Below are 84,075 nucleotides of genomic sequence, written 5' to 3'. Positions count from 1 at the left end.
CCAAACTTGTACCACTTCGAGTCATACCACAGCGACATGTCGTAGTCCCGGCCGCTCGTCTTGGCCTGGCTCGACGTTCCCATCGTTGTTGCCATTTTGCTTCCTCCTGCTATCGTGTTAATCAAGTACTGCCTTGCTTCCAGCAGCCGCTTCCTCCCTCATCAACTCCGGCAGAAGCGCTTGCCCTTCATGCTGCTTCATACTTCCAATATCCGCTTGCTGCCGCTTCTACTACCCAAAAACCTGGCGTGCAAGTACAAATTGTCGCTTACTTACTTCTCAATACCGGCAGCACTAACAGCAGCACCAGACCATACCCCAAATCCCTCCCTGGTACCACCTTTATTGCCTCTACCAGTACTTTACATACCCATAAGCCCGTAAAGACTACTCCCCGCCATACACTTAAGTCAAGCAGTTTGTCAGAGGCCAAATAGGGCAAACTTCATGCCAAGATTCACATCCTGCTCCCTGAAATCCGCAGCATGGTCAGATCGCATAAGCTAAAATCATTGCTTATCTATGAGTTGTCGAGAAGTTTCGGCAGTATAAACCCATCTTGCTAAAGAGGTTATAGTAATTTCGTTCTTTCCCATACTTATTTTCTCTGTCCATTGGCGAAGATCATGGTAACTCGTCCCATATGTTTCGTTATTTGAGTATACTCATCATGTTATCCCCCTGGATAGAGCGATTGGAGAATAAGAATCTGGGGGTTCAATGGATATTGTGAGACTCCATTAATCAAGATTAACGGGTGGAAAATGCCTTCCCTCTCACGCCGGTCTATCGCGGCCGGTTTGCCCCCTCTCCTACCGGACCGTTGCATTTTGGTTCTCTTGTCACTGCTGTAGGTAGTTATCTGGAGGCAAGATCACGGGGCGGAGAATGGCTGGTCAGAATCGAAAATCTCGATACGGCGCGTGAAATTCCAGGTGCTTCAGAAGAGATTTTGAATACTCTGCATCTCCTTGGAATGGAATGGGACGGCCCAGTGGTATATCAAGAGCAGCGCCAGGAGGTCTACCATGCGGCATTGTCGACACTTGAAAAGCAGGAGCTTATTTATCGCTGCAGTTGCAGTCGTAAGGAAATTGCCGATTCCTCAGTTCTTGGAATAGAAGGACCTGTCTACCCCGGAACTTGCCGCGACCGCAAACATGAACCCGAGTTTTCCGGTGCATGGCGACTATATACAAATAATGATCTGATTGAATTTGAGGACGGAGTACAAGGCATACGGCAACAACGGATTCAGCGAGACATAGGCGATTTCGTGATATGTCGCGCAGACGGGGTTTTTGCTTACCAGCTAGCGGTCGTGGTGGATGACGCCGAACAGGGTATTACTCACGTGGTGCGGGGAGGTGATTTACTGAACTCGACTCCACGTCAGATTCACCTGCAAAAACTGCTAGGCTACTCCATCCCCTCCTATATGCACCTCCCCATAGTAGTCAACGCACGAGGCGAAAAGCTCAGTAAACAGACACAGGCAGCGCCAGTGGATATTTCGCATCCCGTTTTGCAGCTCGTGAAGGCCATCCGGTTTCTCGGCCAGACACCGCCGCCGGAAGTAAGCGCGAGCAGCTTGAGGTCGTTCTGGATATGGGCAATCGAAAATTGGAATCGGGAGGCAATTCCAAAAAACAGGTCACTCATGTTTTAACTCGATCGAATCTGCCGGACTGATAATAGATGAAATGAAGACCGGGCTACTCGCTACTAAACTGCCAGCACTACCGGTTTAGAGACGAGTTTATACTAGGAAAATACAAGAAATATGAGATTTTATCGGCTTTTCAAGGAAGAACGTGCCTTTTCTGCCATTTTACATACCTAGATTGAAGCGACTCAAGATTGTCGTGGTCGGCGGAGGTTACGCCGGCATCGCGGCACTGGTTACCCTTTTGCGCCACATGCCGGAAGCTGATGTCGTCATCATTGATCCCAGGTTCGAACATCTCAAGATTACTCATCTCCACGAGACTTTCCGGTATCCACTGGACGATTTCCTGATTCCGTTTTCCACGCTGGAAAGTTGTTTTGGCTGCCGCCACGTTTGTGCAGAACTGAGTCCGAGTGAATCGGTTCTGCGGCAGTGGCAGAACGATAGATTCCTTGAAGTCAATAACGAAATACTGGAATTTGACTATCTGCTCCTCGCCTCAGGCTCTCCTGTAGTGCAGGTGAATAAACCGGAGAATGTCTTTGATCTGCTCGACTTCATGGCCATATCGGGCTCCGATTTGTTTCATGAGCGGTTAAGCCAAGCCAGTGCCATCGCGCGATCTATTTCAGTGATAGGTGGGGGAGCAACGGGAATTCAATTTCTTTTTGAAATTGCTCATTTCCTCAAGCGCTATCAGATCGGGTGCAATCTGCGTCTTGTCCATGGCGAGAACCGGGTACTCAACCAGTTCCCCATCGGCTTTTCCACCTATACCCAATCCAAAATGACCGAATTGGGGATCGAATTTTTTCCTGATACCCGTTATCTCGGACAGCAGGGGGAGCAGGTTCTATTGGGCGATAACCTGACGGGGCACGAGTTTACCCTGCCCTCTTCAATCTCCCTCCTGTTCATTGGTAAAAAACTGGAAACACCATTTTCTGCCAACTTCTTTGGACAGGTAGTAGTTGAAGGCACGACGTTGCCGAACATTTTTGCAGCGGGAGACTGCTGCGTTTACCATGCTCCAGGCTCCAACACTATGACCGCGCAATCTGCGGTAAGAAAAGGAATGCTTACTGCCCGGAATATCCTGCGTCACTCAGGCGCTTTGCGATTGCTTGAGCCTTACCTTCATCGGGATTTAGGTTATGTAGTGAGTCTGGGACCAACGGACGCAATAGGTTGGTTGGCCCTGGAAGGCAATGTAGTTGGAGGCATCCCGGCCATGGTGATCAAGGAGTTGGTCGAAGCGCAATATGATTTGCTGCTGACAGGACTTGACACCTACCTGGTTTGAAGAAAAAAGAAAGCCTGCGGATTACTCGAATGCGACAGATGAAAAAGGAAAAATAGCCAAATCACTGTTTTCGGAGAATGGAGGACACCACCAGTCCTTGTTGAAGCCACCTTTCGACTACATATTCATAAAACAGTTGATTACTCTGCACGTCGCAGTTTACTACCGCCTGCGCCCACGCTTTTCCCTTATCTGTCAGAAGCACATAGCCAAGATCAAGTTGATTGCCGGCTTCCTCGGGGAACCGTATTTTTGTCGGTCGTCCGAAATAAAACAACCGCGTGTGCTGACCAAACCCTTTCTTTACATATCCCGCCGGGCTCACAGATATCAAACCAATTGCTTCCAGCGCTTTCAACGCCGGCAATGTAATGCCCTGACCTGAATAAACCTCATGGTTGAGGTCATATATAAGAGGTATCAGGTGTCCTTGCATCCAGAGGAACTGGCAAAGAGATGCAAAAACTTTCCTGTTTTCACCCTGCTCCAAATCCGCCTCCCTGTGATCACCGGCGACTCGGAAAGGGAGATGCTGATTGCGAGGCTCCATCTAGGAGATATGTTCTTGGACGTCTCCTATGACAAGTGGATTCTTTTTGCTCTTATCACTTCGACGGGAAATTTCCTGGTCAAGTTTTTCGAGAAACTGGATATTCTTCTTTCGTTGTTTGTCACCCTTGTACCATGAAAAACATGCAAGACTCCCGAAAACAACCAGAAGTACATTTACTGGTGTCGGCCCACCAAAGAAAATATCCATAAGCCCGGTGAGAATAGAAAAAGCGCCCATGAATCCTGTCCAGTTCAGGAATTTGTTCGTCCACGTAGGCTCCTGCCGTTTAACACACCAGGTTTGTAGCTTCTCACGTACCGAATCAAGTTCCTCATCGGTCCATTCTGCAAGATCCATCAGGGCTGTCCTCTCTGTACAGGAAAAAAACCAATTGTGTCTTTATTGGGGTAAAACCGATGCGAATTCCGGGATAGACGCAGCTTCGGTATATATCAGAACAGCCTGATATATCGGAATCTGGATCGTATGTTCCCCGCTGGAAACTATAATAGGGTAATACAAAAAAGCCGGGATAACCCCGGCTTTTTTCTCTTCCAAAAACTCTCCCTAACCTGCCTTACTTTCCGTGTCTGTAGCTGGCTGTTCCGGGCGGTCCATCAATTCAACCAGCGCCATAGGCGCGTTATCGCCCTTGCGGAACCCAAACTTGAGAATACGCAAGTATCCGCCATTGCGGGTCTGGTAACGGGGGCCTAACTCGCTAAACAGCTTTCCAACCATGTCACGATCCCGCAACCGGTCAAACGCAAGTCGACGATTAGCCAGCGATGGCTTCTTCCCAAGCGTTATTATCGGCTCGATAACTCGACGCAGTTCTTTGGCCTTGGGCAAAGTCGTTTTTATAACCTCGTGCCGCAACAGTGAGTTGGTCATGTTCTGCAACATGGCCGAGCGGTGGCTGCTCGTGCGATTAAGCTTCCTTAGTCCATTATGGTGCCGCATGATTTGTATCCTTTTTACCCTTATCAAGATTGGAAGGCGGCCAACTTTCCAGCTTCATGCCCAGCGTCAACCCGCGAGAAGCAAGTACTTCCTTGATTTCATTCAAGGATTTCCGTCCCAGATTAGGGGTTTTCAATAGCTCGGTTTCCGTCCGCTGAATCAGGTCGCCAATATAATATATATTTTCCGCTTTGAGGCAATTTGCGGAACGTACGGTGAGCTCAAGATCATCCACCGGCCGAAGCAGCACCGGATCAATCTGAGGTAATTTCGGTTGTTCCACGGGCAGCGGTGTGCCTTTGAGGTCCGCAAATACGGAGAGTTGCTCGACCAGGACTTTTGCCGCATACCGGATTGCTTCCTCGGGATCAACGACACCGTTGGTCTCGATGTCCATGACCAGCTTGTCCAGATCGGTGCGTTGTTCAACCCGCGCGCTTTCCACCGCATAACTTACCCGTCGCACGGGACTGAAAGATGCATCCAGCAGAATGCTGCCGATAGCACGACTTTCGCGCGCCAGCTGGCGGACAGTTCCCGGTACATAGCCCCGTCCCATTTCCACCTTGATCTGCATATCCAGCTTGCCGCCGGACGTAAGGTGCGCAACAACATGATCGGGATTAATGATCTCGACATCATGTCCTCCCTCGATATCGCCTGCAGTAACCGTTCCTTCCCCCTTTTTACTCAGGGTCAGAAGTGCCTCTGTACGATTGTGCAATTTCAGGACAATACCTTTGAGATTGAGCAGGATATCAACCACGTCTTCCTGCACGCCGTCCAAGGCGGAGTATTCGTGAACAACACCACTGATCTGAACTTCCGTTGGCGCAAATCCCGGCATCGATGAAAGCAGAATACGTCGTAGCGCGTTGCCCAGCGTATGGCCATAGCCGCGCTCGAACGGCTCCATGGTAATTCTGGCATGGAGTGGCGATATATTCTGCACATCGATAATACGCGGCGTAAGAAAGGTGTTACTTTGCATAGCCTGATCCTTTTGCGGAAACGTGGCGACTCATTACTTGGAATACAATTCAATTACGAGAGATTCATTAATGCTTGACGGTAAATCGGATCTCTCGGGTTTATTCTTGAAAGTTCCCTTCATGGCTTTAGTGTCCACCTCCAGCCATTCCGGAAAGTGCCGCTGTTCGGCAGCTTCCACGGATGCCTTGATGCGCAAATGATTCTTTGCCTTTTCTGTAACCTCTATAACGTCTCCCGGTTTTACCTGATAGGAAGGAATATTGATTTTCCTGCCATTGACCAGAATCCCGTTATGACGGACAATCTGACGTGCCTCGGACCGCGATGCGCCAAACCCCATGCGATAGGAAACCGTGTCAAGCCGGCATTCCAGCAATTGCAGGAGATTTTCGCCTGTAACGCCGCGCTGCCTCTCCGCAAGCTCGTAACTATTACGGAACTGACGCTCCAGCACTCCATATATCCGGCGCAGCTTCTGCTTTTCGCGTAATTGCACTCCGTAGTCCGATAGACGACCGCTTTTCTGACCGTGCTGCCCAGGCGCGTAATTCCGGCGCTCGATGGCGCACTTATCGGTAAAACATTTCTCACCTTTAAGGAACAGCTTCTCACCCTCACGTCGGCATTGACGGCATTTGGGATCAAGATTTCTCGCCACAGTAACTCCTTAAATACGACGTTTCTTCGGCGGCCGACAACCGTTATGTGGAACGGGTGTCACATCCGAAATACTGGTAATTTTAAAACCGGCTGCATTCAGTGCACGCACTGCGGACTCCCGCCCTGGTCCCGGACCTTTTATACGCACTTCGAGGTTCTTTACCCCGTATTCCTGTGCAGCTCTGCCGGCTTGCTCGGCTGCAACCTGGGCGGCAAACGGTGTACTCTTGCGTGACCCCTTAAAACCTGCCCCTCCGGAAGTAGCCCACGATAGCGCGTTCCCCTGACGGTCCGTTATCGTCACAATAGTGTTATTAAACGAAGCATGTACATGCGCAATACCTTCCGCTACGTTCTTTTTGACTTTCTTGCGTACTCGCGTGGCTGCTTTTACCATATTGATCTATCCTTCTGCCCTGCCATTCGGTTGATTGGCTAAAATTTATCTTCCTGCCTTGGCGCTGGAAGCACGAACGGCCTTCCTGGGTCCTTTACGCGTCCTCGCATTCGTGCGGGTACGCTGACCCCGTACCGGGAGGCCACGACGATGACGCAATCCCCGGTAGCAGCCGAGGTCCATCAGGCGTTTGATATTCATTGAAACTTCCCGCCGGAGATCGCCTTCGACTACAAATTTCGCGACGTTATCCCGCAACTTGTCCATTTCCGCGTCGGTTACGTCTTTCATCTTGGTCGATACGCTGATTCCAGTCGCCTCACAAATCTCACGAGCTCTCGCACGACCGATGCCATAAATCGCTGTCAGCGCAATTTCAGCATGCTGATGGTTTGGGATGTTTACTCCAGCAATACGGGCCATACGTTTTCCTACAAAAATTTTAGATTATAACACCTTAGAATGCGTAGCCGAATCAACCCTGACGCTGTTTATGCCGCGGATCTGTACAAATCACGCGCACTATCCGGTTGCGTCTGATGATTTTGCAATTCCGGCAAATTTTTTTTACCGATGCCAGTACTTTCATTATTTACCCCTCTCCGGCTATTTGGCACGAAACGTAATACGCGCCCTGCTTAAATCGTATGGTGTCAGATCTACCGTTACCTTATCTCCCGGCAGAATCCGAATGTAATGCATTCGCATCTTGCCGGAAATATGTCCCAACACTATATGTCCGTTTTCCAGCTTGACCCGAAACGTCGCATTCGGCAACGTTTCCAGAATCTCGCCCTGCATTTGTATGGTTTCTTCCTTTGCCATCCTATCCTTGATGCACTTTATCTCGCCGGCAATCCGCCACCGCCCTTGAAGTTGGTTTTTTTCAACAGGCTCTCATATTGGTGAGACATGATGTAGGCTTGCACCTGCGCCATGAAATCCATCGTTACTACGACGATAATAAGCAGGGAAGTTCCACCGAAATAAAATGGAACATTCCACTTCAAAATCAAAAATTCCGGCAACAGACACACGAGCGTTACGTAGATCGCACCGGTGAGAGTAAGGCGCAACATGATGCGCTCAATATATCGTGCCGTTTGATCACCTGGCCGAATGCCGGGAATGAATGCTCCGCTCTTTTTCAGGTTCTCCGCAGTTTCTTTGGGGTTGAACACCAGCGCCGTATAAAAAAAGCAGAAGAATATGATCATTGCCGCGTACATGATCACGTAAACCGGCTGTCCGGGCGATAACGCCCCGCTTATATCCTTCAGCCAGTCCATTGATTCCCCCGTCGAAAACCAACCAGCTAGCGTGGCGGGAAACAATATGATGCTGGAAGCAAAGATCGGCGGAATCACGCCGGACATGTTCAGCTTAAGCGGCAAGTGAGAGCTTTGACCGCCATAAACCTTGCGTCCGACCTGACGCTTTGCATAATTCACCAGTATCTTGCGTTGCCCCCGCTCGACAAAAACAACGAATCCCGTAACAACCGTAGCTGCCACGAAAATTCCGAGCGCCACCAGGAAGTGCATGGCACCCGTTCGTACCAACTCCAGCGTGCCTCCAATTGCACTTGGAAGACCCGCAGCGATCCCGGCAAATATAATGAGCGAAATCCCGTTACCAATGCCGCGTTCGGTAATCTGTTCTCCCAGCCACATGAGAAATATGGTACCCGTCACCAATGTTATAACCGTGGTCAACAGGAACATCGGGCCGGGCTCGATCACCAGACCAGGCTGGGATTGTAGTGCGATCGAGATGCCATAACCCTGAACCAGGGCCAAACCTAGAGTACCATAACGGGTGTACTGGGTAATCTTTCTGCGCCCTGACTCACCCTCTTTCTTCAGTGCCTCGAGATAAGGGAATGCCACAGTGCCCAACTGCATGATAATCGATGCCGAAATGTACGGCATGATACCCAGGGCAAATATCGAAAAGCGGGAAAGGGCGCCACCGGAAAACATGTTGAACATGCCCAGGATACCGCCCTGCTGCGATTCGAACAGATCCTTCAGTACAACCGGATCGATACCGGGTACTGGCACATGCGCGCCGATACGGTAGACAACCAATGCGAGCAGCAAAAACCATAACCGGCGCTTCAAGTCGCCGAGTTTTCCGGAGAGTCCCCGCAGGGAGTCGCTAGCGGCCAATATATATCCTCTCGTACTTATTCGACACTACCACCAGCAGCTTCAATGGCTGCTTTGGCGCCCTTGGTTACCGGAATGCCCTGAAGCTTCACTGCGCGCTCGATCTTTCCCGAAAGTATTACCTTGACGTTCAAAGCGGAACTGGAGACGAGTCCTGCCTGCTTCAGGATCAGCATATCGATGGTATCGCTTGGTATTCTGCCAAGCGCAGACAGACGCACTTCCGCATCATTCTTTTTTGTGGGCGAAACAAAGCCGCGCTTGGGCAATCGCCGTTGCAAGGGCATTTGCCCCCCTTCAAAGCCGACTTTATGAAAACCGCCCGCACGGGATTTCTGCCCCTTATGTCCACGCCCGGCGGTCTTGCCAAGACCGGAGCCGATACCACGACCTACCCGGCGCTTTGGATGCTTGGCGCCAGGGGCTGGTTTAATGGAATTCAGTTGCATCTAAACCTCACTCTTTACGAGGTAATAAATGTTATTGATCATGCCTCGCACCGCCGGGGTATCTTCCACTTCCACGCTGCTGTTAACGTGACGTAGTCCCAACCCTCGGGCGGTTGCTCGATGTGCCTGTTTCGTTCCGATCAGGCTCTTGACCAGGGTTACTTTTATCTTCTTCGGATTTTGCGTCATTTTTCCAACCCCAAAATCTCTTCGACACTCTTGCCCCGCTTGGCGGCTATCTCGGCGGGGTTACTCATCGCCTGCAGGCCGTTGAGAGTTGCACGGACAACATTGTACGGATTGGTCGAGCCAATACATTTGGCAAGGATATTGTGTACACCCATTACTTCAAATATTGCACGCATTGGCCCGCCGGCAATGATGCCGGTCCCCTCCGATGCCGGTTGCATGTACACCTTGGCCGCACCATGCCGCCCGATTACCGGATGTTGGAGCGTTCCATTCTTGAGACTCACCTTGATCATCTTGCGGCGCGCCTCGTCCATCGCCTTTTGCACCGCTACGGGTACCTCGCGGGATTTACCCTTACCCATGCCCACACCGCCATCCCCATTCCCGACAACCGTCAGAGCAGCAAAGCCTAAAATACGTCCTCCTTTGACCACCTTGGTAACGCGATTGATGGCCACCATTTTTTCCTTGAGTCCATCTCCGCGGTCGTCGCCTGGAGCCACCTTACCTTGCATCCGCCCCTGCATTTTAGCCATTATCCTTCCTCACTCAGAATTTGAGGCCATTTTCACGGGCAGCGTCAGCCAATGCTTTCACACGCCCATGATATTTGAAGCCTGAACGGTCGAACGCAACCGTCTCAATGCCGAGACCCCGCGCCTTCTCTGCAACCCTTTTACCCACGACTGCCGCTGCGGTAACCGTTCCGCCATTGGGAAGCTCCTTGCGTAGTTCCGGCTCGAGGGTGGATGCGCTGGCGAGCACTTTGCTACCGGAGCCGTCTATCAATTGCGCATAAATATGAGAGTTACTACGATGAACTGCCAGTCGCACCACCTTCAATTCAGCAATTTTGGCACGCGTTTGGCGCGCGCGCCGTAAACGGGATTCTATGGAATTCGGCATATTTACCCTAACTATTTTTTCTTCGTTTCCTTCAGGACGATGACTTCGTCCGCATAACGCACGCCCTTGCCCTTGTATGGCTCCGGCTCCCTGTATGCACGTACGTCCGCAGCCACTTGCCCTACCTGCTGCTTGTCCATGCCCTTGATGACAACCTCGGTCTGAGTGGGAGTCTCAACCTTGATACCTTCGGGCATCTGGTGAGCAATTGGATGAGAAAATCCTAACGTCAGGTTAAGGACGTTATCTGCAGCCTGGGCGCGGTATCCTACGCCAACCAGAATCAGCCTTTTCTCAAAACCGGTGGTGACGCCCTTCACCATATTGGCGAGCAGCGCGCGGGTGGTCCCCCACATTGCGTTGGCATGCTTGGAATCATCTGCCGCTTTCACTAGCAGGCTTTCGCCCTTGCGCTCAATCGAAATATCCGAAACAAGCTCGCGACGCAGCATACCCAGCGGACCCTTTACCTCCACTTCTGACCCGGATAGCCTGACTTCGACATTTGCCGGAACTGAAACAGGATTTTTACCCACTCGAGACATTTTCTATACCCTTACGCCACAATGCATAACACTTCGCCGCCCACACCATTTGCGCGCGCTTTTCTTTCCGTCATTACGCCTTTTGATGTCGACACGATAGCCACTCCCAGGCCATTCATTACGCTGGGGAGTTTATTGCTGGCTTTATATATCCGCAAACCAGGACGACTGACACGCTCTATTTTTTCAATTACCGGACGTCCTGCGTAATACTTCAGACTGATATCCAGTATCGATTTTCCGCCGGCCTCATGAACTATAAAATCCTCGACGTACCCCTCATCCTTCAGCACTTGAGCAATAGCCGCTTTGAGCTTGGAGGCAGGCATTACGACAGATGTTTTTTCAGATAGCTGCGCGTTTCGAATCCGCGTCAACATGTCTGCAATGGGATCACTCATGCTCATCTAGAATACCTCTGGAAATCCGACTTTCGTTACCGGCGAATACGAAATCCTTGAAACCACATTGACCATACTGGATCTGATCCATAAATTTACGCGGTCTGTTCGATTCCTTGAATCAAACGCCATCAATTATTGCCCTCACTCCCCTACCAGCTCGCCTTGATCATGCCCGGAATCTCTCCGCTCATGGCGATATCACGAAGCTTGCCACGACCCAACCCAAATTTGCTGTATACCCCTCGAGGGCGGCCTGTGAGCGAGCAGCGATTGCGCAATCGCACTGGGCTGGCATTGCGCGGCAACATCTGCAACTTGATCCTGGCCGAATGACGATCCTCGTCACCTACGCTGGTATCATTGATGGTCGCCAATAGCTCAGCACGTCGCGCCTCGAATTTCTTGACGGTTTTCCGACGTTTCAGATCACGGTTAATAACAGCTACCTTAGCCATGCTCCCTCAGTTTTTAAATGGAAATTTGAATGCTGCCAGCAATGCCTTTGCTTCCGCATCTGTCTTTGCAGTCGTGGTAATCGTGATGTTCATCCCCCGCAAGGCATCGATTTTGTCATATTCGATCTCAGGGAAAATGATCTGCTCCTTTATACCCATATTATAATTGCCGCGTCCATCGAAGGATCTACCGGAAATACCGCGAAAGTCGCGAATACGCGGTATAGCGATATTCACCAGACGGTCGAGGAATTCGTACATGCGAACGCGGCGCAGCGTAACCATGCAACCTACCGGATAGCCATCACGAACCTTGAAAGTGGCAATGGATTTCCTCGCTTTCGTCACCACAGGCTTCTGGCCTGCAATCTTTTGCATGTCATCTACAGCGTTATCCATGATTTTTTTGTCTGCGACCGCCTCGCCCACACCCATATTGAGGGTGATCTTGCGAATGCGTGGCACCTCCATCACAGACTTATAGCCGAATTGCTCCATCAACTGCTGGACTACGGTGTTACGGTAATACTCTTGTAAACGCGCCATATGTTTTCCCCTAACCCTTAGGCCTCAACCCTTAGGCATCGATCAGTTCCTCATTTGACCTGAAGCAGCGGGCCTTGCCTTTTCCTTCTACGGTTTTGAAACCTATCCGATCTGCCTTGCGGGTTGCGGGATTGTAGATTGCGACATTTGAAACCTGGATAGGACTGTCCATTTCGACGATTCCACCCGTGTCGCCTTTATTCGGATTGGGTCTCTGATGCTTCTTGAGGCGATTGACACCTTCAACGACCACGAGATCCGGCTTCATGACGCGCAACACTGTGCCGCGTTTACCCTTGTCCTTGCCGGCGATGACAATTACGTCATCTCCCTTCTTTATTTTGCTCATGTTTGATTCCTTATCCCGCGCCCTACAGTACTTCAGGTGCGAGCGAAACAATTTTCATGAAACGTGCAGTACGCAACTCACGTGTGACAGGACCGAAAATACGCGTGCCGATTGGTTCCAGTTTGGCATTCAGCAGTACTGCGGCGTTGCCATCGAACTTGATTAATGATCCATCCGCGCGACGCACTCCTTTCGAAGTTCGTACTACGACTGCGTTGTACACTTCACCTTTTTTGACGCGACCGCGAGGCGCCACATCCTTTACGCTGACTTTTATAATATCGCCAATACCCGCGTACCGTCGCTTGGAACCGCCTAATACCTTTATGCACATGAGTGACCGTGCGCCAGTATTGTCGGCGACTTGCAGAATCGATTGCATTTGGATCATGATTTACTCACTCTCTCCAACTTTTCCAGCCGAATCAAGGCCTAGGATAGTATTGGAACCCGTCCGGGTTGTGATGCCGCCGAAATTTACCGGCTGCAAAAAAATTAAGATATCTGAAAAATGAAGAGGCAGAATTATAAGGCAACCGGATTACAAAAACAAGGAAGAAAACACTTCCAAAAGCCGGTTTTCCTCGTAATCAACTCACCTGCTCGGCTTTCTGCATCAACTTGACGACACGCCAGGCTTTTGTTTTGGATAATGGACGGCACTCTTCTATCACCACCACGTCCCCGGTGTGAAACTCATTGGCTTCGTCATGTACATGATATTTTTTGGAGCGAACCATAATCTTTCCGTAAAGCGGATGTCTGACCTTACGTTCAACCAGAACAGTAATAGTCTTATTCATTTTATCGCTTACCACTTTTCCGCTAAGAGTACGGTTTAAATTCGCTTCGCTCATGACTGCCTTGCCTTCTGGCTAAGAATGGTTCTGGTACGCGCTATGTCCCGCCGAATATTGCCTAGTTGGGAAGTATTGCTTAACTGCTGGGTTGCATGCTGCATCCGCAGACCAAACTGCGCCCTCAGCAGCTCCAGCAACTCCTGCTGCAATTCCACGGGATTCTTGTTTCTCAATTCCTTGGCTCTGGATTTCATGATTAACCGCCTACTTGTCGTACAACAAAGGTTGTCAGGATCGGAAGCTTGGCAGCTGCGAGGCGGAATGCCTGCCGGGCCAGCACCTCATCGACGCCATCCATTTCATATAACACTTTGCCTGGCTGAATTTCCGCCACAAAATACTCCGGGCTGCCTTTTCCGTTACCCATCCTGACTTCGGCGGGTTTATGCGAAATGGGCTTGTCCGGAAAAATACGAATCCATATACGGCCGCCCCGCTTTATATGGCGGGTCATCGCACGTCGCGCAGCTTCGATCTGCCGGGCTGTCAAACGTCCCCGTCCCACGGCCTTGAGGCCGTATTCGCCAAAACTGACCTTGGCACCCCGGGTTGCAATGCCCTTGTTCCGCCCTTTTTGCTGCTTGCGATATTTTGTTCTAGCTGGCTGCTGCATCGTTCACTCCTGGCTTTACTGGCTTCTTTGCCGGCTTTGTGGCGGATTCTTCAGAACTGCTGTCAGACTTTCTGGGACCTTTCTTTTCACCCGCTTTCCCGTCCGATCTGGCATCTGCCCTTCCCGCTGGCCTGCGCGGCGGACGCCTGGTTTCCGGTTCTCCCGCCGGGGGGAGCGCCTGCGTGGCGGCTGTACCCGCACCGGCCTGCTCACCTCGACCTATCACTTCACCCTTGAATACCCAGACCTTGATTCCGATCACGCCATAGGTTGTCTTGGCCTCCGAGACGCCGTAATCGAGATCGGCCCGCAGTGTATGAAGGGGCACACGTCCTTCCCGATACCATTCGGTACGGGCTATTTCAATGCCGTTCAATCGGCCTGAACTCATGATCTTGATACCTTGAGCACCCAGGCGCATCGCATTCTGCATGGCACGCTTCATTGCACGGCGGAACATAATGCGCTTTTCCAGTTGCTGCGCGATGTTGTCGGCTATCAGCTGTGCATCAATTTCCGGTTTGCGGATTTCTTCGATATTTACATGCACCGGGACACCCATGAGCTTTTGCAACGCTCCCCGCAAAACTTCGATATCCTCACCTTTCTTGCCTATCACTACCCCTGGGCGTGAACTGTAGATCGTGATACGCGCATTCTTCGATGGCCGTTCGATAACCACGCGACCGACAGACGCATGCGCCAGTTTCTTTTTCAAATATTCCCGAACCTTGATGTCTTCGTTCAGCATGCCGGGAAAATTTTTTCCGTTGGCATACCATTTGGATGACCAGTTCTTCAGGACGGAAAGCCGAAAACCTGTCGGATGTATTTTTTGTCCCATAATGCCTGTTCAGCCTTATTTTTTGTTGCTGGCTTTATCGCCAACAGTAAGAAGAATGTGACAAGTTGGCTTGACAATGCGATTGCCCCGCCCCTTGGCGCGCGCACTGGTACGCATGAGCGACGGTCCCCTGTCGACATATATCCTGGACACCTTCAACTCGTCTATGTCAGCCCCTTCATTATGCTCGGCATTTGCGATGGCTGATTCGAGAAGCTTACGAATGATGACTGCAGCCTTTTTCGGACTGAATGCGAGCAGGTTGAGTGCGCGCTCCACCGGCAATCCACGGATCTGATCCGCAACGAGCCGGCCTTTCTGCTCGGACAACCTGACTCCGCGCAATACAGCAGTTGTTTCCATGGTGATTATTCCTATTTCCTTCCAGCCGCTTTTCTATCGCCGGAATGCCCCTTGAAAGTACGTGTATGAGAAAACTCGCCGAGCTTGTGCCCAACCATGTTCTCAGTAACATATACTGGAACGTGCTGCTTTCCGTTATGCACGGCGATTGTCAAGCCGATGAAATCCGGCAATACCGTTGAGCGGCGCGACCAGGTCTTGATAGGTCGCTTATCATTGGTTTCACGCGCGGCCTCCACTTTGGACAGGAGGTGCAAATCAACAAATGGGCCTTTCTTTATAGAACGAGCCATGATTCATTATCCCTTGTTTGAATAACGACGTCGCACGATCATGCCGTCGGTACGCTTGTTTACCCGCGTGCGGAAACCCTTGGAAGGCGTTCCCCATGGACTGACAGGATGACGTCCCGCCGCTGTTTTACCTTCACCCCCGCCATGGGGATGGTCTATCGGATTCATCGCCACCCCACGCACCGTTGGCCTGATGCCGCGCCATCGTTGCGCTCCTGCCTTGCCGATAGCCCGCAGGTTATGTTCCTCGTTTCCTACTTCCCCGATCGTTGCACGGCAGTTCACGTGCACCCTGCGGATTTCCCCCGAGCGCAGACGTAATTGGGCATAATCTCCCTCGCGCGCGAGAAGTTGAACCGAAGCTCCGGCTGAACGAGCAAGTTGCGCACCTTTACCCGGCATCATTTCCACGCAGTGAATGATGCTGCCAACCGGGATATTGCGCAGTGGCAACGCATTGCCGTTTTTTATAGGCGCATCTGCGCCACTCATCAGTTGCATGCCTGCAGCGATACCTTTTGGCGCAATAATATAGCGGCGTTCGCCATCGGAATAGCAGAGAAGTGCAAGATTCGCGCTGCGATTCGGATCATATTCCAGCCGTTCCACTTTGGCCGCGATTCCATCCTTGTTACGGCGGAAATCCACGATGCGATAATGCTGCTTGTGACCACCGCCTATGTGGCGGGTAGTGATTTGCCCCTTATTGTTACGTCCGGCAGTACGATTCTGCTTCTCCACGAGGTGCGGGTAAGGTGCACCCTTGTGCAGGCCAGCATTGACGACTTTGACTACCGCCCGACGACCTGGAGAGGTCGGTTTGACTTTAACCAGCGCCATTACTTGACCTCTCCTTGAGCAAATTCAGAAAAATTGATTTCCTGGCCGGCCTTGATGCTGATGTAAGCTTTCTTCCAGCCACCGCGCCGCCCCATGAAGCGGCCAAAACGCTTTTCCTTGCCTTTGACATTGGATATGCGTACGCTTTCCACTTCAACCTTTTGATTCTTCCATATCAATTCCACTGCGGCCTTGACTTCAGGCTTGGTTGCATCTGGAGCCACGCGAAAGATAATCTGGTTGTGTTTTTCGCCTATAAACGTCGCTTTTTCCGATATCTGAGGCGACAATATCACCTGCATCAGGCGCTCAGGATTGAATGTTTGGCCGCTCATGCAAGCATCTCCTCCATTTTTACCAGCGCATTACGCGTAATCAGTACATTTGCAAAGCGCATGAGACTGACTGGATCAGCATAGCCCGCTTCAACAACCTTGACGAGCGGAAGATTTCTTGACGAGAGATAAAGATTCTCATCAATGTTATCTGTAATGATCATGACTTGATCCAGCCCCATATCTTTCAACTTCTGTGCCAATATTTTCGTCTTAGGTGCATCAACAATAAAATTGTCCACTACCGACAATCGGTTTTCACGAACGAGTTGCGAGAGAATCGCGCCGATACCCGCGCGATACATCTTGCGATTGACTTTATGACTGAAATTCTCCTCCGGGCTGTTGGGAAATATTTTCCCTCCACCCCGCCATAAAGGGCTCGACGCCATACCGGCGCGAGCGCGTCCCGTACCCTTCTGCCGCCAGGGCTTGCGAGTCGATTTGGCGACATCCGATCGAGCCTTTTGCGCCCTGTTGGCACTGCGTGCATTGGCAAGATAGGCAGTTACGACCTGATGCACGAGGGCTTCATTATACTCCCGGCCAAACAGGGTTTCGGAAGCTGAAACGCTTGCAGACGACTGTCCATTATCGTCGATCAGTTTAAGTTCCATCATCCACCCTTCTTGCCAGATTTCGCGCCGCCTTTTGCGGCGGCATTGACATTGTCGTTATTGGTCGGCCTTGCAGATCTAATGCTTGGCGAAACTGTCACATCTCCCCCCTTCGATCCGGGAATGGCACCTTTGATGATCAACAGTCCGCGCTCAGCATCAATTCGCAGTATTTCCAGATTTTGAATGGTGCGCCTCACATTTCCCAGATGACCGGACATACGCTTTCCGGGGAAGACGCGTCCGGGATCCTGAGCCATGCCGATGGAACCGGGAACATTATGAGACCGTGAGTTACCGTGACTCGCCCGGTTAGAAGCGAAGCCGTGACGCTTGATGGCGCCAGAATAGCCCTTTCCGATCGAGATACCGGTTACATCCACTCTCTGCCCCGGCTGAAAAATATCCAATCCGATAACTGTGCCGGGGCTGAGGGTTCCAAGGATTTCTTCTGCGACGCGGAATTCTCTCAGGATCTCTCCCGCCTCTACAGCTGCCTTGGCAAAATGCCCGGCCGAAGGTTTGTTTACACGAATGGCTCGACGCTTGCCGAACGTAACTTGCACGGCAGAATACCCATCAGTGGCTGGCGTCTTGATCTGCGTGACACGATTATTAGACACGTCCAGCACTGTAACGGGCTGGCTATCACCTTCTTCGGTGAAAATACGAGTCATGCCGACCTTGCGGCCGACGAGCCCTAAACTCATTCTAATTACCCTTCTAAAAGGTGCCGATTACAATTGACCGGCAATTTATGTTGATTGAACAGCAATCCGAGTTATTCGTTGCGAACATACTCAGAGTTGCGTTGGAAAACTACAACTTTATCTCGACATCCACTCCGGCAGGCAAATCCAGCTTCATTAGTGCATCCACCGTTTTATCGGTTGGATCCATGATATCCATCAGCCGCAAATGAGTACGGATTTCGAATTGATCACGTGAAGTCTTGTTGACATGAGGCGAACGAAGCACATCAAAACGCTCGATGCGCGTTGGCAGAGGCACCGGACCCTTGACGACGGCGCCGGTGCGTTTTGCGGTTTCCACGATCTCCAGCGCCGATTTGTCTATCAACCGGTAATCGAACGCTTTCAAACGAATACGTATTTTCTGACTTTGCATAATCCAACCTCAGGTGAGGACTCGGATTCCGAATTGCCGACCACGCACTGCGTAAATCTTAAATCCGATCCTTGATCCTGTTGCTATTCGATAATTTTTGCCACGACGCCTGCGCCAACGGTCCTGCCGCCTTCACGAATCGCAAAACGCAGGCCTTCTTCCATCGCAATCGGCGCAATCAGGTTTACCGTCACCGACACATTGTCCCCGGGCATCACCATCTCCGTGCCCGCAGGCAACTCGATTGCTCCCGTCACATCCGTCGTGCGGAAGTAAAACTGCGGCCGGTATCCCTGGAAAAAGGGGGTATGACGTCCACCCTCTTCCTTGCTCAGAACATAAATCTCGGCTGTGAACTTGGTATGCGGGGTGATGGTCCCAGGCTTGGACAGCACCTGGCCACGCTCCACTTCCTCGCGCTTGGTGCCCCGCAGCAATACGCCTACGTTGTCTCCTGCCTGCCCCTGGTCCAGAAGCTTGCGAAACATCTCAACGCCCGTGCACACAGTCTTGGTGGTGGGCTTCAATCCCACGATCTCGATGTCTTCCCCTACCTTGATAACGCCACGCTCAACGCGACCTGTCACCACCGTGCCACGACCCGATATGGAAAAAACATCTTCAACCGGCATCAGAAAAGTCCCGTCCACCGCCCGCTGAGGCTCCGGAATGTAGCTGTCCAGCGCTGCCGCAAGCTTGTAGATGGAGGGCTCGCCTATGTCGCTCTGGTCGCCTTCCAGCGCCTTCAATGCAGAACCGATCACTATCGGGGTGTCATCTCCCGGAAAGTTATATTTGGATAGCAGTTCGCGCACTTCCATTTCCACCAGCTCCAGAAGCTCCGCATCGTCCACCATGTCCGCCTTGTTCATGTAGACGATAATGTAGGGAACCCCCACCTGCCGCGCCAGAAGAATGTGCTCCCGCGTCTGCGGCATCGGTCCATCCGCCGCCGATACCACCAGAATCGCACCATCCATCTGCGCCGCACCCGTGATCATGTTCTTCACATAGTCCGCGTGACCAGGACAGTCAACGTGCGCGTAATGCCGCTTCTCCGTCTCATACTCCACATGCGAGGTGTTGATCGTGATGCCCCGCGCCTTCTCTTCAGGCGCCGAGTCTATCTGCGCGTAACTCTTCGCTTCCCCACCAAACTTCTTCGCCAATACCATCGTGATCGCCGCCGTCAACGTGGTCTTGCCGTGGTCCACGTGCCCTATCGTCCCTACGTTGATGTGCGGCTTCGTCCGCTCAAATTTGCTCTTTGCCATGATGTCCCTTTATTTGATGACGATTATTTCTTGCTTATGATCGCTTCGGCCACGTTCTTCGGCGCTTCGGCGTAATGCTTGAATTCCATCGTATATGTAGCCCGGCCCTGCGTTGCGGACCGTAACGAAGTTGCATAGCCAAACATTTCCGCCAGCGGCACTTCTGCGCGTACAACCTTGAGGCCGGGCAGATCGTCCATGCCCTGAATCATGCCACGCCGGGAGGACAAATCCCCTACGACATTCCCCATGAAGTCCGCCGGCGTTTCCACCTCTACGGACATCATCGGTTCCAGCAGTACAGGATTGGCTTTGCGCATACCATCCTTGAATGCAATCGAGGCAGCCATCTTGAACGCATTTTCATTCGAATCGACATCATGGTAAGAGCCGTCAAACAATGTGACTTTGACATCCACCACCGGGAAACCTGCCAGCACGCCATTCGGAAGCGTTTCTTCAAGGCCTTTCTGCACCGCAGGAATATATTCCCTGGGCACGGTTCCACCCTTGATTGCATCAACAAACTCGAAGCCCTTGCCGGCCTCGTTCTGCTCCATCTTGATCCAGACATGGCCATACTGACCCCGGCCGCCGGACTGCTTGATGAATTTGCCTTCGACATCCACCGATTTCCGGATTGCTTCACGATAGGCCACCTGGGGAGCACCCACATTGGCTTCGACGCCAAATTCGCGTTTCATCCGATCCACAATGATTTCCAGATGCAGTTCACCCATTCCGGAAATGATGGTTTGACCGGATTCCTCATCGGTGCGCACACGGAAGGAAGGATCCTCCTGGGCGAGACGATTCAATGCGATGCCCATTTTTTCCTGATCCAGCTTGGTTTTCGGTTCCACCGCGACGTGAATCACGGGCTCCGGAAATACCATGCGCTCCAGTGTGATAACATCGCCAGGATCGCATAGCGTGTCACCGGTAACCGCCTCCTTCAAGCCCACTGCCGCGGCTATATCTCCCGCCCGGACTTCCTTGATTTCTTCACGCTGATTGGCGTGCATCTGCAGCAGTCTTCCAATCCGCTCCTTGCGCCCCTTGATCGGGTTATAAACGGTATCACCGGAGGTTACGACTCCCGAATAAACGCGAAAAAAGATCAATTGACCCACGTAGGGATCAGTGGCAATCTTGAAGGCAAGACCGGCAAACGGTTCATCGTCATTGGCATGGCGCTCAGCGTGCTCACCGCTCTCTTTCTCGCCGTCAATTGCCTCTATGTCGGCCGGGGACGGCAAATAATCCAGCACGGCATCAAGCATTGCCTGCACACCTTTATTCTTGAAAGCAGATCCGCAGAGCATGGGCACGATTTCATTGGCAAGAGTGCGAATGCGAAGACCCTGCTTAATATCCGCAGACGACAAATCGCCTTCTTCCAGATATTTGTTCATCAGTTCTTCATTCGCCTCGGCGGCCGACTCCACCATCTTCTCGCGCCAGGATTTGGCATCTTCAACCATATTCGGGGGAATATCGCGCTCCTCGAATCTCATCCCTTGGCTGGCATCGTCCCAGTGAATAGCCTTCATCTTGATCAGGTCGACAACGCCCTCGAATTTGTCCTCCGCGCCTATGGGTAATTGAATAGGCACGGGATGCGCCTTGAGCCGGCTTTGTATCTGCTCATAAACACGCATGAAATTGGCGCCGGCACGATCCATCTTGTTGACAAAAGCAAGACGGGGAACCTTATATTTGTTGGCTTGGCGCCATACCGTCTCGGTCTGGGGCTGCACGCCGCCCACTGCACAAAATACAGTGCAGGCCCCATCGAGAACACGCAACGATCTCTCCACTTCGATGGTGAAATCAACGTGGCCCGGTGTATCGATGATATTGATGCGATGGTCCGGGTAATTATGATCCATCCCTTTCCAGAAGCATGTGGTGGCAGCGGAGGTAATTGTAATGCCGCGCTCCTGCTCCTGCTCCATCCAGTCCATGGTAGCCGCACCGTCATGCACTTCACCAAGCTTATGCGATACGCCTGTATAGAACAGGATGCGTTCAGTGGTCGTAGTTTTTCCGGCATCTATATGCGCCATGACGCCGATATTTCGGTAACGTTCGATAGGTGTCTTTCTTGCCACAGTTTTCTAGCCTTAAAATTGGAAAACTGCCGGTGGCACAATGCTCCCGGCAGCTAAAAATCAGCGACTTTTCAATCCGAATCAGGCAAACCAGGTCACGACGGCAGGTCTCCCTGCCCCATTATTGCCGTCAGAATCGATAATGCGCAAATGCCTTGTTCGCCTCGGCCATACGATGAACTTCCTCGCGTTTCTTGACCGCCCCACCCCTGCCTTCGGCAGCTTCTGCCAATTCACCCGCCAACCGGGCGCCCATGGATTTTTCAGCCCTTTTACGCGCGGCATCACGTAACCACCGCATAGCGAGGGCATTACGCCGAATCGACCGGACTTCCACCGGAACCTGGTAGTTGGCCCCGCCAACGCGGCGGCTTTTTACTTCCACCATTGGACGGACATTGGATAATGCCTGCGTAAACACTTCCACCGGATCCTTGCCCGTCTTCTTGTGAATCTGATCCATCGCTCCGTAAATAATCCGCTCCGCCACGGATTTCTTGCCTCGCGTCATCAATACATTGACAAATTTCGCCACTTCGGCATTATGGTACTTTGGGTCCGGCAAAATTTCGCGTTTTGGAACTTCTCTCCGTCTTGGCATTTTCTAACCTTGGCGTAATTATTCAGCTTACGTTATAGGGGCAATCTCGATCAATCGTCTGGTTGTGCCAGGGATTCAAACTGTTTTTAAGCCGACTTCGGCTTCTTGGCGCCGTATTTCGATCGCCCCTGCTTGCGATCCTTGACTCCGGCAGTATCCAGACTACCCCGGACAGTATGGTAGCGCACGCCGGGCAGATCCTTGACACGACCACCCCGAATCAAAACTACCGAGTGTTCCTGAAGATTGTGACCTTCTCCACCGATATAACTGGATACCTCGAAACCGTTAGTCAAGCGGACACGCGCCACCTTGCGCAAAGCCGAATTAGGTTTTTTGGGCGTGGTGGTATAAACCCGTGTGCAAACTCCCCGCTTTTGAGGACTGTTTCCCAATGCGGGAACTTTGCTTTTCAGAGGTTTTGCCGCGCGCGGCTTACGTACTAACTGACTGATTGTCGGCATTTTATTTTCCAGAAAAACGGGAGGGCAACTCACCTGCCCCGCTGCCAATATAAATTTACTTCCCTATCCGGCCACTCACGCTGTCGATCCGCCGGCGGCTAAAAAACTGCGAATTCTATGGACTTTATCTTGCCCTGTCAAGCTAAAGCCTTTTTGTTTTCAATAAGCAATGAGAGTTCCTCACAGGAACCTGCCGTGATGAACATCTCATTGCCCGCGTGAGTTTTACGAGGGGCGAAATGGTGCAAAGCGGAAAAATCCTGCTCGATAACCACCAAAGACTTTGAAACAAAAACAGATTACAAACAGGGCCGCGATTCGAAATCAATCGGTGCGGTAGCTGTGGATTGCGCTGCGGTGAAACTCCTGAACAACCTCAATCAAATGCGGGAATACAGCAAACCTGTTCAGGAATTCAACACAAGGAAATCCGATAAAGAACAATCCAATTCGTGTCCCTGCCATACCATCTCATGCAGTTACCCGCGCCTCGCGCTTTTTGGCAGTCAGCGCATGGTTGCCGAGCTTCTTCAAAACCTCCCAGGCGGGGCCCGGGAACTTGTGCAATTTTATCATGACATCCTCGAGCGCTGCGAGGAACCAGTCGACATCGCTCTCGTCGATATTCAGCGGCGGCAGGATTTTGACAATGGGCATGGCATGGCCTGCTACCTGGGTAAGAATATGATGATCGTCAAGAAGCGGAAGAACGATTGCCTGAGCAAAAAGGTTTTCATCCATCTTGTTGACCATTGCCCATGCAGCTCGCAGCGACATTGATTCCGGCTGGCCAAACTCGATTGCAATCATGAGCCCGCGCTGCCGCACCCCCTTGAGAAACTCGAAGCGTGGCACCATCGCCTCGATTCCTTTCCTGAAACGCTCCCCGAGTACAATGGCCCGATCCATGAGCTTCTCATCGTCCAGAACGCTAAGCGAGGCCAAAGCTGCGGTCATCGCCATATTGCCCATCCCGAAAGTGGACGCATGAACGATCGCACGATGCAAGCTGTCGTAAACGCTGTCGTAGACGGCACGTCGGGTAATCGTCGCGCCGACTGGAACATAGCCTCCGGAAAGTGCCTTGGAAAGACAGACGATGTCTGGCCGGAAATCGGGAACCCATTGACTGGCCAGAAAACGCCCGGTACGGCCCATACCACATTGAATTTCATCGCAAACCATCAAGGTACCGTATTTTCGGCATAATTCCTGCGCACCCAGCAGGTACTCCTCGCTGGCGATATTGACACCCTTACCCTGTATCGGCTCAAAGACGAAGGCCGCGACATCGCCCTTTGCCAGACGCGCTTCCAGTCCGGCTAGGTCACCCATTTTCACTTCTGAACTGCCGGGAAGCATTGGCTCAAAACCCCTGCGAAAACTTGCTTCCCCATTCAGTGACAAGGACCCCATGGTCAGGCCGTGAAATGCCTTGGCAAGATGCGCAGTAGAGGGCCGACCTGTATACCCACGTGCAAATTTGATCGCTGCTTCGATTGCTTCCGTACCGGAGTTACTGAAGTAAACGGTATCCAGCCCCGGCGGCATTCGTTTTACCAGTTCCCGCGCCAGTACAGCGGCAAGCGACGGAGCATCAAAACCGACCCACCCGGGAAACTCGGAATCCATTACCTGTTGCAGTGCATTACGGATAGCAGGATGCCGCCGCCCGAAATTGAAAACACCCCAGTTGGTCAGAAAATCGAGATAGCGCGTGCCTGTCTCATCCCAGAGATAAGCACCCTCCCCTCTCACCCAGGTTCGATTGAATCCAAGTGTACGCAGTACCTTGACGAAGACCGGATTTATATGGCCTTCGTAAAGCTCGAAGTTTTTGCCGCGAGTTTCGGCAATGATGGCATTAATATCGATAGGCATGATTCGATTCCGTCAGACACCGAGGTTAAATGCCAACATTGCCAGTAAGCAGGATGAGGCTCGCAAGCTTCCCTTTCTCCGGCTGTTTTCAGACAGCGTATCCACTGTTTCTAATTTCTCCTGTCTCTTCCTCACTCAAAGGAGGCGCTTCCCCGGTATCCAGCATGAGGCGCTGCCTCTTGCGGGTATTGTGAAAGGTCAAACCCGTACCTGCGGGAATAAGGCGTCCTACAATCACGTTTTCTTTCAGCCCCCGCAGATCATCCTTCTTGCCCATGATAGCCGCTTCGGTCAGTACCCGTGTAGTCTCCTGGAACGAGGCTGCCGAAATGAACGAGTCGGTGGACAGCGAAGCCTTGGTGATGCCCAGCAGCATATATTCATAAGTTGCCGGCCTCTTGTCCTCCAATTCAACCTGTTCGTTTTCTGCGAGCATTTCGGCGCGTTCAACCTGCTCACCCGGGATGAAGCGCGTATCGCCGGAATCCACGATCTGCACACGGCGCAGCATCTGGCGCACTATCACCTCGATGTGCTTGTCGTTGATCTTCACGCCCTGCAGGCGGTACACATCCTGCACCTCGTCGGTGATATAGCGCGCCAGCGCTTCCACCCCCAGCAGACGGAGAATATCGTGTGGATCGGCAGGACCGTCGACGATACTTTCTCCCTTGTTCACCACCTGTCCATCATGGGCAGTCACGTGCTTGTCCTTGGGAATGAGATATTCGTGCGATACCCCATCCAGGTCAGTGATGACCAACCGTTGCTTGCCCTTGGTGTCCTTGCCGAAGGATACGATTCCGGTGACTTCTGCCAGTACGCCCGCATCCTTAGGGGAACGCGCTTCAAACAATTCCGCAACACGAGGCAAGCCCCCCGTAATGTCCCGCGTTTTCGAGCTTTCCTGTGGAATACGCGCGAGAACCTCACCTACGCTAACCTGCTGCCCGTCCCGAACAGTGATGATGGAACCCACCTGGAAGGTAATGTGAACCGACAAATTGCTGCCCGCTAGCCGCACTTCCTTGCCCTCGTCATCCAGAAGTTTCACCACCGGACGCAATCCCTTCGTTTGCACCACGCCGCGGCGCTTCGGATCGATCACCACCAGCGTAGACAAACCGGTAACCTCATCTATCTGCTTGGCCACCGTCACGCCTTCTTCCACGTTCTCGAAGCGGACCTTGCCAGAGTATTCAGTAATGATTGGGCGCGTATGCGGATCCCATGCCGCCAGTACCTGGCCCGCTTTCACGACTTCTCCGTCACGAATCAGCAAGGTCGCGCCGTACGGCGCCTTGTGCCGTTCCCGCTCACGCCCGTTGTCATCCTGAATCACGACTTCGCCGCTGCGGGAAATCGCGATCAGTTCGTTACGTGCATTGGTCACATAGCGCATGCTTGGTGAATACCGCACAATACCGTTGGATTTGCTCTCGACCTGACTTGCGACTGCGGTTCGGGAAGCCGCCCCACCGATATGGAAAGTGCGCATGGTCAGCTGAGTGCCAGGCTCACCGATCGACTGAGCGGCGATCACGCCTACCGCTTCGCCAACATTGACCGGGGTACCGCGCCCCAGATCGCGTCCATAACATTTAGCACACAGACCATAGCGGGTTTCACAGGTAAGGGGAGTGCGAACCTTCACTTCATCTATACCCAGCATCTCGATGGCATCCACTGCATTTTCATCCAGCAGCATGCCTGCCGGGTAAATCACGGCCTGATGCTCAGGATTGATAATATCATTGGCTACCACACGGCCGAGAATACGCTCGCGCAACGCTTCGATGACCTCACCACCTTCAACCAATGCCTTCATCACCACACCGTTGCTGGTGCCACAGTCCTCCTGGGTTACGACCAGATCCTGTGTCACATCGACAAGCCGGCGGGTAAGATAGCCAGAGTTGGCCGTCTTCAGCGCCGTATCGGCCAGACCCTTGCGCGCACCGTGAGTGGAAATAAAGTACTGCAGAACGTTCAATCCTTCGCGGAAATTAGCAGTGATAGGCGTTTCGATGATTGAACCATCCGGCTTGGCCATCAGTCCGCGCATTCCTGCCAACTGACGGATCTGAGCAGCAGAACCGCGAGCGCCCGAATCCGCCATCATATAGATGGAATTGAACGATTCCTGAATCAGAGGTTTTCCTGACTCACTCGTTTTAGCGCCTCCAGTTTCCGGATCGATGATCGGCTCGACCCCGAGCTGATCCATCATCGCCTTGGCAACCTGGTCGCCTGCGCGGCCCCATATGTCCACAACCTTGTTGTAACGTTCACCTTGGGTGACAAGACCGGACGTATACTGGAGTTCGATCTCCTGTACTTCCTTCTCGGAGGCACTGATGATCGCATCCTTCTGCGCGGGGGTAAGCATATCGTCCAGGCAGATCGAAATCCCAGCCCGAGTCGCATAGCTGAAACCGGCATACATCAGCTTATCGGCAAAAATAACGGTTTCGCGCAGGCCGCAGCGGCGGAAGCTTGCATTGATGAGCTTGGAGATTTCTTTTTTCTTGAGTACTTTGTTGATCAGCGGGAAAGGCAGTCCGGCAGGGAGAATCTCCGACAATAATGCGCGTCCTACCGTGGTTTCATAACGCGTGATCTTCTCGCGCCGCTCTCCGTCCGCACCCAGCTCGTATTCGCGGATCCTCACGGAAATCCGGGCATTCAGCTCGATAACGCGATTCTCGTAGGCACGTGAAACTTCGCTGATATTGGCGAAATACATGCCCTCGCCCCGCGCATTAACCCTCTCGCGCGTGGTGTAGTACAGCCCCAGCACGATGTCCTGCGACGGCACGATGATGGGTTCGCCGTTAGCTGGCGACAAGACGTTGTTGGTCGACATCATCAGCGTGCGGCACTCCATTTGCGCTTCCAGGGAAAGCGGCACGTGGACCGCCATCTGATCGCCGTCAAAGTCGGCGTTGAAAGCGGCACATACCAATGGATGCAGTTGGATGGCCTTGCCTTCTATCAGGACCGGCTCAAACGCTTGAATACCCAGCCGATGCAGGGTCGGCGCCCGGTTCAGCATTACAGGATGCTCGCGAATGACATCTTCCAGAATGTCCCACACGATCGGGCTTTCGTTTTCGACCTCGCGTTTCGCGGCCTTTATCGTGCTGGCGATACCCATTATCTCCAGCTTATTGAAGATAAAGGGTTTGAATAATTCCAGCGCCATTTTCTTGGGTAAACCGCACTGGTGCAGCTTGAGCTGCGGCCCCACCACGATGACCGACCGTCCGGAATAATCCACGCGTTTTCCAAGCAGGTTCTGGCGGAAGCGCCCACCCTTGCCCTTGATCATATCCGCAAGCGATTTCAGCGGGCGTTTATTGGCGCCCGTCATGGCTTTGCCGCGACGGCCGTTATCCAGCAGTGAATCCACCGCTTCCTGCAGCATGCGCTTCTCGTTGCGCACGATAATTTCCGGTGCTTTCAGTTCGAGCAAACGTTTCAACCGGTTATTGCGGTTAATGACGCGACGATACAAATCGTTGAGATCGGAAGTTGCAAAACGTCCTCCATCCAGCGGCACCAGTGGTCGCAATTCGGGGGGCAGTACGGGCAGTACGGCCAGGATCATCCATTCCGGTTTGATGCCGGATTTGCTGAATGCCTCCAACACTTTCAGACGCTTGGAAATCTTCTTCATCTTCGTTTCGGAGCCGGTCGTTCCCATTTCGCGGCGAAGATCATCGATTTCTACACGAATATTCAGGGTATTCAACAAATCACGAATACCTTCGGCACCCATGCTGGCGCGGAAATCATCCCCGTATTCTTCGGTTTTGGCCCGGTAATCGTCGTCCGTCAGCAACTGGCATCGCTGGAGAGGCGTCAGCCCCGGATCCGTTACTACATACGCTTCGAAATAGAGCACCCGCTCTATGTCGCGCAAGGTCATATCCAGCACCATCCCCAATCTGGATGGCAATGATTTCAGAAACCAGATGTGCGCCACAGGGGACGCCAGTTCGATATGGCCCATGCGTTCGCGCCGCACTTTGGATAACGTGACCTCGACACCACATTTCTCGCAGATCACGCCACGATGTTTCAAACGCTTGTACTTTCCGCAAAGGCACTCGTAATCCTTTACGGGACCAAAGATTTTTGCGCAAAACAGGCCGTCTCGCTCGGGCTTGAACGTACGATAATTGATGGTTTCCGGCTTCTTCACCTCACCATAGGACCAGGAACGTATTTTCTCGGGAGAAGCCAGACCGATCTTGATCGAATCGAACTCTTCTTTCTGGGTAACCTGTTTGAATAAATCAAGCAGTGCTTTCATTTGTCACTCCTGTTGATCAGGGGTCTATGCAAAAAATTATCCGTGAAAAAGCAAAGGCAGCAAAAAGGTATTTGATTCTCGTACCTCCAGAACAAAAATTGCTAATGCCGCTCCAGATCGATATCCATGGCCAGCGACCGGATTTCCTTCACCAGCACATTGAAGGATTCCGGCATGCCCGCATCGATCTTGTGGTCGCCCTTCACAATGCTCTCGTATACTTTCGTGCGCCCGTTCACATCGTCCGATTTGACTGTCAGCATTTCCTGCAGCGTATAGGCGGAACCGTACGCTTCGAGCGCCCACACCTCCATTTCTCCGAAACGCTGGCCGCCGAACTGGGCTTTGCCTCCGAGCGGCTGCTGAGTGACCAGACTGTAGGGACCGGTTGAACGGGCATGCATCTTGTCATCCACCAGGTGGTGCAGTTTCAGCACATGCATGTAACCGACGGTAACCGGGCGATCGAAGGCCTCCCCGGTACGACCGTCATGAAGGGTCACCTGTCCCGAACGCGGTAAACCGGCAAGTTCAAGCATGTCCTTGATTTCCTGCTCCGTGGCGCCATCAAATACCGGTGTGGCGAAGGGCACTCCATCCTGGAGGTTTCCTGCCAGATCCGCGATTTCCCCGTCGGTCAAGGAAGTAATATCTTCCGGTTTTCCACTGGTGTTATATATCTTGTCAAGAAAGGCTCGCAGCTCGGCGGCCTCCTTGCCTGCGCGCAGCATATCGCCGATCTTCTGTCCCAGACCTTTAGCCGCCCAGCCGAGATGCGTCTCGAGGATCTGCCCCACGTTCATGCGTGACGGCACGCCCAATGGATTCAGCACCACATCCACGGGGGTGCCATCGGCCATATAAGGCATATCCTCCACCGGCAGGATCTTCGAAATGACCCCCTTATTGCCGTGACGGCCGGCCATTTTGTCTCCCGGCTGAAGACGCCGCTTCACCGCCACGTATACCTTGACCATTTTCTGCACGCCTGGAGGCAGCTCATCGCCCTGGGTGAGCTTCTTTTTCTTCTCCTCGAAGGCCTCATCGAATGCCTTGCGTTTTTGCGCCAGACCCTCTTCGATCTGTTCGAGCTGTACACTCGCCCCTTCATCCGCCAGCCGTATGTCGAACCAATGGTGCGGGTCAATGCTTTCCAGATATTCCTTAGTGATAGTCGTCCCTTTGGCAAGCTTCTTGGGACCACCTGTGGAAATCTTGCCGATGAGCAGGCGCTCGATCCGGACAAATGCGTCAGCTTCCACGATCCGCATCTGATCGGCCAGATCTTTCTTGTACCGCTTCAGCTCATCGTCAATGATTTGCTGCGCACGCTTGTCCCGTTCGATACCTTCCCGGGTGAAGACTTGTACATCGATCACCGTTCCGGAGATGCCGGATGGCACTCGCAGCGAAGTATCCTTCACATCGGAAGCTTTCTCGCCAAAAATTGCACGCAACAGTTTTTCTTCCGGCGTAAGCTGGGTTTCTCCCTTGGGGGTCACTTTGCCCACCAGCACATCACCGGCTTCCACCTCGGCGCCGATGTGCACAATACCCGAAGCATCCAGACGGCCTAGCTGCGCCTCCGACAGGTTTGAAATATCGCCGGTAATTTCTTCGGTTCCAAGCTTGGTATCGCGGCTTACCACCGACAATTCTTCGATATGAATGGAGGTAAAGCGGTCATCCGCCACAATACGCTCGGAAATGAGAATGGAATCTTCGAAGTTGTAACCGGTCCACGGCATAAACGCGACCAGCATGTTCTGTCCCAGCGCGAGCTCACCCTTGTCGGTGGAAGCGCCGTCCGCGACCACATCTCCGCGCGCGATCACATCGCCCACCTTCACCAGCGGCCGCTGGTTGATATTGGTGTTCTGGTTTGAACGCGTATATTTCGTGAGGTTGTAGATGTCTACGCCCACTTCACCCGCACGCGTCTCGATGTCGTGCACCCGCACCACAATACGGCTCGCGTCAACATAATCCACCACGCCGCCCCGCACCGCTTTTACCGCGGTGCCGGAGTCGACGGCAACGACGCGCTCGATTCCCGTTCCGACCAGAGGTTTCTCGGCGCGTAGGCAAGGCACCGCCTGCCGCTGCATGTTGGAACCCATCAATGCCCGGTTGGCGTCATCATGCTCCAGGAAGGGAATCAGCGATGCGGCCACCGAGACAATCTGCGCGGGCGCCACGTCCATGTATTCAATCCGGTCGGGGGTCGCTAGGGTAAACTCGTTCTTATGGCGGCAGGAAACGATGTCATTGGTGAATCTGCCGTCTCCATCCAGTTCGGCGTTTGCCTGGGCAATTACATATTGCCCCTCCTCAATGGCTGAAAGAAAATGAATCTCATCAGTGACCAAACCGTCTGTTACCTTGCGATAAGGCGTTTCCATAAAGCCGTATTCATTGGTCTGGGCATATAACGCCAGCGAGTTGATCAAACCAATGTTGGGGCCTTCTGGTGTTTCAATCGGACATACCCGTCCATAGTGAGTCGGGTGTACGTCACGTACCTCAAACCCCGCCCTCTCGCGCGTCAGACCACCAGGCCCAAGCGCGGACACACGACGTTTGTGTGTGATTTCAGAGAGCGGATTGGTCTGGTCCATGAACTGCGATAACTGACTGGAACCGAAGAACTCACGCACCGCCGCAGATACCGGCTTGGCATTGATCAGGTCATGCGGCATCAGATTCTCTGATTCGGCCTGGCTCAGACGTTCTTTTACTGCTCTTTCGACCCTCACCAGGCCAGAGCGAAATTGGTTTTCCGCCAATTCACCCACGGAGCGTACGCGACGATTACCCAGGTGATCGATATCATCAATCTCCCCACGGCCGTTACGGAGTTCCACCAGAATCCTGATCACTGCAATGATATCTTCATTGGATAGCGTGGTCGGCCCATCCAACTCTGTCTTACCGACCCGGCGATTGAATTTCATTCGCCCTACCACTGAGAGGTCATAGCGTTCGGGGGCATAGAACAATCCGATGAAGAGCGCTTTGACTGCCTCTTCGGTAGGAGGTTCACCCGGGCGCATCATGCGGTAGATCGCAACCTGCGCGGCCATCTCATCCGCGGTTTCGTCTATCTTGAGCGTTTGCGATATATATGCGCCTTGATCGAGATCATTGGTATAAATCGTACGGATCTCTTCTACATTGGCATCCCGCAGCTTGCCAAGCAAGGTTTCCGTAATTTCATCATTAGCAAGCGCGAGAATTTCTCCCGTTTCCTTATCCACCACGTTGTGGCCCAACACCCGCCCCAACAGGAAATCTTCCGGCACCTCAAGCCTGTCTATGCCGGCCTGCTGCATTTCGCGCACATGCTTCACAGTAATGCGCTTGTCCTTCTGGACGATGACCTTGCCGCTTTTCGACAGGATATCGAAGCGCGCGGTATCACCCCGCAAACGTTCCGGTAACAGCTCAAAAAGAATACTTTTCCGCGATATATGGAAAGAGTCAAAAGAAAAGAAATTCTCCAGGATCTGCTCGGGTGTATATCCAATGGCCTTCAGCAGCACGGTAATGGGCATTTTGCGACGCCTGTCGACCCGAAAATAGAGGTAATCCTTGGGATCAAACTCAAAATCAAGCCAGGAACCGCGGTAAGGAATGATACGTGCGGAAAAAAGCAATTTACCGGATGAATGGGTTTTACCGCGATCGTGCTCGAAAAATACCCCAGGCGAACGATGCAACTGAGACACGATCACGCGTTCGGTGCCGTTAATCACAAACGAGCCGGTATTCGTCATGAGCGGAATCTCGCCCATGTAAACCTCCTGCTCCTTCACTTCCCTGATGGTCGGCTTGGACGCCTCCTTATCCATAATGGTCAAGCGCACCTTCGCCCGCAGGGGAGAAGCATAGGTAAGGCCGCGTTGTTGACACTCCTTCACGTCGAAAGGAGGCGCACCGAGTACGTAATTGACGAAATCGAGGCGTGCATTCCTGGAATGACTCTCGATCGGAAAGATCGACAGGAAGGCGGCTTGCAACCCCTCCGGAGCGCGTTGATCAGGGTCGAGGTTGGCTTGCAGGAAAGCAGCGTAAGATTCGATTTGCGTAGCGAGAAGAAAGGGAATCGGCAAGACGCTTGCACGCTTGGCGAAACTTTTACGAATACGTTTTTTCTCGGTAAACGAATAACTCATGGAATCTCCGGAAGATCAGAAGATGGATTGACAGAAAATAGAGAACAGAGTACTTGTTTTGGCCAGCGCGCTTAGTGTTCTGCCGCACAAAACACGCCATCAAAATTCAAAAAACGCCAGAACCGGCGGCATGAGTAATGCCGCCGGCTTTTCTTACTGTTTTTCTTTTATTTGATTTCAGCAGTGGCGCCTGCTTCAGCAAGCTGCTTCTGGATGGCTTCCGCATCCGCTTTGGCAATACCTTCCTTGACTGGCTTGGGTGCGCCGTCCACCAGATCTTTTGCTTCTTTCAAGCCAAGCCCGGTAACGGCACGCACCACCTTGATCACGTTTACCTTGCTTTCACCCACCGCAGTCAGCATCACGGTAAATTCAGTTTGTTCCTCTGCGGGGGCCGCAGCAGCACCTGCTGCCGGCGCTGCTGCCACAACCGCGGCCGCGGCAGCGGAAACACCGAATTTCTCTTCCATTTCCTTGATGAGCTGGGAAAGCTCCAGCACAGTCATATTTGCAATTGCATCCAAAATTTCTGCTTTGGCTATAGCCATGATTCTCTCCTGATAATTAATCCAATAACTATGATGGTATATCGGTCCCAAAGTGACCCAAAGTGGCCGGGCCCCGGGTTAAGCGGTTTCTTTCTGGTCTCGAACAGCAGCGAGGCCACGAACAAAACGCGTGGGAACTTCATTCAGAGTCCGCACAAAATTGGCGACAGGCGCCTGCATCGTGCCCAGCAGCTTGGCAAGAAGCTCCTCGCGGCTTGGCAGAGAGGCCAAACTGGCAATCTCACTGCTGGAAATTACATGGTTTGCCATGGCCCCAGCCTTGATCACTAGTTTGTCGTTACCCTTCGAAAACTCGTGCAGCACCTTGGCCGCCGCAACCGGATCGCTGCCGATGCCGTAAGCGAGAGGCCCGACCATATGCTCGGACAATCCGGAAAACGGGGTCTCCGAAACCGCTCTGCGTGCCAGCGAATTTTTAAGCACCCGGAAATATATCCCCGACTGCCGCGCCTTCGCCCGCAGCTGCGTCATATGGCCGACCCCCAGTCCACGGTACTCCGCGATGATGATGGCCTGCGCTTTGGCTACTTGCGCGCTGACCTCAGCGACCACCGCTTTTTTCTCATCTAAATTTAGACTCAAGGTACTTCTCCATCAGTTAAAATGCGGCAATAAGTGTGGTATGCTGGTTTGAGAGGCTTAACCTCGGGTTGCCCCGAGATTCTGACCCCTTCCCCCATACCTGATCTCACACCGCGAAACCGGCGACCTTAAATCAGGAGTGGAATCTTTTCCTGTTTCTGGGCACGCCATCTGCGCTGGGTAGCCAGGGAAATATGGGAAATGCAGCCCGGCACAGAACACCGGGTACAGGCCCTTCACCATGCAGATTAAGTCTCGGACAATGGCTCACTCAACAACAAGCTGAGCAATAAACTGGGCGAATCCACTTCGCCTGCCATGCCAATACCCCAGCGGTCTTTGATAACCCGCCGAAAAAGCGCCCTGCGCCTTCCCGACAGCCCAAAGTCTTACAATACTTAAAACGGGGAATCCAGTACACGCACCTATCGCATGCTTGTCTGATCCACGCGTACACCTATTCCCATTGTGCTCGAGACTGATATCTTCCTTAGGTAGATGCCCTTGGATGCGGCGGGCTTGGATTTATTGAGGGCGTCGATCAGCGCCATCATATTCTGAGTCAGGGCATCCACCGTGAACGAGGCGCGTCCGATGGTGCACTGGACGATACCCCCTTTGTCGGCGCGATACTGAACTTGACCGGCTTTCGCGTTTTTTACCGCACCGGCCACGTCCGGCGTTACCGTTCCCACCTTGGGATTGGGCATCAAGCCACGCGGACCAAGTATCTGCCCCAGTTGTCCTACAACACGCATTGCATCGGGACTGGCGATAGCTACATCGAATTCGATATTGCCCGCCTTGATCTGCTCGGCGAGATCTTCAAAGCCGACAATATCGGCCCCTGCTGCCGTCGCTTCCCGGGCCTTGTCGCCCTGCGCAAATACGGCCACCCGCACGATCTTTCCCGTACCCGCAGGTAACACCACAGACCCACGCACTGCCTGGTCAGATTTTTTTGCGTCTATCCCAAGATTGACGGCCACATCGATGGACTCGTCGAATTTCGCGATCGCTGTTTCCTTGACGAGATTGAGCGCATCCTGCAACGGGTAATATTTCGTGCGATCCACTTTTTCCGAGATCGCCTTGAGGCGTTTGGATAAGCGTGCCATGTTATGCGCCTTCCACTTCTATACCCATGCTGCGAGCACTACCTGCAATGGTACGGACTGCCGCGTCCATGTCTGCGGCAGTCAGATCCGGCATTTTTATCTGGGCGATTTCTTCCATTTGCTTCCGTGTCAACCGGCCTATCTTATCTGTATGGGGTTTCGCGCTTCCCTTGCCCACTCCCGCTGCCTTCTTTATCAACACGGTAGCGGGTGTGGTCTTCATGGTAAAGGTGAAGCTCTTGTCGGCATAAGCGGTTATGACGACCGGAACCGGCAGTCCGACTTCCATTTTCTGCGTTGCCGCATTGAATGCCTTGCAGAACTCCATGATGTTGAGTCCCCGCTGCCCCAGGGCAGGGCCTATTGGCGGGCTGGGGTTTGCCTTCCCCGCCGGCACCTGCAATTTGATATAGCCGACTATTTTCTTTGCCATTTGCTCTCCTATCGGGTTCAAACGAGTCCTTGAGACCCTCCCCGTTTAACAATATGCGATATGCAATATGTGACCGAGGCCTTCCGGCACTTCCGGAAACCTTTACCTATACTAAGCTTTCTCGACCTGACTGAAATCCAGCTCGACAGGTGTGGGCCGTCCAAAAATGGACACTGAAACCCGGAGCTTGCTTTTGTCGTAATTGACGTCTTCCACGTTGCCGTGAAAATCCGTAAATGGTCCTTCCTTGACACGAACCGCCTCGCCCGTTTCGAAAAGAATCTTGGGCTTGGGTTTTTCCACCCCTTCCTGAATCTGATGGAGAATGTTCTGCACTTCCTTCTCGCTGATAGGCGTAGGATTCATGGCTGTACCGCCAATGAAGCCCGTCACCTTCGGCGTGTTTTTAACCAGGTGCCATGTTTCGTCGGTCATCTCCATCTCGACCAGTACGTAGCCCGGGAAAAATTTCCGTTCGCTGAGATTTTTCTGTCCTGCTTTCATCTCGACGACTTCTTCCACAGGAACGAGTATCTGCCCGAACTTGTCCAGCATTCCAGCGCGACTGATCCGCTCCTTCAGCGCACGCTGCACGCTCTTCTCGAAACCGGAGTAGGCATGAACCACATACCACTTCTTTTCCATCACCCTTCCTGTCCCATGAGATATTTCACCGCCAGCAGCAGGCCCGCGTCTATCATCCACAGGAACATGGCCATTACCAGAACGAAAGCAAAAACGATACCCGTCGTCTGCACCGTTTCCTTTCGGTTCGGCCATACCACCTTCTTAGTCTCTTCCCACGACTCCCTGCTGAACGCGTAAAACTGCTTGCCCTGAGTGGTAAACGACACCACCACGGTCGCAAGAACAAGGCCTCCGAGAACTGAAATGACGCGAATTACCATTGCGCTCTCGCGCAAGTAATAGAATCCGGCAATACCCGCAATCAGCAGCAGAAGCGCGAATCCCAACTTGATCTTATCCACTAACCTATCCCACTCTGCCTTTTAATGCCTGCCAGCAGACGAAGCGGGGCGCGAGCAAAATTCATGCGCAACCTCACTGCACGACCCGAATAACAATGTATTACGAGGCCCTGCTTCCCCTGGAAACATGCAGTTATTGACGATTTTGAAATGACATTTCCTGATGGCAGGCCAGGAGGGCATCGAACCCCCAACCTTCGGTTTTGGAGACCGACGCTCTGCCAATTGAGCTACTGGCCTGTACTTTGAACAAAGGTAAAAAAATGAAGAACTCACCTGAACACATACAAATGCAAGGCTCTTTAACGCTGGAGTCGACCTCGGGCAAAACGCTATTCGATAATTTTTGCCACGACGCCTGCGCCAACGGTCCTGCCGCCTTCACGAATCGCAAAACGCAGGCCTTCTTCCATCGCAATCGGCGCAATCAGGTTTACCGTCACCGACACATTGTCCCCGGGCATCACCATCTCCGTGCCCGCAGGCAACTCGATTGCTCCCGTCACATCCGTCGTGCGGAAGTAAAACTGCGGCCGGTATCCCTGGAAAAAGGGGGTATGACGTCCACCCTCTTCCTTGCTCAGAACATAAATCTCGGCTGTGAACTTGGTATGCGGGGTGATGGTCCCAGGCTTGGACAGCACCTGGCCACGCTCCACTTCCTCGCGCTTGGTGCCCCGCAGCAATACGCCTACGTTGTCTCCTGCCTGCCCCTGGTCCAGAAGCTTGCGAAACATCTCAACGCCCGTGCACACAGTCTTGGTGGTGGGCTTCAATCCCACGATCCCGATGTCTTCCCCTACCTTGATAACGCCACGCTCAACGCGACCTGTCACCACCGTGCCACGACCCGATATGGAAAAAACATCTTCAACCGGCATCAGAAAAGTCCCGTCCACCGCCCGCTGAGGCTCCGGAATGTAGCTGTCCAGCGCTGCCGCAAGCTTGTAGATGGAGGGCTCGCCTATGTCGCTCTGGTCGCCTTCCAGCGCCTTCAATGCAGAACCGATCACTATCGGGGTGTCATCTCCCGGAAAGTTATATTTGGATAGCAGTTCGCGCACTTCCATTTCCACCAGCTCCAGAAGCTCCGCATCGTCCACCATGTCCGCCTTGTTCATGTAGACGATAATGTAGGGAACCCCCACCTGCCGCGCCAGAAGAATGTGCTCCCGCGTCTGCGGCATCGGTCCATCCGCCGCCGATACCACCAGAATCGCACCATCCATCTGCGCCGCACCCGTGATCATGTTCTTCACATAGTCCGCGTGACCAGGACAGTCAACGTGCGCGTAATGCCGCTTCTCCGTCTCATACTCCACATGCGAGGTGTTGATCGTGATGCCCCGCGCCTTCTCTTCAGGCGCCGAGTCTATCTGCGCGTAACTCTTCGCTTCCCCACCAAACTTCTTCGCCAATACCATCGTGATCGCCGCCGTCAACGTGGTCTTGCCGTGGTCCACGTGCCCTATCGTCCCTACGTTGATGTGCGGCTTCGTCCGCTCAAATTTGCTCTTTGCCATGATGTCCCTTTTAAAGCATTTTTTTGAGTTCTGTAATTGACGCCTATGGAGCCCATGGCCAGGATTGAACTGGCGACCTCTCCCTTACCAAGGGAGTGCTCTGCCACTGAGCTACATGGGCAAGCATGTCCTTGCCTAAACAATACCCCGCAACAATTTTGCCAATTTTTTAATGTTTTTAATTAACGCTCATTTCTCCGCTTCGAGTTCTGGAGCGGGTGAAGGGAATCGAACCCTCGTCGTAAGCTTGGAAGGCTTCTGCTCTACCATTGAGCTACACCCGCATCGGGCACGATCAGGACCAGAAAATCCAGCGAAGCATTCAACAGCTCTTCGGAGAAAAAATCATCGAACCGCACAACCAACGCACTACCTGCGCTCCCATTCACCAGAACCAAACCCAGGCTCACCACGCAAAGCGTTCAAGACGCAGAAATCTACAACGCCCGCATTATCAGCTGCTGATCTGGTGGAGGGGGAAGGATTCGAACCTTCGAAGGCAGAGCCGTCAGATTTACAGTCTGATCCCTTTGACCGCTCGGGAACCCCTCCAAACGAAACCGTTAATTGTGAATGTTTCACGCGGATAAGTCAACGTGGATTTCAGGGTTTTTAATCTGGCACAGGTATTATCCGCACGAGGGGAAAACAATGAGTTGATCTGGATCGGGTAAAATTCCGCGTTCCCTCGGCGAGGCAGTCACGGCGCGCGAAAATCGGTGATTTCAGTGTGTCGAACCCTGACGCAGTCCTAAAAGCTCCACCTCGAAAATCAGGGTAGCGTTTGGCGGGATAGCTCCCACGTTTGGCGGGACAGCTCCCCGCCCTTCCGACCCATAGGCCAATTGGGGCGGAATGATCAACGTGCGCTGGCCTCCCACCTTCATCCCGATCACGCCCCGGTCCCAACCTTTGATGACCCGTCCCGCGCCAACAAGGAACGAGAAGGGCGTACCACGGTCACGCGAGCTGTCGAACTTCTCACCCTTTTTGTCGGGAGCGCTCGCATCGTAAAGCCAGCCGGTATAGTGCACTTCAACCATCTTGCCGACCGCCGCTTCTTCACCACTTCCTATTTTGGTATCCTGCTTGATGGGCTGGGTCACGGCAGAAAGGGTCTGCCCCGTTTCCGAAATGGCGGGTTGGGGCAACAGCAAAGCACCCAGCATGAATATTCCCAAACTGATCAGTGTATTTACCCTGGACATGAGGACCTCTAAAATTGAAATGAAAACCTTTCATACTTACTGCCTCTTATTATACCGTCAACCCATAGGACGACTGTAGCGTCATGCAGGCTTTCGTTCAGGGATTCCTGGGTCATTGCCCATTGCCCATGTACTCATTTAGTCGAGGCGTGAAACGTATGAAGGAGAGTTCATGCAGGATCGCTTAAATGAAAAGGTCGAAGAGATATTTACCAGCAAAGAGACATGTTCCCGGGAGCAGGGAGGACCACCTGCACGCCTACATGACTCGCGCTTTGTGCGCGCCCTCTATCTCGCGGCAGGATTCGTCGCCCTGATACTCGGCGTGGTGGGGATCCTGCTGCCAGTACTCCCGACAACCCCATTTGTGCTGCTGGCAGCCGCCTGTTTTGCCCGCAGTTCCAAGCACTTCCACGCCAAGCTCCTGACTAATCGCATCACCGGTCCCATTATTCGCGAATGGATGGAGCATCGCAGCATCCCGCGCAAAGTCAAGCGTTGGGTATATCTGTTGCTGGTGCTGTCGCTGGGAAGCTCGATCCTGGTGATGCCCTCTGTCTGGCATCAGGGGATGCTAGTTCTGCTGGGTGTCATCCTTATAGCCTTCGTCTGGCGAATTCCGGTCAGAGAACCGGATGCTGACACATGACGGGCATGAGATGCTGCAGCTCAATGGCAAGATGGCAATTACATGCTACAACCTTCTATCCTGCGCTGGGGAACACCTGGTTCCTGGCATATAAGTGAAGTGCCCCCCAGCAGCACACGTCCTCCCCGAGAGAACGCATCGCTGCAAAACGTTTACGCTTCCTGACTAATCCTGACTTAATATTGCCGGGAAGCCTCTTGCGGTTCGGCAACGTAGATTTCAACCCGGCGATTCCTTGCTCTGTTCTGCGGCGTGTCATTCGCAACAATAGGCTCCCGTGAACCCCGACCTTCGATCCTTATGCGGTTCAGAGAAACCCCGCGGCTCGCGAGATAGTCCCGCGTGCTGGCTGCCCGGTTCAAGGACAAGGGGTTGTTGACTGCATCGCTGCCCGAGCTGTCCGTATGGCCGATAATAGTCACCTCCGTAACGGGATTATTGTTCAGGCTGGTGGCAAAGCTATCCAGGACAGGCCTGAAGTTCGGCCTGATGTCGGCGCGGCCGGTATCAAATGAAATATCGCTGGGGATATCCAGCCGCAGGCGATTATCAGAGGTTTTCACAACTTCCACCCCTGTTCCCGCTGTCGCCTGCTCCATTTCGCGTTTCTGCTCTTCCATTCTGCGGGACCACACGTTTCCGGCGATGGCGCCGAGGCCAGCCCCAGCCGCTGCACCGATTGCCGCGCCTTTCCCCTTACCCGCAATTGCTCCAATCAATGCGCCCGTACCTGCGCCAATGCCGGCGCCTATGGCAGTGTCTCTCGTTCTGGTACTCTGGGTTTCGGGTGAACTGGCGCAACCACCCAATGCCAAAACCGTCGTTATTGAAATAACCGATAATTGCTTCCGCATGACTTCTCCTATTTTGGGGGAATTATTGCTTGAGAACGCCTGATAGCGCTCTTCAGTGGTTCCTTAGACTTTAGCAGAGTTATAAGCAGATTCAACGGCAGAGGCAGTTGAATCTTGAGCATTACCCGCTTGCCGGCAATCTGGCCTAGCTGGGCCTATGTCGATAGGATTTGTTTCGTGTGGAGGGGGAAAGTAATTTTCTTCGATCGGGGTTCCGGCCCGTAAAATTTTGCCTCACCCTCTCGGATGATGCATTTCGTGGATTTTTTTCAATCTTTCGCGTGCGACATGAGTGTATATCTGCGTGGTTGAAATATCCGCATGACCGAGCAGCAATTGCACCACACGTAAATCGGCACCATGATTGAGCAGATGAGTCGCAAAGGCATGACGCAATCCATGTGGCGACAACGGCTTCGTGATACTGGCCTGGCGCGCATAGCGTTTGATCAGATACCAGAAAGCCTGGCGAGTCATGCCTGCACCACGGTAAGTGACGAACAGCGCATTACTCGATTTCCCATCCAGCAGGCCAGGACGGATTTCCTTGATGTAGCGGATCACCCATTCCAGCGCCTCTTCTCCCAGCGGTGTCAGGCGCTCTTTCCCCCCCTTCCCCATGATGCGCACCACCCCCATGTCCAGGCTGATCTGTCCGCTTTCCAGGCTCACAAGCTCTGAAACCCGAAGGCCGCTTGCATAGAGCACCTCGAGCATGGCACGATCCCGTAATCCCAACGGAAGGCCCACGTCGGGTGCGCCAAGCAGGGCTTCCACGTCGGCCTCGGTCAAACTCACCGGCAAGTTGCGAGGAAGCCTGGGTGTATCGATATTGAGGGTGGGATCTGCATTGATCTTTCCCTGGCGCAACAGAAAGCGGTAAAACCGCTTTAGGCTCGAGAGCTCGCGGCTGGTGGTGCTGGCCTTCATTCCAGCGGAAAACCTGCCCGCCATGAATCCCAGCAAATCGGAATGCGTGACTATCAGGAAACTGCTATCGCCCGGTTTCTGTCGGATGAACCAGTCACCGAACTGCTGCAGATCGCTGCGATAGCTCTCCATTGTATTGCGCGAGAGCCCATCTTCCAGCCACAGTGCATCGCAGAACTCATCGAGCAGTTCCGCGTTCTGCTCAGATACCCTCATGCTGCAATAGCCAGCGCTTAATGGTGAGCGGCAATCCATCGCTGGCGTTCATGAAACCTCCAAGACCCCCGCTTTTGGCGATAACACGATGACAGGGAATAACGATGGGCAGCCGGTTGGCTCCGCACGCCTGTCCCACTGCGCGCGGGGCGGAATGCAACTCCATCGCGATAGCCGCATAACTGCGCGTTGCACCCGCCGGAATATCCTGGATGGCTTGCCAGACACGGCGCTGATGAATCGTCCCGCCGATGTGCAGTGACAGGTCGAACGCGAAACCAGGATCGGCAAGGTAGGCCTGCAACTGATCACATACTTCCCTGGCGAGAGGATTTTGCGGAACGAGAGTGGGCGTATCCGGCGGCAGGTATTCTATATCGGTCAGCCAGTCTTCATCCGTGCGAAGGCCCAGCACGGCAAACGGTGTGGCAAGCTTGGCCTGATAATCTTCTGGCGGCTTCACCCGCCGTATCGACTTCTGTCTGATCATCCATTCCTCCCCTATCACTCCGACACTGCCGCTCACTGTGCAGCCGCATTACAGAGTGAACAGGAATTCCATTGCGAGATTTTTGGAAACGGTCCCGTATCTGCTTTGACTTTATGCGAATAGTCCGGCGATAATCGAAGCATTATCCGGTTTGAACAATCCGCCCGCAAGCCTTGAATCGAGGAGCATGCTGTGAAATTTAATATAAAGAACGGAACGCCCGAAAAACAACGTAGTGCCTGTGTGGTTGCAGGCATTTTCGAACAACAAAAATTAACTCCTGCTGCCGAAGCCCTGGATAAATCTGCAAATGGCTACATTACCGGCATCCTGGGTCGGGGGGATATGAAAGGCAAAGCGGGCTCGACGCTGATGCTCCATAATGTGCCCAATAGCGCCTGCGAGCGCGTATTGCTGGTGGGGCTTGGCAAGGAGCAGGAACTCGGCGACAAGGGATACCGCGATGCAGTACGCGCAGTATTCAAGGCACTATCTGATACTGGCGCCGCCGATGCCACCCTGTTTCTGCTGGAAGCACCCGTAAAAAACCGCGATTTCTCCTGGAAAGTCCTGCAAATCGCGATCGGCGGGTTGGAGGGCATGTACCGCTTCGACCGGCTGAAAAGCAAGGTCGAGGAAGCCGAACCGAAGCTACAAAAAATTACCCTCGGTATTATCAAATCGCTCACCGAGGAGGAACAGGCTGCCAGCGAGGAGGCTCTGCAGCAAGGACTGGCCGTGGCCGATGGTATGAGTCTGGCCAAGGATCTGGGCAATCTTGCACCTAACATCTGCACCCCGACCTATCTTGCGGAGCAGGCCATGAATATGGCCAAGACCTACAAGCTCAAAGTGACGGTGCTGGAGCAAAAGGATATGGAGGATCTTGGCATGGGCGCATTGCTGGCCGTGGCGCGCGGCAGCCGCCAGCCTCCCAAGCTGATTGCCCTGGAATATTGGGGAGGGGCGAAGAAGGGAAAACCTGTTGTGCTGGTAGGAAAGGGCGTCACCTTCGATACGGGCGGCATTTCCCTCAAGCCAGCGGCGGAAATGGATGAAATGAAGTACGACATGTGCGGGGCCGCCAGCGTACTGGGCACCATTCACGCCATTGCAAGGATGGGTCTTCCAGTCAATGTGGTCGGCATTATTCCAGCCACCGAAAACATGCCCGGCGGCAATGCCACCAAACCTGGCGACGTCGTCACGAGCATGTCGGGACAAACCATAGAAATTCTCAATACGGATGCCGAAGGCAGGCTGATCCTGTGCGACGCGCTGGCCTACACCGAACGCTATGAACCGGAAGCAGTAATCGATATTGCTACGCTCACCGGCGCCTGTGTCATAGCGCTCGGTCACGTTGCCTCGGGCCTGCTGAGCAATGACGACGAACTGGCCCAGGAGTTGCTGGATGCTTCGGAGCGGGCAGTGGATCGCGCCTGGCGTCTGCCGCTGTTCGACGAATATCAGGAGCAACTTAAAAGTAATTTCGCCGATATGGCCAATATCGGAGGCCGCGCTGCGGGAACCATTACCGCCGCCTGCTTCCTGTCGCGGTTCACCAAAAAATATCGCTGGGCGCACCTCGACGTAGCCGGCACGGCCTGGAAATCCGGCAAGGAAAAAGGTGCGACCGGACGCCCGGTCCCGCTGCTCACCCAGTTTCTGATCAGCCGGATTACCAAACAATCCGGTAACACCGGCGAGACCGGCAGCCGCAAGAGCCGGCGTAAATCGAAGGAATGACGGAAATCGACTTCTATTCGGGCGGGGGAGATCGGCTCCATACCGCCTGCCGTCTGGTTGCAACAGCAGTGCGGAAAGGATTCAAAGTCATGATTTACGCCCCTGACATGGCTACAGTCGAGCAGATCGATAAGTTGCTGTGGACTTTCTCTGCAACCGATTTTATTCCACACTGCCAGACAGGCGACAAGCTGGCTGAGTTCACACCGGTAACACTCAGCGATAGTGGAAGGAATCCGCCGCACGATGATGTATTGCTCAACCTGGGCCCTGAAAACCCTCCTTTCTTCAGCCGCTTCCGGCGACTCATTGAAATTGCGGGCAATACGGATGAAGATACCCAGGCGGCAAGGAAACGTTACCGGTTTTATCAGGATCGTGGTTACGAAATACGGCATCACCGCCTGAGCTCCGTATAGCCTGGCGCTCATCAAATCACGCCAAATCACGCAGCAGGTATTAATTCGCGGAATTCCGCTACCTCTTTATCAACCGGTATTTCAATGACAAACAGTAAAAAAGCCTCGAAGGATGAATATGACAAAATTCTGCACAAGCTCGAAATACTGCTGAGCAGGCACCAGGACGTATCATCCACGCCGCTGGCTGACAGCGATAGCCACTTGGTCGCCGGCTCACCCCGTTTGTCCGGAACCGCGATGAAGCAGGTACGGGTAGATGATATCCCCACCCTCACAGAAGTCGCCACCAGGCAGCCCCCGTCCGGCGCCGACATACCCACTCTCACGGAAGTCGTGCATTCCGCACCTTCGACACTTTCCCCCGCCGATATAACCGTGCTGCTGGAAAAAATTCTGGATGGAGCGCTGAATGAGACCAGCATCGTCTTGAATCCGGATGCACGCAAGGCGCTGATACAAGCCCTGAAATCGCGCCTGTTCGGTCTTTAGATTTCGATCCTTTTATTTCGAGTCCGATTATTACCCTGCCTGCACGCTCGACCTGCCCACAGGTCTCTCTACTCCCCTTTCTGCCTCCCCAATTTCACCGCTCATCCCTCGGGAGAAATACGCCTACCGTTTCATGAGTTTCAACTGCAGCGAAGGAATTTTCGTACGCGCGAAAACAATAGTGGAACAGACTCATTCCCGGCCCGTCGCGTTTGACCTGGGAAACGGGCAGGGATCAGCGGGAGCGCGTCAATACTAGATTCTGCTTCCCGATCTCTGCCACCATGCCAAAAACCCGATCAGGCCCAGGCTCGCGAGCATCAGCATATAGGCTTCGGGTTTGGGAATATTGGCAATAACGATGACCTGTCCCGCGTCATTGATGCTGATGGCGCCCGTTATAACATATCCGGCCGGCAACCACGCCAGTGAATTGAGGTCCATCATGCCTACGCCATTGGGACCGGTGATAAAGGCATGCTCCTCACCGGCAGCCACGGTGGACCATCCCACCACCTGTCCGGTATCGTTGATGTCAGTCGCGATACTGTAACCACCACCCAGCGTCCCCAGATCGGTCATGCCCACCCCATTGGGACCGGTGATGAAAGCGTGCGTAGAACCCGCAGCCGTGCTGGAATCCCCCACCACTTGCCCGGCATCGTTGATGCCATAGGCGACACTGTAATCTCCACCCAGCGTCCCGAGATCGGTCATGCCGACGCCATTGGGACCAGTGATGAAAGCGTGGTGCTCACCTGTAGCTGTCTCTGAGTACCCTACCACCTGCCCGGCATCATTGATATCATGAGCGACAGTTGTGAGTCCATCCGGTAGGCTTTTCAGATAGGTCATGCCCGCGCCATTAGGACCGGTGATGAAAGCGTGCCAATATTTCTTGACGGTGTACCCCGCCACCTGGCCAGCCTTATTGATGCTAGTGGCGTAACTGGCATGTTCTCCCAGCGTCCCTAGGTCTGTCATGCCCACGCCGTTAGGCCCGGTAATGAAAGCGTGGCGCTCACCTGTGGCTGTCTCTGAGTACCCTACCACCTGCCCGGCATCATTAATACTATAGGCTGTGCTGAAACCGCCACCCAGCGTCCCGAGATCGGTTCTGCCAACGCCGTTGGAATCGGTGATGTAAGCCTGTGAATTTGACCATGCCGCCGCCTGACCAGAATTATTGATGTCAGTAACGTCACTAGTCATTCCACTCGGCGCAAGATTGATCAGTCGGTTGCTGTTGAGGTCCAGAATATATGAACGCTGTAGCTGTGCAGAGGCGGGGAAAGCAAAGCCTAATCCGATACTTAAGACCATCGGTGGGATCAAGCTCTGCATTCTGGAATTACCGGTCATTTTCATTATTCTCTCTCCAGTAAATGGTTTTCAGAGATGCGGGGCTCTCCCATTTGCTGAAGTACGCCGGCAGCGCCCCTCTTTGCGCCACATGACTCTCCACCTTCCATTACAACATTTCAGCCTAAAATCTGTCTGGCAAGAAGTATATGAGCCGATCGGTCTATCCAGCGAGGCAAAGTGTTGCAATCTTGAGCAATGACAAAAACTCAAGCTGAGACACGGGTTTGGCAAATTATCAACAGATCTGTCCACGCCAATCGGGGAAACCTTGATCGGAATCTCCCCGATCTCATTATTTTTAAGTGAGATTAAGGCAGATTGCAAGACCGCAAAGTGCACAAGCTGAAGAGTCGGTATGAGCGGCATTCAGCAGAGTGCAGCAGGCTGGTTCGATCCTGTCTCTGGCGCCTGCGAAACGGGCTGTTGCGGAGTCGGCAAGCAGACAATACAAACGTCATACTGGTGGAAACCGGTATCCCGTGACCCTCAAAGCACGCCATTATTGTTTGGCTGGATTTCGGGTCAGGCCCGGAATGACGAGATTCATCGTATTTGCTGCCCGGATCAATAAGGATAACGGGACAGATTCCCAATGCTTTCTCGGAATGCCCCTGACCGACAAGATGGGGATACAGTCAAAAGGGAAGACGGCCACGCTGCCGGTCCTTGCGCCTTCCGTTATAATTGCGGGTTTTCCGCCAAACGATCGACAGTATGGAACTCGAAAAAAGCTTTGATCCCCGGGCTATCGAACGCCGCTGGTATTCGCGCTGGGAGGGCGAAGGCTATTTCAGGCCTGGACCAGCGGGGACTGCGGGTAATCAAGCGCCTGCATACTGCATCATGCTGCCGCCACCCAACGTGACGGGCACGCTGCACATGGGACATGCCTTTCAACATACCTTGATGGATGCGCTGACGCGTTATCACCGGATGCGTGGAGATAACACATTATGGCAGCCGGGCACCGACCATGCTGGAATTGCGACCCAGATCGTGGTGGAACGCCAACTGGATCAGCAGAACATTGACCGGCGCGATCTGGGACGTGAGGCGTTTCTCACACGTGTGTGGGAGTGGAAAGAGGAATCCGGTTCCACCATCAGCCGCCAGATGCGCCGTATGGGCGCTTCCTGCGACTGGTCGCGCGAACGCTTCACTATGGATGAAGGCCTCTCCCGGGCCGTGACTGAAGTTTTCGTGCGGCTTTATCGCGAAGGCCTCATCTACCGCGGGGAACGTCTGGTGAACTGGGACCCTGTGCTGCAAACCGCCGTTTCTGACCTCGAAGTGGTATCGGTAGAAGAAGAAGGATCGCTCTGGCATATTCTTTATCCCTTCGAAAAGGATGCCGGAGGAAATCAGGATGGCGCAAAACCGGAAGGACTGATTGTTGCCACTACCCGCCCGGAAACCATGCTGGGCGATATGGCGGTAGCCGTACATCCCGACGATGCGCGCTACCGGCACCTGATCGGTCGCCACGTGCGCCTGCCATTATGCGAGCGCAGCATACCCATCATCGCAGACACTTATGTCGACCCGGCATTCGGCACGGGGTGCGTCAAGATCACTCCCGCGCACGATTTCAACGACTACCAGATAGGACAACGGCACAAACTCGTTCCGCTCGGTATTCTCACCCTGGATGGGAAAATCAATGACTTGGCGCCCGCCGAGTATCAGGGATTGGATCGTTTTGCGGCCCGCAGGAAAATTGTCGCCGATCTGGAAGGACAGAATCTGCTGGTTGAAACAAAACCGCACAAGCTGATGGTGCCGCGCGGGGATCGCACCCAGGCTGTCGTTGAACCGATGCTGACCGATCAATGGTATGTCAGCATGAACGGTCTGGCGAGGCGAGGCCTGGAGGCGGTGGCAAGTGGAGAAGTGAAATTCATTCCGGAAAACTGGGCGCACGTATATAACCAGTGGCTTGAAAACATCCAGGACTGGTGTATTTCCCGCCAGTTATGGTGGGGCCATCGGATTCCCGCTTGGTACGACGAGGACAATAACATCTTTGTCGCGCATAACCTGGAGGAAGCGCAACGGCTGGCGGGCGAGCGCAAGCTGATGCAGGACGAGGATGTGCTGGATACCTGGTTTTCATCCGCACTGTGGCCATTCTCCACCTTGGGCTGGCCGGAAAAAACACCCGAGCTTGAAACATTCCTGCCGACCTCGGTTCTGGTTACCGGCTTCGACATCATTTTTTTCTGGGTAGCGCGCATGGTGATGATGTCCCTGCATTTCACCGGCAAAGTGCCTTTCCGGGAGGTATATATCACCGGCCTCATCCGCGATGCGGAAGGCCATAAGATGAGCAAATCCAGAGGCAATGTGCTGGACCCACTGGATCTTATCGACGGCATTGCATTGCCGGATCTGATGGCCAAACGCACCAGCGGTCTGATGAACCCGCGGCAGGCCGAATCCATCGAAAAAACCACCCGTAAGCAGTTTCCGGAGGGAATCCCGGCGTTCGGCACTGATGCGCTGCGCTTTACTTTTGCCAGCCTCGCCTCTCATGGCCGCGACATCAAGTTCGATATGCAGCGCTGCGAAGGCTACCGGAATTTCTGCAACAAGCTCTGGAATGCGGCGCGCTACGTGCTGATGAATTGCGAAGGCAAAGATACCGGCGTGGCGGAATCGATGCATCTGGAATATTCGGATGCCGACCGCTGGATCATCAGCCGGCTGCAACAAGCGGAAACTGCGGTCGCGCAGGCTTATCAGGATTACCGCTTTGACATGGCAGCCCGCGAAATCTACGAATTCGTCTGGGATGAGTATTGCGACTGGTATCTGGAGTTCGCCAAGGTACAACTGAATTCCGGCAACGAAGTGGTACAGCGCACTACCCGCCGCACCCTGGCTCGCGTCCTGGAAACGGCTTTAAGACTTGCCCACCCCCTCATTCCATTTATTACTGAAGAATTGTGGCAGAACATTGCCCCGCTCGCTGGCAAGCAAGGGGTGAGCATCATGTTGCAACCCTACCCTCAAGCCGATCCCTCCAGACTCGACGAAACCGCAATCGGGAATATCGCTGCGCTCAAGGAGATGATCAATGCCTGCCGCACGCTACGGGGCGAAATGAACCTCTCCCCGGCATCGAGGGTACCGCTTCTGGCCGTAGGCGACGGAAAAACACTCGCCAGCTTTTCTCCCTATCTGAAGGCGCTGGCCAAATTGTCGGATATCGAAATCGAACAGGATCTGCCTCCCGCCGAAGCACCGGTGGCAATCGTCGGTGAATTCAGGCTGATGCTGAAAATCGATATTGATATTGCTGCGGAGCGTGAGCGGCTGACCAAAGAGCTCGACCGTGTCCAGACGGAAATGGAGAAGGCGCAAACCAAGCTCGCCAACAGTAATTTTGTGGCGCGCGCACCGGCAAAGGTGGTGGAACAGGAAAAAGAACGCCTTGCCAATTTCGGCACGACATTGGGGAAACTGAAAGAGCAACTTCAGAAACTGGGTTGCTGAATCGGGTCAAAAAGTTCAAGAGGCGGATGGCCTGCGCTATAATCTCTTGTTTGACAACAAAATCGGTCTCGCCTCCCGCCTCGCCAGCGGGCTTTATAAAAAGGAAAAAGGAGGAATAATCATAATCGTCTTATTGGGTGGTCCCGGCGCGGGAAAGGGAACTCAAGCCAACTTCATCAAGGAGCATTTCGGCATTCCGCAGATATCGACAGGAGACATGCTGCGCGCGGCTGTCAAGGAAGGCACCGAACTGGGTCTCATGGCCAAAAAGATCATGGACGAGGGCGGTCTTGTTCCGGATGACGTTATCATCGGTCTGGTGAAAGCGCGCATTGCACAGCCGGATTGCAGCAAGGGTTTTCTGTTTGATGGCTTTCCCCGCACCATCCCGCAGGCGGATGCAATGAAGGCTGCCAAAGTGCCTGTCCAATTCGTCATTGAAATTGATGTATCCGACGAAGAGATTGTCAGGCGCCTCTCCGGGCGACGGGTACATCCCGCCTCGGGACGTATTTACCATCTGATATTCAGTCCGCCCCGGGTCGATGAGAAGGATGATGTAACCGGCGAGCCGCTGATACAGCGTGATGATGATAAAGAGGAAACGATCCGGAAACGGCTCGAAATCTATCACGCCCAGACCGAACCATTGGTAGAATACTACGCCAGATGGTCAGCTAGTGGCGAAAAAGATGCTCCCAGGTATGTGAAAATCACGGGAGCCGGATCAGTGGAAACAATTCGCGACGCCATTTTTGCGTCGCTGAGGTAGCTTCAGTCAAAACTCCTGGTGGAACTCAAGCCTGGTATCACCGCCGTTTTAATTCGCTAAGAGAGCAATACGCAGCGGCAGTAATCCTCGTTGCCGTTTGCATGATGGCGCCAGCACTGTTGCGCCACGGGAGAAAGCGTGCGTACGCTGACGGTAGATGTTGGAAGATTTAAATAATCGGGGGAGAAATATGGCAGCAAAAAATGCTTTTTATGCTCAATCCGGCGGCGTTACGGCCGTCATCAATGCTTCCGCAGCCGGTGTAATTGAAACCGCCCGCAAGCAAAGCGGAAAGATAGGCAGGATTTATGCGGGGCGCAACGGGATCATCGGCGCGCTTACGGAGGATCTGATCGATACCGGCCAGGAATCCGATGCCGCAATCAGCGCCTTGCGGTACACACCCTCCGGAGCATTCGGGTCCTGCCGCTACAAACTGAAAAGCCTTGAACAGAACCGGCGGGAATATGAACGCCTGATCGAAGTATTCAAGGCTCATGACATCGGCTATTTCTTCTACAACGGCGGTGGCGATTCAGCGGACACATGTCTCAAGGTATCGCAACTGTCCGGCACACTTGGCTATCCCATTCAGGCCATTCATGTGCCAAAAACGGTGGATAACGACCTTCCCATCACGGACTGCTGTCCCGGCTTCGGCTCCGTGGCGAAGTACATCGCCGTATCCACGCTCGAGGCCAGCTTCGATGTGGCAAGCATGTCAGCAACGTCCACGAAGGTGTTCGTACTGGAAGTAATGGGACGGCACGCCGGCTGGATAGCAGCCGCTGGAGGCTTGGCGTCCAGCCCGGAGCGTGAAATTCCCGTTGTCATTCTCTTCCCCGAAATCAGCTTCGACAAACAGAAATTCCTCGCCAAAGTGGATAGTTGTGTCAAGAAATTCGGCTACTGCTCGGTAGTGGTATCGGAGGGCGTAAAAGGAGATGACGGCAAATTTCTTTCCGATCAGGGGGTGCGTGACGCGTTCGGGCACGCGCAATTGGGAGGAGTAGCGCCGGTGGTGGCAAACATGGTGAAGGAAGGACTCGGGCTCAAATATCACTGGGGTGTAGCGGACTATCTGCAACGTGCGGCGCGTCACATCGCGTCCAAAACCGACGTTGAGCAAGCATACGCCATGGGCCAGGCCGCGGTGGAATTCGCCGTTCAGGGACACAACTCGGTGATGCCTACCATAGAACGCATTTCCGCCAGACCCTACCAGTGGAAAGTAGGCATGGCGCAGTTGTCGCAAGTCGCCAATGTCGAAAAAATGATGCCAGAGAACTTTATCACTGAAGATGGTTTTGGCATCACCGACCAATGTCGGGAGTATCTGGCACCGCTCATCGAGGGTGAAGACTATCCACCCTACAGGGATGGCCTGCCGGATTACGTACGGCTGAAAAACGTGGCGGTCGCGAAAAAACTGGGCGGCTTCACGCTTTGAGCCGCTTTAACCTGGCGTAACTGGAATCGCATACATATTGTTCGCAGGCGCTCGTATTCAGCGGCAAATAATCGATCGCAATGCCTATGCAAACGATAAGACTGGATTTTTGTACGTGTTTCCTTGTAGCCCATTTTTACTGGAGATTTAAATGAGTACTGGTTTAATCATCGCAATTGGTTGCGCGATGGCGGCACTCCTCTATGGAGTGGTTTCGATAAGGTGGATTGTAGCGTTGCCAGCAGGCAACGAACGCATGCGGGAAATTGCCACGGCGATTCAACAGGGTGCCTCGGCTTATCTGAACCGCCAATACACCACCATCAGCATAGTGGGTGTTATTCTGCTGATGGCAATCTTTCTTGCTTTGGGCTGGCAGACTGCCGTTGGGTTTGCTTTGGGCGCATTTTTGTCGGGGCTGACCGGGTATATCGGCATGAACGTATCCGTGCGTGCGAATGTACGTACGGCGGAAGCAGCGCGGCACGGTCTCAACGCAGCGCTGGATGTTGCCTTCAAGGGGGGGGCCATTACCGGTATGCTGGTGGTTGGCCTGGGTTTGCTGGGCGTAGCTGGCTACTTTGCCCTTCTGGTCAGTATGGGCGCAAGTGAATCGCAAGCAACTCATGCTTTGGTGGGCGTCGCCTTCGGAAGCTCGCTGATCTCCATTTTCGCCCGTCTCGGCGGCGGAATTTTCACGAAGGGCGCTGACGTTGGTGCCGACCTGGTTGGCAAGGTGGAAGCGGGTATCCCTGAGGACGATCCGCGCAATCCTGCGGTGATCGCCGACAACGTGGGTGACAACGTGGGCGATTGTGCCGGAATGGCTGCGGACCTGTTTGAAACCTACGCCGTTACCATTATCGCGACCATGCTGCTGGGTGGACTGCTCATCACCGACGCCGGGCCGAACGCGGTGCTCTATCCGCTGGTATTGGGCGGCGTCTCGATTATTGCTTCCATCATTGGCTGTTACTTTGTCAAGGCACGTGAGGGTGGCAAGATCATGAATGCGCTATACCGTGGTCTGGCGGTCGCCGGGGGACTTGCCGCAATTGCTTACTATCCCATCACCGCCATAATGCTGGGCGATGGCGTAATGATCGAGGGGAAGCTGGTTTCCTCAACCAATCTTTACCTCTCTGTACTGGTTGGTCTGGCGCTCACGGCCGCCATGGTATGGATCACTGAATACTACACCTCAACGGAATTCAAACCGGTACGCCATATCGCAGAAGCATCTAGCACCGGTCACGGCACCAATGTCATTGCGGGTCTGGGTGTTTCGATGAAAGCGACTGCTTGGCCGGTTATTGTCGTATGTCTTTCTATCTGGATCACATACGAACTGGCAGGTCTGTATGGCATTGCCATCGCCGCCACCTCGATGCTTTCGATGGCCGGAATTATCGTTGCCCTCGATGCCTACGGTCCCATTACGGACAATGCCGGTGGAATCGCCGAAATGTCCGGCTTGCCGTCGGAAGTACGTGATATCACCGATCCTCTGGATGCCGTTGGCAATACCACCAAGGCTGTGACCAAGGGTTACGCAATCGGCTCTGCTGGCCTGGCTGCGCTGGTTTTGTTCGCCGACTACACCCATGCACTCGCGAGCGGCGGTAAATCTGTGAACTTTGATTTGTCCGATCATATGGTCATCATCGGTTTGTTTCTGGGCGGGATGGTTCCCTACCTGTTTGGCGCGATGGCAATGGAAGCCGTGGGCCGTGCTGCCGGCTCAGTAGTGGTGGAAGTCCGGCGCCAGTTCAAGGAAATCCCCGGAATCATGGAAGGAACTGGCAAACCGGACTATTCCCGAGCGGTGGATATGGTAACGAGGGCGGCGATCAAGGAAATGATCATTCCCTCGCTGCTCCCTGTGGCGGTGCCTCTGATCGTCGGCCTCATGCTGGGTCCGGTTGCCCTTGGCGGCGTACTGATCGGCGCGATCATTACGGGCATTTTCGTGGCAATTTCGATGACCGCTGGCGGTGGGGCGTGGGATAATGCCAAGAAATACATTGAAGACGGCAACTTCGGTGGAAAAGGTTCTGAAGCGCATAAGGCAGCCGTTACAGGCGATACAGTGGGTGATCCCTACAAGGACACTGCGGGTCCGGCCGTGAACCCGCTCATCAAGATCATGAATATCGTGGCGCTCCTGATTGTGCCGTTGTTGTAATTTTTTGCGTTCTCCAAAACACGCCGGACCTTCCGGCGTGTTTTGTTTTGGGACCTCAGATCTCACATATACCCGGAGGGCTTGCTTTATGAATAAAAAAAACGTGCTCACGCTCGACGATGCCAAGGTTATTGCGGCCGCTGCGGAAGCAGAAGCCACGCGCAACAACTGGCCGGTGGTGATTGCGATCGTCGATGACGGCGCTCATCTTATCCACTTGCTGCGCCTCGATGAGACACAATTTGGCAGTATCGAAGTTGCAATACAAAAGGCGCGGGCAGCCATTGCATTCCGCCGTCCCACCAAAATCTGGGAAGAACAGGTGGCTGCCGGAAGCATCCGTTATCTTGGTCTGCCGGGCACTCTACCCATTGAGGGGGGGCTGCCGATCGTGGCGGAAGGGCAGTTCATCGGCGCCGTGGGAGTAAGCGGTGTGCGCTCCCACCAGGATGCGCAGATTGCCCAGGCAGGACTGGATGCGCTCTTCAAGAATGCCTGAGAAGACTGCTTGACTTAGGGAACTGCTCAAATCCTCCGTCGCGCCTGCGACGGATTTGTTCAGCGGTTCCTTAGAACGTACAACGAATATCCTGCACTCAAAGCCTACTGCTATCCCTTCTCCTGACAGGCCGGGTGCAAGTCCGGGGTGGCAGCCCCAGCAAAAGAATATTTCCTCTTGCGCCCCGTATCTCAGGCTTCGTACTCCCAGACCTGGCAATCGACTCTATCAGTTCGCCGCCTGAGTTTACTTTTTATTTTCTTTTTCGTATCCCTCTATCAACTTGAGGCTGAGTTAAGGTAGGATGGCTCCATAATGTCATCGTAACCGGTTATTAAACGTATTTGCACATGAACTCCCCCGAGTTGCGGCAAAAGGCCTTTTTACTGATGTTGAGTGCCGTCTCCGTGGCATTCATCTGGATACTGCTGCCTTTTTATGGCACGGTATTCTGGGCGGCAGTTCTTGCCATCATATTTACACCGTTTCATCGCAAGTTGCTGGCTGCCGTGGGACAGCGGCGCAACCTCGCCGCGTTCACCACATTGTTGCTCGTTCTGGTCATCGTGATTCTTCCGGTCACCCTGATGACAATCTCACTGCTGCAGGAAGGAATCGTCGTTTATCAGAAGATTCGTTCGGGGGAATTGAATTTCGGCATGTATTTCCAGCAGATCGCGAGCGCCGCGCCCCCGTGGCTGGTCAACCTGCTCGATCGTTCAGGACTCACCAATATCACCGAGTTGCAGGATATGCTGTCAAGCGGCGTCCTGCGCGGCAGTCAGTTCATTGCTACGCACGCTCTCAGCCTCGGCCAGAACGCTTTTGAATTTCTGGTGAGCTTTGCCATCATGCTGTATCTGCTCTTTTTTCTGCTGCGCGATGGGGACAGCCTGGCGGCCAAGATCAAGCAGGCCATGCCCCTTACCATGGAACACAAACGGCACTTGTCCAGCAAATTCACTACGGTCATTCGCGCCACCGTCAAGGGCAACGTCGCCGTTGCCGCCATTCAGGGCGCCCTGGGGGGTCTCATATTTTATTTTCTCGGCATCCAAGGAGCCTTGCTGTGGGGCTTCGTGATGGCGTTTCTTTCCCTGATACCGGCAGTCGGCGCCGGCCTCATCTGGATCCCGGTGGCCATCTACTTCCTCTTTACTGGCGCTGTCTGGCAGGGTACCGTGCTCATCGCGTTCGGCGTGTTCGTAATCGGATTGGTGGACAACCTCTTACGCCCCGTCCTGGTGGGACGAGATACGAAGATGCCGGATTACATAGTGCTCATCTCGACACTCGGGGGACTGGTCCTGTTCGGCCTCAATGGCTTTGTGATCGGACCGGTTATCGCAGCATTGTTCATGTCCGCATGGGATCTCTTCGCTGCATCAATGGAGACTCCCAGGATCGAAAAAAAAGATTGAGGCGCAAGATAGGCTTCGCCTGAAATGAAGTTCAAGAGAAGCCAGGACGGGATCAGGAACGGGAGTTGTGATCGTGATTACGAACGAATATACGCTCCGTGGAAACCAAATGGTACGTGCTGGGGAACATTTGCACGAGCAATTTCCGACAAATCTCGCGCATTGAGCAGCAGCAGATATGAATTGTTCGCAGTAGAATCCAGGACCACCGTCAGCAATATGCCGCCGTCCTCGGATTGAGTGTCTGGCCCTGCCACAAATACGGGCTCGCTAGGATATTGACCATCCTGCCGCCACTCCTTGACGTCGCCTGTCAGATCAAATTTAACGACAGTATCAAGAAAAGCCGATTCCCCCTGTCTTGCAATACCATTCGCGTAAATATATCGGTATGTTTTGCTGTTGCATTGCTCATAATTTATGCGCGGCAGTTCGGCTGAATGGTCAACCAACCTTCGGGAACTACGGTGCCGGCGGACACGTTGATAGTAAATCGCCTTAATTCGTTTTTAGGGTATGCCTCCTGATTCCGTTTGTTGAGTAATGAGTTCAGGTAGAAGTACTCCACTACATCCGCATCGGGATACACAATAATGTCGAGGTCTATTTTGCTATGGTCGTTATTATCAAATGCATTGACGTGGTGAAAGCCGAACCAAGCTTCGTCAGTGTGCGCATATCTGCCTTCCCCCGTCTGGCGATCAACAAGCGAGAAGCGCGTGCCGCGCTCAGGTTTCCATGTGTAGTTTGCTATAAATGGCTTACCTCTTACCAACATGCTTATTGGATTCACCACCAACGGAAATTCCATCAAAATCAAATATTGCTGGCTGAGTCCAAAACTATGCATATACGATGGTCTGTCTGTGCTGTAGCTGCCTATCAGTTGGCGCTTTTTGCTGCCATCAGACAACCTGTAGACGTTGTATGTGGATTTGCGACCAAAGCTGAGCAGGTAGTTAAATTGATCACCTTGATCCTGATGCGGATGAGCGGTTGTCAAATTCCCCTTCAGCCCGTCGCTGTAACTGACAATACCCATAGTCTTGAGGGTATCTACCTCGAAAGCAACGGGTAGCGGAGTCTCTGTTTGAGCTACAAATTCTTTGGCAATCTTTCCGATAGACACATTAGCATTGGCGCCGGATGTTGACCCTGTAAAGACTTGAGTAATACGCTTGAACAAAGAGCGACAGGGATCAGTGGCAAATTCTCCATATTTCATTTTTCCGTCTTTAGCCGCTCGAAGAGCGGGAGTGTCGAGGAACCTATTCGCGTAGCTGACGTGGCCATTGGCAATATCGAACTTATGCAGCATTGCCAGGCCATCGAACCAGTGGTTAAGTGTCTTGCCTTCCAAACGGAAACGGGCAGGACCGTTACGCACGAGCGTGCCGGATAGCCAGTCGGGAATAACGCCCTCTACCTCTAGCGAAGAAACAGTGATTTCTTTTGTTTGATCTGCAAACCCTTTCTTATAATCGCATGTCATTTTGGCATCTCCTTCATTCGCCCCTCCTTTGTTGCAAAAGCAGAGAGTGAATGTTCATGAAAATCGGCTGGGCACGCGTCCCGAATCGATGACAGAACGATGACAGAACCCTGGCTCGTAGATGGGTAGTCATTTCGATTGATAGCTCATTCCCCGGGAAAATTTCATCCGGAGCCGAACCGTCCAAGCGAAGATGCGCCCCCCAAGTAGCCATCTTGCCATAACCGACATTTTGGAATCGAGAGGCAGTGCATGACGGACGGGAGGTCGTGATACTTTCACTGCGCTCAATACGGCCTGTGCAATGATTTCCGGACCTGGGGCTTCGGGTTCTCCCACCACCAGATTGTATACACCCGCAAGAAGTCTTTTATAGGCTGCGGGGTGCGGGATTCTCTCCATTGCCCTCAACTGGTTTGGCACAAACTCGGTCTTTATCAATCCGGGGGCAATCAGCACGACATTGATGCCGAACTCCATCACTTCCCCTCGCACTGCGTCAGTCAACGCTTCGATGGCATACTTCGAGGCCGAATACCAACCGAAACCAGGAACTGAAATCCTGCTCAGCGCGGAGACGATATTGACGATACACCCCGATCGCTGCTCCCGCATATGCGGAAGCACTGCTTGCATGAATCTCGCATAGCCAAAAAGATTGACCTCGAGCTGCCAATGCGCGGTTTCGAGCGGAACACATTCGACGGCGCCCGGTTGACAGATCGCGGCGTTATTCACTAGCACATCGATTCGCCCGTGGGTCGATATGATGTGGGCTACCGCTTGGCGGACAGCTGCATCATCGGTCACATCCAGGCAAATGGGCTCGATATGGCTGGAGCGTATCTGTTCCAGCCTGTGCATGCGGCGGGCGAGAGCGAATACATAATATCCGTTCTGGGCAAGAAGTTCTGCTGTTGCTCTGCCGATGCCACTGGAAGCACCGGTTACCAACGCGATCCTGTCGGCCATATGTTTCTTCCTTTTAGGGTTGCCATTCCTTGGGCTTTCTATACATAATGAGCCAGGCACATGGCTCGCCAGGACAATTCCTGGTTTTGTTACCGGGACAGATCTCCGGTTTCCTGCCTGGAACCGCAATACTGGTTAGCATGCAGTAAAATTCATCCTCCGATACTTCTTTATAGTACCTGTCACGCCACGAGCTCGTTTCTCCCGAATACCTGATCCTTATATCCCCATGAGGAGAAGATTATGAAAACTGTACTCATCACAGGCGCAAACCGTGGAATTGGACTTGAATTCGCACGTCAATACGCAGCGGAAGGCTGGCATGTTCTTGCCTGCGCGCGCCATCCCGAGAAAGCAGGAGAACTTCAAACGTTGGCAAGCCAGCATCCGGAGCGGATGAAGATACATACGCTTGATGTTGCCGATCACCGGCAAATCGACGAACTGGGGCGGTCTCTTTCCGGCGAATCCATCGATCTGCTTCTCAACAATGCCGGTATCTATGCAGAGGCGCATCGTTCGGGAATATTCAGGAGCGAGGATTACGAAGCCTGGATGCGTACGTTTCTGATCAATACCATGGCGACACTCAAGATGGCGCAGACATTTGCATCACAGATCGCCCGAAGCAGTCAAAAAAAGATTGTGACCATCAGCAGTAAAATGGGCAGTATCGAGGACAATGATGGCGGGGGAAGCTATATGTACCGGTCCAGCAAGGCGGCGGTGAACATGGTGGTCAAATCGCTTTCGATTGACCTGAAACAGGCGGGAGTAATTGCGGTGGTACTGCATCCGGGATGGGTGAAAACGGACATGGGAGGACCCAATGCCTTGATCTCGCCTGTTCAAAGCGTATCCGGCATGCGGCAGGTGATCGATCGCCTCACCCTTAAGGATTCCGGCAGCTTCATTGAGTACGACGGCAAGCTGGTGCCGTGGTAGAGGATTCCTGCCGGATTGATTACTGATCTGGCTGCGCAATAAGCTCCCGCGCTCCGGTTATTCGACGATTACAGCCGTGCCGCTTGCGGAAACCATGAGCATGCCATTTTCTTTTCCCAGTACCTCGTAGTCGATATCGATGCCCACTACTGCATTCGCTCCAAGGTCGCGCGCACGCTGCTGCAGTTCTTCGAGCGCGATGTCCCGCGCGCGCTGCAACTCTTTCTCGTAGGTTCCGGAGCGTCCACCCACCAGATCGCGGATTCCCGCAAAGAGGTCCTTGAATATATTGGCGCCCAGAACTGCTTCGCCCGCCACCACCCCGCAATATCGCGTAATACGCTTCCCATCGATGCCCGGTGTTGTAGTAAGTTGCATATTTCTCCTGTTCAGAATTAGGGAACTGTTAAAGGCCAGGACGCTTCCATCGCACCGGTAGCGAATCTCCATTCCCAATGGGAGATACCGCTCATGATCCGCCTGCTTTGGAGGGCCGCTTGCGAATTTTCTTCAGGGGCCTTCGCCCTGGCCCTGGCACAGCATCCCGGGACCGGGGTTGTTCTGGAGGTATGGCACCTTTACGGCGGACATTCCGATCCGGCGTGGTGGCCCGGTTTACCGGGGTAAGCGCGATTTCGAGTTCGTTGATCTCATCCCATTGAGCTTCGGTACGCTGCCTCTCTGGTATCGCAAGGAGCTGCTGCAAGCGCTGATACGGAAGAACTTGTTCTGGCTCATCCATGATATATTAACGTGCCGCTTTGCTGATAATTATTATCATTTATAATATTAGCCTTTCTGCCTTTATATCCGGAGTAAATCAAATGTCCAGTGCGCGCCTCAATCGTTATCTTACCGCAATGATATGCGGTGTCACGCTATTTACCGCAGATGCATCCGGGGCGGAGGAAGTCGTCGTCTATTCGGCACGCATAGAGCAACTCATCAAGCCCATGTTCGATGCTTTTACCAAGGATAGCGGCATTGCTGTCAAATTCGTCACCGATAAGGAAGGTCCCTTGCTCGCGCGCCTCAAGGCAGAAGGCAAAAACACTCCGGCTGACGTACTGCTCACCACCGATGCCGGCAACCTGTGGGAGGCGGCGCGGGAGGGACTGCTGCGTCCGGTGGAGTCAGAAATACTCGAAACGAATGTTCCCGCTCATCTCCAGGATCCTTTGAACCGATGGTTCGGCTTATCGATACGCGCCCGTACCCTCGTTTACAACACCAACAAGGTAAAACCCTCCGACCTTTCAACCTATGAAGCGCTGGCAGATCCCAAGTGGAAGAACCGCCTGTGCGTACGCACTTCCAAGAAAGTATACAACCAGTCGCTGGTGGCAATGATGATTGCCGAGCATGGAGAACCGAAAACCGAGCAGATCGTGAAGGGCTGGGTTGCCAATCTTGCAACCGATCCTCTTTCGGATGATACCAAGGCTATGGAATACGTTGCTGCAGGGAAATGTGACGTCACTATTGTCAATACTTATTATTACGGGCGTCTGATGAAAAAGAACCCCAAACTACCGCTTGCGATTTTCTGGCCGAACCAGGACAACAGCGGCGTCCATGTAAATATTTCGGGTGCAGGCGTGACAAAATATGCGCATCACCCTCAAGCGGCGATCAAGCTGATCGAATTTCTATCCTCGGAAAAAGCGCAGAATCTGTTTGCCGACGTAAACATGGAGTATCCCGTGAACTCCAAAGTCAAAACCGATCCTGCCGTAGCCGCGTGGGGCAGTTTCAAACAGAATACGATAAATGTGAACAAAGCTGGAGAACTGCAAGCGGAAGCGGTAAAACTGATGGATCGTGCCGGCTACAAGTAAGATATAACCGGGTGATGGTCGGGTGGAGGTAGAAGCGCTTAGCGGGACAGGGACGGGAACGGAGACGACGGATAGTCAAGGCACAAGAAAGGGGTTTTTCAGCTTTCCCACCTCGAACCGTCACGCTTCCCATGGCTGGCGCCTGATACCCCTTCTGGTCGCCGCGCTGGTGCTGATACCTGTCGGCACAGTCGTTTCTTCGCTTTTTACCCCCACTGGCGAAGTCTGGCAGCACTTGGCAGAAACCACCCTGCCTGACCTGTTGGTCAATACATTCTGGCTTGCCCTGGGCGTACTTGTTGGCGTAACGGTGTTGGGCGTGAGCCTGGCGTGGTTTACCGCCGTATGCGAATTTCCCGGAAGGCGATTCTTTTCGTGGGCGCTGTTGCTGCCATTTGCCATGCCCGCGTACGTGACCGCATTCGTCGCACTGGGCCTCTTCGACTATATCGGTCCTGTTCAGACCGCGCTGCGCGAGTGGTTCGGTCCTGACCTCTTCTGGTTTCCAAATGTTCGCAGCAGGACGGGTGTCATCATCGTCATGATTTTGGCATTTTATCCCTATGTCTATCTGCTGGCGCGCAATGCCTTCCTCACCCAGGGTAAACGCTCTCTGGAAGCAGCGCAATCGCTGGGACTCGGCCGTACACAAGGTTTTTTCAAAGTAGCGCTTCCCATGGCGCGGCCGTGGATCGCCGGCGGCGCCATGCTGGCTTTGATGGAAACCCTGGCGGACTTCGGCACGGTAGCGGTCTTCAATTACGATACCTTCACTACCGCCATTTATAAAGCCTGGTTTGCCATGTTTTCCCTCCCCGCAGCCTCTCAACTCGCGTCACTGCTTATTGTGATCGTCTTTGCCATGATCATCCTTGAGCAACAGTTCCGCTCCCAGATGCGCTACGCGGAAATTCGGCAGAGTGCGAGGGCTCACCTCATCACGCTTTCTGGCTGGCAAAAGTGGGGAGTCACAGGTTTTGCCTCGGCCACGCTGTTTCTTGCATTCCTGCTGCCGGTCGCGCAACTCGCTGTATGGACAACGCACGTTTTTGCACGTGATTTCGACCAGAGATATCTGGAATTCCTCTGGCATTCACTCCTGTTGTCCGGTTTTGCAGTCCTGCTCACCTGCTCGGTCGCCCTGCTTATGGTCTATGCCGTGCGCCGCCATCCCAACCGCACCACACGTGCAGCAGTGCGCATTTCCACCCTTGGCTATGCCTTGCCCGGGACTGTTCTGGCAGTGGGAATTTTCATCCCGATAGCCTGGCTCGACAACCAGTTGAGCGAAATGGCCATGCAGTTATTTCATATGGAAACCGGACTGCTTATTCAGGGCACGCTTGCCACCATGCTGATCGCCTATATGACCCGCTTTCTCGCGGTAAGCTACAGCCCTATAGACAGCGCCATGCGGCGTATCACCAGCAGCATCGATGAGGCTGCCATGGGTCTCGGCTTGAGTGGATGGTCAATGTTGCGCCGCATCCATTTGCCGATGCTGAGGAGTGGAATATTTACCGCCGCAACCCTGGTGTTCGTGGATGTCATGAAAGAAATGCCGATCACGCTGATGACCCGGCCTTTTGGATGGGATACCCTGGCGGTAAGAATTTTCGAGATGACATCCGAAGGCGAATGGGAGCAGGCCGCCTTGCCTGCGGTGGCGCTGGTGCTGGCAGGTCTGCTACCACTGATATTTTTCATGCGGCAAAGCGAAAAATAGTTTGTAAAAAATAGGTCGGATCGCGTCATGGAAACCCTGCTTGAGCTAAGCTATATCCGCCATGCCTATGGGCAGCAAAGAGTGGTGAACGACCTGTCCTTCACCCTCGGGAAAGGGGCCATCGGATGCCTGCTGGGCCCGAGCGGTTGCGGCAAGACTACGGTGCTGAGATGCATTGCCGGTTTTGAGCCTGTTTCTGCGGGGGAAATCCTGCTCAATGGCGCCGTGATCAGCAGCAGTAGCGTCATGATTCCGCCTGAAAGACGTCATATCGGAATGGTATTTCAGGACTATGCGCTATTTCCCCATCTGTCCGTCACGGACAATATCGGCTTTGGCCTGCACAGCATGCAAAAAGGCGAACGTTCTGCACGCGTCGCCGAGATGCTTCAAACAGTAGGCCTTGCTGATTCCGCAAAAAAATACCCCCACCAGCTCTCGGGAGGGCAGCAGCAGCGGGTAGCGCTGGCGCGCGCTTTGGCGCCCCGTCCCGAATTGCTACTGCTGGACGAACCCTTCTCGAATCTGGACGTCAGTCTGCGCGGTCGCCTAAGCCTGGAAGTCCGCGACATCCTCAAAAGCCAGAATGCCACGGCTATTCTGGTAACGCACGATCAGGATGAAGCGTTTGCCATTGCGGACGAGATTGGCGTGATGCACCACGGTGAAATCCAGCAGTGGGATACGGCCTACAATCTCTACCACAAACCCGCCAATCGATTCGTTGCCAATTTCATTGGAGAAGGCGTCTTCCTTCCCGGAAAAATGCTCGACCGACAACAGGTGGAAATCGAATTGGGCACGCTGGCCGGGGACATACCGCATCAATGCGCGCCGGACTGCCAGCTATGCCAGGAGGGAAACGTGGTGGATGTGCTGATCCGCCCGGATGATATCGTGCATGATGATGCCAGTCCCGTACAAGCCAAGGTCATGCAAAAAGCATTCCGGGGCGCCGACATCCTGTATACGCTGCAACTGCCCGGCGGCAGTACCGCCCTGTCGCTCGTTCCAAGTCATCATAATCATGCGATAGGGGAAAAAATAGGAATCAGGCTGGAAGCTGAGCATGTGGTGGCCTTTAGCCACTCTGTACCATGACCATAACCAAAGTCCTGTTCCCTACCGGCGGACAGCGGTAACACCTTTCCTGGTCGAGGCATTTTGACCTGATATGGGCCCTCGATCCCAATATTATTTCTGGCGGGCGCGCAAGGCAAAAGCCGCCAAGAGTTTGGCGGCGGGAAGGCCAATGTTGCTGGGGGATGGAACGCTGCTATGGGCCATTACATCCTGGAACACCGGCGCCCGATGCAAGCAATCCTCATTCAAGCAATCCCCCATCCCCGGTTAGCTGCCATATCCTATCCGCTGCGTTGAAAAACGGATGCGTATCCACGCCACTTCAAGGCGTTGCTGGAACTTCAGATCTGGTCATTGGAGTCTGATCCGATCCCAGCATTATTCTCGTAGTTTCGCTCAGGCGGTGTTTCCGCTGAGGTGGAATAATCGCCATGGGCAAGTTCCGATGCCATTCTCTGATGAAAGGCAGCCTGCTTTAAAGTTTCCTCCGCGGCCCGCTCGTATTTATGCAATAAAGCCGAAGTATACGATTGCTTATCTTGCGCCTGTCTACCATAAAGATAGCTTTTTTCTTCGTAATGCTGAAGTAGTTTCTTTTGATCCTCTGCCTTTATCAGCATTTCTTTTGCGGCATTTCGATATTGCTTCGCCAGATTATCGTGGTCGGTATAGGTTCTCGCATTCTTTACGGCCTTGTGAATATCATCATTCTGCGCTTCGAGAGGACTCATTTGCGCGCAGGAAGCCAATAGAGCAATCGCGGACAAGATCGCAACAGCTGTTCCTGATTTCGTTTTCATGATAGTAATGAACCCAAATAGAATGAAAGCAGCTTCATCCTAACTCAGTCTATGCTATTGAGGATATTGGGGAAACCCTGGTTTTTTACTAAGGGAAACCCTTATGCAAGTTTTATATGGCGGAAGTCCGGAAAGCGTCCTGACCCCCTGACATAAGATGTCCAGTCAATGCCTGCATGATTACTGGGTACGATCATTTCAACTACAGCCAATCTGCCTACCATGCTCTTCGAAGTTAAGAACCATAAATGCAACTGAAGAGAAGCCAAAACAGGGATTGGGAGGGGGAGCTTTGACATTGGATGAATGCTCGACCCGTATCTCATCCATGGCTATTTCTTAAGTTCTTGCAGTTGATGAAGATTTCGAATTGCTACCTGTCCTGAACCCCCTAATCCATCGGGACCACAATAGCGTTCGCGCTGCTCCGGAGTACCCTTCCGTCTTGCCACTCTAAGGGTTTCCCTTAGTATAAAACCAGAGTTTCCCCAATATACGCATAGTATTGACTGAGATAGGATAAGGTCACTTTCATCCTGTTGGGTTCATTACTATCATGAAAACGAAATCAGGAAATATCTTCGCAGTGTTATCGATGGCAGCCCTACTGGGTTCGGTAAGCTCCCTGACGATGGCAGTCGAGCCCATTGACACTCCTGAGATTCGTGCGGCTGTCCAGAAGGCCACGACCCCGAGCGATCATGAGGCCGTAGCGAAATATTATGAAAATGCCGCTATGCAAATGCAGGCAAGAGTGAAGGAAGAAAAGGAATTGCTGGAGCAGTATAAGAATAAAAGCTATCTTTATGGCAGGCAAGCTCAGGATCTGCAATCGCATACTGCAGCATTAATACGTCGTCACGAGCAGACCGTCGCAGCCGACATGAAAGAAGCCGCCTTGCATCGTCAAATGGCATCGAGACTCGATGAAAACCATGCTGCGTCCGACCGCCAAAGCCCGGCAATGTGAGTGAACCGCAGCCAGGATATAGGATAAGCCCGGTTTTCAGTAACTCACCTTGAACATCGGACTATCCTCCGGCTGGGTCTTGGGATCGTAAATCCGAGTCGTGGCAATATTGGCATGCCCCAGCCACTCCTGCACCTTGGCGATGTCCGCGCCGTTATCTAGGGCATTAGTTGCGGCTCTCGCGCGCATCCCCTCTCGCGCGCATCCCGTGCGGCCCCCTGTTCTCCCCAAAAATCCCCAAAAGGTTATGTCTCTTTCAACCCTTGCCTCTTTATTTTATGTCCCGATTAAACGTTCAATAGCCGCGGTTAGCTCAGTTACGATAAGCGGCTTGGCGAGATGTGTCTGATAGCCAGCTTGAATCGCGGCATCTTTGTCAGCTGGACTAGCAAAGGCAGTTAAAGCTAAGGCGGGCAAATCCTCGCTAGTACAGCCTCGCGCACGAATCCTTTCTATTAATTTGTAGCCATCCATGTCTGGCATACCAATATCACTGACAAGTACATCGGGATGGAACGACTCAAGAGCTTGCAATGCAGCAGCACCCGATTCGACTGTAATTACTTCGGCGCCATAAGCCTGGAGAACCTCCGCCACGAGGTCACGTGTGTCTGCTATGTCGTCGACAACCAGAATACGACGGCCCGTCAATATGGCAGAAAATTCCCTTTTTTCTGATTCGTTTGGAGAATTTCCCTTTTCCGGTAACTTCCGGCAATGCACGGGAAGTGAAACGGTAAATCGAGCACCCCTGTCCCGCCCCGGGCTTGAAGCATGGATATCCCCCCCATGCAGTTTGACGAGGTGCTTGGTAATCGAAAGACCAAGCCCAAGACCTCCGTAACGACGGGTAATGGAAGCGTCCTCTTGCCCGAATTTGTCGAACACGTATGGCAGGAATTCTGGGTCAATACCCACTCCATTGTCTGATACGGCTACCTCAAAGTGGGAACCGGTTTGGCTTAACGTTATTTCAATGTGTCCACCTTGAGGAGTGAATTTAGTGGCATTAGTAAGCAGATTAATAAATACCTGCTGCAACCGATGGGGATCGCCATGCATAAAGCCGACGACAGGATGAAATACCTCGGAGAGCGTTATTTGTTTGTTTTCTACCGCAGGCCTTATTGACTCAACCGCTGCCTCCACCACTTGTCTTATCAAGACCAGCTGCAAGTTTAGGTGGAGTTTTCCTGTCACTACTAAGGAAGTATCAAGAAGATCTTCAATTAGCTTTGCCTGTAGTTGAGCGTTTCTTTCAATTATGTTTAATGAGGAAAGCAGGGCTGGGTCGTTATGATGATGAAACTTTAGCAATTGAGTTCGTCCGATTACAGCGGTAACAGGAGTGCGCAATTCATGCGACAAGACGGCTAAAAATTCATCTTTCATTTTGCTCGTCTGCTCCGCTTCATGGCGTCTTGTACGTTCGACTTCCAGCATTCGGTTACGAAGGGATATGTCCCGCAAGACAAGGGAGGTCCCGACGAGGCTACCCGTATTACTATCGTAAACGCCTGACATTAAAATCTCTAAGTCCAGGTTGCCATATGGAAGAGGGCATTTTATCTCGGCCGTTAGCGTCCGGATTCCCGCATGAATTCTCTCCAGGCATGAATCTAGGGACGACGACCAAAAGGGAAGTTTGGCGGCGTGTATTCCGTAAACAGAGTCAGCGCTTTGGTGGAATAGCCGTTCAGCGGCCCTATTCCAATACAAAACAGTGTTACAGCTATCCAGCGAGATAGTGGGATCTTGCGATTGCTCCAATAGGTTTGCCAGATAATGCTCGGATACAGCCATGCGCCGGTATTGGATACTGTCAACCGGTTTGGGAGCGGATAGCGTAAGGTTTGCCCGATCGAGCGTTGTGCGGAGACGTATGCGCTGCCGGCTGGCTTGAGCCGCCTTTTGTATCTTCTGTGGCAATTGAGGATCGCCAACTTGGATAAGCGACCAGTTGGGTCCGATCATGGGCGCATGACGCAACTCTCGCTGCAATTTTTCCAAGTATGGCCCGTCTGTCACAAAAAGCATTTGCCCTATAGGCCAAACAGAACGAATGCGGCGGGCAACAGCCAATGCATTGGGAACCGTTGGGCCGATCAGCACGACCGCGGGTTCTCTCCCGGAGGCTGTTGATTCCTTTATATCTTCGACTGCTTTATTCATGGCAGTCGACGAAACGCTGAGCTCCGCTAGCTGAACATGCTGCTCGATGACTCCGGAATACTTGTCATCCTGATTTCCATCAGATTTAATGAGTAGCACCAGCTGATAGTTCAAAGGGGGGACCTTTAAAGCAAAGGGAGACCCAGCAGTATCTTGCCAGTCCAATTGTTTAGCATTTCGGTTGTCGGGGCCATGACGTGACCTGCCCGAGCATCGCGCAGCATCTGGCTGACCTGGCTGTTTTCCCTGTAAGCTATTCCTCCACAAATCGTCATTGCTTCATTCGTCACGTCGACCGCCGTTTTAGCTGCATCTGCTTTGCACGCCAATATAAATGGTAGCGCCTCAGGGTCTCCCCGATCACCTCGCTGCGCTGCCTCATATAAGAGACCTCTTGTCTTCTCAACTGAGGTCCACATGTTTGCATATAGTGTTTGCAGGGAACCGATGTGACGTAATGCCTCACCGCTATACGTGTGCCGCCGTGAGCGTAGATGTTCTCCGGCTGCATTTACAGCCGACTGCGCAATGCCGAGATACGTGCCCGCCATCGCCATTAGAAAATATGGTGCAACGACCTCGAATACATACCAAATCTGGTCTCCTTCTTCTCCCAAGAGATTCCTTTTCAATACCTTAGCATCTTTAAGGCGAAGTCCTCGCGAGGAGTTTCCGCGCATTCCAAAGCCATTCCAAGGTTCCAGCCACTCAATGCCAGGAGTGTCACGGTCAACAATTAGGCAACTAAAATCTCCTTCTGCTGTAGGTTGCATACTTACCGTGGAAATTACGTATGAGTCCGCATGCCCACCATTCGTTACAAACTGTTTGGTACCGTTAACAAGAAAGTATTCTCCGTCGGACTTTAATGTTGTCTCGGATAAATAAAAATTCGCTCCTGTGCCGCTCTCTGAAAGTGCGAGAGAGGTGATGTGCTTCCCTTGAGCAATTTGACGAAGATAATGTTCTGTTTGGTAGTTTGTTGCCTTAGCTGCAATGACCGCCGTACCCACGCAATGCATCCCAAAACAAAGCGCAGAAGACGGGCAGGCTCCACCAATGGCTTCAGTTAATATGCTTAATGCAAGCAAACCCTCGCCATGTCCACCAAAGGCTTCAGGAACCTGCAGCCCCAAAAGACCTGCGGCAGCCAGCGCTCTCATCGAATGCTCAGGCCAAAGGCATTCATGGTCTACCTTTGCTGCAAGTGGAGTAATAGAGCTTGCGACTACTTGCTCCGTGGCTTCTCTTAGCTCAGAAAGTTTTAAAGAAATTCGTTCCATGTACCTGGGTTCTGAAAAATAATTGTGATGACACGGATTTCCTCGTAGGTCGTTAAAGCCGGGGCACATACAAGTGTCGGACAAAATCCAGAATAGGAAGATGTCGGGGAGGCTGTAAGGAACGGATGGACGAGTGCTAAGCCAGTTTCCCACCACACTCTCCCCTAATCCCTAACCTGCTCCACGCCTTTTTATTTTTATCAACTCCGCCTCTAAACCCTTTTGGCAGGACGAGGTTAAAGTCGTACGAACAAGCGTAGAAGTATCCTGTTCGCTACGCCTGGTGAACCTGGTGGTCTCTATAAGGAACCTGAATTCCAAGGGTAATAGGGTTGGTAACAAGGCAAGCAGATCACTTAAACCTGAAAACTTGCTGCTATATCTCTAGAATATTAAGCCTTGAATCCGACGTTCTAACTAGCTGTAAGATCTTACAGGGAACTGCAATACCTGGAACCTACCCCGTTGTCAGAACTATGAAGCCCAAACCTCAACATAAAACGGCAGACTAACGCCGGCGCTGATTATCCGCAGTTGCGGTATAACTATCTGGTTCAAAGCTCGCGAGATGTTCGTTAGGCTGCCATTCTAAGCATTTGGCTGTTTCCGAAAGGCAGTTATCCCTCCTTCTCTATAGAAATACCCACCGGTCTCGCTCTTCCTGAATGCTAGGCTCAGGACTCATTAATTTCATGATTCACGTGCAGAAGAACGAAAGCATCGTTGATGCCGGCGTTGCGCGATCCCGCCGACCAGCTGGTGCTGGCCACCTTAAAAGCTGCTCAGGCACGGTACATCATTACGGGTGACAAGGATCTGCTGATCCAGTCGTCCTGCTCGGTCAAGATGATGGTTTTTGTACAGTCCTCATACATCCTCCAGGAGATATGCTATTGCGCTTCGCTCCAGTGGGTGGCATAACGTATCAAATCGGCGCCGTCTTTCAAGTTCAATTTGGTACGAATGTTGAAGCGGTGCGTTTCGATAGTTTTAATACTGCGGTTAAGCAACTTGGCAATTTCCTGACTGCTATGTCCGGATCCAATCAAATGCAGTACCTCAAACTCACTGGGAGTCAGGCTGCTAATCAAAGGCTCAGGCTCCAAATTTCCGCCTGCGACCCGATTCAACAGCTTGGCATGCATTGGCTTGCTCAAATAAATATTTCCCTTTAATACCTCGTGGATAGCGGTTACCAGTACCTCACCCGGCTCCTGCTTCATCACGTAGCCGCGCGCCCCGGCCCGCAAAGCGCGTTCCGCATATACGCCTTCATCGTGCATGGAGACGACGAGTACGGGTAGTGCGGGGAGCAGGATGTGTATGCTTTTTATGACCTCAAAACCGGAGAGAGTCTTGAGAGACACATCCATTAAAACGATATCGGCATGATGTCCCGCTTTGAGTGTGGCGAGCGCTTCGTCGCCGTCGCCGGCCTCTGCAAATACCTCCATATCTGGCTCGAGATTGATAAGCATCGCCATGCCGTGCCGCAACATGGCATGGTCGTCCACCAGCATTACCTGTGCTTTCGAAGCTGGCATACCGGAAAACTCCTACATCATTCGCATTTCGAGCCGCACTTCCACCCCTCCTTCGGGATGCGACACGAATTCCAGTGTCGCGCCAAGCTGTCGGGCGCGATATTGCATGATTTTAATACCCATTCCTGGGGTCGCTCCCTGTTTTGTGTTAAAGCCGGCAAAGCCGCTACCATCATCGCGTATTGACAGACGGAGCATTTCTTCCTGGGAACCCAGCGAAATGGTCACATGTTGTGCGCTGCCGTGGCGTATTGCGTTATTGGTGGCCTCTTGGGCAATCCGGTAAATATTAAGCGCAAGATCCTTATCCTTGATAAGAACTTCATTTTTGCATATAAAATCACAAGTAATCTTATAAGTGACTGCGATTCTCGATGCAAATGCCCGCAGTGCGGCCACCAGGCCATTGGTCTCCAGTTCAAATGGGAGCAGCCCCTGCGCAAGCTGCTTGCATTGCATCACAGCGACCTGCGCTTGAGTCGCGATGGAAGCAGCGACCGTTGCCGCATCCATACTCCCCAATGAGGATATTTTTTTCTGCAGCGCCTTGGCCTGATAACCAATCGCTGCAATCTGTTGCCCAAGATTGTCGTGTAAATCCTGGCCAATCGAACGCTGGTGTTCTTCCGCTATGGAAACCAGGGTTTGCTCGAGATGTTTGCGCTCAAACCACCTCCCCAGATCAGTCGCAACCGCGTCGATGAGCCGCTGTTCTTCCGGCACCAGGAAGGGTTTGTCTTCGGGATAGAAGACACGCAACTGGCCGCAGGAATGGTTGTTGGCGCTAATCTTCGATTTCAGCTCGTGCGTAAGACCCTGGCCGTGATTCTTGGAAGTGAAGCGCCTGCCATCGAGTTCGATCATGGCGGTAGCAATTTCCGGGAATTGCATTGCGGGTATCAGGTGCTCAAAAATCTGCTGGCAGACATTGTCCACCGATAATTCCACCCCCATGCCATGGCGAATCTCGTAGAGACAAGTGATTTCTTTCAGACGCTCGCGCAACGCCTCGTCGATCTGTTTGCGCTCAAACCACCTTCCCAGGTCAGTCGCGACCGCGTCGATGAGCCGCTGTTCTTCCGGTACCAGGAAGGGTTTATCTTCCGGATAGAAGACCCGTAACTGGCCACAAGGATTGGTGTTGACGTTAATCGTCGATTGCAGCTCGTGCGTAGGACCTTCGTCGTGATTCTCGGAAGTGAAGCGCCTGCCGTCGAGCTCGATCATGGCAGTAGCAATTTCCGGAAATTGCATGGCGGGTATCAGGTGCTCAAAAATCTGGCGGCAAACGTTCTCTACCGATAATTCCGGCCCCATGCCACGGCGAATTTCGTAGAGACAGGTGATTTCTTTCAGACGCTCGCGGAGCGCCTGACTTGCGTCAGCATGCCCATCCGTAAGGGGGTGGGCGGAGCTGAGGTGCCTTTTATCCTGGCTAATCATTGAAGGCTTTCATAGTTCGATCAATTCAGTCTCTCACCTCGACCGTTCCATGGCATGAATTTGCATATTCGCTCAGTTATTCTTCTGTACGGTCTTCAGGCAAAGGGTATTGGGAAAAGCAGAATGCTTTACAAAACATAAAAAAAGAAATCGCACGAGAGCTTCTCACTACTATAAATTCGAGGCTCTCGCTGCCCGAATCTCTTCTGCCAGTTGCAACACTGACATCGCATAATTTACGCTGCGATTGTAGCGGGTAATGACATGAAAATTATTGAAAGCCAGCCAGTGCTCCTTTCCATTCTTCGCTTCCAGTTCAAGTAGTGTCGCCAACCGGCCAGCCGGAGCATGCCAGCGGGGGGTCACACCCCATTGTCCAATCTCCGCCACGGTGTAGCGCGGGGGGTATCCAGAATATAAAACTTCCCTGTAATCTTCGCCATTCACCATTGCGGGGACCACTATCAGCTGGCCTGCTTCCCATCCATAGCTCTTCAGGTAATTGGCGACGCTCCCGATTGCATCCGCTGCGCTGCCGGATAAATCGATCTTGCCGTCATTATTGAAATCCACCGCGTACCGCCGGTAACTGCTGGGCATGAATTGCGGGATGCCGATTGCCCCTGCGTAGGAACCCCTGATATTCAGGAGGTCAGCCTGCTGGTCCCGTCCCATCAGGAGATATTGCTCCAACTCCCCGCGAAAGAAGGCCGCGCGGCGGGGATAGTTGAATGCAAGCGTAGTCAGGGCGTCGAGTATACGGTGCTTGCCGTTTTGCGTCCCGTAAAAAGTTTCGACACCGATTACAGCTGCGATGATCTCCTCGGGAATTCCGAAGTCCCTACGGGCACGTTCCAGTTCCGGGGCATTTGTGTTCCAGAAGGCTACACCCGCGGCAATACGCTTCGGCGTGACGAAGACGGGCCGGTAGGCATACCACGGCTTTGCGGTAGCAGGCTGTGAAATCGCTTTGATGATTCCCCCCTGATACTGTGCCTGCCCAAGAATGTCCTCCAGTTCAGCCTGGACAAAGCCGTGTCTTTCGACCATTTCGCCGATGAAATTTTCGACTCCCTCTTTTGTCTCCTCTTCGATCTTCCCTTCAACCTGTCTTTCGATTCCCTCTTCAACCTTCCTTTCGATTCCTCCTTCGATCTCCGGGCGCGGCTCAGCAGCCGGAGGAGCTACCGTGGTTGCCACACATCCCGCCAGTGCAAAAAAACCAAATGCATATATCAGAAAGCGCATAAATTCACCTGCATATAAAAATCCAATGATTTACCCGTACCGGGGTTTTCGGGATAGTCAATAGTTCGGGACGTATCAGGAGTACCTCGGCAAATAAATGTACGATTCTATTTTTCATCCTTCAAATCTCGTCACCCCACTCCCGCCATCCCTTGAGCAAGGGAAAATAAAGTCCTCGCCTTACCGGCTGTCCTTCCGCCGCCTGCATGAGTGCGGCGTAACGATCCAGCTGATCGCGATAGCGCTCCTGCTCGCGATCGAGAAATCCTCCCACATCAGCGCCTTCATGGCTGCTTGTCTTGTAGTCAACGACCCATCGCTGACCCGCCGCATCGCGAAAAGTACGGTCTATGACGAAATCCATGTATTGGCCCGCGATGTTGCCGGTCATGCGCAACTCGCTGCGCGCCTCCTGCTGCGGTCCCAGTAGCCAGCGTCCGCGCGGCTCACTCACTGCATGAGTGAGCGCTGCCATCACTCTTTTTACGGCATCATCAGAATCATCCTTACCCGTGCTGATCGCGCCGCATGCAATCAACTGGCGCCGGAAAACATCCTGCAATTCCGTGATTCGGGCGGCGTTCCAGTCATCCAGCCCGTCCTCGGCAATGCGTTGCAGCCATTTGTGGACTATATTGCCGACAAGCCGGGCTGTCTCGCCAGCCCAGGAATATTCGACTTCCCCCCAGAGGGGCAAAGGAGACAGGTCTGCCTTCCACTGTAGGGCGCGCGGGGCGGGCGGGAGTTCCCAGCCGGATACTAGGCGGCGAAGCGACTGGTCGATCACGGGTTTGTCTCTCGCCTCCTGCTCTTTATTGTCGCCGCATGACGCCGGGTCTGAAAAAACTGCTTTTGCTGCAGCCTCCCTATAAAAGGATTCGACCGCAGGCCAGATTTTGCTCAACAAAGTCCTGGCCGATGGGGGTTTGAGTTCAATCCCGCCTTCATTGCCGCTGATAACGCCAGTACTGCCAAGAAGATGCAGACGCTTTCTGGCGCGTGTTGCAGCTACATAGAGCAACCGTCCATCCTCAAGGCATTCCTTCTCGTCATCAAGCTTTTCAATCCACGAATAGATTGGATCGCTCCCAGACCCGGTTTCCTGGATGGGTGCGAGCAACAGATCGTTCCTCCCGCTGCTTTCCTCCTCCTCTTTCGTTTCCAGCCATTCGTCGCGCAAATGCTCCATCCACATGAAGAGCTTCTTGTCATCGCTGCGCGACAAGCGGCCGAGCCCGGGTACAATCACGCAATCGAACTCCAGTCCCTTGGCCTTGTGGATGGTCATGATTTGCAGGGTATCGTCCGCTTTCGCGTCAGGCAAGGTGGAAAGGTCTGTCAATCCTTCCTCCAATGCCGCGAGACTGCGAATGCTCCCCGCTTCCTCATGCGACTCAAGATAATCAAGGTAGGCTGAAGCGTCTTCCAGTCCTGTTTCATCTTCGAGGCATGCCGGGCCGCCCAGCACCAGCCAGGCCGCTTCAACCGTTGCTCGGAGGGATTGCCGATCCCGATTGGCCATGCATGCCTTCAATACATTGCGCACCCGCAGCAGCCGTTCATAGCCGTCGGCCGAAACAGAGGCAATACGATTTTCATCCTGAAGCCACTCCCACGCGGTGCAGGGACCGGCTCCGGCGTTTTCCCCTCCCCCTTGCGCGGTGTCAGAGTCGCCCGCCTCATCAGATTGATCGGGAGCAGCCGACACAAGAGCGTGGAGGTCTGCAAGCGTAAGCCCGCACCATGGAGCTCTCAACAATGCAAACCATGCCAACCGGTCCCCCGGATGCATCAGTGCGCGCGTGAGGACCAATAGATCCTGCACTACGGGCTGCCGGCTCAGTCCTTCGATTTCGATCGCGCGGAAACGTAATCCAGCTTTTTTGAGCCGAGGCAGGATTTCCGCCAGATGACTGCGATTTCGAACCAGAATGGCAGTGGTGGAGCAATTCTCATCACGCTGTGCTCGGGCGACAATCTCCACCACTTTCGCTCCCTCGGCCCCATGATCATCGTTGAAGAATGGGTGCACACTGACAGCAGGATCTGGCAACGCGGTGCGCACGGCAACGGAGGGTGAGTAGCGTACCGAACCCGTTGAAATATTCTCGCGCTGTGGCATGACATTTGCGAATGTCGCATTAACCCAGTCCACGATACCGCGCTGTGACCGGAAATTGGCGGAGAGTGAAACTGGACTGAGTGTCACGTTCCCAAATCCGGTAGCGCGAGCACGCAGGAACAGCCCGACTTCAGCCTGGCGGAAGCGATAGATGGACTGCATCGGGTCGCCCACCACGAACATGCTGCGTCCGTCGCCCGGCTCCCATCCTGTCGTCAGTTTTGTAATCAGATCATACTGGCTGATCGAAGTATCCTGAAACTCATCTATCAATAAATGCCGAATGCGATAGTCAAGTGCGAGCGCAAGATCTGTCGGCGCCTCGGAGTCACCCAGGGCGCGCAATGCTGCCTGCGCCACTTCGGTAAAATCCACCTTGTCATGCAGCTGAAATACGAGCTTGAGCTGCGCAACAGCATAGGGTAGCAGCCGGATGATCGAACCGAGTATTTTCCACTGTCCCTCGGTGTAAGCAGGCGGCGGCAGCAGGCGAATATCGCGCAGCGACTGGCGAAGCGAACCCTCATCATTTGCGGCCAACTGGGAAATCAATCGTAACGCCCGGTCTTTCCAGGACTTTGCAATTTCTTTTTCGGCTTTGGTACCAGGTACACCGGGTGGAAAACCTTCTCTGACGGTATGCTGCTTGCGCCAATCTCCTCCTTTCGTGAGGAGCAATTCCGAAATAGCGTACCAGCAGAAAACATCCTGCTCCTCACAACCAGGCAGGGTGTCGAGCGCACTGAGGCGTTCGTATTCAACCAACAGGCTCGCGCCGCTCGCCAGATTGCTGCCCGCATATCTGGCCAGCGCGATCAGTTCAGCCTGCGCGACAGGAGGATAGGATGTCCATAATGCGCGCAAGCGCCGTAAAGCCTGCCGGCGTGCGTTTCTCAATGCCGCTTCCAGCTCGTACCGCTCTCTGACATGAACATGCCGCAACCAGTGGTCCCGAAGGGCCAGTATTTCTACAAGCAGTTTTTCTATACGTCCGATATCATTATCGAGGTGCTCCAGCAAACACTCGACATCGTTCGCAACCGCATCGTCGCCGTCGAGCAGAGCAAGGGTGGCGCGCGCCGCCTCGAGATATAGATCGGAGGCGTCATCCACCGTTTCCGGCTGCCCTCCGAATCCGGAGAGCACTGGCATCTGCCGGGTAAGGGATGCGCACAGCGAATCGAATGTTTGAATGCGTAGCCGAGCAGGATGGTCAGCAAGGCGCCAGCACGCCTCTGCATCCCGTCGCAGCACCGCATGAGCCAGTGTTCGCGTCGTTTTTTCATGTTCGCTTTCCTGTTCGACTTCCTGGGCTCCGGATGAGTGAGCCGTCTTTTGGGCGGAGGCCAGCGCGGCCACCAGCCTCTGGCGCATCTCGGCAGCAGCCTTGCGCGTGAATGTAATCGCCACCACCTCCTCCGGTTCTTCGACGCAAGCCAGCAGTTTGAGGTAGCGTTGAATCAGAAGTCCGGTTTTACCGGAGCCCGCCGGGGCCTGCACAATGAATGAGCAGGCAGGATCGAGCGCCTGGCGCCGTTCCGCCTCATCCGGCGGAACACTCGATGCATTCTGCTGCAGCGGAAGCACATTACTCATTCTTCCTCCCCTTGCGCGGTGAAATCCGTGGCTACGCGCTCGTAAATACGGCATAAGGGCTGAACATCGCATGTGCGGCAGGTCTGTGGATATTTCTTGGGGTCGACTTGCGAATGACCGCTGGAAAAATCGGTAACGACGCTTATAAGAGCCTCAAACCACGCTGCGACGAGCGCTTCCCACGAGTCATATCGATCGATGTGGCGTGATTCCGCGAACCCCTTTACGTCGGGTAAAAGATCGTTGTCGCGGGCAAGCGCGGTGTACCGCATTTCCCCGGCCCTGACTTGCGCAAAGGCAATGGCGGCAGCGTTCACCTCAGCGGCTACAAGATAGAGCGGCAGTTGAGGCTCGTCCGGGCGCTCACCCAGCATCGCGTTCACGGAAGGCGCCCGTGTTTTGTAGTCGATGACAATCCGGCGACCGTCGGCGAGTTCATCCACGCGATCCAGCCGGGTGTTCAATGCGAGTCCGGCGATTTCGATGCTCTTTCTGGCCTCGATGGAAACTACAGTGAAATCGCTTCGCTTCCTCTCTTCTTCGAGCCATTCTCGGGCCAATCTTGCCAGCCGCCGCTGCTCGATCTGGGCAAGACGTTCTGACAAAGTATGCGAATGTCTGGCGCTCATGCGTGCAATGACTTCCCCCGCGGCACTGGTCAGCAGCGTTCTCAACTCGTCCTCAGCCAGAGCGTCGAGTGCGCTCTTATTCTTGATCTGCCCCCATACCTGGGCAAGCATCTCGTGAACCAGCGTGCCGCGCTCTCCCGCATCAAGTCCAGGGTGAGGCGTCTTCAAGCCTTCCGCATGCAAACGATGTAGCGCCAACGCACGAAATGGACAGGCGGCCTGGTCTTTTATCACCGCCACCCCGCCCCGGGCTCTGCCATCTCCTCCTTTGGCAGAGACTATCCCGGGCGCCGGTTCATCCTTTATTCGCTCAAGTCCGCGTCCCCGATGGATCAGATCGCGATGTTTCACATAATCCGGAAGCAGGCCGAAAAGCGTGATATCGCTGGCAGCAATATGTGCGATCAACGGACTTGGCGCCAGTTCACGCGTATCGCTGCTTCCGATATGCCGGGCATGACTCAGAATAACTTCCTTCGATGCAGCCAGCCATCCATCCGTAAAACGGGACGCAAGTTCGAGAGTGACTGCCGGCGAGCCCAGGGGCAGCCTTTCGGCGCGCTGCAGCTCGATCGGCAGGAACGGGTTCGGGCGTGGTTGCAGCGGCCAGGCCTCATCCGACAATCCCATCACCCAGAGATGATCGAACATCATTCCGCCAGCTTCAAAGACGCCGAGTATCTGGATGGGAACGTCCGGCGTCTCTGGCTGAAACAAGGTATCGGCAGCTATCCTGCGCAGATGTGACATAGCCTGGCGATAGCTCATCCCGGTGGTAACGTTATCAAGCAGGGCTAAACCCGCGAGGACGTCCTGCCATTTTTTGAGCGTCTGATACTCTGAAGAGTCAGGAGTTCTTTCACCTGGAAATCCGACGAGCCGCAGGATATCGGAAATTGCTCTTGCCAGCGCGGAAGGACGCTGCACGTCTGTCGACATTTTTTTGCGGAACTTTTCGCAGGCCCACAGCAGCTTCACCAGGATTGGACAGTTCGCGTTGTTTTTACGCTTTACCAGTACAAGCAGGCGTTCGAGTGTGATCACAGGCTCGGCATGCTTGCGCAATTTTGCATCAAGCTGCGCGCGAGGAAGCATTTCAGTCTCCGCCCCCGCCAGGAAGGGAGATCGTAACAAGAGGCTTGCACGCTCGAACTCGATTTCTCCCTGGATGAGCTCAAGCACAAGGAATGCAGCATGCACCAGCGGATACGAACTCAGCGCAGCACCCAGGGATATGTTGAATGGCATGTGCCGCGGTACGCCGGGAAGAGCTTGACGGACATCCGGATCCATCACGGAGCTGAAGATTCGTACGAGACTACTCCGATACTCCGAAAGCGGCGGAACCGCTATGCCGACGCGAGCAGCACTATCCCTCTCGATTCGGGCCCGCGCCCACACCGCGGCATGATAAATCTCATCATTGCTGACGTCACATTCCACCCGGTGCACGGCCCGGTTTGCGGAGTACGGCTTTTCGAACCGCTGCGCGGACGGACCGGTTCCTGTCACCTCATCGACCTCGCAACCCGCTTCCTCAAGCTTTGCCAGCAGCGCAGCCCACTGGGGCGTAACGCTGTCGAAACCATAACAAATCAGGCGTTGCGGTATCGCGATACCAGGAGAACCGCACAACCCGGTTACAAGCGTGCAAAGACGTGCACGGTCGATCTGGCGAGCCTTGCGGGTGACATTTTCATAGCGGTGCGACCAGGCGCTGAATGCCCTGCAATCCTCGTTCAACACGAATTTCCCGCGCCGGGGGATCAACTGCCACTCATGGGCAAGCATCCATGCCTCCCGGGCCAACCGTGCGGTTTCTGCCACCGAGAGCAAAACGGGAGCAGCCGATTGACCGACGACCTCCTCCCACAAGAACTGCTCCTGTGCAGATGTAAGCAACTGGGGTAGATGAGATGCATGAGTGGAATAAAGCGCATCTTCGTAGATGCGCTCGATAAATGCGGAAACTGGCAGAATATCGGCTGAAGCCCAGGCAGAAAGTCCTTGCGCTGCCTGGATTCGATCGAACTCGCGCCTGAGGGTGATGGCGAGCCGGGTGTTGGGAGTCACAACCGTATCGCCGGCTTTCAATCCGGCGATACGATTTACAACAACTTCGGGGAAAGGAATTTTTAGAGAATGAGGAATGGCAGGCATGCCGCGGCAAGCTACCGCTATTGAATCAGCGTTCCAGCTTTTCCAGCTTTTCCGTCACCTTTGCCCAATCGTCGGCATCAGGCAGCGCATCCTTTTTCTCGATGATAGGTTTCCAGGACTTGGATAATTCAGCATTGAGTGCGATGAAATGTTGCTGCGTTCCCGGCACATCGTCCTCAGAGTAAATAGCCTCTACCGGGCACTCAGCCACACACAAAGTGCAGTCGATGCACTCGTCAGGATCAATCACCAGAAAATTGGGCCCCTCCCGAAAGCAATCCACTGGACACACATCCACGCAATCCGTGTATTTGCATTTGATACAACTTTCAGTTACTACATAAGTCATGACAGATCCTTGCTGAGCTCTTGGAGAATCCGCAATTTTACCAGAAATTTTATGAACATCACTATAGCCCCAAGACCCCGAACCATACTGCAATCATGGGTTTAAGACCTGTTGCCCCACCCTGCCCTGTCACTTGACTGTGCCGGACTCGGGAGAGTCTGCGGTTCGATCAAGCGGATGAGCGCGAAGACTACTACACGCCTTTCTCTCTCTGTTAAGGAGACAGTTTCCTTTGTTTCATTATCGTCGAAAGCATCGGAAACACTGAAGCCAAGTGGCTCACGGTCAGCAAGGTCAGCAAGTCGAGCCTGACGAGCAGGCGAAGTAAGTTCGGATACTTTGTCGAAGTTTATCCCACCGATATCTCATCAGAGTGAAAAGATTTGAGTGTTGCTCAGGCTGACGCGTAGAGCATGAATCCCAAAAGCGGGGAATGGATTGGCATCGCGCCGCGCTTCAGAAAAACCTTCCCACGCTTTGCTTCACAGCAGGAATAGAAACAAGGAATAAAAGCAGGGCTTTAGGAAGCACGCCGCATGGCACCGCTCGTTTCATGTACCCCTCCTCCGTGGCTGATTGGCTCAGTGACAGAGATGGGCACAGGCAATTTTAGCAGGACATAAAGATTGGCAAGATTGTCGCGGAATAACTGGTCGAAGCTCGATACCGCATAAGGCGGATTATAGTCCCCCAACCACCAGAACCAGTCGGAACTTTCGCAGGATGCAAGCTGCCGCTCCGCTTTCCTTCTTTCGTCAGGAGTCAGGCGCCCACTTTGCATGACAAGATCATAGCTGTGCTTGGCGGCGCTCAGCAGATCCCACGCACGATTCTTGTCCCGATCCCCGATCCAAGTGGAGAAAGTTCCATACACCCAGCTGCCCGCGGTCAGAACCGGCAGGCGCGCCGCTTCCGTCTCTTTCTCCGATGCGATATAGTCGCGATAGGTCGTGGAATGGATGGAAGGATGGTTTTCCAGAATTTCGTACAGATCATTGAGGAAATAATATCCATTGTAGGGATAGTATTCCCAAGCATTCTCACCGTCGAGAATCACGCTCACGACCGGTTTCTCTCCCGGCAATGCGCTATGCCCGATCTCCTCCAGAGATCGCACCAGATGCTCGGCAGCGTCCCGCCCAAACCACTTGGCATATTCGAAACCGATCATGTCCGACAATTTCTCGTCCCGGAAGAAGCAAATGACATCGCCTGCTTTTCCGTCAACCCGATATGGCCGGTAAAGAAAGCGCCTCCTCTCCGGCAGAGGCTCACCCGGATAGGAATGACGCAAACTGTTCGCCAGCACCCCTTCGCCACTGGCGCACCACTGGCAACCTTTTTCACCCAGTATCTCAAGTAGTGGTGCTGATACCGCTCCTTCTGCAGGCCATACTCCCTCGGGTCTTGCGCCAAAACGCGCGCCATGGCTTTCAATGGCGGAAACCAGTTGGGATGCGACGCGACTCCGCCCGCCGGGATAAACCGATTCGGTCGGCAGAGCCGAACCCGGCATGCTCTCGCGAGCGGATGAAAAATCGATCAGCAAGGGTGCGAGCGGATGGTAATGCGGTGTGGTGGAAAGCTCGATCTGCCCCGATTCCACCAGCTTGCGATAACGAGGAATCAAGCCTTGCACAACCTCTCCGATCACATCGAGCAATTGCATCCGGTCTGCATAGCTGAAACCCTTCGCCTGGGTCATCAATTGGATCACGACCTCACTGCTTCGCCGCACACTCTCACCCGTCCAGGCGAGGTGATACCAGACCAGCAGATCCGCAAGATACTGGCCGGAAAGATAGGTCAATTCCCCGTCCCCGTATTCCCTCAACATTTCATGGATGTCGTACAGACGCTTGTACGCAGGATACGGCTGCATCATGGTCAGATGATTGCTGCGAAAACAGCTGTCGAAGGCGCGTAACCGATCTTCTTCGGAAACGTCATCCAGGCTGGGGATGGCCAGCAACCGCAACAGCGGATCCCGGAGCTCTCCGGAAGCAAACTGGGTGGCATAGTCCTCGAGCTGATCCAGCAATACAGGGACGAAATTGACCACCGCCTTCATACGAGGGTGGGCCTCAAGGTGAGCAGCCATATCGCTGTAATCCTTGATCGCGTGCAGGTATACCCACGGGAGCATGAATTCGCCGGTCTCATAATTGCGATAATCCGGCTGATGCATGTGCCACAGCAAGACTAATTGTACTGGTTGCATATCTCGCACACCTGTTTGATCAACCTTATCCAGATCCGTTTCTATTATCTTACGTAATGTATCTTTTGCCCCAGCATTTCCGGAGTGACAAGCGTAACACCCGTTTCCGTCACATAAAAATGCTTTCTGTCTTCCACCGGATCAAATCCCACCTCCAGACCGGGAGGAATGATGCAGTTCTTGTCGACCACTACCCGCCTCAACCGTGCATTTCGACCTACATCCACGTTCGGCAATATCACCGAATCTTCAAGCATGCTGTAACTTCGTACCTGCACATTGGAAAACAATAGCGAGCGGCGCACGGTTGCCCCGCTGATAATGCAACCGCCGGAAACCATGGAATCCAGCGCCTGCCCCCGCCGATCATCATTATCAAAGACAAATTTGGCCGGAGGTAGCTGCTCCTGGTGCGTCCAGATGGGCCAGTCCTGATCATACAGGTTGAGATCGGGCGTCACCTGAACCAGGTCGAGATTGGCTTCCCAATACGCCTCGACTGTGCCCACGTCGCGCCAATACGGTACGCCAGAAACCATGTTCACGCAACTGTCCGAGAAGCGGTGGGTAAAAACACGGCTCCGTGGAACAAGATGCGGGATCAGATCCTTTCCGAAATCATGCGACGAGTTCGGATCGTCGTGATCACGTATCAACTGATCGAAAAGAAAATCAGCATTGAAAACGTATATTCCCATGCTGACAAGTGCATAGCCCGGACGACCTGGAACCGCGGTGGGAACTAAAGGCTTTTCGGTGAAATCTGTCACCCTTCCGTCCTTGGTTACACTCATGACTC

General features: G+C 53.3%; 85 protein-coding genes, 4 tRNA genes and 1 pseudogene (1 of these 90 cut by a window edge). 19 read left to right on the top strand and 71 right to left on the bottom strand.

The features are described 5' to 3' along the window. The first annotated feature begins 757 nt into the window (after positions 1-757). Entirely contained in the window at positions 758-1,669 is a 912-nt protein-coding gene (gene gluQRS, locus BMY01_RS10125) for a tRNA glutamyl-Q(34) synthetase GluQRS (RefSeq protein ID WP_074746780.1), read from the top strand. Between the two features lie 175 nt (positions 1,670-1,844). Then, entirely contained in the window at positions 1,845-2,972 is a 1,128-nt protein-coding gene (locus BMY01_RS10120) for an NAD(P)/FAD-dependent oxidoreductase (RefSeq protein WP_368086237.1), read from the top strand. A 61-nt stretch (positions 2,973-3,033) separates the two neighbouring features. On the opposite strand, the gene BMY01_RS10115 is transcribed toward BMY01_RS10120, so the two are convergent. The 51 genes from BMY01_RS10115 to BMY01_RS09870 all read right to left on the bottom strand — a co-directional run bounded on the left by BMY01_RS10115 (position 3,034) and on the right by BMY01_RS09870 (position 39,697). Then, positions 3,034-3,462 carry a hypothetical protein gene (locus BMY01_RS10115; protein WP_139176849.1) on the bottom strand — a complete coding sequence of 143 codons (429 nt, stop codon included), beginning with the start codon at positions 3,460-3,462 and terminating at the stop codon, positions 3,034-3,036. Between the two features lie 60 nt (positions 3,463-3,522). Next, a complete protein-coding gene (locus BMY01_RS10110) occupies positions 3,523-3,882 on the bottom strand; it encodes a hypothetical protein (RefSeq protein WP_074746775.1) in 360 nt (119 codons plus the stop codon). Positions 3,883-4,092: 210 nt separating this feature from the next. Further along, on the bottom strand, positions 4,093-4,488 hold the full coding sequence (gene rplQ, locus BMY01_RS10105) for a 50S ribosomal protein L17 (protein ID WP_074746774.1): 396 nt from the start codon (positions 4,486-4,488) through the stop codon (positions 4,093-4,095). Further along, positions 4,475-5,479 (bottom strand): DNA-directed RNA polymerase subunit alpha, encoded by a 1,005-nt coding sequence (locus tag BMY01_RS10100; RefSeq protein WP_074746772.1) that lies wholly within the window; start codon positions 5,477-5,479, stop codon positions 4,475-4,477. Before BMY01_RS10100 ends, rplQ begins: the two co-directional genes overlap by 14 nt. A gap of 33 nt (positions 5,480-5,512) precedes the next feature. Beyond that, positions 5,513-6,139 carry a 30S ribosomal protein S4 gene (rpsD, locus tag BMY01_RS10095; protein ID WP_074746770.1) on the bottom strand — a complete coding sequence of 209 codons (627 nt, stop codon included), beginning with the start codon at positions 6,137-6,139 and terminating at the stop codon, positions 5,513-5,515. Between the two features lie 9 nt (positions 6,140-6,148). Further along, the gene (gene rpsK, locus BMY01_RS10090; RefSeq protein ID WP_011380146.1) at positions 6,149-6,538 is read right to left on the bottom strand and encodes a 30S ribosomal protein S11; all 390 of its coding nucleotides are present in this window, start codon (positions 6,536-6,538) and stop codon (positions 6,149-6,151) included. Between the two features lie 45 nt (positions 6,539-6,583). Next, the gene (gene rpsM, locus BMY01_RS10085) at positions 6,584-6,961 is read right to left on the bottom strand and encodes a 30S ribosomal protein S13 (protein ID WP_074746768.1); all 378 of its coding nucleotides are present in this window, start codon (positions 6,959-6,961) and stop codon (positions 6,584-6,586) included. Between the two features lie 52 nt (positions 6,962-7,013). Beyond that, positions 7,014-7,127 (bottom strand): 50S ribosomal protein L36, encoded by a 114-nt coding sequence (gene rpmJ, locus BMY01_RS10080; protein ID WP_074746766.1) that lies wholly within the window; start codon positions 7,125-7,127, stop codon positions 7,014-7,016. Positions 7,128-7,144: 17 nt separating this feature from the next. Then, entirely contained in the window at positions 7,145-7,363 is a 219-nt protein-coding gene (gene infA / locus BMY01_RS10075) for a translation initiation factor IF-1 (RefSeq protein ID WP_011380144.1), read from the bottom strand. Positions 7,364-7,380: 17 nt separating this feature from the next. Continuing rightward, positions 7,381-8,709, bottom strand: a complete 1,329-nt coding sequence (secY, locus tag BMY01_RS10070; protein ID WP_011380143.1) for a preprotein translocase subunit SecY — start codon at positions 8,707-8,709, stop codon at positions 7,381-7,383. A 17-nt stretch (positions 8,710-8,726) separates the two neighbouring features. Beyond that, a complete protein-coding gene (gene rplO, locus BMY01_RS10065) occupies positions 8,727-9,158 on the bottom strand; it encodes a 50S ribosomal protein L15 (protein ID WP_074746764.1) in 432 nt (143 codons plus the stop codon). Further along, complete coding sequence (gene rpmD, locus BMY01_RS10060) at positions 9,159-9,347, bottom strand: 50S ribosomal protein L30 (RefSeq protein WP_011380141.1); 189 nt, start codon at positions 9,345-9,347, stop codon at positions 9,159-9,161. It abuts the gene before it with no gap. Continuing rightward, positions 9,344-9,886 carry a 30S ribosomal protein S5 gene (rpsE, locus tag BMY01_RS10055; RefSeq protein WP_011380140.1) on the bottom strand — a complete coding sequence of 181 codons (543 nt, stop codon included), beginning with the start codon at positions 9,884-9,886 and terminating at the stop codon, positions 9,344-9,346. Before rpsE ends, rpmD begins: the two co-directional genes overlap by 4 nt. A gap of 13 nt (positions 9,887-9,899) precedes the next feature. Then, complete coding sequence (gene rplR / locus BMY01_RS10050) at positions 9,900-10,256, bottom strand: 50S ribosomal protein L18 (RefSeq protein WP_074746762.1); 357 nt, start codon at positions 10,254-10,256, stop codon at positions 9,900-9,902. An 11-nt stretch (positions 10,257-10,267) separates the two neighbouring features. After that, positions 10,268-10,801, bottom strand: coding sequence for a 50S ribosomal protein L6 (rplF, locus tag BMY01_RS10045; RefSeq protein WP_074746759.1), 534 nt, complete (start codon positions 10,799-10,801; stop codon positions 10,268-10,270). Positions 10,802-10,812: 11 nt separating this feature from the next. Continuing rightward, entirely contained in the window at positions 10,813-11,208 is a 396-nt protein-coding gene (gene rpsH / locus BMY01_RS10040) for a 30S ribosomal protein S8 (RefSeq protein WP_074746757.1), read from the bottom strand. 146 nt (positions 11,209-11,354) lie between these two features. Then, positions 11,355-11,660, bottom strand: a complete 306-nt coding sequence (gene rpsN, locus BMY01_RS10035) for a 30S ribosomal protein S14 (RefSeq protein ID WP_074746755.1) — start codon at positions 11,658-11,660, stop codon at positions 11,355-11,357. Positions 11,661-11,666: 6 nt separating this feature from the next. Further along, positions 11,667-12,206 (bottom strand): 50S ribosomal protein L5, encoded by a 540-nt coding sequence (gene rplE / locus BMY01_RS10030; protein ID WP_074746753.1) that lies wholly within the window; start codon positions 12,204-12,206, stop codon positions 11,667-11,669. A 31-nt stretch (positions 12,207-12,237) separates the two neighbouring features. Beyond that, positions 12,238-12,555 (bottom strand): 50S ribosomal protein L24, encoded by a 318-nt coding sequence (gene rplX, locus BMY01_RS10025; protein WP_074746751.1) that lies wholly within the window; start codon positions 12,553-12,555, stop codon positions 12,238-12,240. Between the two features lie 22 nt (positions 12,556-12,577). Further along, positions 12,578-12,946, bottom strand: a complete 369-nt coding sequence (rplN, locus tag BMY01_RS10020; protein WP_011380133.1) for a 50S ribosomal protein L14 — start codon at positions 12,944-12,946, stop codon at positions 12,578-12,580. Positions 12,947-13,145: 199 nt separating this feature from the next. Further along, positions 13,146-13,412 (bottom strand): 30S ribosomal protein S17, encoded by a 267-nt coding sequence (gene rpsQ / locus BMY01_RS10015; protein WP_074746749.1) that lies wholly within the window; start codon positions 13,410-13,412, stop codon positions 13,146-13,148. After that, positions 13,409-13,609, bottom strand: coding sequence for a 50S ribosomal protein L29 (rpmC, locus tag BMY01_RS10010; RefSeq protein ID WP_074746747.1), 201 nt, complete (start codon positions 13,607-13,609; stop codon positions 13,409-13,411). The genes rpsQ and rpmC overlap by 4 nt, the downstream gene beginning before the upstream one ends. Before the next feature lie 2 nt (positions 13,610-13,611). Further along, complete coding sequence (gene rplP / locus BMY01_RS10005; protein WP_074746745.1) at positions 13,612-14,028, bottom strand: 50S ribosomal protein L16; 417 nt, start codon at positions 14,026-14,028, stop codon at positions 13,612-13,614. Beyond that, positions 14,012-14,872: a 30S ribosomal protein S3 gene (rpsC, locus tag BMY01_RS10000; protein ID WP_074746743.1), complete on the bottom strand. Its 861-nt coding sequence runs from the start codon at positions 14,870-14,872 to the stop codon at positions 14,012-14,014. Before rpsC ends, rplP begins: the two co-directional genes overlap by 17 nt. A gap of 15 nt (positions 14,873-14,887) precedes the next feature. Continuing rightward, positions 14,888-15,235 (bottom strand): 50S ribosomal protein L22, encoded by a 348-nt coding sequence (gene rplV / locus BMY01_RS09995; RefSeq protein ID WP_011380128.1) that lies wholly within the window; start codon positions 15,233-15,235, stop codon positions 14,888-14,890. 11 nt (positions 15,236-15,246) lie between these two features. After that, positions 15,247-15,528, bottom strand: coding sequence for a 30S ribosomal protein S19 (gene rpsS, locus BMY01_RS09990; protein WP_074708352.1), 282 nt, complete (start codon positions 15,526-15,528; stop codon positions 15,247-15,249). A 6-nt stretch (positions 15,529-15,534) separates the two neighbouring features. After that, positions 15,535-16,368 carry a 50S ribosomal protein L2 gene (gene rplB, locus BMY01_RS09985; RefSeq protein WP_074746741.1) on the bottom strand — a complete coding sequence of 278 codons (834 nt, stop codon included), beginning with the start codon at positions 16,366-16,368 and terminating at the stop codon, positions 15,535-15,537. Then, the gene (rplW, locus tag BMY01_RS09980; protein ID WP_074746739.1) at positions 16,368-16,703 is read right to left on the bottom strand and encodes a 50S ribosomal protein L23; all 336 of its coding nucleotides are present in this window, start codon (positions 16,701-16,703) and stop codon (positions 16,368-16,370) included. Before rplW ends, rplB begins: the two co-directional genes overlap by 1 nt. Next, positions 16,700-17,320 (bottom strand): 50S ribosomal protein L4, encoded by a 621-nt coding sequence (rplD, locus tag BMY01_RS09975; protein ID WP_074746812.1) that lies wholly within the window; start codon positions 17,318-17,320, stop codon positions 16,700-16,702. The genes rplW and rplD overlap by 4 nt, the downstream gene beginning before the upstream one ends. Continuing rightward, positions 17,320-18,030 carry a 50S ribosomal protein L3 gene (gene rplC, locus BMY01_RS09970; RefSeq protein ID WP_074746737.1) on the bottom strand — a complete coding sequence of 237 codons (711 nt, stop codon included), beginning with the start codon at positions 18,028-18,030 and terminating at the stop codon, positions 17,320-17,322. The genes rplD and rplC overlap by 1 nt, the downstream gene beginning before the upstream one ends. A 109-nt stretch (positions 18,031-18,139) precedes the next feature. Next, complete coding sequence (gene rpsJ / locus BMY01_RS09965; protein WP_011380122.1) at positions 18,140-18,448, bottom strand: 30S ribosomal protein S10; 309 nt, start codon at positions 18,446-18,448, stop codon at positions 18,140-18,142. Between the two features lie 83 nt (positions 18,449-18,531). Next, positions 18,532-19,722 (bottom strand): elongation factor Tu, encoded by a 1,191-nt coding sequence (gene tuf / locus BMY01_RS09960; protein ID WP_074746735.1) that lies wholly within the window; start codon positions 19,720-19,722, stop codon positions 18,532-18,534. A gap of 23 nt (positions 19,723-19,745) precedes the next feature. Then, the gene (gene fusA, locus BMY01_RS09955; RefSeq protein WP_074746733.1) at positions 19,746-21,836 is read right to left on the bottom strand and encodes an elongation factor G; all 2,091 of its coding nucleotides are present in this window, start codon (positions 21,834-21,836) and stop codon (positions 19,746-19,748) included. A gap of 130 nt (positions 21,837-21,966) precedes the next feature. Continuing rightward, positions 21,967-22,437, bottom strand: a complete 471-nt coding sequence (gene rpsG / locus BMY01_RS09950) for a 30S ribosomal protein S7 (protein ID WP_011380120.1) — start codon at positions 22,435-22,437, stop codon at positions 21,967-21,969. An 86-nt stretch (positions 22,438-22,523) separates the two neighbouring features. Then, entirely contained in the window at positions 22,524-22,901 is a 378-nt protein-coding gene (rpsL, locus tag BMY01_RS09945; RefSeq protein WP_011380119.1) for a 30S ribosomal protein S12, read from the bottom strand. A 471-nt stretch (positions 22,902-23,372) separates the two neighbouring features. Further along, a complete protein-coding gene (locus BMY01_RS09940; RefSeq protein ID WP_074746731.1) occupies positions 23,373-24,782 on the bottom strand; it encodes an aspartate aminotransferase family protein in 1,410 nt (469 codons plus the stop codon). 88 nt (positions 24,783-24,870) lie between these two features. Continuing rightward, complete coding sequence (gene rpoC / locus BMY01_RS09935; protein WP_074746729.1) at positions 24,871-29,100, bottom strand: DNA-directed RNA polymerase subunit beta'; 4,230 nt, start codon at positions 29,098-29,100, stop codon at positions 24,871-24,873. A 101-nt stretch (positions 29,101-29,201) separates the two neighbouring features. Next, on the bottom strand, positions 29,202-33,275 hold the full coding sequence (gene rpoB, locus BMY01_RS09930; protein ID WP_074746727.1) for a DNA-directed RNA polymerase subunit beta: 4,074 nt from the start codon (positions 33,273-33,275) through the stop codon (positions 29,202-29,204). Positions 33,276-33,442: 167 nt separating this feature from the next. Further along, positions 33,443-33,823 (bottom strand): 50S ribosomal protein L7/L12, encoded by a 381-nt coding sequence (gene rplL / locus BMY01_RS09925; RefSeq protein WP_011380115.1) that lies wholly within the window; start codon positions 33,821-33,823, stop codon positions 33,443-33,445. Between the two features lie 78 nt (positions 33,824-33,901). Continuing rightward, complete coding sequence (rplJ, locus tag BMY01_RS09920) at positions 33,902-34,426, bottom strand: 50S ribosomal protein L10 (protein ID WP_074746725.1); 525 nt, start codon at positions 34,424-34,426, stop codon at positions 33,902-33,904. A 425-nt stretch (positions 34,427-34,851) separates the two neighbouring features. Further along, positions 34,852-35,544, bottom strand: coding sequence for a 50S ribosomal protein L1 (rplA, locus tag BMY01_RS09915; RefSeq protein WP_074746723.1), 693 nt, complete (start codon positions 35,542-35,544; stop codon positions 34,852-34,854). A 1-nt stretch (position 35,545) separates the two neighbouring features. Beyond that, on the bottom strand, positions 35,546-35,977 hold the full coding sequence (gene rplK / locus BMY01_RS09910; RefSeq protein WP_011380112.1) for a 50S ribosomal protein L11: 432 nt from the start codon (positions 35,975-35,977) through the stop codon (positions 35,546-35,548). 111 nt (positions 35,978-36,088) lie between these two features. After that, positions 36,089-36,622 (bottom strand): transcription termination/antitermination protein NusG, encoded by a 534-nt coding sequence (gene nusG, locus BMY01_RS09905; protein ID WP_074746721.1) that lies wholly within the window; start codon positions 36,620-36,622, stop codon positions 36,089-36,091. Then, positions 36,622-36,966, bottom strand: coding sequence for a preprotein translocase subunit SecE (secE, locus tag BMY01_RS09900; RefSeq protein WP_074708322.1), 345 nt, complete (start codon positions 36,964-36,966; stop codon positions 36,622-36,624). The genes nusG and secE overlap by 1 nt, the downstream gene beginning before the upstream one ends. A 164-nt stretch (positions 36,967-37,130) precedes the next feature. Next, positions 37,131-37,206, bottom strand: a tRNA-Trp gene (locus tag BMY01_RS09895). 92 nt (positions 37,207-37,298) lie between these two features. Then, positions 37,299-38,489, bottom strand: coding sequence for an elongation factor Tu (gene tuf / locus BMY01_RS09890; protein WP_074746719.1), 1,191 nt, complete (start codon positions 38,487-38,489; stop codon positions 37,299-37,301). A 46-nt stretch (positions 38,490-38,535) separates the two neighbouring features. Then, positions 38,536-38,610 (bottom strand) — tRNA-Thr (locus BMY01_RS09885). An 89-nt stretch (positions 38,611-38,699) separates the two neighbouring features. After that, positions 38,700-38,773, bottom strand: a tRNA-Gly gene (locus BMY01_RS09880). Next, the gene (locus tag BMY01_RS17780; protein ID WP_175463241.1) at positions 38,753-38,899 is read right to left on the bottom strand and encodes a hypothetical protein; all 147 of its coding nucleotides are present in this window, start codon (positions 38,897-38,899) and stop codon (positions 38,753-38,755) included. Before BMY01_RS17780 ends, BMY01_RS09880 begins: the two co-directional genes overlap by 21 nt. 57 nt (positions 38,900-38,956) lie before the next feature. Then, positions 38,957-39,041: transfer RNA gene (locus BMY01_RS09875), tRNA-Tyr, on the bottom strand. A gap of 173 nt (positions 39,042-39,214) precedes the next feature. Then, the gene (locus BMY01_RS09870; protein WP_074746717.1) at positions 39,215-39,697 is read right to left on the bottom strand and encodes an FKBP-type peptidyl-prolyl cis-trans isomerase; all 483 of its coding nucleotides are present in this window, start codon (positions 39,695-39,697) and stop codon (positions 39,215-39,217) included. Between the two features lie 172 nt (positions 39,698-39,869). Here BMY01_RS09870 and BMY01_RS09865 point away from each other — a divergent pair, with 172 nt between their 5' ends. Next, complete coding sequence (locus tag BMY01_RS09865) at positions 39,870-40,346, top strand: YbaN family protein (RefSeq protein ID WP_074746715.1); 477 nt, start codon at positions 39,870-39,872, stop codon at positions 40,344-40,346. 176 nt (positions 40,347-40,522) lie between these two features. Here the strand turns inward: BMY01_RS09865 and BMY01_RS09860 are convergent, their stop codons facing one another. The 3 genes from BMY01_RS09860 to BMY01_RS09850 all read right to left on the bottom strand — a co-directional run bounded on the left by BMY01_RS09860 (position 40,523) and on the right by BMY01_RS09850 (position 42,836). Beyond that, the gene (locus tag BMY01_RS09860; protein WP_074746712.1) at positions 40,523-41,200 is read right to left on the bottom strand and encodes a YiaD family glycine zipper/OmpA-like lipoprotein; all 678 of its coding nucleotides are present in this window, start codon (positions 41,198-41,200) and stop codon (positions 40,523-40,525) included. Between the two features lie 234 nt (positions 41,201-41,434). After that, the gene (gene xerD, locus BMY01_RS09855) at positions 41,435-42,346 is read right to left on the bottom strand and encodes a site-specific tyrosine recombinase XerD (RefSeq protein WP_074746710.1); all 912 of its coding nucleotides are present in this window, start codon (positions 42,344-42,346) and stop codon (positions 41,435-41,437) included. Beyond that, entirely contained in the window at positions 42,333-42,836 is a 504-nt protein-coding gene (locus BMY01_RS09850) for a methylated-DNA--[protein]-cysteine S-methyltransferase (RefSeq protein ID WP_074746708.1), read from the bottom strand. Before BMY01_RS09850 ends, xerD begins: the two co-directional genes overlap by 14 nt. Positions 42,837-43,028: 192 nt before the next feature. Here BMY01_RS09850 and BMY01_RS09845 point away from each other — a divergent pair, with 192 nt between their 5' ends. The 3 genes from BMY01_RS09845 (at position 43,029) to BMY01_RS09835 (ending at position 45,496) form a co-directional block, all read left to right on the top strand. Further along, the gene (locus tag BMY01_RS09845; RefSeq protein WP_074746706.1) at positions 43,029-44,585 is read left to right on the top strand and encodes a leucyl aminopeptidase; all 1,557 of its coding nucleotides are present in this window, start codon (positions 43,029-43,031) and stop codon (positions 44,583-44,585) included. After that, positions 44,582-45,004: a DNA polymerase III subunit chi gene (locus BMY01_RS09840; RefSeq protein WP_074746704.1), complete on the top strand. Its 423-nt coding sequence runs from the start codon at positions 44,582-44,584 to the stop codon at positions 45,002-45,004. Before BMY01_RS09845 ends, BMY01_RS09840 begins: the two co-directional genes overlap by 4 nt. 84 nt (positions 45,005-45,088) lie before the next feature. Beyond that, positions 45,089-45,496: a hypothetical protein gene (locus tag BMY01_RS09835; protein WP_074746702.1), complete on the top strand. Its 408-nt coding sequence runs from the start codon at positions 45,089-45,091 to the stop codon at positions 45,494-45,496. 255 nt (positions 45,497-45,751) lie between these two features. Here BMY01_RS09835 and BMY01_RS09830 read toward each other — a convergent pair whose 3' ends face one another. Further along, positions 45,752-46,864, bottom strand: a complete 1,113-nt coding sequence (locus tag BMY01_RS09830; RefSeq protein ID WP_074746700.1) for an HAF repeat-containing protein — start codon at positions 46,862-46,864, stop codon at positions 45,752-45,754. A gap of 711 nt (positions 46,865-47,575) precedes the next feature. Here BMY01_RS09830 and BMY01_RS09820 point away from each other — a divergent pair. From BMY01_RS09820 to BMY01_RS09795, 6 genes are all read left to right on the top strand, one after another. Continuing rightward, positions 47,576-50,356 carry a valine--tRNA ligase gene (locus BMY01_RS09820; protein ID WP_074746696.1) on the top strand — a complete coding sequence of 927 codons (2,781 nt, stop codon included), beginning with the start codon at positions 47,576-47,578 and terminating at the stop codon, positions 50,354-50,356. Between the two features lie 118 nt (positions 50,357-50,474). Then, the gene (adk, locus tag BMY01_RS09815; RefSeq protein WP_074746810.1) at positions 50,475-51,128 is read left to right on the top strand and encodes an adenylate kinase; all 654 of its coding nucleotides are present in this window, start codon (positions 50,475-50,477) and stop codon (positions 51,126-51,128) included. A 190-nt stretch (positions 51,129-51,318) separates the two neighbouring features. Beyond that, the gene (locus tag BMY01_RS09810) at positions 51,319-52,578 is read left to right on the top strand and encodes a 6-phosphofructokinase (protein ID WP_074746694.1); all 1,260 of its coding nucleotides are present in this window, start codon (positions 51,319-51,321) and stop codon (positions 52,576-52,578) included. A gap of 151 nt (positions 52,579-52,729) precedes the next feature. Beyond that, positions 52,730-54,763, top strand: coding sequence for a sodium-translocating pyrophosphatase (locus BMY01_RS09805; protein ID WP_074746692.1), 2,034 nt, complete (start codon positions 52,730-52,732; stop codon positions 54,761-54,763). Positions 54,764-54,851: 88 nt separating this feature from the next. Beyond that, positions 54,852-55,262: a GlcG/HbpS family heme-binding protein gene (locus tag BMY01_RS09800; RefSeq protein ID WP_074746690.1), complete on the top strand. Its 411-nt coding sequence runs from the start codon at positions 54,852-54,854 to the stop codon at positions 55,260-55,262. A 350-nt stretch (positions 55,263-55,612) separates the two neighbouring features. Next, entirely contained in the window at positions 55,613-56,683 is a 1,071-nt protein-coding gene (locus tag BMY01_RS09795) for an AI-2E family transporter (RefSeq protein ID WP_074746688.1), read from the top strand. Positions 56,684-56,760: 77 nt separating this feature from the next. Here the strand turns inward: BMY01_RS09795 and BMY01_RS09790 are convergent. Both BMY01_RS09790 and BMY01_RS09785 read right to left on the bottom strand, forming a co-directional pair. Continuing rightward, positions 56,761-58,175: pseudogene (locus BMY01_RS09790) on the bottom strand (carotenoid oxygenase family protein). Between the two features lie 129 nt (positions 58,176-58,304). Beyond that, on the bottom strand, positions 58,305-59,147 hold the full coding sequence (locus tag BMY01_RS09785; RefSeq protein WP_074746686.1) for an SDR family NAD(P)-dependent oxidoreductase: 843 nt from the start codon (positions 59,145-59,147) through the stop codon (positions 58,305-58,307). Positions 59,148-59,390: 243 nt separating this feature from the next. On the opposite strand from BMY01_RS09785, the gene BMY01_RS09780 reads away from it, so the two are divergent. Next, on the top strand, positions 59,391-60,092 hold the full coding sequence (locus BMY01_RS09780) for an SDR family oxidoreductase (RefSeq protein ID WP_074746684.1): 702 nt from the start codon (positions 59,391-59,393) through the stop codon (positions 60,090-60,092). Positions 60,093-60,149: 57 nt separating this feature from the next. Here the strand turns inward: BMY01_RS09780 and BMY01_RS09775 are convergent, their stop codons facing one another. Together BMY01_RS09775 and BMY01_RS09770 are read right to left on the bottom strand one after the other, a co-directional pair. Next, positions 60,150-60,470: a heavy metal-binding domain-containing protein gene (locus tag BMY01_RS09775; RefSeq protein WP_074746682.1), complete on the bottom strand. Its 321-nt coding sequence runs from the start codon at positions 60,468-60,470 to the stop codon at positions 60,150-60,152. Between the two features lie 91 nt (positions 60,471-60,561). Further along, complete coding sequence (locus BMY01_RS09770) at positions 60,562-60,834, bottom strand: hypothetical protein (RefSeq protein WP_074746680.1); 273 nt, start codon at positions 60,832-60,834, stop codon at positions 60,562-60,564. An 82-nt stretch (positions 60,835-60,916) separates the two neighbouring features. Between BMY01_RS09770 and BMY01_RS09765 the strand changes: the two genes are divergently transcribed. From BMY01_RS09765 to BMY01_RS17400, 4 genes are all read left to right on the top strand, one after another. Further along, positions 60,917-61,930, top strand: coding sequence for a Fe(3+) ABC transporter substrate-binding protein (locus BMY01_RS09765; RefSeq protein WP_217638645.1), 1,014 nt, complete (start codon positions 60,917-60,919; stop codon positions 61,928-61,930). Positions 61,931-61,952: 22 nt separating this feature from the next. Next, entirely contained in the window at positions 61,953-63,656 is a 1,704-nt protein-coding gene (locus tag BMY01_RS09760; RefSeq protein WP_081353869.1) for an ABC transporter permease, read from the top strand. Between the two features lie 27 nt (positions 63,657-63,683). After that, a complete protein-coding gene (locus BMY01_RS09755) occupies positions 63,684-64,757 on the top strand; it encodes an ABC transporter ATP-binding protein (RefSeq protein WP_074746678.1) in 1,074 nt (357 codons plus the stop codon). A gap of 73 nt (positions 64,758-64,830) precedes the next feature. Then, complete coding sequence (locus tag BMY01_RS17400; RefSeq protein ID WP_139176848.1) at positions 64,831-65,010, top strand: hypothetical protein; 180 nt, start codon at positions 64,831-64,833, stop codon at positions 65,008-65,010. A 70-nt stretch (positions 65,011-65,080) separates the two neighbouring features. Here the strand turns inward: BMY01_RS17400 and BMY01_RS09750 are convergent, their stop codons facing one another. Next, complete coding sequence (locus BMY01_RS09750) at positions 65,081-65,539, bottom strand: hypothetical protein (RefSeq protein WP_074746676.1); 459 nt, start codon at positions 65,537-65,539, stop codon at positions 65,081-65,083. A 556-nt stretch (positions 65,540-66,095) separates the two neighbouring features. Here BMY01_RS09750 and BMY01_RS09745 point away from each other — a divergent pair. Next, positions 66,096-66,509, top strand: coding sequence for a hypothetical protein (locus BMY01_RS09745; RefSeq protein WP_074746674.1), 414 nt, complete (start codon positions 66,096-66,098; stop codon positions 66,507-66,509). 36 nt (positions 66,510-66,545) lie between these two features. Here the strand turns inward: BMY01_RS09745 and BMY01_RS09740 are convergent, their stop codons facing one another. The 3 genes from BMY01_RS09740 to BMY01_RS09730 form a co-directional block, all read right to left on the bottom strand. Then, positions 66,546-66,698, bottom strand: a complete 153-nt coding sequence (locus BMY01_RS09740; RefSeq protein WP_074746672.1) for a tyrosine-type recombinase/integrase — start codon at positions 66,696-66,698, stop codon at positions 66,546-66,548. 87 nt (positions 66,699-66,785) lie between these two features. Beyond that, the gene (locus tag BMY01_RS09735) at positions 66,786-68,795 is read right to left on the bottom strand and encodes a hybrid sensor histidine kinase/response regulator (protein WP_139176846.1); all 2,010 of its coding nucleotides are present in this window, start codon (positions 68,793-68,795) and stop codon (positions 66,786-66,788) included. An 11-nt stretch (positions 68,796-68,806) separates the two neighbouring features. Continuing rightward, positions 68,807-69,964, bottom strand: a complete 1,158-nt coding sequence (locus BMY01_RS09730; RefSeq protein WP_074746668.1) for an acyl-CoA dehydrogenase family protein — start codon at positions 69,962-69,964, stop codon at positions 68,807-68,809. A 726-nt stretch (positions 69,965-70,690) separates the two neighbouring features. Between BMY01_RS09730 and BMY01_RS18945 the strand changes: the two genes are divergently transcribed. Continuing rightward, a complete protein-coding gene (locus tag BMY01_RS18945) occupies positions 70,691-70,885 on the top strand; it encodes a hypothetical protein (RefSeq protein ID WP_439331399.1) in 195 nt (64 codons plus the stop codon). On the opposite strand, the gene BMY01_RS09720 is transcribed toward BMY01_RS18945, so the two are convergent. From BMY01_RS09720 to glgC, 8 genes are all read right to left on the bottom strand, one after another. Beyond that, positions 70,855-71,508 carry a response regulator transcription factor gene (locus BMY01_RS09720; protein ID WP_074746666.1) on the bottom strand — a complete coding sequence of 218 codons (654 nt, stop codon included), beginning with the start codon at positions 71,506-71,508 and terminating at the stop codon, positions 70,855-70,857. The genes BMY01_RS18945 and BMY01_RS09720 overlap by 31 nt on opposite strands. A 12-nt stretch (positions 71,509-71,520) precedes the next feature. Continuing rightward, the gene (locus BMY01_RS09715; protein ID WP_074746664.1) at positions 71,521-72,951 is read right to left on the bottom strand and encodes an ATP-binding protein; all 1,431 of its coding nucleotides are present in this window, start codon (positions 72,949-72,951) and stop codon (positions 71,521-71,523) included. Positions 72,952-73,122: 171 nt separating this feature from the next. Then, complete coding sequence (gene mltB, locus BMY01_RS09710) at positions 73,123-74,199, bottom strand: lytic murein transglycosylase B (RefSeq protein WP_074746662.1); 1,077 nt, start codon at positions 74,197-74,199, stop codon at positions 73,123-73,125. Between the two features lie 121 nt (positions 74,200-74,320). Beyond that, positions 74,321-77,917 carry a UvrD-helicase domain-containing protein gene (locus BMY01_RS09705; RefSeq protein WP_074746660.1) on the bottom strand — a complete coding sequence of 1,199 codons (3,597 nt, stop codon included), beginning with the start codon at positions 77,915-77,917 and terminating at the stop codon, positions 74,321-74,323. Continuing rightward, the gene (locus BMY01_RS09700) at positions 77,914-80,706 is read right to left on the bottom strand and encodes a PD-(D/E)XK nuclease family protein (RefSeq protein ID WP_074746658.1); all 2,793 of its coding nucleotides are present in this window, start codon (positions 80,704-80,706) and stop codon (positions 77,914-77,916) included. Before BMY01_RS09700 ends, BMY01_RS09705 begins: the two co-directional genes overlap by 4 nt. Positions 80,707-80,731: 25 nt before the next feature. Beyond that, positions 80,732-81,055, bottom strand: a complete 324-nt coding sequence (gene fdxA / locus BMY01_RS09695) for a ferredoxin FdxA (RefSeq protein WP_011380078.1) — start codon at positions 81,053-81,055, stop codon at positions 80,732-80,734. 520 nt (positions 81,056-81,575) lie between these two features. After that, positions 81,576-83,276: a glycoside hydrolase family 57 protein gene (locus BMY01_RS09690; protein ID WP_074746656.1), complete on the bottom strand. Its 1,701-nt coding sequence runs from the start codon at positions 83,274-83,276 to the stop codon at positions 81,576-81,578. A 44-nt stretch (positions 83,277-83,320) separates the two neighbouring features. Continuing rightward, on the bottom strand, positions 83,321-84,075 hold the 3' portion of the coding sequence (gene glgC, locus BMY01_RS09685; RefSeq protein WP_074746654.1) for a glucose-1-phosphate adenylyltransferase. 523 nt of this gene lie beyond the right edge of the window; only the last 755 of its 1,278 coding nucleotides appear in the window; the start codon falls outside the window, past its right edge; the stop codon is at positions 83,321-83,323.

Source organism: Nitrosospira multiformis, from assembly GCF_900110185.1.
GTDB classification, from domain to species: domain Bacteria; phylum Pseudomonadota; class Gammaproteobacteria; order Burkholderiales; family Nitrosomonadaceae; genus Nitrosospira; species Nitrosospira multiformis_A.
The sequence above is the reverse complement of the archived record's forward strand: the minus strand, read 5'-3'. Positions and strand labels throughout refer to the sequence as shown.

Excerpts from the sequence above, each read along its gene's own strand:
- BMY01_RS10110 (WP_074746775.1), bottom strand. The coding sequence starts at position 3,882 with ATGGATCTTGCAGAATGGACCGATGAGGAACTTGATTCGGTACGTGAG.
- rplQ (WP_074746774.1), bottom strand. The coding sequence starts at position 4,488 with ATGCGGCACCATAATGGACTAAGGAAGCTTAATCGCACGAGCAGCCAC.
- BMY01_RS10100 (WP_074746772.1), bottom strand. The coding sequence starts at position 5,479 with ATGCAAAGTAACACCTTTCTTACGCCGCGTATTATCGATGTGCAGAAT.
- rpsK (WP_011380146.1), bottom strand. The coding sequence starts at position 6,538 with ATGGTAAAAGCAGCCACGCGAGTACGCAAGAAAGTCAAAAAGAACGTA.
- rpsM (WP_074746768.1), bottom strand. The coding sequence starts at position 6,961 with ATGGCCCGTATTGCTGGAGTAAACATCCCAAACCATCAGCATGCTGAA.
- rpmJ (WP_074746766.1), bottom strand. The coding sequence starts at position 7,127 with ATGAAAGTACTGGCATCGGTAAAAAAAATTTGCCGGAATTGCAAAATC.
- infA (WP_011380144.1), bottom strand. The coding sequence starts at position 7,363 with ATGGCAAAGGAAGAAACCATACAAATGCAGGGCGAGATTCTGGAAACG.
- rplO (WP_074746764.1), bottom strand. The coding sequence starts at position 9,158 with ATGCAACTGAATTCCATTAAACCAGCCCCTGGCGCCAAGCATCCAAAG.
- rpmD (WP_011380141.1), bottom strand. The coding sequence starts at position 9,347 with ATGACGCAAAATCCGAAGAAGATAAAAGTAACCCTGGTCAAGAGCCTG.
- rpsE (WP_011380140.1), bottom strand. The coding sequence starts at position 9,886 with ATGGCTAAAATGCAGGGGCGGATGCAAGGTAAGGTGGCTCCAGGCGAC.
- rplR (WP_074746762.1), bottom strand. The coding sequence starts at position 10,256 with ATGCCGAATTCCATAGAATCCCGTTTACGGCGCGCGCGCCAAACGCGT.
- rplF (WP_074746759.1), bottom strand. The coding sequence starts at position 10,801 with ATGTCTCGAGTGGGTAAAAATCCTGTTTCAGTTCCGGCAAATGTCGAA.
- rpsH (WP_074746757.1), bottom strand. The coding sequence starts at position 11,208 with ATGAGCATGAGTGATCCCATTGCAGACATGTTGACGCGGATTCGAAAC.
- rpsN (WP_074746755.1), bottom strand. The coding sequence starts at position 11,660 with ATGGCTAAGGTAGCTGTTATTAACCGTGATCTGAAACGTCGGAAAACC.
- rplE (WP_074746753.1), bottom strand. The coding sequence starts at position 12,206 with ATGGCGCGTTTACAAGAGTATTACCGTAACACCGTAGTCCAGCAGTTG.
- rplX (WP_074746751.1), bottom strand. The coding sequence starts at position 12,555 with ATGAGCAAAATAAAGAAGGGAGATGACGTAATTGTCATCGCCGGCAAG.
- rplN (WP_011380133.1), bottom strand. The coding sequence starts at position 12,946 with ATGATCCAAATGCAATCGATTCTGCAAGTCGCCGACAATACTGGCGCA.
- rpsQ (WP_074746749.1), bottom strand. The coding sequence starts at position 13,412 with ATGAGCGAAGCGAATTTAAACCGTACTCTTAGCGGAAAAGTGGTAAGC.
- rpmC (WP_074746747.1), bottom strand. The coding sequence starts at position 13,609 with ATGAAATCCAGAGCCAAGGAATTGAGAAACAAGAATCCCGTGGAATTG.
- rplP (WP_074746745.1), bottom strand. The coding sequence starts at position 14,028 with ATGCAGCAGCCAGCTAGAACAAAATATCGCAAGCAGCAAAAAGGGCGG.
- rpsC (WP_074746743.1), bottom strand. The coding sequence starts at position 14,872 with ATGGGACAAAAAATACATCCGACAGGTTTTCGGCTTTCCGTCCTGAAG.
- rplV (WP_011380128.1), bottom strand. The coding sequence starts at position 15,235 with ATGGAAACAACTGCTGTATTGCGCGGAGTCAGGTTGTCCGAGCAGAAA.
- rpsS (WP_074708352.1), bottom strand. The coding sequence starts at position 15,528 with ATGGCTCGTTCTATAAAGAAAGGCCCATTTGTTGATTTGCACCTCCTG.
- rplB (WP_074746741.1), bottom strand. The coding sequence starts at position 16,368 with ATGGCGCTGGTTAAAGTCAAACCGACCTCTCCAGGTCGTCGGGCGGTA.
- rplW (WP_074746739.1), bottom strand. The coding sequence starts at position 16,703 with ATGAGCGGCCAAACATTCAATCCTGAGCGCCTGATGCAGGTGATATTG.
- rplD (WP_074746812.1), bottom strand. The coding sequence starts at position 17,320 with ATGGAACTTAAACTGATCGACGATAATGGACAGTCGTCTGCAAGCGTT.
- rplC (WP_074746737.1), bottom strand. The coding sequence starts at position 18,030 with ATGAGTTTAGGGCTCGTCGGCCGCAAGGTCGGCATGACTCGTATTTTC.
- rpsJ (WP_011380122.1), bottom strand. The coding sequence starts at position 18,448 with ATGCAAAGTCAGAAAATACGTATTCGTTTGAAAGCGTTCGATTACCGG.
- tuf (WP_074746735.1), bottom strand. The coding sequence starts at position 19,722 with ATGGCAAAGAGCAAATTTGAGCGGACGAAGCCGCACATCAACGTAGGG.
- rpsG (WP_011380120.1), bottom strand. The coding sequence starts at position 22,437 with ATGCCAAGACGGAGAGAAGTTCCAAAACGCGAAATTTTGCCGGACCCA.
- rpsL (WP_011380119.1), bottom strand. The coding sequence starts at position 22,901 with ATGCCGACAATCAGTCAGTTAGTACGTAAGCCGCGCGCGGCAAAACCT.
- BMY01_RS09940 (WP_074746731.1), bottom strand. The coding sequence starts at position 24,782 with ATGCCTATCGATATTAATGCCATCATTGCCGAAACTCGCGGCAAAAAC.
- rpoC (WP_074746729.1), bottom strand. The coding sequence starts at position 29,100 with ATGAAAGCACTGCTTGATTTATTCAAACAGGTTACCCAGAAAGAAGAG.
- rpoB (WP_074746727.1), bottom strand. The coding sequence starts at position 33,275 with ATGAGTTATTCGTTTACCGAGAAAAAACGTATTCGTAAAAGTTTCGCC.
- rplL (WP_011380115.1), bottom strand. The coding sequence starts at position 33,823 with ATGGCTATAGCCAAAGCAGAAATTTTGGATGCAATTGCAAATATGACT.
- rplA (WP_074746723.1), bottom strand. The coding sequence starts at position 35,544 with ATGGCACGCTTATCCAAACGCCTCAAGGCGATCTCGGAAAAAGTGGAT.
- rplK (WP_011380112.1), bottom strand. The coding sequence starts at position 35,977 with ATGGCAAAGAAAATAGTCGGCTATATCAAATTGCAGGTGCCGGCGGGG.
- nusG (WP_074746721.1), bottom strand. The coding sequence starts at position 36,622 with ATGGAAAAGAAGTGGTATGTGGTTCATGCCTACTCCGGTTTCGAGAAG.
- tuf (WP_074746719.1), bottom strand. The coding sequence starts at position 38,489 with ATGGCAAAGAGCAAATTTGAGCGGACGAAGCCGCACATCAACGTAGGG.
- BMY01_RS09870 (WP_074746717.1), bottom strand. The coding sequence starts at position 39,697 with ATGTCCAGGGTAAATACACTGATCAGTTTGGGAATATTCATGCTGGGT.
- BMY01_RS09865 (WP_074746715.1), top strand. The coding sequence starts at position 39,870 with ATGCAGGATCGCTTAAATGAAAAGGTCGAAGAGATATTTACCAGCAAA.
- BMY01_RS09860 (WP_074746712.1), bottom strand. The coding sequence starts at position 41,200 with ATGCGGAAGCAATTATCGGTTATTTCAATAACGACGGTTTTGGCATTG.
- xerD (WP_074746710.1), bottom strand. The coding sequence starts at position 42,346 with ATGAGGGTATCTGAGCAGAACGCGGAACTGCTCGATGAGTTCTGCGAT.
- BMY01_RS09850 (WP_074746708.1), bottom strand. The coding sequence starts at position 42,836 with ATGATCAGACAGAAGTCGATACGGCGGGTGAAGCCGCCAGAAGATTAT.
- BMY01_RS09840 (WP_074746704.1), top strand. The coding sequence starts at position 44,582 with ATGACGGAAATCGACTTCTATTCGGGCGGGGGAGATCGGCTCCATACC.
- BMY01_RS09835 (WP_074746702.1), top strand. The coding sequence starts at position 45,089 with ATGACAAACAGTAAAAAAGCCTCGAAGGATGAATATGACAAAATTCTG.
- BMY01_RS09830 (WP_074746700.1), bottom strand. The coding sequence starts at position 46,864 with ATGAAAATGACCGGTAATTCCAGAATGCAGAGCTTGATCCCACCGATG.
- BMY01_RS09820 (WP_074746696.1), top strand. The coding sequence starts at position 47,576 with ATGGAACTCGAAAAAAGCTTTGATCCCCGGGCTATCGAACGCCGCTGG.
- BMY01_RS09810 (WP_074746694.1), top strand. The coding sequence starts at position 51,319 with ATGGCAGCAAAAAATGCTTTTTATGCTCAATCCGGCGGCGTTACGGCC.
- BMY01_RS09805 (WP_074746692.1), top strand. The coding sequence starts at position 52,730 with ATGAGTACTGGTTTAATCATCGCAATTGGTTGCGCGATGGCGGCACTC.
- BMY01_RS09800 (WP_074746690.1), top strand. The coding sequence starts at position 54,852 with ATGAATAAAAAAAACGTGCTCACGCTCGACGATGCCAAGGTTATTGCG.
- BMY01_RS09795 (WP_074746688.1), top strand. The coding sequence starts at position 55,613 with ATGAACTCCCCCGAGTTGCGGCAAAAGGCCTTTTTACTGATGTTGAGT.
- BMY01_RS09785 (WP_074746686.1), bottom strand. The coding sequence starts at position 59,147 with ATGGCCGACAGGATCGCGTTGGTAACCGGTGCTTCCAGTGGCATCGGC.
- BMY01_RS09780 (WP_074746684.1), top strand. The coding sequence starts at position 59,391 with ATGAAAACTGTACTCATCACAGGCGCAAACCGTGGAATTGGACTTGAA.
- BMY01_RS09775 (WP_074746682.1), bottom strand. The coding sequence starts at position 60,470 with ATGCAACTTACTACAACACCGGGCATCGATGGGAAGCGTATTACGCGA.
- BMY01_RS09770 (WP_074746680.1), bottom strand. The coding sequence starts at position 60,834 with ATGGATGAGCCAGAACAAGTTCTTCCGTATCAGCGCTTGCAGCAGCTC.
- BMY01_RS09765 (WP_217638645.1), top strand. The coding sequence starts at position 60,917 with ATGTCCAGTGCGCGCCTCAATCGTTATCTTACCGCAATGATATGCGGT.
- BMY01_RS09755 (WP_074746678.1), top strand. The coding sequence starts at position 63,684 with ATGGAAACCCTGCTTGAGCTAAGCTATATCCGCCATGCCTATGGGCAG.
- BMY01_RS17400 (WP_139176848.1), top strand. The coding sequence starts at position 64,831 with ATGGGCCCTCGATCCCAATATTATTTCTGGCGGGCGCGCAAGGCAAAA.
- BMY01_RS09750 (WP_074746676.1), bottom strand. The coding sequence starts at position 65,539 with ATGAAAACGAAATCAGGAACAGCTGTTGCGATCTTGTCCGCGATTGCT.
- BMY01_RS09745 (WP_074746674.1), top strand. The coding sequence starts at position 66,096 with ATGAAAACGAAATCAGGAAATATCTTCGCAGTGTTATCGATGGCAGCC.
- BMY01_RS09740 (WP_074746672.1), bottom strand. The coding sequence starts at position 66,698 with ATGCGCGCGAGAGCCGCAACTAATGCCCTAGATAACGGCGCGGACATC.
- BMY01_RS09730 (WP_074746668.1), bottom strand. The coding sequence starts at position 69,964 with ATGGAACGAATTTCTTTAAAACTTTCTGAGCTAAGAGAAGCCACGGAG.
- BMY01_RS18945 (WP_439331399.1), top strand. The coding sequence starts at position 70,691 with ATGCCGGCGTTGCGCGATCCCGCCGACCAGCTGGTGCTGGCCACCTTA.
- BMY01_RS09720 (WP_074746666.1), bottom strand. The coding sequence starts at position 71,508 with ATGCCAGCTTCGAAAGCACAGGTAATGCTGGTGGACGACCATGCCATG.
- BMY01_RS09715 (WP_074746664.1), bottom strand. The coding sequence starts at position 72,951 with ATGATTAGCCAGGATAAAAGGCACCTCAGCTCCGCCCACCCCCTTACG.
- mltB (WP_074746662.1), bottom strand. The coding sequence starts at position 74,199 with ATGCGCTTTCTGATATATGCATTTGGTTTTTTTGCACTGGCGGGATGT.
- BMY01_RS09705 (WP_074746660.1), bottom strand. The coding sequence starts at position 77,917 with ATGAGTAATGTGCTTCCGCTGCAGCAGAATGCATCGAGTGTTCCGCCG.
- BMY01_RS09700 (WP_074746658.1), bottom strand. The coding sequence starts at position 80,706 with ATGCCTGCCATTCCTCATTCTCTAAAAATTCCTTTCCCCGAAGTTGTT.
- fdxA (WP_011380078.1), bottom strand. The coding sequence starts at position 81,055 with ATGACTTATGTAGTAACTGAAAGTTGTATCAAATGCAAATACACGGAT.
- BMY01_RS09690 (WP_074746656.1), bottom strand. The coding sequence starts at position 83,276 with ATGCAACCAGTACAATTAGTCTTGCTGTGGCACATGCATCAGCCGGAT.